Origin of the sequence: Pseudonocardia sp. N23 (genome assembly GCF_002583555.1) — a bacterium.
Classification (GTDB): domain Bacteria; phylum Actinomycetota; class Actinomycetes; order Mycobacteriales; family Pseudonocardiaceae; genus Pseudonocardia.
The window spans coordinates 56,379-138,545 of record NZ_BEGX01000052.1; the positions used below are offsets into that span (position 1 = coordinate 56,379).

At 73.1% G+C, this 82,167-nt stretch carries 73 protein-coding genes, 2 tRNA genes and 3 pseudogenes (1 of these 78 cut by a window edge); 34 read left to right on the plus strand and 44 right to left on the minus strand.

Annotated elements, in window-relative coordinates:
* From TOK_RS13670 to TOK_RS35360, 4 genes and pseudogenes are all read left to right on the plus strand, one after another.
* Positions 1 to 288, plus strand: a pseudogene (locus TOK_RS13670) (SRPBCC family protein) (its annotated part extends 147 nt beyond the left edge of the window); the annotation flags it as partial.
* Between the two features lie 95 nt (positions 289 to 383).
* Entirely contained in the window at positions 384 to 1,367 is a 984-nt protein-coding gene (locus TOK_RS13675) for a carbohydrate kinase (protein ID WP_098958239.1), read from the plus strand.
* A 272-nt stretch (positions 1,368 to 1,639) separates the two neighbouring features.
* Entirely contained in the window at positions 1,640 to 2,077 is a 438-nt protein-coding gene (locus TOK_RS13680) for a cupin domain-containing protein (RefSeq protein WP_098958240.1), read from the plus strand.
* Between the two features lie 10 nt (positions 2,078 to 2,087).
* Positions 2,088 to 2,267 (plus strand): annotated as a pseudogene (locus tag TOK_RS35360) (DUF1707 domain-containing protein); the annotation flags it as partial.
* A 554-nt stretch (positions 2,268 to 2,821) separates the two neighbouring features.
* Here the strand turns inward: TOK_RS35360 and TOK_RS13695 are convergent.
* The 6 genes from TOK_RS13695 to TOK_RS13720 form a co-directional block, all read right to left on the minus strand.
* Positions 2,822 to 3,856 (minus strand): PHP domain-containing protein, encoded by a 1,035-nt coding sequence (locus tag TOK_RS13695; protein WP_253258373.1) that lies wholly within the window; start codon positions 3,854 to 3,856, stop codon positions 2,822 to 2,824.
* 25 nt (positions 3,857 to 3,881) lie between these two features.
* Complete coding sequence (locus tag TOK_RS13700) at positions 3,882 to 5,402, minus strand: CYTH and CHAD domain-containing protein (RefSeq protein ID WP_098958242.1); 1,521 nt, start codon at positions 5,400 to 5,402, stop codon at positions 3,882 to 3,884.
* A gap of 28 nt (positions 5,403 to 5,430) precedes the next feature.
* Positions 5,431 to 6,906 (minus strand): FAD-binding oxidoreductase, encoded by a 1,476-nt coding sequence (locus TOK_RS13705; RefSeq protein ID WP_253258374.1) that lies wholly within the window; start codon positions 6,904 to 6,906, stop codon positions 5,431 to 5,433.
* A 10-nt stretch (positions 6,907 to 6,916) separates the two neighbouring features.
* A complete protein-coding gene (locus TOK_RS13710; protein ID WP_098958243.1) occupies positions 6,917 to 7,864 on the minus strand; it encodes an NAD(P)/FAD-dependent oxidoreductase in 948 nt (315 codons plus the stop codon).
* A 165-nt stretch (positions 7,865 to 8,029) separates the two neighbouring features.
* On the minus strand, positions 8,030 to 8,983 hold the full coding sequence (locus TOK_RS13715; protein ID WP_256387974.1) for an o-succinylbenzoate synthase: 954 nt from the start codon (positions 8,981 to 8,983) through the stop codon (positions 8,030 to 8,032).
* A gap of 58 nt (positions 8,984 to 9,041) precedes the next feature.
* Positions 9,042 to 10,523, minus strand: a complete 1,482-nt coding sequence (locus TOK_RS13720; RefSeq protein ID WP_098958244.1) for an NAD(P)/FAD-dependent oxidoreductase — start codon at positions 10,521 to 10,523, stop codon at positions 9,042 to 9,044.
* 70 nt (positions 10,524 to 10,593) lie between these two features.
* Here TOK_RS13720 and TOK_RS13725 point away from each other — a divergent pair, with 70 nt between their 5' ends.
* From TOK_RS13725 to TOK_RS13740, 4 genes are all read left to right on the plus strand, one after another.
* Positions 10,594 to 11,202, plus strand: a complete 609-nt coding sequence (locus TOK_RS13725; RefSeq protein ID WP_098958245.1) for a TetR/AcrR family transcriptional regulator — start codon at positions 10,594 to 10,596, stop codon at positions 11,200 to 11,202.
* Between the two features lie 47 nt (positions 11,203 to 11,249).
* Positions 11,250 to 11,996, plus strand: coding sequence for a siderophore-interacting protein (locus tag TOK_RS13730; protein WP_098958246.1), 747 nt, complete (start codon positions 11,250 to 11,252; stop codon positions 11,994 to 11,996).
* 215 nt (positions 11,997 to 12,211) lie between these two features.
* Complete coding sequence (locus TOK_RS13735; protein ID WP_098958247.1) at positions 12,212 to 12,955, plus strand: response regulator transcription factor; 744 nt, start codon at positions 12,212 to 12,214, stop codon at positions 12,953 to 12,955.
* A complete protein-coding gene (locus tag TOK_RS13740; RefSeq protein WP_098958248.1) occupies positions 12,952 to 14,454 on the plus strand; it encodes a cell wall metabolism sensor histidine kinase WalK in 1,503 nt (500 codons plus the stop codon). The genes TOK_RS13735 and TOK_RS13740 overlap by 4 nt, the downstream gene beginning before the upstream one ends.
* Here TOK_RS13740 and TOK_RS13745 read toward each other — a convergent pair.
* Positions 14,433 to 15,386: an undecaprenyl-diphosphate phosphatase gene (locus TOK_RS13745; RefSeq protein WP_098958249.1), complete on the minus strand. Its 954-nt coding sequence runs from the start codon at positions 15,384 to 15,386 to the stop codon at positions 14,433 to 14,435. The two genes, TOK_RS13740 and TOK_RS13745, sit on opposite strands and share 22 nt — an antisense overlap.
* A 399-nt stretch (positions 15,387 to 15,785) precedes the next feature.
* Between TOK_RS13745 and TOK_RS13750 the strand changes: the two genes are divergently transcribed.
* Entirely contained in the window at positions 15,786 to 16,697 is a 912-nt protein-coding gene (locus TOK_RS13750; RefSeq protein WP_098958681.1) for a cytochrome c oxidase assembly protein, read from the plus strand.
* A 137-nt stretch (positions 16,698 to 16,834) separates the two neighbouring features.
* Here the strand turns inward: TOK_RS13750 and TOK_RS13755 are convergent, their stop codons facing one another.
* From TOK_RS13755 to TOK_RS13775, 5 genes are read right to left on the minus strand one after another with little or no spacing between them, the layout of a single operon-like run.
* Positions 16,835 to 18,310 (minus strand): MmgE/PrpD family protein, encoded by a 1,476-nt coding sequence (locus tag TOK_RS13755; protein ID WP_098958250.1) that lies wholly within the window; start codon positions 18,308 to 18,310, stop codon positions 16,835 to 16,837.
* A complete protein-coding gene (locus TOK_RS13760) occupies positions 18,307 to 19,650 on the minus strand; it encodes an MmgE/PrpD family protein (protein WP_098958251.1) in 1,344 nt (447 codons plus the stop codon). Before TOK_RS13760 ends, TOK_RS13755 begins: the two co-directional genes overlap by 4 nt.
* Entirely contained in the window at positions 19,643 to 20,962 is a 1,320-nt protein-coding gene (locus TOK_RS13765; RefSeq protein ID WP_098958252.1) for an MFS transporter, read from the minus strand. The genes TOK_RS13760 and TOK_RS13765 overlap by 8 nt, the downstream gene beginning before the upstream one ends.
* Positions 20,959 to 22,350 carry an FAD-dependent oxidoreductase gene (locus TOK_RS13770; protein WP_216361971.1) on the minus strand — a complete coding sequence of 464 codons (1,392 nt, stop codon included), beginning with the start codon at positions 22,348 to 22,350 and terminating at the stop codon, positions 20,959 to 20,961. The genes TOK_RS13765 and TOK_RS13770 overlap by 4 nt, the downstream gene beginning before the upstream one ends.
* 20 nt (positions 22,351 to 22,370) lie before the next feature.
* Positions 22,371 to 23,693 (minus strand): MFS transporter, encoded by a 1,323-nt coding sequence (locus TOK_RS13775; RefSeq protein WP_098958254.1) that lies wholly within the window; start codon positions 23,691 to 23,693, stop codon positions 22,371 to 22,373.
* 284 nt (positions 23,694 to 23,977) lie between these two features.
* Between TOK_RS13775 and TOK_RS13780 the strand changes: the two genes are divergently transcribed.
* Positions 23,978 to 24,658: a GntR family transcriptional regulator gene (locus TOK_RS13780; RefSeq protein ID WP_172457564.1), complete on the plus strand. Its 681-nt coding sequence runs from the start codon at positions 23,978 to 23,980 to the stop codon at positions 24,656 to 24,658.
* Positions 24,659 to 24,878: 220 nt separating this feature from the next.
* On the opposite strand, the gene TOK_RS13785 is transcribed toward TOK_RS13780, so the two are convergent.
* From TOK_RS13785 to TOK_RS13845, 13 genes are all read right to left on the minus strand, one after another.
* Positions 24,879 to 25,589, minus strand: a complete 711-nt coding sequence (locus tag TOK_RS13785) for an isochorismatase family protein (protein ID WP_216361972.1) — start codon at positions 25,587 to 25,589, stop codon at positions 24,879 to 24,881.
* Entirely contained in the window at positions 25,586 to 26,992 is a 1,407-nt protein-coding gene (locus tag TOK_RS13790; protein ID WP_098958256.1) for a dihydroorotase family protein, read from the minus strand. The genes TOK_RS13785 and TOK_RS13790 overlap by 4 nt, the downstream gene beginning before the upstream one ends.
* Complete coding sequence (locus tag TOK_RS13795; RefSeq protein ID WP_098958257.1) at positions 26,989 to 27,882, minus strand: oxaloacetate decarboxylase; 894 nt, start codon at positions 27,880 to 27,882, stop codon at positions 26,989 to 26,991. Before TOK_RS13795 ends, TOK_RS13790 begins: the two co-directional genes overlap by 4 nt.
* Before the next feature lie 147 nt (positions 27,883 to 28,029).
* Entirely contained in the window at positions 28,030 to 28,785 is a 756-nt protein-coding gene (locus tag TOK_RS13800; protein ID WP_172457565.1) for an SDR family NAD(P)-dependent oxidoreductase, read from the minus strand.
* On the minus strand, positions 28,782 to 29,519 hold the full coding sequence (locus TOK_RS13805) for an SDR family NAD(P)-dependent oxidoreductase (RefSeq protein ID WP_098958259.1): 738 nt from the start codon (positions 29,517 to 29,519) through the stop codon (positions 28,782 to 28,784). Before TOK_RS13805 ends, TOK_RS13800 begins: the two co-directional genes overlap by 4 nt.
* Entirely contained in the window at positions 29,516 to 30,628 is a 1,113-nt protein-coding gene (locus tag TOK_RS13810; RefSeq protein WP_098958260.1) for an alkene reductase, read from the minus strand. Before TOK_RS13810 ends, TOK_RS13805 begins: the two co-directional genes overlap by 4 nt.
* Complete coding sequence (locus TOK_RS13815; protein ID WP_098958261.1) at positions 30,615 to 32,102, minus strand: aldehyde dehydrogenase family protein; 1,488 nt, start codon at positions 32,100 to 32,102, stop codon at positions 30,615 to 30,617. The genes TOK_RS13810 and TOK_RS13815 overlap by 14 nt, the downstream gene beginning before the upstream one ends.
* A gap of 24 nt (positions 32,103 to 32,126) precedes the next feature.
* Positions 32,127 to 33,239, minus strand: a complete 1,113-nt coding sequence (locus TOK_RS13820; RefSeq protein ID WP_098958262.1) for an NDMA-dependent alcohol dehydrogenase — start codon at positions 33,237 to 33,239, stop codon at positions 32,127 to 32,129.
* A 20-nt stretch (positions 33,240 to 33,259) separates the two neighbouring features.
* Positions 33,260 to 34,270, minus strand: a complete 1,011-nt coding sequence (locus TOK_RS13825; RefSeq protein WP_141566390.1) for an ABC transporter permease — start codon at positions 34,268 to 34,270, stop codon at positions 33,260 to 33,262.
* Positions 34,271 to 34,308: 38 nt separating this feature from the next.
* Complete coding sequence (locus TOK_RS13830; protein WP_098958264.1) at positions 34,309 to 35,844, minus strand: sugar ABC transporter ATP-binding protein; 1,536 nt, start codon at positions 35,842 to 35,844, stop codon at positions 34,309 to 34,311.
* Complete coding sequence (locus TOK_RS13835; RefSeq protein WP_098958265.1) at positions 35,844 to 36,995, minus strand: sugar ABC transporter substrate-binding protein; 1,152 nt, start codon at positions 36,993 to 36,995, stop codon at positions 35,844 to 35,846. The genes TOK_RS13830 and TOK_RS13835 overlap by 1 nt, the downstream gene beginning before the upstream one ends.
* 53 nt (positions 36,996 to 37,048) lie before the next feature.
* Complete coding sequence (locus TOK_RS13840; protein ID WP_098958266.1) at positions 37,049 to 37,912, minus strand: MBL fold metallo-hydrolase; 864 nt, start codon at positions 37,910 to 37,912, stop codon at positions 37,049 to 37,051.
* Positions 37,909 to 38,289 (minus strand): cupin domain-containing protein, encoded by a 381-nt coding sequence (locus TOK_RS13845; protein ID WP_141566391.1) that lies wholly within the window; start codon positions 38,287 to 38,289, stop codon positions 37,909 to 37,911. The genes TOK_RS13840 and TOK_RS13845 overlap by 4 nt, the downstream gene beginning before the upstream one ends.
* Before the next feature lie 288 nt (positions 38,290 to 38,577).
* Here TOK_RS13845 and TOK_RS13850 point away from each other — a divergent pair, with 288 nt between their 5' ends.
* The 3 genes from TOK_RS13850 to TOK_RS13860 all read left to right on the plus strand — a co-directional run bounded on the left by TOK_RS13850 (position 38,578) and on the right by TOK_RS13860 (position 44,236).
* Positions 38,578 to 40,701 (plus strand): glycosyltransferase family 39 protein, encoded by a 2,124-nt coding sequence (locus tag TOK_RS13850; RefSeq protein WP_098958268.1) that lies wholly within the window; start codon positions 38,578 to 38,580, stop codon positions 40,699 to 40,701.
* A 170-nt stretch (positions 40,702 to 40,871) separates the two neighbouring features.
* Positions 40,872 to 42,134 (plus strand): bifunctional glycosyltransferase family 2/GtrA family protein, encoded by a 1,263-nt coding sequence (locus TOK_RS13855; RefSeq protein WP_098958269.1) that lies wholly within the window; start codon positions 40,872 to 40,874, stop codon positions 42,132 to 42,134.
* Complete coding sequence (locus TOK_RS13860) at positions 42,131 to 44,236, plus strand: glycosyltransferase family 39 protein (RefSeq protein WP_098958270.1); 2,106 nt, start codon at positions 42,131 to 42,133, stop codon at positions 44,234 to 44,236. Before TOK_RS13855 ends, TOK_RS13860 begins: the two co-directional genes overlap by 4 nt.
* 57 nt (positions 44,237 to 44,293) lie before the next feature.
* On the opposite strand, the gene TOK_RS13865 is transcribed toward TOK_RS13860, so the two are convergent.
* Positions 44,294 to 44,857, minus strand: coding sequence for a TetR/AcrR family transcriptional regulator (locus TOK_RS13865; RefSeq protein ID WP_098958271.1), 564 nt, complete (start codon positions 44,855 to 44,857; stop codon positions 44,294 to 44,296).
* Between the two features lie 39 nt (positions 44,858 to 44,896).
* On the opposite strand from TOK_RS13865, the gene TOK_RS13870 reads away from it, so the two are divergent.
* The 4 genes from TOK_RS13870 to TOK_RS13895 all read left to right on the plus strand — a co-directional run bounded on the left by TOK_RS13870 (position 44,897) and on the right by TOK_RS13895 (position 49,244).
* A complete protein-coding gene (locus tag TOK_RS13870) occupies positions 44,897 to 45,334 on the plus strand; it encodes an SRPBCC family protein (protein ID WP_098958272.1) in 438 nt (145 codons plus the stop codon).
* Between the two features lie 534 nt (positions 45,335 to 45,868).
* Complete coding sequence (locus TOK_RS13885) at positions 45,869 to 47,005, plus strand: acyl-CoA dehydrogenase family protein (protein WP_098958274.1); 1,137 nt, start codon at positions 45,869 to 45,871, stop codon at positions 47,003 to 47,005.
* Positions 47,006 to 47,073: 68 nt separating this feature from the next.
* Positions 47,074 to 47,574: a PH domain-containing protein gene (locus TOK_RS13890; protein ID WP_098958275.1), complete on the plus strand. Its 501-nt coding sequence runs from the start codon at positions 47,074 to 47,076 to the stop codon at positions 47,572 to 47,574.
* The gene (locus tag TOK_RS13895; protein ID WP_098958276.1) at positions 47,571 to 49,244 is read left to right on the plus strand and encodes a PH domain-containing protein; all 1,674 of its coding nucleotides are present in this window, start codon (positions 47,571 to 47,573) and stop codon (positions 49,242 to 49,244) included. The genes TOK_RS13890 and TOK_RS13895 overlap by 4 nt, the downstream gene beginning before the upstream one ends.
* Here the strand turns inward: TOK_RS13895 and TOK_RS13900 are convergent.
* Entirely contained in the window at positions 49,155 to 50,714 is a 1,560-nt protein-coding gene (locus TOK_RS13900; RefSeq protein ID WP_098958277.1) for a helicase HerA-like domain-containing protein, read from the minus strand. The genes TOK_RS13895 and TOK_RS13900 overlap by 90 nt on opposite strands.
* A gap of 31 nt (positions 50,715 to 50,745) precedes the next feature.
* Between TOK_RS13900 and orn the strand changes: the two genes are divergently transcribed.
* The 3 genes from orn to TOK_RS13915 all read left to right on the plus strand — a co-directional run bounded on the left by orn (position 50,746) and on the right by TOK_RS13915 (position 51,664).
* On the plus strand, positions 50,746 to 51,360 hold the full coding sequence (gene orn / locus TOK_RS13905) for an oligoribonuclease (protein WP_098958278.1): 615 nt from the start codon (positions 50,746 to 50,748) through the stop codon (positions 51,358 to 51,360).
* Between the two features lie 48 nt (positions 51,361 to 51,408).
* Positions 51,409 to 51,481: transfer RNA gene (locus tag TOK_RS13910), tRNA-His, on the plus strand.
* 107 nt (positions 51,482 to 51,588) lie between these two features.
* Positions 51,589 to 51,664: transfer RNA gene (locus TOK_RS13915), tRNA-Lys, on the plus strand.
* Positions 51,665 to 51,861: 197 nt separating this feature from the next.
* Here the strand turns inward: TOK_RS13915 and TOK_RS35365 are convergent.
* Together TOK_RS35365 and TOK_RS13930 are read right to left on the minus strand one after the other, a co-directional pair.
* Positions 51,862 to 52,953, minus strand: a pseudogene (locus TOK_RS35365) (tyrosine-type recombinase/integrase); the annotation flags it as partial.
* Entirely contained in the window at positions 52,950 to 53,435 is a 486-nt protein-coding gene (locus TOK_RS13930) for a helix-turn-helix domain-containing protein (RefSeq protein WP_098958279.1), read from the minus strand. The gene TOK_RS13930 and the pseudogene TOK_RS35365, both read right to left, overlap by 4 nt.
* A 123-nt stretch (positions 53,436 to 53,558) precedes the next feature.
* Between TOK_RS13930 and TOK_RS13935 the strand changes: the two genes are divergently transcribed.
* The 3 genes from TOK_RS13935 (at position 53,559) to TOK_RS13950 (ending at position 56,880) form a co-directional block, all read left to right on the plus strand.
* The gene (locus tag TOK_RS13935; RefSeq protein ID WP_098958280.1) at positions 53,559 to 53,789 is read left to right on the plus strand and encodes an AlpA family transcriptional regulator; all 231 of its coding nucleotides are present in this window, start codon (positions 53,559 to 53,561) and stop codon (positions 53,787 to 53,789) included.
* Positions 53,790 to 54,084: 295 nt separating this feature from the next.
* The gene (locus TOK_RS13945) at positions 54,085 to 56,337 is read left to right on the plus strand and encodes an AAA family ATPase (protein ID WP_141566393.1); all 2,253 of its coding nucleotides are present in this window, start codon (positions 54,085 to 54,087) and stop codon (positions 56,335 to 56,337) included.
* Between the two features lie 234 nt (positions 56,338 to 56,571).
* Positions 56,572 to 56,880 carry a hypothetical protein gene (locus TOK_RS13950; RefSeq protein WP_098958283.1) on the plus strand — a complete coding sequence of 103 codons (309 nt, stop codon included), beginning with the start codon at positions 56,572 to 56,574 and terminating at the stop codon, positions 56,878 to 56,880.
* A gap of 450 nt (positions 56,881 to 57,330) precedes the next feature.
* On the opposite strand, the gene TOK_RS13960 is transcribed toward TOK_RS13950, so the two are convergent.
* Positions 57,331 to 57,540: a hypothetical protein gene (locus TOK_RS13960; protein ID WP_141566394.1), complete on the minus strand. Its 210-nt coding sequence runs from the start codon at positions 57,538 to 57,540 to the stop codon at positions 57,331 to 57,333.
* A 158-nt stretch (positions 57,541 to 57,698) separates the two neighbouring features.
* Here TOK_RS13960 and TOK_RS13965 point away from each other — a divergent pair, with 158 nt between their 5' ends.
* Positions 57,699 to 58,253: a hypothetical protein gene (locus tag TOK_RS13965; RefSeq protein ID WP_098958285.1), complete on the plus strand. Its 555-nt coding sequence runs from the start codon at positions 57,699 to 57,701 to the stop codon at positions 58,251 to 58,253.
* A 645-nt stretch (positions 58,254 to 58,898) separates the two neighbouring features.
* On the opposite strand, the gene TOK_RS13970 is transcribed toward TOK_RS13965, so the two are convergent.
* The 5 genes from TOK_RS13970 to TOK_RS13990 form a co-directional block, all read right to left on the minus strand.
* Positions 58,899 to 59,201: a hypothetical protein gene (locus TOK_RS13970; protein ID WP_098958286.1), complete on the minus strand. Its 303-nt coding sequence runs from the start codon at positions 59,199 to 59,201 to the stop codon at positions 58,899 to 58,901.
* The gene (locus TOK_RS13975; protein WP_172457567.1) at positions 59,198 to 60,460 is read right to left on the minus strand and encodes a protein rep; all 1,263 of its coding nucleotides are present in this window, start codon (positions 60,458 to 60,460) and stop codon (positions 59,198 to 59,200) included. The genes TOK_RS13970 and TOK_RS13975 overlap by 4 nt, the downstream gene beginning before the upstream one ends.
* Positions 60,457 to 61,599, minus strand: coding sequence for an FtsK/SpoIIIE domain-containing protein (locus TOK_RS13980; protein ID WP_098958288.1), 1,143 nt, complete (start codon positions 61,597 to 61,599; stop codon positions 60,457 to 60,459). Before TOK_RS13980 ends, TOK_RS13975 begins: the two co-directional genes overlap by 4 nt.
* Before the next feature lies 1 nt (position 61,600).
* Positions 61,601 to 61,993 (minus strand): hypothetical protein, encoded by a 393-nt coding sequence (locus tag TOK_RS13985; protein ID WP_098958289.1) that lies wholly within the window; start codon positions 61,991 to 61,993, stop codon positions 61,601 to 61,603.
* Positions 61,994 to 62,061: 68 nt separating this feature from the next.
* A complete protein-coding gene (locus tag TOK_RS13990) occupies positions 62,062 to 62,292 on the minus strand; it encodes a hypothetical protein (RefSeq protein WP_098958290.1) in 231 nt (76 codons plus the stop codon).
* 972 nt (positions 62,293 to 63,264) lie between these two features.
* On the opposite strand from TOK_RS13990, the gene TOK_RS14000 reads away from it, so the two are divergent.
* Positions 63,265 to 63,720 carry a nitroreductase/quinone reductase family protein gene (locus tag TOK_RS14000; RefSeq protein ID WP_098958292.1) on the plus strand — a complete coding sequence of 152 codons (456 nt, stop codon included), beginning with the start codon at positions 63,265 to 63,267 and terminating at the stop codon, positions 63,718 to 63,720.
* The gene (locus TOK_RS14005) at positions 63,717 to 64,994 is read left to right on the plus strand and encodes an FAD-dependent oxidoreductase (protein WP_098958293.1); all 1,278 of its coding nucleotides are present in this window, start codon (positions 63,717 to 63,719) and stop codon (positions 64,992 to 64,994) included. Before TOK_RS14000 ends, TOK_RS14005 begins: the two co-directional genes overlap by 4 nt.
* Here TOK_RS14005 and TOK_RS14010 read toward each other — a convergent pair.
* Entirely contained in the window at positions 64,970 to 65,605 is a 636-nt protein-coding gene (locus TOK_RS14010) for a DedA family protein (RefSeq protein ID WP_098958294.1), read from the minus strand. The two genes, TOK_RS14005 and TOK_RS14010, sit on opposite strands and share 25 nt — an antisense overlap.
* Positions 65,606 to 65,719: 114 nt before the next feature.
* Between TOK_RS14010 and TOK_RS14015 the strand changes: the two genes are divergently transcribed.
* Positions 65,720 to 66,850: a sorbosone dehydrogenase family protein gene (locus TOK_RS14015; protein WP_098958295.1), complete on the plus strand. Its 1,131-nt coding sequence runs from the start codon at positions 65,720 to 65,722 to the stop codon at positions 66,848 to 66,850.
* Positions 66,851 to 67,115: 265 nt separating this feature from the next.
* The gene (locus TOK_RS14020) at positions 67,116 to 67,430 is read left to right on the plus strand and encodes a putative quinol monooxygenase (RefSeq protein WP_098958296.1); all 315 of its coding nucleotides are present in this window, start codon (positions 67,116 to 67,118) and stop codon (positions 67,428 to 67,430) included.
* 4 nt (positions 67,431 to 67,434) lie between these two features.
* Here the strand turns inward: TOK_RS14020 and glpK (TOK_RS14025) are convergent, their stop codons facing one another.
* Positions 67,435 to 68,940, minus strand: a complete 1,506-nt coding sequence (gene glpK, locus TOK_RS14025; protein ID WP_098958297.1) for a glycerol kinase GlpK — start codon at positions 68,938 to 68,940, stop codon at positions 67,435 to 67,437.
* 103 nt (positions 68,941 to 69,043) lie between these two features.
* Positions 69,044 to 69,805 carry an IclR family transcriptional regulator gene (locus TOK_RS14030; RefSeq protein WP_098958298.1) on the minus strand — a complete coding sequence of 254 codons (762 nt, stop codon included), beginning with the start codon at positions 69,803 to 69,805 and terminating at the stop codon, positions 69,044 to 69,046.
* Between the two features lie 196 nt (positions 69,806 to 70,001).
* On the opposite strand from TOK_RS14030, the gene TOK_RS14035 reads away from it, so the two are divergent.
* From TOK_RS14035 to TOK_RS14045, 3 genes are read left to right on the plus strand one after another with little or no spacing between them, the layout of a single operon-like run.
* Entirely contained in the window at positions 70,002 to 70,820 is an 819-nt protein-coding gene (locus tag TOK_RS14035) for an MIP/aquaporin family protein (protein ID WP_098958299.1), read from the plus strand.
* A gap of 13 nt (positions 70,821 to 70,833) precedes the next feature.
* Positions 70,834 to 72,351 (plus strand): glycerol kinase GlpK, encoded by a 1,518-nt coding sequence (gene glpK / locus TOK_RS14040; RefSeq protein ID WP_098958300.1) that lies wholly within the window; start codon positions 70,834 to 70,836, stop codon positions 72,349 to 72,351.
* A 32-nt stretch (positions 72,352 to 72,383) separates the two neighbouring features.
* The gene (locus tag TOK_RS14045) at positions 72,384 to 74,093 is read left to right on the plus strand and encodes a glycerol-3-phosphate dehydrogenase/oxidase (protein WP_098958301.1); all 1,710 of its coding nucleotides are present in this window, start codon (positions 72,384 to 72,386) and stop codon (positions 74,091 to 74,093) included.
* Between the two features lie 62 nt (positions 74,094 to 74,155).
* Here TOK_RS14045 and TOK_RS14050 read toward each other — a convergent pair whose 3' ends face one another.
* The 3 genes from TOK_RS14050 to TOK_RS14060 form a co-directional block, all read right to left on the minus strand.
* Positions 74,156 to 75,367, minus strand: coding sequence for a kynureninase (locus TOK_RS14050; protein WP_098958683.1), 1,212 nt, complete (start codon positions 75,365 to 75,367; stop codon positions 74,156 to 74,158).
* A 2-nt stretch (positions 75,368 to 75,369) separates the two neighbouring features.
* Entirely contained in the window at positions 75,370 to 76,218 is an 849-nt protein-coding gene (locus TOK_RS14055) for a tryptophan 2,3-dioxygenase (RefSeq protein ID WP_098958302.1), read from the minus strand.
* 211 nt (positions 76,219 to 76,429) lie between these two features.
* Complete coding sequence (locus TOK_RS14060) at positions 76,430 to 77,239, minus strand: metalloregulator ArsR/SmtB family transcription factor (protein WP_098958303.1); 810 nt, start codon at positions 77,237 to 77,239, stop codon at positions 76,430 to 76,432.
* Positions 77,240 to 77,336: 97 nt separating this feature from the next.
* Here TOK_RS14060 and TOK_RS14065 point away from each other — a divergent pair, with 97 nt between their 5' ends.
* Positions 77,337 to 77,765: a DoxX family membrane protein gene (locus tag TOK_RS14065; RefSeq protein ID WP_098958304.1), complete on the plus strand. Its 429-nt coding sequence runs from the start codon at positions 77,337 to 77,339 to the stop codon at positions 77,763 to 77,765.
* Positions 77,766 to 78,033: 268 nt separating this feature from the next.
* Here TOK_RS14065 and TOK_RS14070 read toward each other — a convergent pair whose 3' ends face one another.
* The 3 genes from TOK_RS14070 to TOK_RS14080 all read right to left on the minus strand — a co-directional run bounded on the left by TOK_RS14070 (position 78,034) and on the right by TOK_RS14080 (position 80,732).
* Positions 78,034 to 79,206, minus strand: coding sequence for a YncE family protein (locus TOK_RS14070; RefSeq protein ID WP_098958305.1), 1,173 nt, complete (start codon positions 79,204 to 79,206; stop codon positions 78,034 to 78,036).
* A gap of 10 nt (positions 79,207 to 79,216) precedes the next feature.
* A complete protein-coding gene (locus TOK_RS14075) occupies positions 79,217 to 79,999 on the minus strand; it encodes a polysaccharide deacetylase family protein (RefSeq protein ID WP_098958306.1) in 783 nt (260 codons plus the stop codon).
* A 211-nt stretch (positions 80,000 to 80,210) separates the two neighbouring features.
* Positions 80,211 to 80,732: a hypothetical protein gene (locus TOK_RS14080; RefSeq protein ID WP_098958307.1), complete on the minus strand. Its 522-nt coding sequence runs from the start codon at positions 80,730 to 80,732 to the stop codon at positions 80,211 to 80,213.
* A 62-nt stretch (positions 80,733 to 80,794) separates the two neighbouring features.
* Between TOK_RS14080 and TOK_RS32615 the strand changes: the two genes are divergently transcribed.
* Positions 80,795 to 80,965, plus strand: a complete 171-nt coding sequence (locus tag TOK_RS32615; protein ID WP_172457568.1) for a hypothetical protein — start codon at positions 80,795 to 80,797, stop codon at positions 80,963 to 80,965.
* Positions 80,966 to 80,977: 12 nt separating this feature from the next.
* A partial coding sequence (locus TOK_RS14085; protein WP_098958308.1) for an esterase family protein occupies positions 80,978 to 82,167 on the plus strand: 1,190 nt, incomplete at its 3' end.

Below are 82,167 nucleotides of genomic sequence, written 5' to 3' on the forward strand. Positions count from 1 at the left end.
GAGGGCACGGTCGCGGGCTGGACGTTGCAGGCCACCAGCAAGCGGGCGCGTGACGTCCTCGTCGACGTGTCGCTGCCGATGCACGACAAGATCGTCGAGACCGACCGCAACTCCACGATGGTGACGACGTGGAAGGTCGCCCCGGGCCCGCCCATCACCTGCAAGGTGACGGTCACCTCGACGTGGCAGGGTGCGAGCGGCATCGGTGGGTTCTTCGAGCGCCGGTTCGCCCCGAAGGCGCTGGCCGCGATCCTCGACGGCGTGCTCGACAACCTGGAGAAGATCGTCGCGGAGGAGCCGGAGGCCACGTCCGAGGCCGTCGACGCCGAGCCCGACAACACCGAGGACCCCACCTCCGTCGAGCGGTCCGACCAGGACTGACGGTGTCCGCATCGGGGGTCGTCGCATCAGGGGTCGTCGCCGTCGCCGGGGAGGCGCTCGTCGACATCGTGCCCGCCCCCGTCGCCGGGTACCACGAGCTCGCGCCCGGCGGCAGCCCCGCGAACACCGCGGTCGGGCTGGCCCGCCTGGGCGTCCCCGTCCGGATGCTGGCCCGCCTCGCCGACGATCTCCTCGGCCGCAGGCTGCGCGCCCACCTGGAACGCAACGAGGTCGACCTGGGCCACGTCGTCGCGGCCGCCGAGCCGTCGTCGATGGCCGTGGTGGAGGTCGACGGGCGTGGCGTCGCGAGCTACGACTTCCGCGTCGACGGCACCGCCGACTGGCAGTGGACGCCCGCCGAGCTGGCCGATGCCCTCGACGGCTCCGTCGTCGCCCTCCACACCGGGTCACTCGCGCTGACGACGGCCCCCGGCGGCGCGGTGCTGCGCGACCTCGTCCGCCGTGCCGCCCCCACCACGACGATCAGCTACGACCCCAACTGCCGGCCGCTGCTGATGGGCACACCCGCCGACGTCCTCGCCGTGGTGCACGAGGTCCTCGAGGTGGCCGACGTCGTGAAGGTCAGCTCGGAGGACGCCGACTGGCTACTGCCCGGCACGCCCTACGAGGCGGTCGTCGACGACTGGATCGCCCGGGGCGCGGCGGTGGTCGCGGTGACGCTCGGGGCCGACGGGGTGCTCGCCGGCACCGCGGGCGGGGTGCGGACGCGGCTGCCGGGGCGGCCCGTCGACGTCGTCGACACCGTCGGAGCGGGCGACACGTTCTCCGCGGGGCTGCTCGCCGGCCTGCACGGCCGCGGCCTGCTGGGCGCGTCGGCGCGGGAGGCGTTGCGCGCCATCGGCTCCGCCGACTTCGACGCTGTGCTCGACGGTGCGGTCCGGGCCGCGGCGATCACCTGCTCGCGGCGCGGGGCCGACCCGCCCACCGCGGCGGAACTGGCTGCGTCCCTGGTACCGGGTTCCTGACGGGACGTGGGCCGTGAGCGGCGGCGGACGGCCCCAGATCCTTTCGCCCGCCGCCGCTCACGTTCAGGGGTCGCAGGCGCCTCGGAGGGGACGAAACCGACTTTCGCACCGTTTGCCCCTCCCGTCCCGCGACGACTCCCATTTCACCTCAGTTCGTCACCGTGCGGGAACCCTTCCACTCGGACGTGTACCTCGATCGTGGCGATGTCGACGAGAACTTGCGCGCAGCGAGCGCGGTGGGTAGTCGGACGTGTCTCAGCGACACTTGGGCCGTGACCGTCCCAGACCTCGCCGCCCGCCTCGACCTCGCCCCGCACCCCGAGGGCGGCTGGTACCGCCGGACCTGGACCGCCCCCGCCACGATCGGGACCCCGTACGGGCCGCGCCCCACCGCCACCGCGATCCTCTACCTGCTCGACGACGTCTCCGCATGGCACCGCGTGCGCTCGACCGAGCTGTGGTGCTGGCACTCCGGGGCACCTGTCGGCCTCGCGCTGGGTGGCGACGGCGCCGCGCCCGGCGCGCCCGTCGAGTCGGTGCTCGGGCCCGGCACCCTGCCGCAGCGGGAGGTTCCGCCCGGGGTGTGGCAGACCGCTCGGCTGCTCGGCGCCGAGCCCGCGCTGATCACCTGCGTCGTCTCACCCGGTTTCGACTTCGCGGACTTCTCGCTTGCGCCGCGGTCCGGACGAATCGGACACGGACAGGGCTAAGGTGGCGGTCATGACGGTCGCGCAGCCGCCCGATGCCCAGCCGCCCGAGTCGCTCGATCCTGCCCGGCGCACCACGCAGGACCAGCTCGAACGTGCCGTCGGCGAGGGCAGGCTCACCCTCGACGAGTTCACCGACCGTGCCGCGCTCGTCTGGGCGGCCCGGAACCCGGCCGAGCTCGACGCCGTCGTCGCCGACCTGCCCGCAGCACCCGTCGTCGGCAGCACCTCACCCGCACGCTCGACGCTCGTCAGCGTCATCGGCGACATCCGCCGCCGCGGCCGCTGGGGCCTGCGCCGGAAGACGACCGCGATACTGCTCATCGGCGACGTCGAGCTCGACCTGCGCGGCGCCGTCGTCACCGAACAGGGTGCGGAGCCGGTCACCGTCGACGTCTGGTCGGTCATCGGGGACACCGAGGTCGTCGTACCCGACGGGGTGGAGGCGGAGCTCGTCGGCTTCACCCTGCTCGGCGACCGGCGCGTCGACCTCGCCCCGGTCCCCCGCGTCCCGGGCACCCCGGTCATCCGATCCGGGTGTTCTCGCTGCTGGGCGACGCGAAGCTCCGCAGCGGCTGAGCTCCGCCGCCGCGCCCTCACCTCCCCGGACGAACGGCACAGTGGGGCCACGGAGCTGTGCGACTGCTCCGTCCGTACGGTCCGGCGGCGGCCCCTCGTGCCGTGCCTGAAGTCCGGGGGCGTGCCCCGGGCGGCGTCGCACCCCACCGCGGCCCCGCCCCCGGCGAGTCAGGCGTGGGCCGTGAGCAGGTCGTCGGCCGTCCAGGTGTTGCGGACCGTCGCCGGGTCCACCCCGCAGGCGACCGCGCGGGTCACGCCGTTGTCGAGCCAGTCGAGCTGGCCGGGGGCATGGGCGTCGGTGTCGATCGTGAACTCGCACCCCGCCTCGACGGCGAGACGCAGCAGCCGCTTGGGCGGGTCGAGCCGCTCCGGCCGCGAGTTGATCTCGACGGCCACCCCGTTCTCCGCGCAGGCGGCGAACACCTCGGGGGCGTCGAACTCCGACTCCGGGCGCTTGCGCCGGCCCGTCACCATCCGGCCCGTGCAGTGCCCGAGCACGTCGACGAGCGGGTTGGCGACGGCGGCGAGCATCCGCGCGGTCATCTCCGGCTTCACCATCCGCAGCTTGGAGTGCACGCTGGCGACGACGACGTCGAGCCGCTCGAGCAGGTCGGCCTGCTGGTCGAGGGCGCCGTCGTCGAGAATGTCGACCTCGATGCCGGTGAGCACCCGGAACCGGCCGTCGAGGGCCTGGTTGAGCTCGGCGATCTGGTCGAGCTGGGCGCGCAGCCGGTCGGCGGACAGGCCGTTGGCGACCGTGAGCCGCGGCGAGTGGTCGGTGATCACGAGGTAGTCGTGACCGAGGTCGATCGCGGTCTCCACCATCTCCGCCAGCGGGGAGCCGCCGTCGGAGGCGTCGGTGTGGGAGTGGCAGTCGCCGCGCAGGGCCGCCCGCAGTGTCGCGGCGACCTCGTCGAGCGGGGTGTCCTCGGTGGCGCGCAGCCGTCGCAGGTAGACGGGCTCCTCCCCGGCCAGCGACTCCTCGACGCACCGCGCGGTGACGTCACCGACCCCGCGCAGCCGGACGAGCTCGCCCGACCCGGCGAGCTGCGCCAGCTCGTCGACGGACTTGCGGCGCAGCACCGACGCGGCACCGCGGAAAGCACGCACGCGGTACGTCGACTCGTGCGCGCGTTCCAGCAGGAACGCGATGCGGCGCAGGTCGGTGACGGGGTCCCGGGGCTCGCTCACGTCGGCGCTCACGTCGACGATTGTCCCGGCCCGGTGCTCAGCGCAGCCAGCGGCGCGACTTCTTCGCCCACGCGGTGTCCCACAGCCCGGGCAGCCGGGCCTCGACGAGGGCGGCCATGGCCCGGTCGTGGCCGTGCAACACGCCGAATGTGAACCCGTTGTCGCCGGCCGCGTGGGCCTGCGCCCCGAGCTCGCGCAGGGCCTCGCGGGAGACGACGGAGTCCTGGTGCTCGCCGAGAGCGGTCTGCAACCCCTTGAGCCCCTTGCGGAACCGGGCGACCTGCTTCTTCGGCGCGGCGGGCCGGGCGAGCTCGGTGGCGTAGCGCATCCGCTTGGCGTCCTTGCGGACGCGATGGATCGCCTCGTCGTCGTCCGGGGTGGCCTCCATGCGTGCCGCGGCCTTCTCCAGCCGCCGTGCGGTGCGGGCGGCGACCGTCGGCAGCTCCTTGTCCGCCGGCCTCGTTGCGCGTGGCGACAGGGGCGGGTCGGCGAGCAGGTCGTCGAGGGCGGTGCGCAGCCGGGCGTAGCGGTCACCGTCGAGCTCGGCCAGGACGGCGGCGCGGGCCTCGGCCTCGACGCGGGCGTAGTGCCGGGCGACCTGCGCCTTCACCGGGCCGAGCACGAGGGTGGGGTCGAGGCCGTCGATGCCGGCGGTGATCCGCTCGCGCAGCACCTCGGCGTCGCGGGCGGGGGCGAGGGTGCGGCCCAGCTCACGCAGCTCGTCGACGAGCGGGTCGGTGCGGTCGCGGTCGAGCAGCGGCCGGTAGGCCTGCAGGGCGCTGCGCAGCCGGCGCGAGGCGATGCGCATCTGGTGGACGGCGTCGGGCTCGTCGCGGCGGACGCGGATGTCCTGCGCGGCAAGGGTGTCCACCTGCTCGGCGAGGTAGTCGACCAGCACCCGGCCGGCGGTGCCCTTCCTGCCGCGCCGGACCCGGTGCGGGTGGGCGGGGGTGAGCAGCTCGTCGAGACGGCTGTCCGCGGCGGGGCCGGCGGCGACGGCGCCGACGTCCCCGAGGCGGCGTTCCAGCTCCGCGGCGAGCGCCGCGCCACGGGCCGGCGGGTGCAGGGCGAACTCCGTCCAGGTGTCGACGGTCGTCGACGCCCCCATCGTCGCCACGGTGACGTCCTCGCGGTCGATGGACGCGCGCGGGCTGCCGGAAGCGAGCAGCCGGGTCGTGGTCGTCACGAAGCGGACCCGGCCGACGGGACGCAGCGGCCGGTCCCTGCGCACACCGCGGACCAGTTCGTCGAGCTCGGCGGGCGGGCTGTGCGGGTCGACGCCCTCCACCTCGGACGACACCGCGGGCAGCCGGATCACGTCGTCCTCGTCGGGCAGCCGCAGCCGCCACTGGGCGTCGTCGGCTCCCGACACGAGCTCCAGCCGGACACCGGCCGCGGCGAGCCGGAGGTCGTCGGTGTCGTAGCGCTGCGTCTCGGTGACGACGGCCGGCTCGGCCGCCGCGGTCACCCCGCGCAGCCCGGTCAGCCGGGGCGCGCTCGCCCCGGCGGGGGCGCGGTAGGTGCGGGCGGTCGTGGACAGGTCGGTGGCGGAACGCATGCGTGAGCGTGCCCGGTCCGCCCGGTTCTCAACCCACGACCTTGCCGGGGTTGAGGATGCCCAGCGGGTCGAGTGCCGCCTTGATCGCCCGCTGCATCGCCAGCACCTGAGGCGACTGCTCGCGGCGCATCCCCGAGCGTTTGAGCAGGCCGACGCCGTGCTCGCCGGACACCGTGCCGCCCCGGGCGAGGGCCGCGTCGATGATCTCCTCGAACGCCGCCTGGGCGCGGCGCCGGGCGTCGTCGTCGCCCCGCTCCACGATGATCAGCGGGTGCAGGTTGCCGTCGCCGGCGTGCGCGACGTTGGCGATGAACGTGTCGTGACGCTCCCCGATGCGCTCGACCTCGGCGAGCATGTCGGCGAGGCGCCGGCGAGGCAGGCAGACGTCCTCGGTGAGGACCGCGTCGGCCCGTTGCTCCAGCGCCGGGTAGACCATGCGCCGGGCCTCGAACAGGGCATCGGCCTCGACGGCGTCGGTCGAGATCATCGCGTCCTTCGCCCCGCACGCCTCGAACGCGGCGAGGATGCCTTCCGCCTCTGCCGTCGCGGCGGGTTCGGGGAGGTCGGTCTGGGCGAGCAGGAGTGCCGCGGCGTTCTCGGGCAGGCCGGCGTTGCGCCACTGGTTGACCGCCTGCAGGCTGTGCCGGTCGATCAGCTCGAACACCGCAGGCTGCAGACCCGCCGCGGTCACGGCCGCGACGGCGGCACCGGTGTCGGCGAGCGAGTCGAAGAACCCGACGACCGTGCGTGGTGGCGTGGTGCGCAGCGGCAGCAGCCGGACGGTCACCTCGGTGACGACACCCAGCGTCCCCTCCGAGCCCACCATCAGCCCCGCCAGGTCGTAGCCGACGACGCCCTTCGCCGTGCGCCGCCCGACCCGCACGACCTCACCTGCGGCCGTCACGACCTCCAGCGCCAGCACGTAGTCGCGGGTCACGCCGTACTTCACGCAGCACAGCCCACCGGCGTTGGTGGCGACGTTGCCACCGATCGTCGACCACGGCGCACTCGCCGGGTCCGGCGGGTACCAGAGGTCCTGCTCGGCCGCGGCGGCGCGCAGATGGTCGTTGACGACGCCCGGCTGCACGACGGCCAGCCGCTCCCCCGCGTCGATCTCGACGATCTCGTTCATCCGTTCCAGGCTGAGCACGATGCAGCCGTCGACGGCGTTCGCTCCGCCCGACAGGCCCGTGCCCGCACCGCGCGGCACGACCGCGACCCGGTGCCGCGCACAGGCTCCGACGACCGTGACCACCTCCGCGGTGCTGCGCGGGCGCACCACCGCCGCCGGGGTGCCGTACTCCGCCCACTCCGCCTCGTCGTGGACGTAGGGGCCGATCGTGTCGGGGTCGGTGAGCAGCCGGTCGGCGGGCAGCGCGGCACGCAGCTCGGCCAGGACCGCGTCGGCGGCAGGGTCCGCCGGCAGTACCGCGAGCCGGGCGGGCCGATCGTCGCCGAAGGGCCGGTCGAGCGGTGAGACCGGCTGCGCTGCTGTGTCCACCATGCCCGCGACGCTACGGCGCCGTGTGCCGACGGGCCAGCTCCCGCCCGAGCAACGTCCCCGACCGCCACGCCGTCTCGATCCGCGAGCTGCCCCAGCCGTCGCCCGCCAGCGCGACACCGTCGCCACCCAGCAGGAACGGGACGTCACGGCCGGCCTCCGGTGCGGCGAACCGCCAGCGATAGGCGCGGGTCCAGACCGGCTCGGCCGTCAGGCCGAGCAGCTCCGACACCGCCTTCAGCACGTCGGGGATCGCACCCTCGGGGTCGTCCTCGTGGCGCCGTGCCACCTCCGCCGTCGAGTGCGCCACCAGTACCGGGGCGGCGTCGCCCCGGCGGGCGCCGTCGTCGGCGACCATGGACACGACGGGATGGTCGTTGACGAACGCTGCCGACAGCTCCGGCCAGGTCCGCTCCGCGAAGCCCGCCACCACGGCGACGACGGGCCGCCAGCTGCGCCCCGCCGCCGCGGCGTGGGCCTGCAGCACCGGGTCGAGGATGCGGGCCGCCTGCGGGTCGGGCATCGCGAGGACGACGGTGTCGGCGGCCTCGCCGTCGACGGTCGGTCCCGGGCCGACGTGCTGCACGTCGTGGCCCAGCTCGACCGGAAGTCCGCGCGCCAGGTGCTCGACGAGGCTGCGCAGCCCGCAGGGCGCCGACCAGCGCATCGGGCCGGGCGAACGGGCGGCAGGCACGTCACCGCCGAGCACCCTGAGCTCGACGGTCCACGGCCTGGCCAGGCCCGCGGTGCGCCAGCGGGCGACGACCTCGGCGAACTCGGGGTCACGGACGGTGAAGTACGCCGCTCCGGTGTCGACCGCCCGGCCGTCCACGGTGCGGGTGGCCATGCGGCCGCCGACGTGGTCGGCCCGGTCGAGCACGCGCACCGGTACGCCCGCTGCCACCAGTTCGGCGGCGCAGGCGGTTCCGGCCAGTCCGGCCCCGACGACCACTACGGACATGACCAGGCCACCCTAACCCCGTCGCGGATCGGTGGACGACCTGCGCGGGGGTTCCCGCGCGGCGAAAGGTCAACCCTGCTCGAGGACCGGCGACCTGCGCGGTCGTCGCGGGCCCGCGGGCAGCAGGTCGCAGGCAGCAGTGGGGGTTGCGGCCGGGAGGCGCGTTCAGGTCCGGGCCGCCAGGAGGGCGCCGACGCGGGCCAGCCGGGCGTCCCACCACGCGGTCCGCTGCGCGTCGGCGGGAACGTCGTTGCGCCGCACGGGTTCCGGGGCCCGGCGCAGCACGGGGAGCATGCCGTCGACGGGCCGCAGCGGGTCGGCGACGACGTCGTGGCTCAGCAGCGCGACCGTCCCCAGGCCGCAGGCGAAATCCAGCGACGGCAGGGCAGCGGCGAGCGCGATCCCGGCGGCCATCCCGACGCTGGTCTCGAGCGCCGACGACACCACGCACGGCAGCCCGCAGGACTGCGCGACGGCGAGCGCCCGGCGCACCCCGCCCAGCGGCGCGACCTTGAGGATCGCGACGTCGGCGGCCTCGGAGACGTCGACGGTCAGGGGGTCGTCGGCGCGGCGGATGGCCTCGTCGGCGGCGATCCGCACGTCGACCCGCTTGCGCACCGCGACCAGCTCGTCCACGGAGACGCAGGGCTGTTCGACGTACTGGAGCCCGCCCGCGGCCCGGTCCAGCGCCCGGATCGCGGCGACGGCCTCGTCGACGTCCCAGCGGGCGTTGGCGTCGACACGGACGAAGCCTCCCGGCCCGAGGGCATCGCGGACCGCGGCGACCCGCTCCAGGTCGGCGGGCAGCGAGCCGGGCTCGTCGGCGACCTTGACCTTGGCCGTCGTGCAGCCGGAGGCACGCACCATCTCCTGGGCGCGCTCGGGCCCGACCGCCGGGACGATGCAGTTGACGGGGACGGAGTCGCGGACCGGTGAGGGCCAGCCGTCGCGCGCGGCCTCCGACGCGGCGGCGAGCCAGGACGCGGCCTCGCCGTCGTCGTACTCGGGGAACGGGCAGAACTCGCCCCATCCCGCGGGCCCCTCGACGAGCATGCCCTCGCGGACGGTGATCCCACGGAAACGCGTCGTCATGGGGATCGAGTAGGTGAAGGCGCGCACGGTGACGACGGTAACCGGGGTCGTGAGCGGCGATGGTCGCCATGGCGACCATCGCCGCTCACAGGAGGACGTGGTCGGCCGGGTCGATGCGGCGGGTGCGGCGGCGGTAGGTGAAGGTCGCGCCGGGCCACAGGGTGCGGTTGCGGCCGTGCTCGTCGAGGTACCAGCTGCCGCAGCCACCCTGGCTCCACACGGCCTTGTCGAGCTTGGCCTGGATCGCGGTGTTGAAGTCGTCCTGGCGTTCGCGGACGGTGTCGATGGCGGCGGCGCGGTGCCTGTCGACGGTGTTCATCGCGTCGAGCACGTAGGGGATCTGCGACTCGATCATCAGCACCATGGAGCTGTGCCCGAGGCCGGTGTTGGGGCCGGTGAGGACGAAGAGGTTGGGGAAGCCGGCGACGGTGGTGCCGAGGAGGGCCTCCATGCCGCCGCGCCAGGCGTCGCCGAGCTTGGCGCCGTCGCGGCCGGTGATCGTCATGCGGCTCAGGCCGTCGGCGACCTTGAACCCGGTGCCGAAGACGATGGTGTCGCACGGGTGCTCGACGCCGTCGGTGGTGACGACGCCGGTCTCGGTCACGTGTGAGATGCCGGTCGTCTCGACGTGGACGTTGTCGCGGCGCAGCGCCGGGTAGTAGTCGTTGGACAGCAGGATGCGCTTGCAGCCGATCGTGAAGTCCGGGGTGAGCTTGGCCTTGAGCGCCGGGTCCTTCGCGAACGCCCTGTCGAGGTAGGTCGACGCGGCGCGACCGATGACGCGCATCAGCCGCGGGTTGAGGAAGCCCGCGACGAGCGCCTCGTGCCGCCAGTAGATGCCGATCCGGGCGAGGCGCTGCAGGAGCGGGAAGCGCCGGTAGCGACGACGCGCGGCGTCGGGGATCGGCCTGTCGCCCTTGGGGAGCACCCAGGGCGCGGTGCGTTGGAACAACGTCAGCGACTCGACGTCGGGCGCGATCGCGGGGACGAACTGGATGGCGCTCGCGCCGGTGCCGATGACGGCGACGCGCCTGCCGCGCAGGTCGTGGGAGTGGTCCCACTGCGCGGAGTGGAAGGCGGTGCCGGTGAAGCGGTCGAGGCCCTCGATGTCGGGGACCGACGGGTCGTGCAGGGCGCCGGTGCCGAGGACGACGAACCGGGCGTGGATCGTGGTGCCGTCGGCGAGGCGGACGTCCCAGCCCGTGCCGTCCCACTCGGCACCGGTGACGTGCGCGCCGAAGCGGATGCGGTCGCGGAGCCGGTAGTGGTCGGCGACGTCCTCGAGATAGGCACGGATCTCGGGCTGGCGGGCGAAGGTGCGCGTCCAGTCCGGGTTCTGCCGGAAGCTGAAGGAGTACAGGTGCGACTCGACGTCGCAGGCGCACCCGGGGTACTCGTTGTCGCGCCAGGTGCCGCCGAGGGTGTCGCCCTTCTCGAGGACCACCCAGTCGCGGCGGCCCGCCTCGTCGAGCTTCACGGCGATGCCGAGACCGGCGAACCCGCTGCCGACGATGACGGTGTCCACGGTGACGGTCGCGGGCCCGGTCGCCGCACTGCGCTCGTTCATGCCTGCCCTCCTCAGCTGTTACCGGCGGTAACTTACCATCAGTAACTTTGGACCGGTAGGGTTCGGCCGCATGGAGACCCGCACGCCCCGGCGCCGCGTCGCCCGGGCCGAGCGTGAGCGGCAGATTCTCGACGCCGCGGTCGCCGTGTTCTCCGGCCGGGGATACCAGAACGCGTCGATGGACGCCGTCGCCGAGGTCGTCGGCGTCACCAAACCCGTCCTGTACAGCCATTTCGGGTCGAAGGAGGGACTGTTGCTCGCGTGCGTCGCGCGGGTGCGCACCGAGCTCCTCGACGTCACGTCCGCCGCCGCGGCCGCCGCCGACGGCCCGGAGGACATGCTGCGCCGCGGCACCCTCGCCTTCTTCGACTACCTCGACGCCCAGAAGCCGGCCTGGTCGCTGCTGTACTCCGAGGCGTCGGTGTCGCAGGCCGCGGCGGCCGCGCTGGAGGAGATCCGCGCCCAGCAGACCGACTTCATCGCCGGCCTGCTCGCCGTCCAGGCCCCCGAGACCGCGCCGCAGCGGCTCGTGGGCTGGGCGCACGTGATCGTCGGCGCCTGCGAACGGCTCGCCCTCTACCGCGGTTCGGCGGCCGACGGGGGCCCCCGGATGAGCGCCGCCGAGGCGACCGACCACCTGATGGACCTGGTCTGGACGGGCCTCGCGCACCAGCCCTGACACCTCGCCGCCTCGCTCCGTCAGGTCGCTCGGCACAATGTCGGGCGATGACCATGACCCCACCCCGGCTGCTGCAGGTGCGCCGCAGCGCCCGGGTCACCCCGAAAATGATCCGCGTGACCCTCGGCGGAGACGAGCTCGCGGGCTTCCCCGGCGACGGTCCCGACCGCAGGGTCAAGATGTTCTTCCCCGTCGGCGGCCAGGACCGGCCCGCCGTGCCCCGCGCGAGCACGGGCGGCCCGGTGTGGCCGCCGGGTGAGCCGCGGCCGACGATCCGCACCTACACGGTCCGCCGGTTCGACGCCGCCGCCGGCGAGCTCGACGTCGACTTCGTGCTGCACGAGGGCCACGGCCCCGCCGCGGCGTGGGCGCGGGCCGCCGAGCCGGGCGCGTGGGTCGGCGTCTCCGAGCCGGGCGGGCGCTGGGAGCCCGACCCCGCCGCGGAGTTCCACGTCGTCATGGGCGACGAGAGCGCACTGCCCGCGGTCGCGACCGTCCTGGAGGAGCTCGCCGGGTTCAGCGGGCCGGTCCTCGCCTTCCTCGAGGTCGCCGACGCCGGCGAGCACCAGGACCTCCCCGCGAACGCCGACGTCGTGTGGGTGCACCGCGACGACGCGCCTGCCGGCGAGCGGCTGGTCGAGGCGGTGCGCGCGGCCACGCTCCCGGGCAGCGGCGGCCAGGCGTGGCTCGCCGGGGAGTCCGCCGCCGTGCGTGACCTGCGCACACACCTTCTCGACGACCGTCACCTCGACCGGCGCCGCGTGTACGCGACGGGGTACTGGCGCGCCCGCTGAGCGCTCGCCCGGCTCGGTCGCGGTCCCGGGCGCCCACGGCCCGTGGACCCGGCTCCCCCCGGCGGTCGTGAGTGGCGATGGTCGCCATGGCGACCATCGCCACTCACAGGGCTGTCGTCCGACGGCGGTCCCGGGCAACCCCGCCGGGCCCGCGCACAGGGAACGCACAGACTCCACCCAGCGCCGGCACAGTCCCGCGCGCGAGCCTGGCTAGCATGACCGGGGTGAACGAGCAGGTGGCGGGGCGGCTGCAGCGCGCGGACGGCAGCGCGGTGCGGGTCCTCGTCGTCGACGACGAGTCGACGCTGTCGGATCTCCTGGCGATGGCGCTGCGCTACGAGGGCTGGGACGTGCGGACGGCCGCGGACGGGCTGACCGCGGTCCGGGCGGCGCGGGAGTTCCGCCCCGACGCCGTGATCCTCGACGTCATGCTTCCCGATCTCGACGGGCTGGAGGTGTTGCGCCGCATGCGCGCCGACACCCCCGACGTCCCGGTGCTGTTCCTGACGGCGAAGGACGCCGTGGAGGACCGCGTCGCGGGGCTCACCGCAGGCGGGGACGACTACGTCACGAAGCCGTTCTCCCTCGAGGAGCTGGTCGCGCGGCTGCGGGGGCTGCTGCGCCGCTCCGGCATGGCGGCGGCCCGGCAGGGTTCGGAGCTGGCCGTCGGCGACCTGACGCTCGACGAGGACAGCCACGAGGTGCGCCGCGGCGACACCGAGGTGGAGCTGACCGCCACCGAGTTCGAGCTGCTGCGGTTCCTGATGCGCAACCCGCGCCGGGTGCTGAGCAAGGCGCAGATCCTCGACCGGGTGTGGCACTACGACTTCGGGGGGCAGTCCAACGTCGTGGAGCTCTACGTCTCCTACCTCCGCAAGAAGATCGACAACGGCCGGGCACCGATGATCCACACGGTCCGCGGCGCGGGATACGTGCTCAAGCCCGCGTCGGGCGAGTGAGCCCGCGCGCGGCGCCGCGCTCGCTGCGGGCGCGGCTCGTCGCGACGGTGCTCGTCCTGCTCACCGCGGCGTTCCTCGTCATCGGGTTCGCGACGACGATCGCGGCCCGCCAGTTCATGATCCGCCAGCTCGACGACGACCTGCGGTCGGCCGGGCAGCGGTTCTCCCGGTTCCACGACCAGACTCCCCCGCCCGGCGTCACCCCCGACCGCAACGACTCCTTCCTCGGGCCGGCGCAGGAGCCGCGCACGCTCGGCGCGCGGGTCGTCGACGGCAGGGTCATCGAGGCCCTGGTCAGCGACAAGGGCGGGACGTCGTGGCCCGTCGATCCCGAGGACTACGGCTTGCTGGAGGCCGTCCCGACGAACGGGCAGCCGACGAGCCAGTCGTTGTCGATCGGCACGTACCGACTGTCGGCGTTCGCCTCCCCCGACGGGAGCCTGCTGGTCATCGGGCTGCCGCAGGCGCGGGCGGAGTCCGTCGTCGACGGGCTGATCCTGATCGAGGTGATCGTCCTCGGCGTCGCGCTCGCGGGCGCGGGCGTCGCGGGGGCGGTGCTGGTGCGTCACGAGCTGCGGCCGCTGGAACGGGTGGCGCAGACGGCGGCGACCGTGAGCGCGCTGCGGCTCGACCGCGGTGACGTGGAGCTGGTCGAGCGGGTTCCCGACACCGACCCGCGCACCGAGGTCGGCAAGATGGGCGCGGCGCTGAACCTGATGCTGGACAACGTCGGCGGGGCGCTCGAGGCGCGCCAGGACAGCGAGATGCGGCTGCGGCAGTTCATCGCCGACGCCAGCCACGAGCTGCGCACCCCGCTGGCCGCGATCCGCGGCTACGCCGAGCTGACGCGGCGCTCCGACCTCGCCCCCGACGCCGAGTACTCACTGGTGCGCATCTCGTCGCAGGCCGAGCGGATGACGACGCTCGTCGAGGACCTGCTGCTGCTCGCCCGGCTCGACGCGGGCCGGCCGCTGGAGCGGGCACCCGTCGACCTCACCCGGCTCGTTCTCGACTCGGTGAGCGACGCGCACGCCGTCGGCCCCGACCACTCGTGGCGGATGGCACTGCCCGACGAGCCGGTCTCGACCGTCGGCGACGCGTCGCGGCTCACCCAGGTGCTCACGAACCTGCTGGCCAACGCGCGCACCCACACCCCGCCGGGGACGCAGGTGACGGTGGGCCTGGCCCCCGACGTCCGCACCGGCGACATCCTGCTGACCGTCGAGGACACCGGGCCCGGGATCCCGCAGGCGTTGCTGCCGCACGTGTTCGAACGGTTCGCCCGCGGGGAGAAGTCCCGGTCGCGGGCGGCGGGCAGCACGGGGCTGGGGCTCGCGATCGTGCACGCCGTCGTCACCGCGCACAACGGGTCGGTGCACGTCGACAGTGTCCCGGGGCGCACCACGTTCACCGTGCGGCTGCCCGGCGGGCCCGCGGTCGACCCGCCGCTGCGGCTCACGGTCGCCCCCCGCACCGCTCAGCCGGCGAACCCCAGGTAGATCAGGCTGCCCAGTCCCGCGACGACGCAGTAGACGGCGAAGGGCCGCAGCGTCCCGGTGTGGAACCAGCGGCTCAGGAACCGCGCCGAGAGATACGCCGCGACCCCGGCGACGACGCTGCCGACGAGCGCGGGCCCCAGCACCGGGCGCTCGGCCGCGCTGAACAGGCCCGGCATCTTCAGCAGCCCGGCGGCGAGGATGACGGGCGTCGCCAGCAGGAAGGCGTAGCGGGCGGCGTCGTCGTGGCGCAGGCCGCGCCGCAGCCCGGCGACGATCGTGATGCCCGACCGGCTGATGCCCGGCAGCAGCGCGAGGCTCTGCGCGGCGCCGACGAGCAGCGCGTCGCGCACGCTCAGCCGCGCGACGCGCACGTCGGACCGCTCCTCGGCGGTGACCGCGGTCGCCGTGCGCATCGGCATCGTGGGCTGCGCGGAGAAGTCGACGGTCGCGGTCTGCGGGGACACCGAGGGCGCGTCGGCGCGGCGGCCGCGTTCGACGAGCCAGAGCACGACACCGTTGACGGCCAGGAACGCCGCGGCCGGGACGGGCCTGCCGAGCACGTCGCGCAGCGGTGCCTCCAGGATCAGCCCGGCGATGCCGACAGGGATCGTGCCCAGCACCAGCAGCAGCCCCACCCTGGCGGTCGGCGACGTGACCCGCCGGCGTCGCAACGACTCCCACAGCCCGGCGACGAGCCGCACCCAGTCGCGGCGGTAGTGCACGACGAGCGCGAGCGCCGTCGCGACATGCATCGCGACGAGCACGGCCAGGTAGGGCGAGCCTGGCCGGGTGACGGACAGGTCGGTCGCCCAGTGGCCGCCCACCAGCGCCGGGACCAGGACGCTGTGCCCCAGGCTCGACACCGGGAACAGCTCGCTGACGCCCTGCAGGGCGCCGACGACCACGGCTTCCAGGTACGAGATGGACGACATCAATCTCCTCGCCGGCGGGTCGGGCGGTGGCGGAACGGGCCGACAGACGGCGCCCCGGCCCGGGGACCGCCATTCTGGCACGCGACCTGAATTCGGCGACGCGCCCGCCGGGCGCATGTCCGGGAATTTACCGACACCTTCCGAAATCGCGCACCGCCGATCCTCGTTTTCCGGCCATATCACGTTCTTCCAGCAGTTTCGCCTCAGACCGGGACGACGGTCCGCGCTTTCCGGCAATGGTTAGCATCGCGGTGCACAACGGCGACCGAAAGGGGTTCGGATACACATGACGGTCGTGTCTGAATTGTCGCCGAATTCGTGTCGCCGCCTCCCGCGAGTCGTCCGCCGGGACCGTCGGTGAGCGTCGCGGCCGCGCTCCCGCCGTTGACGGCGGCCCGCATGGTGACGTCGTGGCGGGCGGACCCGGGGACTCTCGTCGCCGCCGTGGCGCTGCTCGGCGGCTACCTCCTGGCCCTGGCCCGGCGCCGCGGACCGGCCTGGCCACGGGCGCGCACCGGATGCGTCGCGGCCGCCGCCGCCACCGTTGCGCTCGTCGGGTGCAGCTTCCTCGGCGTCTACGACACGACCCTGTTCTGGACCCGGGCCGCGCAGAACGTCGTGCTGCTGATGCTCACGCCGCTGCTGCTCGCGCTGGGCTCTCCGGTGCGGCTCGTCGCCGACCTGCTGCCCGCCACCCGCCGGGCCCGCTGGTCCCGGCTGCTGCACTCCGGCGCGGCACGGGCCCTGACGTTCCCGATCGTCGTCACGGTGGTGCTCGTCGTCCCGATGCTGGTGCTCTACCTGAGCCCGCTCTACCCGCTGACGTTGCGCAGCCCCGTCGCGAGCGGACTCGCTGGGACCGTGCTCGTGGCGGCGGGCTGGCTGTACTTCTGGACGCGGCTGCGCATCGACCCCACCCCCCGCACCGACCCCTACCTCGTGACGCTGTGGATCACGATCATCGAGGTCATCGGCGACGCGGTGCTCGGCGTCGTCCTCTGGCTCGGGCCGCTGGTCGCGGGTGGGCACTACGCGGCGCTGCACCGCGACTGGGGCCCCGACCTGCGGACCGACCAGGTCGTCGGCGCCGGTGTGCTGTGGGTGGGCGGCGACGTGATCGGGCTGCCGTTCATCGGCGTCGTCATCGCCCGGATGGCGCGCGAGGACGAACAGCGGGCGGTGAAGATCGACGCCGAGCTCGACGCGCTGGAGGACGTCGCCGACGACGGCCCGGAGCCCGATCCCGCGGCGCCGGCCCGGTTGTGGTGGGAGGACGACCCCCAGCTCGCCGAACGCTTCCGCCGGCGCTGATCCCGGCCCCACACGGCCGCATCCCGACGGGCGGCGCCACGAGCGACCGTGCGGCCGCACCGGACGTCACACCGCGCGCACCCCCACCGCTCTCCGTGGCGCTCCGGACGACCGTGGGGTTGCGCGCGGCGGGGGTCTCAGCCCAGGACGTCGGGCAGGGTCGCGGACTCGGGCAGGGCGGCGAGGTCGGGCAGGGCGGCGAGGTCGGGCAGGGCGGCGAGGTCGGGCACGGCGGCGTGCAGCAGGCCGTCGACGAGCTCGCCCGCACGGTCGGGGTCGGCGCCCGCCCGGCGGCAGTTGTCCCCGAACTTCGCGACGACCCGCGCCTCGCCCCAGGGGCGCCCGGCGTTGCCGTCGACGTCGTCGATCCGCACCGTGCGGGAGGTGCCGTCGTCGAGGTCGGCGACGATCTCGGCGGGGAACACCGCGGGGTAGCCGGAGCCCTCCCACGGCTCCCGGTCGACCCGCTCGGCGAACGCCAGCACGTCGGGGTCGGGGTCGCCGGTGAAGTCGTCGAGCGTGACCTCGCCCCGCACGGCCTGCAGCGCCACGACGTAGGGCAGGCTCCAGCGCGCCTCCCCCGCGGTCACCGGCGCCTGCTTGCCCTCCCACGGCTCGGCGACGACCTGCTCCTGTCCGACCGGCAGCCGGCACAGCACGCGCACGATCCGCTCGGGCCGCACGTCGAGCGCGGCGACGGCCTCGGCGAACGGGTGCAGGAAGTGACAGCAGGGCAGGCCCTTGAACGCTGCGTCGAGCAGGTGCCGGCGTTCGCCGAGGTCGGCGACGAGCGCGACCAGCCGGTCGGCGGCCGAGGGGTCGTGGGCGTAGAGGCCGAAGAACCCACGCTCACCCTCGAACACCGCCCGACCGCCGGTCACACCGCCCCGGACCAGCGCGACGGCCGACACCGCGCCCTGCGCGGCGATGCCCGCCTGCGCCGCCTTGCTGGTGGCGCCGCGGGACAGGAACGTGAAGTTTCCGGCCGAGAAGCTGGCGGCGACACCGACCGCGTCGAGCAGCGCCTCGCGGCCGAGTCCGTGGACGAGGCCGACGGCGATCGCCCCCGCGACCGGGCCGGCGACCGAGGTGCCCTGGAACCCGACGCGCTGGAACCCGCTCGGGGTGGCCAGCCCGAGCCGGACCAGCACCTCCCAGCCCACGGCGAAGGCGCGGACGACGACGTCGCCGGGTGCGCCGGTCTCCTGTGCGGCGGCGAGCACGGCCGGGGCCAGCGCGGCGCTGCCGTGCATGACCGAGCCGGTGTGGGTGTCGTCGTACTCCAGGGAGTGCACGAGGGTGCCGTTGACCAGCGCGGCATCGGCGGGACCCGCGCCTGCCGCAGCGCCGAGGACGGTGCACGGCCCTGCGGTGCGCGCAACCGCGACGATCCCGCGTGCCGGCCCGGTCCGGGCGGCGGCGAGCCCCACGCCGACGGCGTCGAGCAGGTGCCTGCGGGCCACGGCGTCGACGTCGGCGGGCAGCCGAGCGGGCAGCGCGAGCACCCCGTCGACGAGCCGTTCCGCCGCGGTCGTCCCGCCGAGTCCGGCACGGGACCGGTTGCGGGTGCCCGCGGAGCGGTCCGACGTCGGGCCCGGGGTGGGGGCGGTCACCGGGAGCCGCCCGTTCCGAGCAGCGCGGCGAGGACGCCGCGCAGGGGTGCGTCGAGGTCGAGCGGGCCACGCGGGTCGGTGAGGGTACGAACCCGTCCGGCGAACCCGGGCTGCAGCTCGCCGGTCAGCCTCTCGTACTTGGTGAGCAGTTCAGGACGCGACAGCGGCCGGTCCGGCCCACCGGCCGCGGACAGCACCGTCTCCTCCAGGACCCGGCCGTCGCCCAGGGTGACCCGCACGGTCGAGGGCCGGTCGTGCGGCGGCGCGGGCGGGTCGGCCCACTCCTCGATCCGGACGCGTCCGCGCAGTGCCGCGACCGCCGGCTCGTGCAAGGTGGCGCCGGAGAACACGGCGGCGGCGGTCGTGCGGTGGTGCAGCACGGTGGCGACGGCGTGCGGCAGCGAGAACCGCCCGGCCAGTGTCGTGGCCGGGGACGCGTTGGTGAGTGCGGCCCCGAGCGGGTGGGTCCGGACGTCGACGGCGGTGATCTCACCGTCCGCCGGCACCGAGCCGGCGAGCAGCGACGCGGCCTCGACGCTCGCGTGCAGGTACTGACAGCAGGCGTAGGGCTTCTGGTAGCCGTCCTCGACGGCCCAGCGCTCCCCCAGCCCGGCGGTCAGCTCATCCGGGGTGACGACGGTGCCGGCGAACACCTCGTCGAGGACGGTCGGGCTCGCGGTGAGCCCGGCCGCGGCGACGTCGGCGGCGACGAACCCGAGCTGCGCACCGGCGCCCGCCCATGCGTTGCGGATCGTCGCGCCGCTGGTGGCGTGGGAGAACGGCCCGGTCAGCGACATCGACGCCGCACCGAACACCGTCGTGGCGAACGCGTCCGGGCCCAGGCGTCGCGCCGCGGCCAGCGCAGCAGCGGCACCGATCGGCGAGAGCGTGGCGTGCGGGTGCAGCACCAGGGGCAGCGGCGGCCGGTAGGCCCGGGCGACGCGGGTGACGACCTCGTAGCCGAGGACGTGCGCGCGCAGCAGGTCACCGAGTGTGCCGCCGGTGGCCTCGACCTCGGCCAGCGCGGCGGGCAGTGAGTAGAGCGAGCCGTGGCAGGTGGCGGGCCGGTAGCCGCCGTCGAGCTCGGTCCAGTTGGCGGCGACGGCGTTGGCAAGCGCGGCGGACCGCCGGTCGGTGCGCCGCCCGGGCGCCCCGACGAGCGTCGACTCGGACGGCCCGCCGCCGGCCTGGGCGGTGACCGCCCGCACCTCGTCCTCGGTGTGGGCGACGACCATGGCTGCGAGGTCGTCGCACATGATCACCAGGGCGGTGCGCAGGACGTGGTCGGGGATGTCGCCGTCGGCGGCGCGGGCCGCGGCCCACGACAGCAGCTCAGACAACGGGGATCTCCTTCTCGGCGACCGCCGACGACGCGGCGGCGTGGCGTCGGTGGGCCAGCGCCGCGCAGCCCGCGGCGAGCAGCGACAGCCCGACGACGTACCAGGCCATCGCGGTGTTGCTGCCCGTCTCGGCGTGCAGCCACGTGGCGACGAACGGCGCCGTTCCGCCGATGACGGTGGTCGGCAGCGCGTAGGCCAGTGAGGCGCCGGTGTAGCGGGTGCGGGCGGGGAACAGCTCGGCGTAGATCGCGGGCTGCGGCGCGTAGGCCGCGGACTGCACGACGGCGAGGCCGATGACCATGCCGAGCAGGATGATCCAGGACTCCCCCGTCTCGATCATGGCGAAGTAGGGGAAGACGAACGCGGCGGCGAGCAGCGCGGCGACGACGACCTGGCGGCGCAGCCCGACCTTGTCCGACAGCCACCCGAAGAACGGGATGGACACCAGGTAGCAGACGGACACGATCGTCAGGTGGTTGATCGTCTCGCCCTTGGCGACGCCGAGGGTGCCGGTCACATACGCCAGTGTGTAGGTCGCGACGGTGTAGTAGATCGCGTTGTTGGCCGCGCCCAGACCGGCACCGATCAGCACCGAGCGCCAGTCGTCGCGCAGCACCTGCCTGATCGGCAGTGCCGCGGGCGCCTTCCCGGCGTTCTCGGTGAAGTCCGACGACTCGGCGAGGCCCCGGCGGATCAGCAGCCCCACGACGACGATGACGAGGCTGGCGAGGAACGGGATGCGCCAGCCCCACTCGGCGAACGCGTCGCCGCTGACCGCCGACGCACCGGCGATGACGAGGCTCGCGAGCAGCAGCCCGGCGGGCGATCCGACCTGGGTGGACGAGCCGAACAGGCCCCGCTTGCGGACCGGCGCGTTCTCCACCGACAGCAGCGCGGCGCCACCCCACTCGCCGCCGAGGGCGACGCCCTGGGCGATGCGGCACAGGGTGAGCAGGACCGGCGCCCACACCCCGATCGAGGCGTACGACGGGATCAGTCCGATGAGGACGGTTGCGCCGCCCATGATCAGCAGCGTCGCGATGAGGACGTTGCGGCGGCCGATGCGGTCGCCGAAGTGCCCGAACAGGATGCTGCCGAAGGGCCGGGCGACGAACCCGACGGCGAACGTCGCGAAGGCGGCGAGCGTGCCGAGCACACCCTCCTGCGCCGGGAAGAAGACCTGCCCGAACACCAGCGCGGCGGTGGTGCCGTAGATGAAGAAGTCGTACCACTCCAGAGTGGTGCCGACGAGGCTGCCGATCGCGGCGCGCCGGGACTGCCGTCCGGTGCCGGCGGGAGCAGCGGCGCTCATCGGGCGGAGGCCGCGTGCCGCCCGGCGATCATGCCGAGGCCGAGCGCGGTGAGCAGGCCGTTGCCCGACGAGTAGCCGGCACCGCCGGTCCGTCCGCTCACGCCGGCGGCGACACCACCGGTGGCGTACACACCGGGGATCGGACCGGCGGGTCCGACGACGCGGGCGTGCTTGTCGACCCGGACGCCGCCCTGGGTGTGGAACAGGGCGGGTACCGCCCGGACCGCGACGTAGGGGCGCTGCAGCGGACCGTGGCCCCAGGCCGTGCGCCCCACCGGGTCGGGGGCGTCCCCGGCCGCGGCCGCGCCGGCGGCGTCGAGGGTGGCGGCCAGGACGGCGGGGTCGGCGCCGATCAGCGCGGCGAGCGCGGCGGCGTCGGGTGCCTCCTTGGTCCCGCCCACGGCGACGAGCTCGGCGAACTCCTCCTCGTGCGCGGCGACGGAGTCGCGGATCGCGGCGTCGAACACGACGTGCACGGGACCGTCGGCGCGGGCGACGTCGGCGGCGAAACCGGAGTAGCCGATCGACTCGTCGCCGATCCGGGCGCCGGTGACGTCGACGACGATCCCGCCGTGCTCGACGGTCGTCCACGACGTGATCGACCCGTGCGGGCTGGCGACGGCGGCGTAGCCCTGGAAGGCCGACGCGTTGCCCATCGTCGCGCCGAGGTCGAGCAGCCAGCGCACGGCCTCGCCGGTGCTGCCGTGGGCGCCCAGGTACTCCAGGCCCGACGCGTCGGGGGCGAACCTGGCGACCATGCCTGCGTCGGCACCGAAACCGTTGGCCGCCAGGACGACCGCGCGGCACCGCAGCGTGTAGGTGCCCGATCGGCCACCGGAGACGACGACCCCGCGCACGACCCCGTCCTCGACGACGAGCCGGTCGACGGGTGAGTGGGTGAGCACCTCGACGTCGGCGGCCTCGGCGGCGCGCAGCAGGTCGGCGACAAGGGCCTGGCCCTTGCGCGACGGTGGCGCGTGCAGCCGGGGCACGCTGTGCCCGACGTGCTTGTAGTCGGTGATCAGGCGCAGGTCGACGTCGTGGGCGTCGACGAGCCACTCGACGAGCCCGGCGCTCGCGGCGGCCAGGACCTCGACAGTCTCCTCCGCGTCGTGCGGACCGGACTGGCGCAGCAGGTCGGCGGCGAGGCGGGCCGGGGAGTCGTCGATACCTGCCTCGGCCTGCCAGCGGGTGCCCGCTCCGGGGACGGAGCCGGTGGACAGCGCGGAGTTTCCGCCGGCGCGCTCCTCCTTCTCCAGGACGACGGCGGTCACGCCGGCGTCGGCGGCGGCGAGCGCGGCGGCGAGGCCCCCACCTCCCGCTCCGACCACGACGACGTCGACATCGACCTGTCCGGGGTCCACCTCTGCGGGCCGGCTGTCTGACACGGGAGTCCTTTCGGGAGCGGTCACACGGTCCGCAGCACGGAGCCGCGGGTCTCGGTGAGGGTCAGTGCCGTCGCGACGGTGACCACCGCCGCGGCGACGAGGAACCAGGCCGGGGAGAGCGGGTTGCCGGTGACGCGCAGCAGCCACAGGCAGATCAGTGGCGCGGTGCCGCCGACGGCCATGCTCGCGAGGTTGAAGCCCAGCGCAATGCCCGTGTAGCGGACGCGGGAGGGGAACATCTCGGCGAACGTCGCGAACACGACGCCCATCAGCGCCGACTCCGGCAGCCCGAGCACGACCTGCGCGAGCATCGCCAGGGGCAGCGAGTGGGCGTTCATCAGTGCGAAGCACGGCACGGCGAGCACGCCGAACGCGACGGCGGCCCACAGCAGCATCGGCTTGCGGCCCCAGCGGTCGGACAGCCGGCCGAAGAACGGCATCGCGAGGCACGACACGACGAGGGTGACGGTCGTCGACCAGAACGCGGCGCGGGTGTCGAAGCCGCCGGTGCGCTGCAGGTGCGTCGAGGCGTAGACGTAGACGACGTAGTAGCCGGCGAACAGCAGCGTCGACAGTCCGAGGGTGCGCAGCAGGCCCGGCAGGTGCGCCCGGAACAGCTCGACGACCGGCGCCGCCACGACGCCCTCGGAGGCCAGCTCCTCCTGGCGGACAGAGTCGTCGAGCCGGAACCGGATCCACAGCCCGACCAGGCCCAGCGGCAGGCTCAGCAGGAACGGCAGCCGCCACCCCCACGAGGCGAGCTGGTCGGGGGTGAGCACGGAGCTGACGATCGAGACGACCACCGAGGCGAGCAGCGCGCCGGACAGGGCGCCGAGCTGCACCGTCGAGCACAGGAAGCCGCGCCGCGCGGGCGGCGACTTCTCCGCGACGTAGGCCGCCGCCCCGCCGACCTCGCCGCCGGACGCGATGCCCTGCACGCATCGGGCCGCGACGAGCAGGAACGCGGCGCCGACGCCGATCGCGGCGTAGCTGGGCAGGACGCCGATGAGCACCGTCGCGGCGCACATCGCGAGGATCGTCGCGGCAAGGATGCGGGAGCGGCCGAAGCGGTCGCCGAGGTGGCCGAAGATCAGGCCGCCGAGCGGGCGGAGCACGAAGGCGGCGGCGAACGTCGCGAAGGTGGCGAGCAGGGCGGCCGTCGGGTCGGCGCTCTCGGCGAAGAAGACGACGGACAGGACCGTGGCGAGGTAGCCGTAGATGCCGAAGTCGTAGTACTCGACGACGGACCCGACGAGCCCGGCCGAGACGACCTTGCGGTCGATCGTCTCGGGTACCGCTCCGGTGGCGGTCCCCGCCTGCGCGGGACGGTCGGCTGCCTGCATCGTCGGACCTCCTCGTCGTGCCACCGTGGGTCGCCCTACGCTGCGCCACGTACTGAAAACTGTCAACAGTTTGGGGTAGATTGACCAGTGAGCAACTTGACACGGCAGCTCAGTAGCATCGTTGCGTGTCGACAGTTGGAGAATGACGACGCCCGGCCGGGTGCCCGACCGCCCTGCCGCACCGGCGACCGGGACAGGTCAGGCGCACGTACGAAGGAGTAGCCGTGGGGCCACGTGGCACCATGTCGGAGCGGGTCGCAGCCACCCGTGGCGAGGAGATACCCGTGAGCGAGCAGTCCCGTCCGGCCAAACTGGGCCGCGTCGCGACCTACGCGGGACGCAGCCTCGAGGTCCTTCGGGGCATGATCCTCGACGGCACCCTCTCCCCCGCCGAACGGCTCAACGAGGTCCACCTCTCCCAGGCGCTCGGCATCAGCCGCGGCCCCCTGCGCGAGGCGATCCAGCGGCTGGCCAGCGAAGGCCTCGTCGAGGCCGTCCCGCACCGCGGCGTCTACGTCCGATCGTTCTCCGCGCGCGAGCTGTCGGACCTCTACGAGCTGCGCATCGCGCTGGAGACCCACGCCGTGCGCCTCGCCGCCCGCTACGCGCCGCAGCAGCGCATCGACGAGCTGGGCAGCATGCTCGACGAGACCGAGTCGAGCATGGGCACCCACGCCACCGGCGCCTACCCGGAGGACCCCGACTTCCACGCCCGGCTCGTCCGGCTCGCGGCCAACCCGCCGCTGGTGGAGGCGTTGACCGACGTCGGGCGCAAGATCCGGCTCGCCCGCGCCCGCTCGGCCCACCAGCCGCGCCGCGCGCGCACCGCGCTCGACGAGCACCGCGAGATCCTGGCCGCGCTCGTCGCCCGCGACGGGGAGGGCGCCGCCGCGAAGCTGGAGGCCCACCTCACCAGCTCGCTCAACAACGCGCTGGCCGTCCTGCGCGCCGCCGAGCCGGACTGACCCCACCGCGCCGGCTCGGCCCCCTGTCCTGCACGCCCGTGTTGCAGGAACGGCACTTTCCCGCAGCCCAGTTGCGGGAAGGTGCCGTTCCTGCAGAACGAGGGGCACCCCAGCAGACAGGACGCCGCGCGCCGGGCACGACCCGAACCGGACGAACGGCACAGTCGCGCAACTGAGTTGCAGGACTGCGCCGTTCGTGCGGATCGGCGCCGGCCGGAGGTCAGTCCGACTTCGCAGGGACGTCCGCCAGCTTCGCGAGCAGGGCGTCGGTGGTCATGACGTCGGCGTACTTCTGCGCGATGTCGAACAGGTTCGCCTCGTGGACGACGGGGCTGCGGTCGTAGACGGCGTCGGCGGGGACGCTGACCCGGTAGTTGTAGGAGAACGCGTCCGCGATGGAGGAGCGCACGCAGCCCGAGGTGGTGCAGCCGGTGACGACGAGCGTGTCGGCACCCGTCTCGACCAGGTAGCTCGCCAGCGGGGTGCCGAAGAACGCGCTGGGGTGCCGCTTCGGCAATAGCACGTCGCCCTCGACGGGCGCGACCTCGGCGACGAACTCGTAGCCCTTGGCCGGGATGCCCATGATCGCGGGGACCTTGGCCCCGAGCCGCCCGGAGTCGTAGGACTGCTTGGGGGCGACGTGCGGGTAGAGGATCGGCCACCCCTTCTCACGGAACAGCGCCACGAGCCGGGCGATGTGCGCGACGGCGTCCCAGCCGACGTCGCCGCAGCTGGTGGGATACTCCTGGACGGCCTCGTCGAACGGCATCGGTGTGGAGCCGACGGTGCGGTACTGCACGTCGATGATCAGCAGCGCGGGCCGCGAGCCCATGCCGACGGGCCGCCCGAAGCCGGCCTTGTCGTAGCGCTCGATGGTCATCTCGTCGATGACGCCGGCGCCACCGAGGGTCCAGATCGGCTGCTCGGTCACACGAGCTCCTTCTGCGAGGCGAGCGCGGCCGCGCCGCCGTTGGTGCGGGACAGGTAGGTGCCGGTGGGGGCGTCGGCGAGCTGCCCGTCGCGGACGGCGAACCGGCCGCGGACGAGCGTGTGCACGACCGAGCAGGGCAGCTCGGTGCCCTCCCACGGCGAGTACTCGGCGACGGAGTGCTGGGTCTGCGCGCGCACCGTCATGGGGGTGTCGAGGTCGACGACGGCGAGGTCGGCGTCGGAGCCGACGCGGATGGTCCCCTTGCGCGGGAACAGCCCGAACAGCTGGGCGGCGCGGGTGCTGGTGGCGTCGACGAGGCGTTCCAGGTCGATGCCCCGCTCGAGCCCGAGGCCGATGGTCGTCGGCAGGATGAGGCCGGTGCCCGGGAACCCGGCCGACGCGGTCCAGATGTCCTTCTCCTTGGCCGTGCGGTGGCGCGAGTTGTGGTCGGAGCCCACGGTGTCGACGGCGCCGGTGCGCAGCCCGTCCCACAGCGCCTCGACGTCCTCGGCGTGCCGCACGGGCGGGTTGACCTTGCCGTAGGTGCCGCAGTCGGAGTCGGTGGTGAGCGTCAGGTACTGCGTGCAGGTCTCGGTGAACAGGTTCTCGTAGGCGGTCTGCTGCATCGCCATGGCCGTGAGCGCGGCCTTGCTGGAGGTGTGCACCGCGTAGACCGACGCGCCGGTCTGGCTGGCGAAGTAGGCGACCCGCTGCACGGCCTCGGCCTCGACGACCGGCGGGCGGCTGCGGTACCAGGACTCCAGCGGCCGGAGCGTCTCGTCGCGGGGCTGCTCGCGCAGCTTCCAGACGAGCTCGATGTTCTCCGGGTGCGGGCAGACGAGCGCCCCGGCGTCGGCGGCGCGGCCGAGCAGGTTGTACATGTAGGCGTCGTCGTTGCCGGGCACGCCGAGGTACTTGCCCTCGTCACCGCGGAAGTTCATGAAGAACTTGAAGCTGGGCACGCCCAGCTCGCGGACGTAGTCGGGGATCGCCTCGACCTGCTCGTCGGTGCCGAGCACGAAGTGGAAGCCGTAGTCGGTGTGGGAGTTGCCGGCCATGGCGGCGTCGGCGTCGGCGAACACCTTCTCGTAGGGGTCGGCGCTCATCAGGTAGATCAGCATCGACGTGATGCCACCCGCGACGGCGGACGCGGTCTCGCGCTCGCCGTCCTCGGGGTCGCGCGGGACCCGGATGTCCTTGCCCAGGTGCACGTGCGGGTCGATGCCGCCGGGCAGGACGGTCTTCCCGGTGATGTCGACCTCGGTGGCCGCGGCGACGGTGGCGCCGCGCGCGACGAGCCCGCTGATCACGCCGTCGGTGACCAGTATGTCGAGGTCCTGGAGCCCGGCGCCGTGCTGGAAGACGCGCCCACCGCGCAGCCTCAGGTCGTGTGCGTCCGTCATCGGGCGCGCCTCCGTTCCGCGGTCGCTGCGTACCGCTCCTCGAGCTGGTCGAACTCGGGCTTGCGCACGAGCTCCTGCCGTTCGTCCCAGCTGATCATCAGGTCGGCGGCCTCGCGGGTGTCGCCGTGCTTGCTCAGGTGCGCGAGGACCTCACGCATGCCGACGACCGCGCCGCGCATGGTCGCGTTGGCGTAGAGGGCGACGGCGAAGCCGAGCTCGCCGAGCTCACGGCGGGGCAGCAGCGGGGTGCGGCCGCCCTCGACCATGTTCGCGACGTGCAGCCCCGGCACCTGGGTGGTGAGGTGGCGCATCTCCTCGACGCTCTCGGGCGCCTCGACGAAGATCACGTCGGCACCGGCCCCGAGGTAGGCGGCGGCGCGCTCGCAGGCGGCGTCGAGGCCCTCGGTGGCGCGGGCGTCGGTGCGGGCGACGACCACGAAGTCGTCGTCGCGGCGCGCGTCGACGGCGGCCTGCACCTTGCCGACCATCTCGCCGAGCGACACGACGTCCTTCCCCTCGAAGTGTCCGCACTTCTTGGGGCTGACCTGGTCCTCGAGCTGGATCCCGGCGGCCCCGGCGCGCTCCAGGCGACGCACCGTCCGCTGGACGTTGATGGCGTTGCCGAACCCGGTGTCCGCGTCGACGACCACCGGGATGTCGACCACGTCGCAGATCGCGTCGACGTGGCCGCAGAGCTCGTCGAGGGAGAGCATGCCGTGGTCGGGCATCCCCAGATAGGTGTTCGTGACACCCGCTCCGGTGACGTAGGCGGCGGTGAAGCCCGCTTCCTCGACGACGCGGGCCGTCAGCGCGTTGGGGACTCCCGGCAGCAGGAGTGGACGGTCCGGCGACGCGAGGAGCGCACGGAGTCGTCGCGCCGGGGTGGTCATGAAGCCTCCTCGTGGTGGGCCGGGGCGTCGTTGGGGACGGGCGTGATCACTCGTCCCTCCTTCCACTCTGAGAGCCAAACTGCCGACTGTCAACAGTTGGCGGGGCTGCGGTTGGTGAAGCGGTGCAGGTCATGACGAATGCCCGGTTCAGCTCGTCGGCACACGGGCGAGCAGCCCACCGTCGACGAGCAACGAGGCCCCGGTGACGAACCCGGCGTCAGGCGAGACGAGGAACGCGATCGCCCCCGCCACGTCGGCCGGGGTGCCCATCCGGGCCAGCGGCGCCGCCGACGCGGCCGACGCGGCAGCGCCGTCCGGGTCGTCCTGGGCGTCGAAGAAGCCCTGCAGGTTGGGGGTGAGGATGAAGCCGGGGCACACCGCGTTGACCCGGATGCCGACGGGGGCGCCGTCCAGGGCCATCGCCTTGCTCAGCGCGAGCACCGCACCCTTCGTCGCGACGTACGCGGCGTCCTGCGGGAACCCCGCGAACGACGCCGTCGACGCCACGAGCACGATCGATCCCCCGGCCACCGCCATGGCCGGCCACAGGTGCCGGTTGAGGGTGTGGATGCTGGTCAGGTTCACGTCGAGCTGGCGGTGCCACTGCTGCGCGGTGAGCTGGTCGAGCGAGCCGACGATGGTCTGCCCCGCGTTGTGCACCACCACGTCCGGCGGACCCGTGCGTTCCAGCAGCGCGGGCAGCGCGGCGTCGACGGCGGCGGCGTCGGTGACGTCGAACGCCGCGCTCGTCGCCCCCGGCCCGCACTCCGCGACCGCCTCGGCCAGCCGGGCCTCGTCGCGGCCCAGCAGCACGACCCGGTCGCCGTCGGCGGCGAACCGCACCGCGGCACCGCGCCCGATGCCGGAGCTGGCCCCGGTGACGTAGACGATGCGGCCGCTCACGGCGCACCCATCGGCAGCGCCGGCTCGCCGGCGGTCCAGCCGCCGTCGACGGGCATGACGACCCCGGTGACGGCCGAGGCCGCCGACGAGGCGAGGAACGCGATCACGGAACCGATCTCCTCCGGTTCGAACATCCGGCCCATCGGGACGCGCCGCGACACGGCGGCGTCGAGCTCCGGGGTCATCTGCTGCTTGGCCATCGGGGTGAGGGTGAAGCCGGGGCACACGGCGTTGACCCGGATACCCGCGGACGCCCAGTCGATCGCCATCGAGCGGGTCAGCGCCGCGACCGCGCCCTTCGACGCCGAGTACGCCGACTGGTGCGGCAGGCACACGAGCGCCGCCTGCGACGCGACGTTGACGACCGCGCCCTTCGACGCCACGAGCGCGGGGTGCAGCGCCTGCGAGGCGTTGACGATCCCGCCGACGTTGACCTCGTAGGTGCGCAGGAAGTCGGCCGGATCGGTCTGCTCCACCGGCAGGTTCTCGGTGATGATCCCGGCGCAGTTGACAAGGGCGTCCACCCGGCCGTGCTCGGCGACGACCGCCTCGCCCGCGACCTTCGTCGCGGCGGGGTCGGTGAGGTCGAGCGGGCCGGCCTGCTCGGTCCCGGACAGGTCCCAGCCGACGACGGTCGCGCCCTGGGCGCGGAACACCTCGACGGTGGAGGCACCGATGCCGGAGGCGGCGCCGGTCACGACGACCACACGGCCGTCGAACGGGAGGGGGCTCATGAGCTGCTCCTCTGGTCGGGGGACTGCCCGGGGTGCGCCGGGTAGTCGGTGTAGCCGCGCTCGCCCGCGGTGAAGAACGTGTCCTCGTCCCACACGGCACGGGGGATGTCGTGGCGCCAGCGCGTGACGAGATCGGGGTTGGAGACGAACAGCCGTCCGACGCTGACGAGGTCGGCGTGGCCGTCGGCGACGAGCGGCGCGACGTCGTCGAGCTCGCTGGCGCCCATGAACCCGGTGTTGAGCACGTAGGTCGTCGGCCAGGCCCGGCGCAGCTGCTCGTGCAACGGTGACGAGCGGCGGCGCAGCGTGTGCAGGTAGGCCGGGCGCAGCGGGGCGATCGCGTCGACGAGCGCGACGTAGGTGTCGTCGTTGCCCTTGTCGGCCATGTCGTTGAACTGCCCGCCCGGCGAGATCCGGATGCCGACACGGTCGGCCCCGATCGCATCGGCGACCGCGGCGGTCACCTCGGCGGCGAACCGCGCCCGGCCCTGCGGCGAACCGCCCCAGGAGTCGGTGCGCCGGTTCGTGCCCGGTGAGAGGAACTGGTGCAGCAGGTAGCCGTTGGCGGCGTGCAGCTCGACACCGTCGAGACCGGCCCGCACGGCGCGGGCGGCGGCGCTCGCGAAGTCGTCGACGATCCGGGCGATGCCCTCGGCGTCGAGCTCGACCGGCACCGGCGCGGGCACCATGACCCGGTCGGCGGTCTCCACCTCGACGGCCGCGGCGATGGCGCTCGGCCCGACGACGCGGGCGTCCGCGGGGATCAGGCTCTGGTGGCCGATCCGGCCGGTGTGCATGAGCTGGCAGAAGATCCGCCCACCCGCGGCGTGCACGGCGTCGGCGACGCCGGCCCACGCCCGTTCCTGCGCGTCGTCGTGGATGCCGGGAGTGCCCGGGTAGCCCTTGCCCGCGGCGCTGGGCTGGGTGCCCTCGGTGACGATCAGGCCGGCCCCGGCGCGCTGGGCGTAGTAGGTGGCGGCGTAGCCGGGCAGGACACCGTCGTCGTCGGCGCGGTTGCGGGTCATGGGGGCCATGACGACACGGTTGGCCAGCTCGGTGCGGCCGAGCTTCCACGGGTCGAAGACGGTGCGGTGCTCAGGCACTGACATCGACGCACACCGTCTTGACGTCGGTGTAGTCGTGCAGCACCTCGTGGCCCATCTCGCGGCCCCAGCCCGACTCCTTCACGCCGCCGAACGGCATGCTCGGGTCGAAGACGCCGTAGGTGTTCACCCACACCGTGCCCGCCTGCAGCCGCGCCGCGACGCGGTGCGCGCGGCCGACGTCGCGGGTCCAGATGCCGGCCGACAGCCCGTAGCGGGTGTCGTTGGCGGCCGCGACGACCTCGGCCTCGTCGGTGAACCGGTGCGCGACGACGACCGGTCCGAAGATCTCCTCCTTCGTCACCCGGGAGTCGGCCGCCGTGTCGGCGATGATCGTCGGCTCGACGAACCAGCCGCGCTCGCCGACCCGCCCGCCGCCGGTGAGGACCGTGCCCTCGGTCCGGCCCACGTCGAGGTAGGTGCTGACGCGGTCGAAGTGCTCACGGCTGGCGAGCGGGCCGATCTGGCTGGCCGGGTCGAACCCGTCGCCGACCACGATCCCGCGAGCCTTCTCCACCAGCCCGCCGACGAACTCCTCGTAGACGCTGTCGTGCACGTAGAGCCGTGACCCGGCGGCGCAGGCCTGGCCGGCGTTGAAGAAGATCGCGTCCGACGAGCCACCGATCGCCTTGTCGAGGTCCGCGTCGCCGAAGACGACGTTGGCGCTCTTGCCACCCAGCTCCAGGGTGACCCGCTTGAGGTTGCCTCCCGCGGCGTCGAGGATCCGTCGCCCCGTGGCGGTCGACCCGGTGAACGACACCTTGTCGACGCCCGGGTGCGCGGACAGCGCCGCCCCGACCGTCGAGCCGTGGCCGTTGACGACGTTGAGCACGCCCGGGGGGATGCCCGCCTCCAGCGCGAGGTGCGCGAGCCGCAGCGCCGAGAGCGGCGTCGCCTCGGCCGGCTTGAGCACGACGGTGTTGCCCGCCGCCAACGCCGGTGCGACCTTCCACGACGTGATGACCAGCGGGAAGTTCCAGGGAACGATCAGCCCGACGACACCGAGCGGCTCGCGCCGGGTGTAGGTGAGGTACTCCCCCGGCGCGGAGATCGGGATGGTCTCGCCCTCGATCTTCGTGGCGTACCCGGACATGTAGTGGAAGAGCCCCGCCGCCGACGGGACGTCCGCGGCCTGCGCGATCGTGTACGGCTTGCCCTGGTCCAGGGTCTCGACGCGGGCCAGCTCGGGGCCGTCGGCGAGGATGAGGTCGCCGAGGCGCCACAGCGCGGCGGCCCGTTCACGCGGGGTCATCCGCGGCCACGGGCCCTGCTCGAAGGCCGTCCGGGCCGCGGCGACCGCACGGTCGACGTCGGCCGCCTCGCCCAGCGCCACCGTCGCGAAGACCTCACCGGTGGCGGGGTTGACGGTGTCGAGCTCGGCGCCGCCGACGGCGTCGGTCCACTCGCCGCCGATGTGCAGACGGGTGTGCTCCACCGGCCGGGCAGCGAGCGCCGCCGGGCTGTCGGTCACTGCAGTCATGCGTGTGTCCTTCTGGAGAGAAGCTCAGTGCTGGTGGACCAGGACGCCGCGGATGTTGCGGCCGGCGTGCATGTCGGCGACTGCCTCGTTGATCCGGTCGAGGGAGTAGCGGCGGGTGACGAGCTCGTCGAGGCGCAGGACACCGCTGCGGTAGAGCTCGATGAGGCCGGGGATGTCGGCGGTCGGGTTGCAGTCGCCGTACATGACGCCCTTGATGGACTTGGCGAAGTTGGTGAGGTCCTGCGGGCTGACGGCGATGTGCCGGTCGGACGCGCCGACGGACACCAGCACGCAGCGCCCGGCCTTGCCTACCGCGGCGAAGACGTCGCCGATGATGTCGCCGTCGACCCGGCCGACGGTCACGATGCCGACGTTGACGCCCTGGCCGTTGGTGAGCTGGTCGATCAGCGGCCGGGCCTCGGCGATGGAGCCGAACGCCGCGGTCGCGCCGAAGTCCTCGGCCCGCTCCTGCTTGTAGGGCACCGGGTCGACGACGATGACGTGCGCGGCCCCGGCGATCCGGGCGCCTTGCACGGCGTTGGCGCCGACCCCTCCGAGACCTGCGACGAGCACGACGTCGCCGGGCCGGACGGGGCCCGCGTTGACGGCCGCGCCGAAGCCGGTGGCCACCCCGCACGACACCAGGCAGGCCAGCTCGAACGGGATGTCGTCGGGCACCTTGACGGCCTGGTTCTCGTGGCAGACGAGCCGGTCGGCGAACGTGCCGAGCCGGGTCACGCCGCCGACGTCGCTGCCGTCCGCGGCGTGGAAGCGGGCGGTGCCGTCCATGGCGCGGCCGTGCTCCATCCCGGCGCCGTTGTCGCAGATGTACTGCTGGCCCCGCGCGCAGTAGCGGCACTTGCCGCAGGCCGGGATGAACAGCGTCGCGACGTGGTCGCCGACCTTCACCTTCGTGACGCCGGCCCCGACGGCCTCGACGATCCCGGCGCCCTCGTGCCCGCCGACCATCGGCAACGTGACGGCCAGGTCGCCGGTGACGAAGTGGTCGTCGGAGTGGCACAGCCCGCTGGCCATGACCTTGATGCGGACCTCGTGGTCGCGCGGCTCGTCGAGCTCCAGGTCCTGGACCTCCCACTGCGCGCCGACCTTGTGGATGACGGCTCCACGTACCTTCATTGCAGGAACTCCTCGCTCGATCAGGCCGGTTCCGCGGCCTGGGCCCGTCGTTTGCGCTCGCCGCGACTGCGGACGAGCTTCGAGAGGATCACGGCGATCACCAGCGCGCCGCCGTAGAAAAGCTGCTGGACGTACTGCTCGGCCCCGAGCAGCTGCAGCCCGGTGATACCCGTGACCAGGAAGTAGACGGCGATCAACGTGCCCCAGGGGTTGAACCGGCCGATCCGCAGCACGGTCGAGCCGAGGAAGCACGCCGCGAACGCGGGCAGCAGGAACGACGCCCCCGACACCGGGTCCGCGCTGGCGGTGGTCCCGGCGTAGACGACGCCGGCGAGACCCGCGAAGCCCGCGGAGATGATCAGCGCCCGCCAGCGCAGGGCCGGGACGTTGACCCCGTTGAGGCGGGCGACGTCGTGGCTCTGCCCGATGAACAGCAGCCGCTGACCGAACGCCGTCTTGTCGAAGACGTACCAGGCCACCGCGACCAGCACGATCGCGTAGTAGAAGCCCACCGGGATGCCGAGGAAGGGCCGGGTGAGCACCGCCGACGACAGCGCGCGGTCGATGCCGCTGATCGTCGAGGTGTTGGACAGCAGGTAGATCAGGCCCTGCACGACCGTGCCCATGCCGAGGGTCACGATGAACGGGTTGATGTCGAAGACGGTGACGACCCACCCGTTGATCACCCCGACCAGCAGGCTGGCGAGGATCGCGACGACGACCGTGGCCCAGATGTTCCAGCCGTGCTGGACGTTGAGGATCGCGACGACCACCGTCGACAGGTTCAGCGTCGACGCGACCGACAGGTCGTAGTCGCCCGCGCGCAGCGGGTAGAGCAGGCCGATCGCGAGGATCAGCAGCACCACCTGCGACGACAGCATGTTCGAGACGTTCGCCGCGGTGGGGAACGTCTGCGGCACGATCAGGCTGAACGCGATGATCAGCACCGCCCACACGCCGAGGAGCGCGAACCGCTCCGGCTCGGCGGGTGCCTTGCGCTTCTTGTTCTCCGCTGCGGGCGTGGGAGTCACGGGCTCGACCTTCGTCACGGGTTCGGACTGGGTGGCTTTCACGACGCTTCCTCCGCGTAGACGGCGGACGCCAGGACGTCCTTGGTGATGTCCGCGCCGGTGACCTCGGCGCTGACCCGGCCGCCGTCGAGGACGAGGACCCGGTCGGCCATCTCGACGAGCTGCTCGTAGTCCGACGTCGCGCACAGCACGGCCATGCCCTGGGCGACGGCGGAGCGGATGAGCGCGAAGATCTCGCGGCGGGCGCCGATGTCGACGCCCTGGGTGGGCTCGGCCAGCAGCATGACCTTCGGGTTCGTGTCCATCCACTTGCCCAGCAACGCCTTCTGCTGGTTTCCGCCCGACAGGTGCCCGAACAGGGCGCGCGGGTCGGCCGGGACCACGTTGAGCCGCTCGCAGGTCTCCTGGGCGCGGCGGTCCAGGCTCTTCCAGTCGACGACGAGCCCGCCCGCCCGTTCGTCCAGGAACGGCAGCGACACGTTCTCCAGGACCGACAGGCCCAGCGCACCGCCCTGGCCCTTGCGATCGGCCGGGATCAGCACGACCCCGTTGTCCATCGACCGGGCCGGCGTCGGCTTCGCGACGACCGTGCCGTCGTGCTCGATCGTTCCGCCGGTGGCCGCGCGGGCCCCGAAGAGCAGGTCGGGCAGCTCCTCGAACCCGGACCCGGCCAGGCCGGTCACGCCGACGACCTCGCCGCCGTGCAGGTCCAGGTCCAGGTCACGGACCCGGGCGCCCGACAGCCCGCGGGCGCTGAGCAGCGCGGGCCGGTCGGACCGGACCCTCGCCGTGCCCTTGGCGACGTGCTCGTCGCGGGCACCGAGGATCAGCTGCACGAGGTCGTCACGGGTGGAGTCCGCGGTGGTGCGGGTGCCGGCCGTGCGGCCGTTGCGGAACACCGTGATCCGGTCGGTGACCTCGAGGATCTCGTCGAGGTCGTGCGAGACGAGCAGCACGGCGTCGCCGCGCTGCCGCAGCCGCCGCAGCAGCGCGAACAGCAGGCCCACCTCGTGCCGCGGCAGGAACACCGTCGGCTCGTCGAGGATGAGGATCTGCCCGCCGGCGTTTCCCGAGGTGAGCTCCTGGGAGCCGACGGCGCGCACCACCGCCACCATCGCCCGCTGCACGGGCGAGAGGGTGTCGATCGTGGCGCCCGGGTCGACGTCGATCTCGAAGCGGTCGAGCAGCCCGGTCACCCGGGCCCGCTCGTCCTTCCAGCGCACCCGGCGTCGGCCGGGGGCGTCGCCGTGCGAGTCCAGCGCCATGTGCTCGAGCACGGTGGACGTCCCGGCGAGGCCGAGGTCCTGGTGGACGAACCCGAGGCCGTGGTCACGCAGACCACGGGCCCCGAACGGGCCGGCGACCGTGGTCCCGCCGACGGTGACCGTGCCACCGTCGGCGTCGTGGAACCCGGCCAGGATCTTGATCAGGGTGGACTTCCCGGAGCCGTTGGCCCCGAGCAGCCCGTGGACCTCGCCGGGCAGGACGTCGAGGTCGACCCCGCGCAGCGCAGGGACGCCGTTGAACGCCTTGGCGAGCCCGGTCACGGCCAGCAGCGGCGCGGGGGCGGTCATCAGCCCAGGCCCCAGAGCTTCATGAAGGCACCGGCGTAAGTGTCACCGAAGCCCTTGCCGCTCTGCGGCGGGTTGCCGGTGTCGGCGACGTTGGACTTGTCGATGACGCGCACCGGGCCGGACTCGGCCGCGACGGGCGGCGCGCCCAGCATGGCGCGGAACGCGACGTCGATGTTGACGTAGGCGACCCAGTCCGGGTTCTCCGCGACGTCCATCGCGACCGAGCCGTCCTGGACCATCTTCAGGATCGACGGTGTGCCGTTGAACGTGTAGATCGGCACTTCACGACCGCCGGCGGCCTGCTGGATGCCGGGCGCGGCGTAGAGCGCCATCGAGTCGTAGATCGGCAGCACCGCGTTGATGTTCGGGTTCTTCAGCAGCGCCGACTGGACCTGGCTCTGGATCTGCTGCGACCACTGCGGGACGGCCACGTTGATGACCGTGGCGTCCGAGCCCGCCGGGCCCTCGTCGGCCAGTGCCTTGTTGATGGTGTCGACCATTCCCTTCGAGGGGCCGGTCTCCGAGGCCTGGATGACCAGGGCGTGGATCGGGGTGCCCTTGCCCGCGCCGATCGCGGCGAGCGTCATCAGGTGCGCGGCCTCGTTGAACGGGGCGAACGCCTCGTACGTCAGCCCGGTGACGGGCGGGGTGTCCTTGTCCGACAGGTGCAGCGGGATGACCGGGATGCCGGCCTTCGTCGCGTCGTCGATCTGCGGACCGAGGGTGGAGGGGAGCGGACCGTTGAGGAGGATCGCGCCGGCCTTCGCGTTGATGGCCTGGGCGATGCCCTGCTGGTAGGAGGTCTGCGTGCCGTCGGACGGGAACGTCACGAAGCCGACGCCCGCCTTCTCGGCGACGATCTTCATCGCGGCCTCGCCGGCCTGGTAGAACTCGGCCTTGCTGTCGATCGGGATGCTGTAGATCGTCTTGCCCTTGAGCGAGCTGACGTCGATCGCGGGTCCGAGGTCCTCGGTGCCCGGCACCGCCTTCGCGGCGTCGACCTTCTGCTGGGCCGCCTGGGCCTTCTGGGCGTCGGCGGCCGACGCGTTCGACGTGCCGCTGTCGGTTCCGCTGCTGCCACCGCCGCAGCCGGCCAGGAGGCCGAGCGAGGCCGCGACGACCACCGCGACGACGATCTTCGAGATGCGCATGGATGACTCTCCGTTGGGGATGCCGGCGGGTGCCGGGGTGGGCGGGATGCGCGTCAGCGCGACGCGAGATCGGGCCGGGCGACGAGGTCGTCGTAGATCCGGGCGACCGACCGTCGCTGGAACATCTCGATGAGGTCGTCGGGGTAGCCGACGTAGTCATCCGTGTCGACGTGGATGTTGTCCTCGAACCGGATCTCCGAGGCTGCCTGCTCGCTGTCCTCGCCACGGCCGATCGCCGCGGCGACCTGGCCGACCACCTCGCGCCCCCACTCGCGATAGCGGTCCAGGACCGCACGGTCGGCCACCTCGCCGTGCCCGGGGACGAGCACGTCGAAGTCGTAGGACGAGACCTTCTCGATCGCGTCGAACCAGTCCCACAACCGCGAGTCCTGGAACGACGGGAGCCCCGCCTCGCAGACGATGTCGCCGGTGAAGACGACCCCGTCCTCGGGGAGGTGGGCGATCAGGCTGTTGGCCGTGTGCCCCGGCTGGAAGGTCAGTTCGAGGTGCGCGTCGCCCAGGTGCAGGTCGAGCCGGTCGGAGAAGACGACCTCGGGGACGCGCACCCGGTACCCGGCCAGCAGCGGGACCGCCTCGGGATCGATGCGGTCGAACAGGCGGGCCAGGTACTCGTGGTCGGGCGCCTCGTCGAGCAGCCGCTGCCGGGTCCCCTTGTGCGAGACGACCTCGCCGCCCATCCAGAAGTTGCCGATCGTGTGGTCGGGGTGGTGGTCGGTGTTGACCACGAACCGGGTCCGTCCGAAGCCGTCGACCACCGTGCGCCACGCGATGGCGTCGGTCGGTCTGTGCGGGGTGTCCACCAGCGCGACACCGTCGGTGCCCGCGATGATCGAGTTGTTGCTGCCGAGATGCGCGGTCTCGACGTGCACGTGCGCGCTGACCTGCTGCAGCGTCACGGGTTCTCCCCTGGATCGGGCATCGACGAGCCGCCCAGGAAGCCCAGGAGGTTCTCGATCCGGGTCGGCGCGAAGATCTCGACGAACGTCGCCTCGCCCTCGATGCTGTGCCCCGAGTGGACGACGTTCCGGGGGATCACGCAGACGTCGCCCTCGGCGAGGACCGTCTCCTCGCCGCCGACCGTGAACGCGATACGGCCGCTGGTGACGACCATCGTCTGCTCCGCGTCGGGGTGGGTGTGCTCCGGCAGCGTGGTCGGGTGGACCCATCGGATGCGGTTGACGCCCATCTCCTTGCCGGTGACGGCGGTACGGAAGTTCCCGGGCAGGACCTCCCGTTCCGGCAGGTCCGACCAGCTGGCCCAGTAACCCGGCATCGGCGTCACCGTCCCCTTCGACTGTCGTGGGTGCGGCCGGTCGGCGGCGATCCGGCTTGGCGCGTCACGCTAGAGCCACCCACTGAAAACTGTCAACAGTCTTCAGTTGTCGGTCGGCAGCATTGCTCCGTCCATGCGTGACGATCGCGTGAACCACGGCGTCGGCCCGCCGTTCGTACACCGTCCGCCACATCCGGCGGGTCCGCCCCGGACCCCTGGCCTGCCGTTCACAGCCCGGGCACAGCGGGGGCAACGGTCCGGCACAGGGCCCGCCGCAAGCGTGTCGTCGTGACCACGACCGTGCCCGCACTCCCCGCGGCCGACCCCGCCCCACCCGCGCTCCCCCGCAGCCCCCGCCGCTGGGACCGGCCCGCGCTCGCGGCCCTGCTCGTCGCCGCGGCCGTGCTGTACCTGTGGGACCTCGGCGCCTCCGGCTGGGCCAACGCCTTCTACTCCGCCGCCGCCCAGGCCGGCTCGGTCAGCTGGAAGGCCTGGTTCTTCGGGTCCTCCGACGCCGCAGGCGCCATCACCGTCGACAAGACGCCCGGCGCGCTGTGGGTCATGGGCCTGTCCGTGCGGATCTTCGGGCTGTCCAGCTGGAGCATCCTGGTGCCGCAGGCCCTCATGGGCGTCGGCTCGGTGTGGGTGCTGCACAACACCGTCCGCCGCGTCGCCGGTCCCGCCGCCGGCCTGCTCGCCGGGGCCGTGCTCGCGCTGACGCCCGTCGCGGTGCTGATCTTTCGCTTCGACAACCCCGACGCGCTGCTCGTCCTGCTGCTCGTCGGCGCCGCGTACGCGACGACCCGCGCCGTCGAGGACGGCCGCACCCGCTGGGTCGTGCTCGCGGGTGCGCTCGTCGGGTTCGGGTTCATGGCGAAGATGCTCCAGACGTTCCTCGTCGTGCCCGCCTTCGCCGGGGTGTGGCTGCTCGCCGCACCCGCCGGGCTCGGGCGGCGCATCCGCGACCTGGCGGTCGCGGGCGTCGCACTCGTCGTCACGGCGGGCTGGTGGGTGCTCGTCGTCGCGCTGTGGCCCGCCGCCGACCGCCCCTACATCGGCGGCTCCCAGACCGACAGCGTGCTGGAGCTCGCGCTGGGCTACAACGGGTTCGGCCGGCTGACCGGCGACGAGACCGGCAGCGTCGGCGGCGGGCCCGGCGGGGGCTGGGGCGAGACCGGGATCGGGCGGCTCTTCGGCTCCGAGATGGGCTCGGAGGCGTCGTGGCTGATCCCGGCCGCGCTGATCCTGCTCGTGGTGCTGCTGCGGCTGACCCGGCGCGGGCCCCGCACCGGCCCGCTGCGGGCCGCGGCCTTGCTGTGGGGTGGCTGGCTCGTCGTCACGGCGGCGGTGTTCAGCTTCGCGGCCGGGATCATCCACCCCTACTACACGGTGGCGCTCGCCCCGGCGATCGGCGCGCTCGTCGGCATCGGCGTGGTGCAGCTGTGGCGGCGACGATTCGACGCCCGCGCCCGCGCCACCCTGGCGGCGACGCTCGCGGTGACCGCGTCCTGGGCCGGGATCCTGTTGGCGCGCACCAGCTGGCAGCCCTGGCTGACGTGGGCGGTGCCGATCGTCGGCATCCTCGCCGCCGCCGCGTTGCTCGGCGTGCACCGGCTGCCGCGGCTCGTCGTCCCGATGGTGGTGGTCGCGGCACTGCTCGGGGGCGTCGGCGGGCCGGCGGCGTACGCGGTCGCAACCGCGGCGACCCCGCACACGGGAGCGATCCCGTCGTCGGGGCCGGCTGGGGCGGGTGGCGGGTTCGGCGGCCCGGGCGGCGGTCGAGGACCCGGAGGGTTCGGCGGGCAGTTCGCGCCGCCGGGCGGGACTGTCGGCGCTCCGGGGACGAACACCGCTCCGGGCGCCGGCGGCCCTGCGGGAACGAACGGCCCTGCGGGAACGAACGGCGCTGCGGGGGCCGACGGCCAGGGCACCCGGCGCGACCGAGCGGGGACCGGGACGGGTGCGGGCGGGTTCGGCGGTGGGCGGGGCGGCGCGGGCGGGCTGCTCGGCGCCCCGACCCCCGGCGCCGCGCTCACCGCCCTGCTCAGCCGCGACGCCGGTTCCTACACCTGGGCGGCGGCGGCCGTCGGCTCCAACAGCGCCGCCGGCTACCAGCTCGCGACGCAGCTGCCGGTGATGGCCGTCGGCGGCTTCAACGGGACCGACCCCGCCCCGACCCCCGAGCAGTTCCAGGAGCTGGTGGCGCAGCGGCGGATCCACTGGTTCGCCGCGGGCAGCGGCTTCGGCGGCGGGTTCGGCGGCGGCACGGGCGGCACGGGCGGCACGGGCGGCACGGACACCGGCGGCAGCGACGCGTCGGAACGCATCACGGCGTGGGTGGAGGCGACGTTCACCCCGACCACCGTCGACGGCGTGACGGTCTACGACCTCACGGCCCCGGTGGCGGCGTGACCAGCTCCGGACCTGCCGAGCCCGTGAGTGGCAACAGTCGCCGTGGCGACTGTTGCCACTCACGAGGGTCCTCGGCATCCCACACCGGTCACCCGACCCGGCATGCGGTCACAGCCGCCGCACAGGACGACCACAAGGCGGCGACAGCAGCGAGCGACATCGTCTCCACCATGAGCCTCGACACCGCCGAGCCGGACGTGCTCGCGCCGCGTCCTCCTGGTCCGACCGGCCACCCCGTGCTCGACGTCGTCGTGCCGGTGTACAACGAGGAACGCGACCTCGAACCGTCGATCCGCCGGCTCCACGCCCACCTGCGTGGAACGTTCCCCTACACGTTCCGGATCACGATCGCCGACAACGCCAGCACCGACGCCACGCCGCTGATCGCCGCCGCGCTCGCCGACGAGATCACCGAGGTCGACGCGGTCCGGCTGGAACAGAAAGGTCGCGGCCGGGCACTGCGGACCGTATGGGGCGCATCGGATGCGCAGGTCCTCGCCTACTGCGACGTCGATCTCTCCACCGATCTCGCCGCACTCGCACCGCTGGTCGCCCCGCTGTTGTCCGGGCACTCCGACCTCGCCATCGGCACCCGGCTCGGTCGCGGGTCGCGGGTGGTCCGCGGGGCGAAGCGCGAGATCATCTCCCGCTGCTACAACCTGCTGCTGCGCGGCACCCTCGCCGCCGGGTTCACCGACGCCCAGTGCGGCTTCAAGGCGATCCGCGCCGACGTCGCCGCCCGGCTGCTGCCGCTGGTCGAGGACGCCGGCTGGTTCTTCGACACCGAGCTGCTGGTGCTGGCCGAGCGGGCCGGGCTGCGCATCCACGAGGTCCCGGTCGACTGGGTCGACGACCCCGACTCGCGCGTCGACATCGTCGCCACGGCGAAGGCCGACCTGCACGGCATCTGGCGGGTCGGGCGGGCCCTGGCCGCCGGCCGGCTCCCGGTCGGCGAGCTGCGCGCGAGCCTGGGCCGCGCGCCGTTGGACGTGCCCGGCGTGCCCACGGGGATGACGGGCCAGCTGGCCCGGTTCGCGGCGATCGGCGTCGCGAGCACCGTCGCGAACCTGGTGCTGTACCTGCTGCTGCGCGGGGCGATGGGCCCGATCGGGGCGAACATCGTCGCGCTGCTGCTCACGACGGTCGCCAACACCGCGGCCAACCGCAGGCTGACCTTCGGGGTCCGCGGCCGCGACGGCGCCACCCGCCACCAGTTCCAGGGCCTCGTCGTGTTCGGCATCGGCCTCGGCCTGACGACCGGGGCGCTGGCCCTGCTCGGCGCCCTCGACCCCACCGCCGGGCAGGCGACGGAGCTCGTCGTCATCGTCGTGGCCAACGCCGTGGCGACCGCGCTGCGGTTCGTCCTGTTCCGCTCCTGGATCTTCCGCGCCCGCCGCCCGGCGGCCCACCCCGCACCGGAGACCTCCGCATGACCACCACGCTCGACCCCGGGGCCCCCACGCACGCCGAGCCCGGGCCCTCCCCCGCGACGCCGACGCGTCCGCGCTGGGAGCTCCCCGCCCTCGCGGCCCTCCTCGTCGCGACGGCCGTGCTCTACCTCTGGGACATCACCGCCAGCGGGTACGCGAACTCGTTCTACGCCGCCGCCGTGCAGGCGGGGACGCAGAGCTGGAAGGCGTTCTTCTTCGGCTCGCTCGACCCCGGCAACGCGATCACCGTCGACAAGCCGCCCGCGTCGCTGTGGGTGATGGCCCTGTCCGGGCGGATCTTCGGCTTCTCGTCGGCGAGCATGCTGGTACCGCAGGCGCTGATGGCCGTCGGCGCCGTCGCCCTGCTGTGGGCGACGGTGCGCCGCATCGCCGGACCGGCCGCAGGCCTCCTCGCCGGCGCCGTGTTCGCGCTGACACCCGTCGCGGTCCTGATGTTCACGTTCAACAACCCCGACGCCCTGCTCGTGCTGCTCATGGTCGGCGCCGCCTACGCGACGACCCGCGCGATCGAGAAGGCCGGCACCCGCTGGCTCCTGCTCGCCGGCGTGCTCATCGGTGTCGCATTCCTCACGAAGATGCTGCAGGGCTTCCTCGTGCTGCCCGGGTTCGTCCTGGCCTACCTGTGGGCGGCACCGACGACGATCTGGCGGCGCATCCGGCAGGTGCTGGCGGCCGGCGTCGCGGTCGTGGTGTCGGCGGGCTGGTGGATCCTCGCCGTGGCCCTGTGGCCGGCGGCCGACCGGCCCTACATCGGCGGATCGACGGACAACAGCCCGCTGGAGCTGGCGTTCGGGTACAACGGCCTCGGCCGCATCTTCGGCGGGTCGGGCAACGGGGGCGGTGGTGGCCGCGGGGCCGAGATGGTCCCGGGTGGCGCCGGGTTCCCCGCCGGGTCCGGGTCTCCCGGCGGCGCGGGTGCCGTTCCCGGCGGGCCCGGGGGTTTCGGCGGCGGCCCGGGTGGTGGCTTCGGTGGACAGACCGGCCTCGGACGCCTCTTCAGCACCGAGATCGGCGGCCAGATCAGCTGGCTGCTGCCGGCGGCGCTGCTGCTGCTCGTCGCGGGGCTGTGGTTCACCCGCAGCGCGGCCCGGACCGACCGCACCCGGGCGGCGCTGCTGCTGTGGGGCGGCTGGACCGTCGTCACGATGGGCGTGTTCTCCCTGATGGAGGGCACCTTCCACCCGTACTACACGGTCGCGCTGGCCCCGGGGATCGCGGCACTCGTCGCGATCGGGGGGCACCAGGCGTGGCGGGCCCGCGACACCTGGACGGGACGGGCGACGCTCGCGGTCGCCGCCGCAGTCACCGCGGTGTGGTCGTTCGTGCTGCTCGGGCGCTCGCCGGAGTTCCTGCCGTGGTTGCGCTGGGTCGTGCTGGTGGCGGGGATCCTCGCCACCGCGGTGCTGCTCGTGCCCGCGGGCCGGCGTCGCTGGCTCGCGGTCGTGGCCGCGACGACCGCGCTCGTCGGGGTGGCCGGACCGGCCGCCTACGCCGTCGACACCGCCGGGACCGCCCATCAGGGGTCGATCCCGTCGGCGGGGCCGGCGGTCGAAGGCGCGCGCGGCGGGTTCGGTATCGCAGGCGGCCCGGGCGGTTTCGGCGACCGGGGTGTTCCGGGTTCCACGAGCGGCGACGCTGTCACCGGCCGCACGGGCCGCGGCGGCGCTCCAGGCGGGGACGCGAGCGGGGCACCCGGCGGGTTCGGCGGCGCCGGCGGGCCCGGCGGCGAGGAGACGACGGACTCCGCCCTCGCGGAGCTGGTCAGGGGTGCCTCCGGGTACCGGTGGGCCGCCGCGACGCTGGGCTCGCAGAGCGCGGGATCGCTGCAGCTGGCGACGGGCGCCTCGGTCATGGCGATCGGTGGGTTCACCGGCAGCGACCCGGCCCCGACCCTGGAGCAGTTCCAGGCGTGGGTCTCGTCGGGCGACGTGCGGTACTTCGTCTCCGGAGGCATGGGCGGGCCCGGCGGCGGCCGTGAGGGCCGCGGCACGGGCGCGCAGATCCAGGAATGGGTGCAACAGCACTTCACCGCGACGACGGTGGGGGGCCGGACGGTCTACGACCTGACGGCGCCCACCGGCTGACGCGGCTGCCACGGCGACGCGGCGGGGACCGGTCCCGCCGCGCCGCCGACCCCCCGGTCAGAACGCGTTGTCCCACAACGTCACGTACCGCTCGAAGGCCGCGTCGACGGCGACGCGGTCGCCGGTGGCGAGCAGGTCGAGCAGCAATCCGCGCACGACCGCGACGCCGAGCCGGACGTCGGTACGGGCCTGGTCGAGCGGCAGGCCGTAGTGGTCGCGCGCGGTGCGTGCCGACGGCTCGACCCAGCGTGCGATGTCGCCATCGAGCAGCCGGGCGGCGGGCTCCTCGCCGGCGAGGCCGCGGGCGTAGAGGGAGAAGAACAGCCGCACGTTGGGCGCCAGCGCCGGCTGCGAGACCTGCCGCCACAGCGCGCGCATCTGGTCGGGCGCCGACATCCCGGTGTCGGCGGCCAGCGCCGCGGCGAGCTCCTGCTGCGCGGCCTCGACCGCCTGGACCACGGCCAGGACGAGTCCCTCGCGCGACCCGAAGTGGTAGCTGAGCATCCGATGGCTGGTGCCGACGCCCTCGGCCAGGGCCCGCAGCGACAGGTCGGTCGCGCCGGTCGTCGCGAGATGGTCGAGGACGGCGGCGAGCAGCTCGTCGCGACGGGTCGTGCTCATGTCTGGACCGTACCAAGTGGTACATGTACCGTCTGGTACATGCGTACCGGGAGGATCGACGTCCACGCCACCAGCGACGCACCGCCCTCGGCGGTCTTCGCCCTGCTCCACGACGTCTCCACATGGCCCGACTGGGCCGACTTCGCCACCGCCCGCCTCGAGCGCGAGGGCTCGCCCGACCCCGACGGCGTCGGCGCCGTCCGCGCCTTCACCGGGCAGGCGAACACCCGCGAGGAGGTCGTCGCCGTCGAGAAGGACCGGCACTTCGCCTACGTCCTGCTCTCGGGCATCCCGATCCGCGGCTACCGCGCCGACGTCCGGCTGACCCCGACCGCGTCCGGCGGCACGGAGATCTCCTGGCAGTCGTCGTTCACCGCGAAGATCCCGGGCACGACCCGGCTCATCGAGAAGCGGCTCGGCGCCTTCATCGACGACACCGCCCGCCGCCTCGCCGCCGCGGCCGTCCACCTCCCCTGAGGGCCCGGGACCTGGACGCCCCTTCTGCAGGGACGGCCCTTTCTGCAGGAACAACCCGGCACCGGTCCGCGACACCGGCGAGATGATCGAGGCGCTCCGTTCCAGGGTCGGGACCGCCCTGAGCGCCACCAACGGCACCGTCCGGGCGGTCGGGGCGCTGACCCGGTCCGGGGTCGTCCGGCCGGTCCGCGGGAGCGCGTCGCGGGCACCGGCGACGTCGGCACGCTCGACGAGGACGGGCTGCTGCACCTCACCGGCCGCGCCGACGACATGATCGTCTCCGGCGGGGAGAACGTGCACCCCGGCCCGGTCGAAAACCTCATCGCCGGGCGCGACGACGTGCGGGAGGTCGCCGTCGTCGGGGTGCCCTGCCCCCGCCACCCCGAGGCACCCGTCCGGGCGCAACCTCACGGTCGTTCCCGGCAGCCGCACGAGCCGTACGGTTGCGCGCCTCGGACCCCTACCTGGTCGTCGCCGCTGCGGGCCGGGGGAACCGTGAGGTTGCGACCAGGGTCGCTCACGTAGCGTCGGTGCGTGCCGACCGTCGAGGAGCTGTTCGCCCCGCCACCCGAGGTCGCGGCCCATCCGGCCGTCGCGGCGATGACCCGGTTGTGCGACGACATGATCGGCCCGCACGCCCCGGCCGCCGACGACCCCGCCCGCGGCGTCGACCCCGCCCACCCGCGCGCGCTCGCCGCTGCGGGCCTGCTGTCGGTGCGCGTCCCCGCGACCGAGGGCGGGCTGGGGGCGTCGCAGCGCGTCGACGTGGAGACCGTCGAGCTGCTGGCGGGCACCTGCGGGGCGACGTGGTTCGTCGTCACCCAGCACCGCAACCCGCAGGGCGACTCGACGTCGCCGATCAAGGGCCTGCACGCCGACGCCTACCGGCACGGCCCGGCCGCCGCCCGGCACCGGCCCGGCCTCGCGGCCGCCACGACACTCACCGGGATCGCCGTCGCCCACATCCGCCGCCCCGGCCCGCCTGCGGTGCGTGCCGAACCGGCGCCGGGCGGGGGCTGGCGGTTCACCGGCACCGCCGACTGGTGCACCGGCTGGGGCATCACCGACCTCACCATGATCGCCGCGACGACCACGACCGGCCGGTTCGTGTTCGCACTGGTTCCGACGGCGCCGCGACCCGGGCTGCGGGTCGGGACGCCGGCGCCGCTCGCGGTCATGGGCGGCACCCGGACCGTCGGGCTGCAGCTCGACGGCATGACCGTCGACGCCGAGGAGGTGTTGCTCGACGTCGACGCCGCGGCCTGGATCGCCGCCGACGCCGTGCGCACCGCTGACACCCGGCCCGCGACGCTGGGCCTGCTGCGCCGGGTGCTCGTCGAGCTGGAACGGCTGGGCCTGCGCCGCGACCGGCCCGACACCGTCGACACCGCTTCGGTGCTCGGCGAACGGGCCGCCGCGCTGCGCGACGAGGCGCACGCGCTGCTGATCGACGTCCCCGCCGGGCAGCGGGTGCCCGAGCGTATCCGGCTGCGCGGGGAGATCGCCGAGCTGACCGTCCGGTCGGCGAACGCGTTGGTGGCGGCCAGGTCGGGCAGCGCGACGCTGCTGACCTCGCCGGAGCAGCGGTGGGTCCGGGAGGCGATGTTCCACCTCGTCCAGGGTCAGACCGACGTGATCCGGCGCGCGCAGCTGGCGGCGTTCGCCGGCTGACGGATGTCACGCCGCGGGCGCGACGGACCGACCACCCCTGACGCTGCCGCTCCGGGCACAGTGGAGCCATGACCACCGCCGTCGCGCTCCCCCTGCGCCCGCCCGCGCACCGCGTCGACCCCCGTGCGGTGCAGTGGTGGCGACTGCAGGGCCTCGCCGCACTGGTCCTGCTCGCCGGACCGCAGCTCGTCGTCTACCTCTCGCTCGGGATGTCGCCGTCGTGGCTGCTGGTGACGACGATCGTGACGGCCGTGCTCGCCGCCGCGTACGCGCTGGTCGTGCCGCCGGTCCGGTACCGCATCCACCGCTGGGAGATCACCGACGAGGCCGTCTACACGCTGTCGGGGCTGGTGGTGCGGGAGTGGCGGATCGCGCCGATCTCGCGGGTGCAGACCGTCGACACCGAGCACGGGCCGCTGCAGCAGTGGCTGAAGCTGGCGAGCGTCACGGTGACGACCGCGTCGGCGCGCGGGCCGGTCACGATCCACGGCCTCGCCGCCCCCGACGCCGCCGAGCTCGCCCGTGTCCTCACCGAGACGACGCAGGCCACCCCCGGGGACGCGACGTGAGCGACGACCCAGCCCACTCCGCGGGTCGCGACGTGACCGGCGTCGCCGAGCCCGCGCCGGTCGCGACGGAGGTCCCGTGGCGGCGCCTCGACGGGAAGATGCTGGTCGTCGCGCCGCTGCAGCACGTCGTCCGGCTGCTCCCGGTGCTGGTGATCCTGCTGTTCACCGGCCGCGGCGACCCGGTGCGGCTGTGGATCACCCTCGGCATCACGGTGCTGCTGGTCGTGCTCGGCGTCGTCCGCTGGAAGACGACGCGCTACCGGATCACCGCCGACCGGGTCGAGCTGCACAGCGGCTGGGTGCGGCGGCAGCGGCGCTCGGTGCCGCGCGACCGGCTGCGGACCGTGGACGTCACCTCCACACTGTTGCACCGGGTCTTCACGCTGGGCGTGCTGCACGTGCGCGGCGCGTCGAGCGCGTCGGCCGACCATCACGGACTCAAGCTCGACGCCGTCAGCGCCGCTGAGGCGACCCGGCTGCGCACCGAGCTGCTGCAACACGGCCCGGCACCCGCGCGTGTGGGCGGGCGGACCGTCGGGGGCGACCCGGCCGAGGTCGTGGGTGGCGATGGCCGCCATGGCGACCATCGCCAGTCACAGGTGTTGTCGGTGCTGCGCTGGCCCTGGATCCGGTTCGCGCCGTTGACGTTCTCGGCGCTCGCGGGCACCGGCGTGCTCGTCGCGGCGGTGTGGAACGTGATCAGCGAGCTGGGCATCCGCCCGCGTGACCTGCCGTTCGCCACCGACGTCGCCGACCGGGTCCGCGGCGCCGCGATCTGGCTGACCGTGGGGTTCTTCGCGGTCACGCTGCTCGTCGTCGCCGTCGTCGGGTCGCTGCTGATGTTCACCGAGCGCTGGTGGGGCTACCGGCTCACCCGCGACGACGAGGGCACCTTGCGCGTGCACCGAGGCCTGCTGACCCGGCGGTCGCTGTCGGTCGCCGGCACCCGCCGGCGCGGCGCCGCGGTGAGCGAGCCGCTGCTGCTGCGGGCCGGACGGGGCGGCCAGACCCGCGTGCTCGCGACGGGGCTGGGTCGCGGCAGTCAGGGCGGTGCGGTGCAGCCGGCCGCGTCGCGACGCGAGACCCACGCGCTGGCGGCACTCCTCGTCGAGGAGCCGGTCGAGCGGGCGACCCTGGCACCCGTGCTGCGCCACCCGCGGAAGGCGTTGTGGCGCAGGCTGACCCGGGCCGTCGTCCCCGCGCTGGTGGTGTGCGCGGCGGGCTGGGTCGTGGCGGGCACCGTGCCCGGCTGGGCCTGGCTCGGCCCCCTGACGACGGCGTTGCCGGTGCTGGCGGTGCCGGTGGCGTTCGACCGCTACCGCAACCTCGGCCACCTGCTCACCGGACGCCATCTGGTGACCCGCTGGGGCTCGCTGCACCGGCGCACCGTCGTCCTGGAACGCGACGGTGTCATCGGCTGGCGGCTGCGCCAGAGCGCATTCCAGCGCCGCGCCGGTCTGGTGACGGTCGAGGCCGTCACCGCGGCGGGCGAGGGCGGCTACACGGTGACCGACGTGGCCGGCGCCGACGGCGTCGCGCTCGCCGCGGCGGTCACCCCGGGTGTGGTGGCCGGGCTCCGCTCAGCGGCGCCGGGTACCGAACAGGCCGCGGGTGATCTCGCGACCCAGGGCGCTCGCCGCGGACCGCAGGAACGACTTGACCACCGGTGAGCCCAGCACCTCGGCGACCATGCCCGGCTCCTCCTTCTCCCGGCGCCGCTCGGGCTCCGGGGGCGGCGGGGCGTCGACGGGCGCGGCCTCGGGGGGCGACGGCTCGGCGATCTTCGCGGTGAGCTTCTCGTAGGCCGACTCGCGGTCGACGGTCACGCCGTACTTCGGGTACAGCGGCGACGCCTTCGCGGCCTCGGTGACAGCAGGCTCGCCGATGGCGTCCATCAGCGACCGCGGCGCCCGCATCCGGGCCCACGCGACCGGCGTCGGCGCGCCGCGCTCGGACAGCACCGTCACGATCGCCTCGCCGGTACCCAGCGACGTGAGCGCCTCCTCGAGGTCGTACACCTTCGAGGTCGGGTAGGTCTTGACCGTGCGGGCCAGCGCCTTCTGGTCGTCGGGGGTGAAGGCGCGCAACGCGTGCTGGATGCGCGCACCCAGCTGCGAGAGGACCGCGTTGGGGACGTCGGTGGGCAGCTGCGTGCAGAAGAACACGCCGACGCCCTTGGACCGGATGAGCTTCACCGTCTGCTCGATGCGCTGCAGGAACGCCTTCGACGCGTCGGCGAACAACAGGTGCGCCTCGTCGAAGAAGAACACGAGCTTGGGCTTGTCGAGGTCGCCGGCCTCGGGCAGGTCCTCGTAGAGCTCGGCGAGCAGCCACATCAGGAACGTCGAGAACAGCATCGGGTTGGCGGCCTGGTCGGCCAGCTCCAGCAGGGTGACGACGCCCTTGCCGTCGATCTGGCGGATCAGGTCGGCGGGCTCGAACTCCGGCTCCCCGAAGAAGTCCTCACCGCCCTGCGCCTCGAGGTTGACCAGCGCCCGCAGGATGACCCCCGCAGTGGCCGGGGAGACGCCGCCGATGCCCTTGAGGTCGGCCTTGCCCTGGTCCGACGTCAGATGCTGGATGACCGCGCGCAGGTCCTTGGTGTCGAGCAGCGGCAGCTGCTTCTGGTCGGCCCAGTGGAAGATCAGGCCGAGCGTCGACTCCTGGGTGTCGTTGAGCCCCAGGACCTTCGACAGCAGGATCGGCCCGAACTGGGTCAGCGTCGCGCGGATCGGCACCGCCGACGACGTCCCGCCCAGCGACAGGAACTCGCACGGGTAGGCCGTCGGCGTCCAGTCGTCGCCCGTGTCGGCGGCGCGCGAGGCGATCTTGGGCCCGTCGGCACCCGGCCGGGACATGCCCGACAGGTCGCCCTTGACGTCGGCGAGCAGGACCGGGACCCCGGCGTCGGACAGCTGCCCGGCCAGGCCCTGCAACGTCTTCGTCTTGCCGGTACCGGTCGCGCCGGCGACGAGGCCGTGCCGGTTCAGCGTCGCGAACGGGATGCGGACCTTGGCCGCCGGATCGACGGCACCGTCGACGAGCACGGTGCCGAGCTCCAGCGCGAGACCCTCGGTGGCGTACCCGGCGGCGATCTGCTGAGCAGCGGTCACCGGATCGGCGTTCGTGTTCTCCCCCACGTCGGCGGACTCTAGCGCCTAGGCTGGCGGGATGAACGACCGTCTGGTGTGGATCGACTGCGAGATGACGGGTCTCGACCTGCAGCGCGACGCACTCATCGAGATCGCCGTGCTCGTCACCGACGGGGACCTCAACGTCCTCGGTGAGGGTGTCGACGTCGTCATCCACGCCGACGAGTCCGCCCTCGCCGCGATGCCCGACGTCGTGCGCGACATGCACGCGCGGTCGGGGCTCACCGAGGAGGTCCGGCGGTCGGACGTGACGCTGGACGAGGCGGAGCAGGCCGTGCTCGCCTACATCCGCGAGCACGTGCCCGACGCGGTGTCGGCGCCGTTGGCGGGCAACTCGATCGCCACCGACCGCGGCTTCCTCGCCCGCGACATGCCGGAGCTCGACGCGCACCTGCACTACCGCATGGTCGACGTCAGCTCGATCAAGGAGCTGTGCCGGCGCTGGTTCCCGCGGGTGTTCTACGCGAAGCCGGAGAAGGGCCTCGCGCACCGCGCGCTGTCCGACATCCGCGAGTCCATCCGCGAGCTCGCCTACTACCGGGCGACGCTGTTCGTCGCGCCCCCCGGGCCCACATCGGAGCAGGCCCAGGCGGCTGCCGCCGCGGTGTCGGGGTCCGGTGTCGGAGGCGGTTGAGCGAGGCGCTACTCTTGTTCACGTCACCGGCTGAGGCCGGTGCCGATGGTGGGTGTAGCTCAGCTGGTAGAGCACCTGGTTGTGGTCCAGGGGGCCGCGGGTTCAAGTCCCGTCACTCACCCGGAGCGCGGTGCCCCACCGCGGAGGGGCCGGAAAGCGCTGTGATAGCGTTCCGAAGGCGCCGAGCGGTGGGGCGCAGCAGTTCCAGGTCACACAATTCAATACTCTGCGCCGTTAGCTCAATTGGCAGAGCAGCTGGCTCTTAACCAGCGGGTTCGGGGTTCGAGTCCCTGACGGCGCACCATCCCTGACCTGGGAGGATTCACCTCCTCTCAGGTCTTTTTTCTGTCCAGAATCGGGCCGAATGGTCACCGACTGGTCACCGCGGTTTCTGGGCACCATCGCCGCAGCACGCTCGGCGAGTTGACGCCCGACCCCTTCCAGCAGGTGTGAATAGGTGTCGGCGGTGATGGCCACGGAACTGTGACCCAGTCGCTTCGACACCAGCGCGATGTCGACGCCGGCCGCGAGGAGCATGCTCGCCTGCCCGTGTCGCAGGTCGTGGAGACGCACCGGGCGCAGACCCGCCGCCACGGCCAGCTCGCGGAACCGCTTCGTCACGGCGTCGAGCGCGAGCGGGTTGCCGTCCTCGCGGGCGAACACCAGGCCGTGGTCGACGTACGCGGCGCCCCACGCGAGGCGCTCGGCGTCCTGGGTGAGCCGGTGCGCGAGCAGCACGCCGACGACGCCACCGTCCAGGTCGACGCGGCGGGCCTCCCCGCTGCGGGTCTTCGGCTTGCCGAACGAGTGGCCCTTGTGACGCTCGCCGCACGACGGGCACGGGGTCGGGGAGTCGACCTGGACGAGCTGCTGGCGGACGACGATGACGCCCCGCTCCAGGTCGACGTCGGACCAGCGGAGTCCACATGCCTCACCGCGGCGCATCCCGGTGGCGGCGATGAGTTCGAAGAGGGCCGACAGCCGGTCCCCGGTGATGGAGTCGAGGAACTGGCCGAGCTCGGCCGGCTCCCACGGCTGGACCTTGTCGCGCTCGACCTCGGGGAGCTCGACGCCCTCGGCGGCGTTGAACGCGACGAGCTGCTGACGCCTCGCCGACGCCAGCGCACTGCGCAAGGTGCCGTGCACTCGGCGAACGCTCACCGGCCCCGCAGTCACGGTCCGCAGCATCGCGCTGACGTGCAGGGGGCGGACGTCGCGCAGCCGCAGGTGGCCGAGCTGCGGGGTCAGGTGGTCGCGGATGTGGGCGCGGTAGGAGCGCTCCGTCGTGGGACGCAGCTTGCCCATGGCCACCTTCATGTCGACCCATTCAGCCAGGTACGCGCCGAGCGTCATCCCGTTGTCGTGGGCGTGGGTGCCGTCGCCGATCGCCTTGATGACGTCGCCCATCGCCAGCTCGGCCTCGGCTGCCGTCCGGAAGCCGCCGCGCTTCTCCTGCCGGCGCTTCCCGTCCGACCCGCGTCCGAGGTCGACGACGTAGTACCAGGACCCGTGGTCCTTCTTGCAGGCCAGGCGCTTGCCGGCGGCGTTGCGGACGACCGGGCAGCCGCAGCGCTTGTGCAGACTCCCCCTCACTCCGTCACCTCATCAGCTGGCAGCCCTCGCATCGACGACATCATGCGGGCGTAGAAGTCCTCCAGGTCACGAGCGGCTGCTGTGTCGTGCCCAACCCGCGCCCGCAGCTCTCGCGCGATGCTCTGCACCTTCATCAGCACCATCGGAGTGATCGCCTCTGACCGCACCGGCTCACGGCCGAAGGCGTGCAGGGCGAACGTGATCTCTTCACGGTCCAGAGACTGGCCATCGAGGAGCTCCACCGATGCCGCCTCTGCGGGAGGCGTCAGGAGGTGGCTCACAGGAACGCCGAGCACGAGCGCGAAGGCAACCAGCTCCGCCGCGGTGAACGCCCGTCGCCCCTTCTCCGCTGCCCAGACAGCCTGCCTCGTCCAAGGGCGCCCGAGGCGCTTTCCGATCTCGTCAGCCAAGTCCTGCTGAGAGGCACCGCTCTTCTCGCGAGCGTGCGCAATGTGCTGACCCACGACCTCTTCGATCTTCATCTCGCCTCCCTCCTGATGTTGTCTACAGCTTACCTGTCTACGGACATCTTGCAACCCTCCGGACTGCATGGGATCGTTAGTAAGTCAGAGAGTTACGGTCTGACTGGATACGACGGAGGACCAATGCCCCGAACGATCAGCTCGCTCAGCCACGGCGACTTGCTCGCCCTGCCCCCCGCTGTCGACGTGCAGACCGCCGGCAGAGCTCTCGGCATCGGCCGCTCAACGGCCTACGACCTGGCGCAGCGCGGTGAGTTCCCCGTGCCAGTGCTTCGCGTCGGCCGCAGCTACCGGGTTCCGACCGCGGCGCTGCTCGACCTCCTGGGCGTGCGGCGTACCCCGATCGTCGCCTGACCTGCACGTCCCGCGCGATGCCAACGCGCGGTTCCCGCTCCCCAACGCAAGCGGCCCGACCACCCGTGCTGGCGGGTCGAGGCCGGGCCGCCGCTGAACGAAGGGTTCTCCCACCCGTGTCAACGCACAATCAGTCTACATCGGACGGACGTCGGGACCAGCGCCTCACGACGCCGAGCCAGCTCGTCATCGACCGGCGCAGCGGCATCGTCTATCCGGTCGTCGATCCTCCGGGCATCAGCGATGCCGTCGCCCGCGTCCTGCACGCCCGCAACGTCGCCATGATGACCGGCACGTGCCCCGAGTGCAGTGCCGCGCTCGTCATGCCGAACCGGGCGGAGCGACGCAAGAGCAAGCGCGCCGGCATCACGTACCTGCGGGCTCGGATGGTGCACGACGACGACTGCCCAGCCATCGATCCGAGCGTCCCGCAGCTCACCCCCGAGACGGTCGAGCTGTGAGCGCGCCGGCAATGCCCTCCCCTCTCGACCTCGCGAAGGCCGCACGTGACCGTGGCTGGCGTCCGATCCCGCTGCACGAGCGAAGCAAGCTGCCCGCGGGCCCGTGGGAGGTGAAGGCGGCCAGCGAGCCCACCGACCAGATGCTGGCGCTGTGGTTCGGCGGCGACCCCAGGAACGTCGGCGTGGCGTGCAAACGCTCGGGCCTGCTCGTCGTCGATGCCGACCGTGAACGCGCCCTGGAGGATGCGGCCGCCGACTCCGGCCAGACACTCCCCCTCACCTACCGGGTGCGGACGCGCAAGGGCTGGCACTGGTACTTCGACGCCACCGAGCATCCCGACCTCGGCAACAGCCCGGGTCGGCTCGCCGACTACGGCTGCGACGTGCGCGGCGGAGGCTCAACGCACGGCGGATACGTGGTCGCCGCGGGCTCCACCCATGAGAGCGGCCACGTCTACGCCGCGGAGGACGAGCATGTCGCCCCCGCACCGCTGCCCGACTGGGTCGCCGAACTGATCGGTCAGCAGCAACCCCGCGAAGCTCTCTCACCCGAGGTGCCCACAAGCCCGCTCAACCCCGCCAAGCGCACCGCCTTCACGCGCTCGGAGGCCGACGCGTGCGTACAGGGGCCGGGGCGGCGGTTCACCGAGTCGGTCGAAGGCGGCCAGAACAACGCACTGAACGAGCTTTGCATGGCACTCGGCCACTTCGTCGAGACCGACGACCGGCCAGGTCACTGGAGCCGACGGGACGCCGAGCGATGGGCCGAGGACGCGGCCCGGGAGAACGGGTACGCGCAGCGGGACCCGACGGGGATGCGCGCCACGATCCGCAGCGGTCTCGAGGCTGGCATGCGCGATCGCTGGCCCTGCATCGTCGCGGGTTCCGAGCCCAGCGCGGCGGCAGCGGACGACCCGATCGCGCAACGCGTCGCCGACGAAGTACTGAAGCTCCAGATCATGCACCAGGCGCGGCGGCAGTTCGCCGAGCTGGAACGCGCCAGCCGACCCCGGCTCACTGATGGCCTGATCGACGTCCGCGACCTGGCGCAGGTCGCCCCGCCCGAGATGCTGATGGCCGGCCTCATCCAGCGTGCGGGCATCGGGTTCCTCGCCGGGAAGTGGGGGAGCTACAAGACGTTCCTGGCTGTGTCGTTCGCCTGTCACCTGGCCACAGGGACGCCTTGGCAGGGCCGAGAAGAGTTCGCGGTGCCCCAGCCGGTCCGCGTGCTCTATGTGGCGTCCGAAGGCGCGTCAGGCGTCGCCGAACGGGTGCGTGCCTGGGAGCGGGTGCACGACGACATCCCCGCGGGCATGCTCGCGGTCTACCCGCGGCCGGTGCGGCTGAACTCGGACGCCCAAGTCGCCGAGCTGGACGAAATCATCGCCGCGCACGGCTTCAGCTTCGTGGTCATCGACACCTACCACCGATCAGCGCCCGGTACGGAAGAGAACTCGGCCACCGAGTTCGGCGTCGTGTACGAAGCAGTCGCTGCGCTGCGCGACAAGCACGGCACGTCGTTCATGTTCAACGACCACACCGGCCACACCGGTACCCGACCCCGCGGCTCGTCAGCCAAGGCGGACGACGCCGACTTCATCCTGCTCGCCGACGTCGACGGCGAGGACCGCAGCGCCACCGCCCAACGGACCCTGCGCGTGATGAAGCTGAAGGACGCCGAGGTTCGTGGGGAGTGGCCGATCCGGCTTCGCCTTGTCGCGGAGAGCGGGGCGAAGGGTTCGGCCATCGTCGAGCTGGGCACGGCCGGGGCGTCCGCGGTGATGTTCGACCGCGACCTGAAGTGGTGGCTGGACGAAGTTCCGACCCCTCTAGCCGAGCGGTTCAACCGCCAGGCCGGCCGCTCCGCCGCACTCGACATCTGCCGCATCCTCAACGCGATCAACGACGAGGACGGGGAGACACCCGACGGCCTCCGCAAGGTCGCCGAGGCCGGTCCGCGCAGGCACAGCATCAGCACCTGGAAGGCCGGCCTCGCACTCGTAAAACGGACTGGCGTCGTCGGGCAGGGCAGCACCTCGACGCGGCTCGTTCTGCACGATCCGTGGCCGGTGGAGAGGGCCGAATGAGCGGTACGAGTAGCGGTACGAGCGACCCCCTACTCGTACCGCTACTCGTACCCGGTCCTCGGACCGCTCGGCCTGCACTCGTACCGACTCTGACCTGGGGACTCGTACCGCTCGTACCGCACTCGTACTCGGCCGCAACCACTACTCGTACCGGCCCTCCCCTCCCTTAGGGAGGGCCGAGTAGTCCGAGCAGGACGAGGAAAGACGCCCAAGACCATCAGAGAGGACCCGTTCATGATCCGCGAACTCATGCCCCAGCCCAGCGAGCTGTGGGCCGTCATCACCGACGCAGCACACACCACTGGCCGCATCGGCCGAGTCGTCGCCTGGGCACTCGACGCCGTAACCGAGAACCCCAGCCTGATCCCGATCGTCGCCCGCAATGGGGCTTCCACCGCCACGATCGTCGACGGCGAGGACGTCGTGGAGCTCTACGACCGACGAGCCGAAGCCGACAACCGGCTGTCCCAGCTCATCGGCGAGACGCGGGTCATGCCACCGCCCGACGTGGCCGTCCTCGGAGCCCGGTGTGGGCAACGATGACCGAGACGACAAACCCCGACAATCCCGGCCATGTAGTTGACAGTTCCCGTTGTGATCGGCCCTCGCGCGCGCGAGAGCTCGTTTCCAGCAAGATCGCAGCCGCCTCGGTTGGGGTCAGCGTGCGGACGCTCGGGAGGTGGCACGCGGCCGGCCTCGTTCGCCCCGTACTGGTCACTGTCGGCGGGCATTACCGGTGGGATCTGGCGGACCTGCGCGCTGTGGTGGCGGAGTACAAGTACCTCCCGGACTTCGACTACCCCGAGCCCGACGGGCACGCACCTTCCCCGCCCGAGCCAGCAAGCCGCACGCAGCCGCGGCCTGTGCAGCGGCCCGAGCGAGTCCCCCGGTTCAGACGCATCTGAGCGACGGTGACCAGCGTGTGACCACCCCGCCTCTGAGCTGCGGCGATACAGGCTCCCGTTGATACCGAATCAGCGGGTGAGGCGGGTGTCAGGACTCGTCGTCGAAGGGGCCGAGCGCATCCAGACGAGCCTGGACCTGGGCGATCAGGCGATCCGCTTCGACCTTGCTCGTGCCCTGGTCCGCCTTGATGAGCTTGATGAGCTCCAGGCACTGAGCACGTTGCCACCGACGGCGATCCTCGTGCGTCTCCGAGGCGTACGCCGCGAGCATCTCGGGGTCTTCCCACGGCAGTTTCACGGTCACGAGCGTCGGTTCGTCCCAGCGCCCTGCCGTGTTACGCGCCGCGCACCCGGCCGCTCGCCGTGGTCGCGCAGTTCGACGAGGATTCCGCAGGTCACTGCCTGTCCACTGTGGACCTATCGATGCGACAATGGGACCGACGACCTGGAGGACCAGTGAGCATCCCTGCGCACGCCCGCGTAGACCGCAACGGCCGCGAGCTGCCGGCTGCCGCGCTCGCCGTCCGAGCTCAGCACTACGAGCACTGGATGTCCCAGGCCCGGCGCCTCATCAATGCACGCAGCAACCACCACCTGGTGGATGGGCTGATCCTGTCCAGTAGCGCGGCCACGGGTCGACCACTGCCGACCGGGGCGATGCAGGCGCACGCGGCCAGGTTCCGCGACGGTGAGCAACGCTTCGGCAGGCTGTGGGCCGAGGTGGACCGTCGGTCCCATGGCCGACTGAAGCGCGCAACCGACGAGGCCGAACGGCGCGAGCTGGCGCGCCACCATGACCGGCCGTCGATACAGGCCACACGCCTGGCCGCCATCCGCTCGCTGACCGCTGACGGCCGACGAGGCGACCAGCGAGCTGCGCGCAAGGCCGGCCAGCTCGCCGTCCTGAGCTTTGTCGATGACTGCATCGTCGATGCCGTGGCCCGCACGGTCGCGACCAGCCTGCGCCGGCACCTCTCCCACCCCACCAACCACCGAGCGAGGACACGATGACCACCCTGGACGAACGCATCGCCCTGGCCGACGCGGAGGCCGCCGAGCTGGCCGCGAACCCGGACCTGGCTGACCTGCCCATGGATGAGATCCTCGCCGCCGCGGAGGCCGAGCGGATCGCTCGCATCATCGCGCGGACGCGGGCGGTGCGCGAGGCGCAGGCGCGGGCAGCCGAGCTGCGGGCGCGGGCGGAGCGCCGACACGCGGCGATCGACTCGCACGAGGCCGCCGAGCGGGCCGAGGTGCGGCGGATCGAGGCGGCGGACAAGGCACTGCGTTCCTCGCGGGACCGACTCGCCAAGGCCTCCAGCGCCGCTGTGGAAGCGCTTCAGGCGCTGTGGGATGCCGGGCAGGCCCACGACGGCCTCGTGGCGCAGACAGCGCGTGAGCTGCGCGCCGCAGGCCTTCCGGCGCGCTACCAGGACGGCGACCTGGCGGAGGACTTCGCCACGGGCGGCGCCACGGACGGCGCGGTCGTGCTCGGGGGGCAGTGGTGGGTGCGGCTCGCGCCGTGGGCGACGCACGCTGGGGAGGCTAACGATGCGACCTGCCGCGCCGGCCCCGAGGCGATGACAGCGCCCCGGGACCGGCGAGCTCCAGCCCGAACCCGAGGCGCCGGCAGCACCCCGGGGTCGGCTGCCCCGACTACGACGCCAGCGCGTGGTGGCGCTGGGCGAGCTGGAACGACGGCAGGAACGAGCCGTGCACGTAGAAGCGGCCCCGCGGCGACACCTGGAGCAGGTAGACCTCAGCGCTGCCACCGCGGCGGATGGCCCGCAGGATCGCCCGATCGCCGTCGGGGGCGAGCATCGGCGCACCGGTGTTGTCCCGGTAGACAGGCCAGTACGGCGTGCCCTTGCCCGCGGGCTGCGGGTCGGCTACGTGGCCGTCGAGCGGTCCGCCGAGGTATCCGACCTCGGGCCAGTCGACGATCAGCGGTTCGGTCATGGAGTCCTCCGTTGGGTCCATTGTGGATGATCCGGGCGATGGGTGCGGCGTGGTCGTGGTGTGGCCGGGCTCCAGCGGTAGCCGCGGACCTGGAGCCACGCCTTCACTGCGTCGACGCCTGTGGTCTCGGCGACGTCGAGCAGCACGGCGACGTGGCTGCGCACGGCCGGCCAGTCCTCGGGGTCGATCGCGAGGGTGTCGCGGCCTCCGAGTTCATCGGAGACGATCTCCTCGTCGCTACGTTCGGACCGGAGCCCGGCCCAGGACCGCAGGTCACGGGACCAGGTGATCTGGCGGCGGTTGAACGACGCGCGTTCCCACTCCAGCCAGAGCTCGCAGTCGTCGGCTAGGCCGGTGGCCAGGGCGTCGCGCAGGACGGCGAACGGGGAGCGGTTGCCGTCGCGGCCGTCCTTCGCCGACTGGGCGGTCACCTCGGCGGTGATCTTGGCGAGGTAGTCGGCGACCTGTTCCATGGACGGAGCGGTCATCTGCACCGGGCGGACGTCGAGCCCGCCGCGGTTCTCCACTGCGTCCATCCCCTTGCGCGCCAGGGCGTTGGCCCAGCGGTGGAACCATCGGCGCCCGAGCTCGCCGGCCAGGTCGGGGCTCACCGGGCCGTCGAACACCGCGAGGGCGTGGACGTGCAGGTGCCAGCCGTGCTCGCCGTGGGTGGCCTCCACGACCCGCACCCAGCCCAGCAGGCCCCAGGCCGCGCGTTCCCGCTCACACTGCCGCCCCGAGGTGACCGCGCCCCACGCAGCGGACAGGGCGCCCCACAGCTCGCCGAGGCGTTGCCCGGCGCGGTGTCGCATGGTCAGGGTGACCAGGTGGGCTGTGCCGCGGGCGGCGTGCACCGCCTCCAGGACGGCCAGTAGCTCGCCCGAGCGTTCCCCGGCGATGCGGCGGGCGCACACCGGGCAGGCCCACGGGGACCCGCAGGACTGGAGCCCGGCGAGCCCGGCGCGGCGACCCGCGGGCGTCTCGGAGACGCGCAGCACCGGGCCGCCCGCGCTGGAGTGGGTGACGCGGCCGCAGTTGCGCAGCCGCGGCAGCGACGACCAGTTCCACAGTCGCTCCCGCCATGCGATGGCGTCGGCCCGGCGGGCTCGTCGGCGATCCTCGCGGGCGGCCTGCTGACCTGCGGTGGAAGGGTTGTCCGCAGTAGTACCAAGGGGTCGGCCGCTGCGCGGCCTCCCGCCCCGCGCCCCCGACTTCGTCGGGCGCGGGGCGCTGGCGCTCACGGTGCCCGCGGTCGTCATGCGGCCGGCCTTCCCGCGGTGATGGCCGCGGCGTAGTCGCCGTAGCTGCCGATCCACGGGCCGCGGATGCGGGCGAGCGGGATGCCCGGCCAGGTGCACAGCGCGATGCCGGGCGGTGCGGCGATGTGGCCGGCGGCGTAGGTGTCGGCGTCGGTGTGCAGGAGCTTGATGGAGTCCAGGCCGTCGACGCGGAAGGTGAGGCGTCCGGCGCACTGGGCCCGCTCAGCGCCGCCCACGATGGTCGCCTCCGCGCGCTGGGCGGCGAGGACGACCCGATAGCCGACCTTGTGGGACTCGGCCAGCAGGCGGGCGACCAGGGCGCGGACGCGCTTGCCGGTGGCGGTGCTGTCGGTGTCGAGCGCGCGCAGCACGGCGGGCCACTCCTCCAGCACGACGACACGCAGCGGCCACGCCGGGCCGACGGGCAGGACGTCGCGGTCCGCGGGCATTGCCGCGAGGCGGGCGTCCATGTCGGCGACCAGGCCGGCCAGCACCGCCTCGGTGGCGGCGAGGTCGCCGAGGCCGAGCGCGATGCGCCCACGGTGGTGGGTCGCGGCGAAGGGGCGCAGCGTGATCCCCGAGGGGTCGACGCCGGCCACTTCCACCTCGGCGCGGTGGGCGAGCTGGGCCAGCAGCGCGTAGAGCCAGGACGACTTGCCCGACCGGGTCTGGCCCTGTACCAGCAGGTGGGGGAGGTCGACCGGCTCACACCGCAGGTCGTTGCCGTCCTCGCCGCGCCCGATCAGCAGGCCCAGCCCCGGCGTGAGCGGGAGCGTGTGGGCCAGTGGGTCGGCCAGCAGCAGCGCCACGCGGGCGTAGCCGGGCTGTTGGGCGGTCACCCGGGCCGCGGCGACGCCCATGCCCTCGGCGAGGCGGTCCGCGACGGCGGCCAGGTCGGCGGCGAGCTGGCTGGGCATCAGCTCGATGGTCAGCACCGGTGCGCCCCGCAGGTCAGCGGCGACCATCCGCGGGGTGGCGATGAACCCGACGCCGGCCCCGTTGCTGCCCGCACGTCCCAGACCGGCGCCCTCGGCTGCGGCGCGCCACTGCGCGGCGAGGTTGTCGGCGACCGCCTGCCCCTCGCGCAGCCATCGACGGCGCGAGCTCGGGCGCCGGTCCGCGCCGTCGATGGCTGCCATCTCAGGCCGCCTGTCCGTGCTGAGCAGGCTTGCCAGCCTGGCCCTCGATGCCTTCGGCCTTCAGCGAGACCTTCGCCCGGTTGGTGCCCTGCTCGACGTAGATGGTGGCGGTGAGGTTGCGGAACTTGACGGGCTTCCACTTCTCGGTCCGCGGCTCGTCGTGGCTGGCGATGGTGACGCCGATGGCCTCGGCTCGCATGGCGTCGTCGTCGTCGACGATCACGTCGACCGTCCAGAGCGGCGCGCCCAGTGTGCCGTCGGCGAGCTTCTCGCGGGCCTGGTTGCCGCTGGCGCGGCGGTTGCCGTCGGCGAGTTCGACGTACTCGGCCTTCGACACGACCTTGCCGGTGCCCATGAACTGGATGCGGGACATGTCGACGGGGATGGAGCGCATGGTGGTTCTCCTGGTGGGTGCGTGAACAGACCGCGCGCCGGACGGCGGGCGGGGGGTGTGGCGGAAAGTCAGCCGTGCAGGTGCAGGCGCGAGCGGTGCCCGGGTGGGCGAGCTCGGCTCAGCCGCAGGTTCGCCAGGCACGCGAGGGCGAGCGCCCAGGCCGCGGCGGTGGCGGTCATAGCGAGGTAGACCGCGGCGGGTGTCGCGCCGGTGGCGATCCACACGACGGACAGGACGATGCCCGCGGCGCCGGCCAGGGCGGCGACGATGCAGAGGGCGAGAAGGACGGCGCGGGTCATCGCTCACCCCGCGGTCGGTGATTCTCTCGCTCCGACGGCCCGGCCTCCAGGGCGCTGCGCGTGGCTGCGCCATCGGCTTCGCCGACCCTGGACCCCGAACCGTCTCCGTCGAGCCTGGCCGGGACCGGGATGAAGCCGGGGGTCTGCGTGCGGAGCAGGTAGCGCATGGCGCCCACGAGCTCGAAGGCGGCGCAGGCCCGCTCTTCAGCGGGTACGTACGCCCCTCCCGCGCGCTCGACGAGCTCCCGCAGTAACGCGAGGTGGTGGGCGGGGATCACGACGTCGCCGGGTTGAGGGTCTACGTCTGAAGGGGGTTGCGTCGATACCGTTGGCACGGGTCCACTCCTGATGGATCAAGTCCCCGGGGCCGGCGGTGCGAACGCCGCCCGGGGGCGAGTACAGAGACCACGGGAGTTGGTCACCCAGTGGTCACAGACGATCCAGAACAGGGACGTACGTCGCAGTGCTGACCAGCACGCTCTTGGCGGGCTGACCTGCACAGGGACTCTCTCCCAGCACGGACCAGCATGGTTCAGGACGGACTAGAGCCGTCTCTTAACCAGCGGGTTCGGGGTTCGAGTCCCTGACGGCGCACAATGACGTGACCTGGAAGAAGCAGTTCTTCCAGGTCATTTTTCATGTATTGACTCATCGATTCCTCGCCGCCGCCGATCTCACCGGCAGCCTGCGACGACGTCCCCGCCACGGCTCCGGCGAACACCACCTTCGGTGGATGTCGATGATCAGGATTCCGCGGAGTGCGGAGCCCCGCAACTCATCCAGGGCTTCGATGCGTGGTCCCGCGGTCGATACGGTCCTGGTGTCCCCGACAGGACGTCCCTGTCCGGTCCCTCCCGCAGTCCCCCGACCGGCCACGTTCCGGACGATATCCACGAACGGGCCGTTCAGCGGATGGACCACCGTTCACGGATTCGTCGCGCGAGGGGCCGCATGCGCCGTTACCGTCGACGAGTGCCCGGCCCCGACCTGGTAGCGCTCAACGCGTCCATGATCGACAGAATTCTTCGCGAACCGCCCGACCCGATCGTCGACGGCGGCTACGCGCGCCGAGTGCTGCGCACCCGCGGCCGCCGCAGCGGGGTGACCCGCTCGACGCCGATAGGGGTCGTCGGCCTGGACGGTGGCCACTACCTCGTCTGCCCGGACGCGAACCGCGACTGGGCGCGCAACCTCGCCGCGGACCCCGGCTGCGCCGTCGTCTCACGCGACGACGAGCAGCCCTGCACGACCGTGCCGGTGCCCGACGACGAGGCGGCCCCCGTCGTCGCCACCTACCTGTCTGCGATGCGGGACATGCCGTTCGCGACCAAGGCGTTCCCGGTCGGCCCCGACGCGGCGCCCGAGGAGATCCGCCCCCATCTGGGGACGATCCGGGTGCTGCGCCTCGTAGCGCGGGAGACGCCATGAACGACGGGTTCGACCCGGAGGTCGTCGTCGCGGGCGGTGGTCCGGGCGGGATGGTCACCGCCTACCTGCTGGCCCGCAGCGGTGTGCGGGTCACGCTGCTGGAGTCGCACCGCGACTTCGACCGCGACTTCCGCGGCGACTCGCTGCACCCCTGGACCCTCGAGCTGCTCGACAGCCTCGGCCTCGCCGGCGACCTCCTCGCGCTCCCCCACTTCGCTGCGCGCTGGTTCCGCTTCCACACCCCCCACGGCACGATCCGCACCACCGACTACGGCGGCCTGCCGACGCCGTACAACTACGTCGCGCTCATGCCGCAGTCCCGGTTCCTCGACTTCATGGCCGCCCGCGCCGCCGAGCTGCCCGGGTTCGAGCTGCGGCTCGGCGCGAAGGTGACCGGGCTCCTCGTCGACGGAGAGACCCCCGACGGCGCGCCCGAGGTCACCGGGGTCCGCTACCGCGACGCCGCGTCCGGCGCCGAGCGCGAGCTGCGGGCGCGCCTCGTCGTCGGTGCCGACGGACGGTTCTCCCGGATGCGCCGCCTCGCCGGGCTCACGGCCGAACCGCTGGGCGCGCGCAGCGACCTGCTGTGGTTCCGGCTCCCCCGCCACGACGACGACCCGCCCGAGGCCGACGTCGACCTCTACTTCGGACGCCACCACTACGTCGGGCTCCTCGGGGGGCCGACGGACTGGCAGATCGGGTACTCCCTGCCCAAGGGCGGCTACCCCGCGGTCCGCGACGCCGGGGTCGAGCCGATCCACCGCTTCGTCGCCGAGCACGTGCCGTGGCTCGCCGACCGCGTCGAGAAGCTGACGTCGATGGACGACACGACGCTGCTGTCGGTCGACATCTCCCGCGTCGCGACGTGGTGGCGGCCGGGGCTGCTGCTGATCGGCGACGCCGCGCACGTCATCTCCCCCGTCGGCGGCAACGGGATCCTGATGGCCGTCCAGGACGCGGTCGCGGCCACCAACCGGCTCGTCCCCGCGTTGCGCGCGGGCCGGGTCGGCCCCGACGTGCTGGCCGCGATCCAGGCCGACCGCGAACCCGCCATCCAGGTCGTGCAGGCCCAGCAGGTGCGGACGGAGAAGCGCGTCGCCAAGGCCCGTGAACGCGGCAGGCCGATGTCGCCGCCCGCGATCCTGCGGCTGGTCACAGCTCTGCCCGGGTTCCGGGTGCGGGCCGCGCGGCGCAACGCCTACGGCCCCAACCCGCCCGCGCTCGACGTGTCGCTGCTGGTGACGCGGGCTCAGTCCTCGGACTCCGCGGCATAGTCGTCGGCCATCCGCCGGGTACGCCGGCGGATGACCACGCTGACGCCCAGCCCGATCACCACCGCGACGAGCAGCGCCACCCACGAGAACCGCGACAGCCAGTGCTCCGCGACCACACCCAGCGAGTAGACGAGCATCGTGGTGCCCGTGGCCCACACGATGCCGCCGAGCGCGTTGGCGGCGAGGAACCGTGGGTAGTGCATCCCGAGCGCACCCGCGAGCGGGCCGGAGAAGATCCGCAGCAGCGCGACGAAGCGGCCGAAGAACACCGCCCACATCCCCCACCGGGTGAAGAACCGCTCGGCGACCTTCACATGGTCGGGGCCGAAATGCCTCGGGAAACGGCGGCCGAGACGATCGAACAACGACATGCCGTAGCGACGGCCGATGGCGTAGCCGATCGAGTCACCGACGATCGCGCCCGCACCCCCCGCCACCGCGATCCACATCGGCGACACCGCCAGCTCGTGATGCGACGCCAACAGCGCCGCGCTGACCAGCACGATCTCGCCGGGCAGCGGGATCCCCAGGCTCTCGATCCCCACGACGAGCCCGACCAGCAGGTACACCGTCAGTGGCGGGATCGTCTGCAGCACGCTGTCGAGCCACATCGTCGTCCCTCCCCGGTCCCGCGCCCAGTCTGCCCCTGCGCGCCGTGGCATGTGGGCCACCCGATCGGCGGACCGCGACGGCCCTGTCCGTCACGGGTGGTTAGCGTGGATTCCGTGCGCATCGCAGCCCGGGGAGTCACAGCCCTCATCGCCCTCGTCCTCGTGGCCGTCCTGGCGATGGCCGCCTGCGGCAGCACCACCCCGGGCCCCGTCGACGCCACCGCCCAGGTGCCGACGCCCGCCGCCACCTCCGACCTCGCGCCGCAACGCACCCCCGGCGCGCCACGCGTCCTGCTCACCGGGCTCGAGGTGCCGTGGGGCATCGCGTTCCTGACCGACGGCAACGCGCTCGTCACCGAACGGGATTCCGGCCGGATCGTGCGCGTCACCCCGCAGGGCGCGGCGACGCCCGTCGCCACCGTCGCCGGGGTCGTGGCCCGCGGCGAGGGCGGCCTGCTCGGCATCGCCGTCTCCCCGCAGTTCGCCACCGACAAGGCGATCTATGTCTACTACACCTCCGCGCAGGACAACCGCGTCGTGCGGCTGCAGGTCGCGCCTGACGGCACCGTCGACGGCAACACCCAGCAGGTGATCGTCTCCGGAATCGGTGCCGCCTCGATCCACAACGGCGGCGGGCTCACGTTCGGCCCCGACGGGATGCTCTACGTCGCGACGGGCGACTCCAGCCGCAGCGACGCCTCCCAGAACCGCGACGACCTCGGCGGCAAGGTCCTGCGCGTCACCCCCGACGGCGCGCCCGCCCCCGGCAACCCGTTCGGCACCGCCGTCTGGACCTACGGGCACCGCAATGTCCAAGGCCTCGCCTTCGGCCCCGGCGACCGGCTCTACGCCACCGAGTTCGGCCAGAACACCTTCGATGAGGTCAATCTGCTGACCCCCGGCGCGAACTACGGATGGCCGACCGTCGAGGGCATCGCCGGGCAGGCCGGCTTCACCGACCCGCTCGTCACCTGGGCGACCTCCGCCGCCTCCCCGAGCGGCCTCGCCTATGCCGGGGGTTCGCTGTGGGCCGGCGCGCTGCGCGGGGAGCGGCTGTGGCGGATCCCGCTGACCGCCGACGGCCGCACCGGCACCCCGGAGGCCCTCGTCACCGGGGAGTTCGGGCGGCTGCGCGGTGTCGTCGCCACTCCCGACGGGTCGGCACTGTGGGTGACGACGAGCAACCGCGACGGCCGCGGCTCCCCCGCCGCCGACGACGACCGCATCCTGGTCGTCCCCCTCTGATGGGCCTGACCCGCCCGGTCCGCCGATCCGGGCCGGTTCGGGCCGCCGCCTCGTGCACTCCTGAACGTCAGGAAGGGCACTTTCCCGCAGCCCGGTCGCGGGTAAGTGCCCTTCCTGCAGTCGGGGCGGGGTGCACGGACGGGGTGCAGGGGCCGGGGTGCACGGACGCCGTCCGGTCGTGAGTGGCGATGGTCGCCGCAGCGACCATCGCCGCTCACAGGGTGCCTCCGTGGGCGGTGGGGACGGCCCCGTACCGTCGGGACCCATGAGTGGCGACAGGGTCGGGCGGTACGTACGGATGGTCGCCGTCGAGGGGCAGGGGCCGGCGTTGGCCGAGGGGCTGTTGCGCGTCGCCGAGGGTATGCGCGACGCCCCCGGGTGCGAGCTCTACGTCGTCAACCGCACGCCCGACGAGGACGACGCGGTCTGGATCACCGAGGTGTGGACCGACGAGGAGTCGTCGGAGGCCGCCCTCAACCGCAACCTCGGCGAGGCCGGGATCGGCTCGGTGCTGGGGCTGCTCGCCGGCCCACCCGAGTTCATCGAGCTCTCGCCGGTCGGTGGTCCGGGCCTGTCCTGAGGGGTCAGGACGGCAGTACCCAGTCGTAGCTGCGGTCGACGGCCCGTCCCCAGTTGGCGTGCTCGCGGCGACGCAGCGCCGGGTCCATCGCCGGTTCCCAGGCCGCGGCCCGGTGCCAGTTGGCGCGCAACGTCTCCAGGTTCGACCAGTGGCCGACGGCCAGCCCCGCCGCGTAGGCGGCGCCCAGCGACACCGCCTCCGACCCGAGTGGGCGCTCCACCGGCACGTCGAGGACGTCGGCGAGGAACTGCATGAGCAGATGGTTGGCCGTCATCCCACCGTCGACCTTCAGCCGGGTGACGGGCAGTCCGGAGTCGGCGTTCATGGCGTCGACGACCTCGCGGGTCTGCCAGCCCGTCGCCTCCAGCACCGCCCGGGCCAGGTGGCCGCGGTCGATGTAGGACGTCAGCCCGACCATGACGCCGCGGGCGTCGGGGTGCCAGCGCGGCGCGTAGAGCCCCGAGAACGCGGGGACGATGTAGCAGCCCCCGTTGTCCGGGACGGTGAGGGCGAGCGTCTCGATCTGCGGCGCGGTCTCGATCAGGCCGAGCGAGTCGCGGAACCACTGCACCAGTGAGCCCGTCATCGCGATCGAGCCCTCCAGCGCGTAGACGGGTTCGCCGTCGCCGAGGACGTAGCCCATCGTCGGGATCAGCCCGTGCGTCGACTCCGCGATCCGCGTCCCCGTGTTCATCAGCAGGAACGCGCCGGTGCCGTAGGTGCACTTTGCCTCACCCGGTGCGAAACAGGTCTGGCCGACGAGCGCGGCCTGCTGGTCGCCCAGCGCCCCCGCGACCGGGACGCCCGGCAGCACGGCGGTGCACGTGCCGTACACCTCGGAGTTCGACCGGATCCGCGGCAGCATCCGCTCGGGGACGTCGAGCGCCTCCAGCAGTGTCGGCGACCACTCCCGGGTGCGGATGTCCATCATCATCGTGCGGCTGGCGTTGGTGACGTCGGTGACGTGCACGCCGCCGTCGGGCCCGCCGGTGAGCCGCCAGATCAGCCAGGTCTCCATCGTCCCGAACAGGACGTCGCCGCGTTCGGCGCCGGCCCGCGCGCCCGCGACGTTGTCGAGCAGCCAGCGCAAGCGTGGACCAGCGAAGTACGTCGCCGGGGCGAGCCCGCACACCGACGAGAACAGCTCGCCGTGGCCCTCGCTCGTCAGCCGGGAGACGATGCCGTCGGTCCGGGTGTCCTGCCAGGTGATCGCCCGGGCCAACGGGAGCCCGGTGTGCCGGTTCCAGATGACGGTGGTCTCGCGCTGGTTCGCGATGCCCAGCGCCGCGATGTTCTCCGGGCCGAGCCCCGCCCGGCGCAGCGCCGCGGGCACGATCGAGGCGACGTTGCGCCAGATCTCCTCGACGTCGTGCTCCACCCGCCCGGGCCGTGGGTAGTGCTGGCGGTGCTCGCGCTGGGCGACGGCCAGCATCCGCCCGGCGCGGTTGAACAGCAGGCAGCGGGTCGAGGTCGTGCCCTGGTCGATCGCCGCGACCACGCGCTCACTCACGGCGCTCCCTCGCCGGCGGCCGCCGCCCCCACCCGAGGTCGGGAGGTGGGGCAGGAGTGCGCCACCCCGAGCTCCAGGAACGCCGGGCGGCCGGGTGGAGCGCTCACGAGTGCCCCAGCGTCACGGAGATCTCACCCGCGGCGGCGGTCAGCTGGTCGACGAGCCGCGCCCGCACGACGCCCCCGGCCCCGAAGAGGTGCTCCACCGGCGCGCTGATCCCCAGTGCCCCGACGGCGAGCCCGCCGGCCCCGCGCAGCGGCACCGCGGCCCCGCCGACGCCCTGGGTGTACTCGGCGAAGCCCGTCGCACAGCCCCGGCGCCGGGCCGCGACGAGCTGGCTCTCCAGTGCCGCGGGTGTGGTGGCGGTACGGCCGGTGTAGCGCTGCAGGTCGAGGTCGCGGGCGGCGGGGGTGACGAGCGGCGCGAAGGCGAGCAGGCACTTGCCCAGCGCGGTGGCGTGCATGGGCACGGTCTCGTTGGTGCGCAGCCGTTGCGGCGAGCCGTCGGGCCGGAATACGTGGTGCACGAGGCTGACGACGCGGCCGTCGGGAACCCCGACGAACACGGCGCAGCCGGTGCCGCCGGCGAGGGCGTCGGCCCAGTTCATGGACCGGGAGCGCAGGTCGTGGCGGTCCCAGCCGGGGGTGGAGAGGCTGCCGAGGCCGGCGCCGACGGTGTAGAGCGCGTTGGTCGGGTCCTGGTCGACGAAACCGACCTCACGCAGGGTGCGCAGGATGCCGTGGGCGGTGGGCCGGGGCAGGTCGAGTGCTGCGGAGAGCTCGGCGAGAGCGAGCGGGCGCCCGGTGCTGGCGAGCAGCCGCAGCGCCGCGGCCGCCCGCTCGATCGACTGGATCGTGCCGGGCACGTTCCTGAGCCTAGCCCCGTGTGTGACCGTTTCGACCATGTCGATTCGACATTGACGAACACCTCAGGTTGCCCCCGTCACACGAGCTTCCTAGCGTCCCATCGCGCGCGGGAATGGCACGGCCGGAGGGGCCCGGAGGAGGGGTATGGGCGGCCGTCCCGGCGACGACACAGCACCCCACAAGGAGGGCACTGCTATGCGAAAGACATTGCTCGGCGAGCTCAGCGCCGAGTTCGCCGGGACGATGATCCTCATCCTGTTCGGCGTCGGCGTCGTGGCGCAGGTCGTCACGTCGCCCGAAGGCACCCTCGGCGACCACGACTCGATCGCCTGGGCCTGGGGCCTCGGCGTCACGCTCGGCGTCTACGTCGCGGCGCGGCTGTCGGGCGCCCACCTCAACCCCGCGGTCACGATCGCGCTCGCCGCGTTCAAGGGCTTCGAGTGGCGGAAGGTGCTGCCCTACTGCCTGGCGCAGTTCCTCGGCGCGTTCGTCGCGGCGCTGATCGTGCGGGTCGTCTACGCCGACGCCATCGCGAAGGTCGACCCGGGTCACACCATCAAGACCCAGGGCGTGTTCTCGACGCTGCCCGGCAACGGTCTCGACGGCATCGGCATCCCGACGGCGTTCCTCGACCAGATCGTCGGCACCGCCATCCTGATCTTCGTGATCTTCGCGTTGACGACGGCGGTCAACAACCCGCCGCTGGCCAACCTCGGCCCGGTCGTCGTCGGTCTGCTGGTCGTCGCGATCGGCATGGCGTGGGGCACGAACGCCGGGTACGCCATCAACCCCGCACGTGACTTCGGCCCGCGGCTCGCGTCGCTGATCACCGGCTACTCGACGGCCATGTACGACCAGCACGGCGACCTCTACTTCTGGCTACCCATCGTGGCACCGATCATCGGCGGCCTGATCGGTGGCGGCCTGTTCATCCTGCTGATCGACCGCTACCTGCCCAAGGACGAGGAGTTCACGCCGACCCCGCCCGTGTCCGAGCCGCGCGCCAACACCTGAGGAAGGACGACCCATGGCTGACTACGTCGGCGCCATCGACCAGGGCACGACCAGCACGAGGTTCATGATCTTCGACCACTCCGGCAACGAGGTGGGCCGCCACCAGCTGGAGCACGAGCAGATCCTGCCGCAGGCCGGCTGGGTGGAGCACAACCCCGTCGAGATCTGGGAGCGCACGTCCGCGGTCCTGCAGAGTGCGCTGAACAAGACGGGCCTGTCCTCGTCCGACCTCGTCGCGCTGGGCATCACCAACCAGCGCGAGACGGCGGTCGTGTGGGACCGGAACAGCGGGCGGCCGTACTACAACGCGATCGTCTGGCAGGACACCCGCACCGACCGCATCGCGTCGGCGCTGGAACGTGAGGGCAAGGGCGACGTCATCCGGCGCAAGGCCGGTCTCCCGCCCGCGACGTACTTCTCCGGCGGCAAGATCCAGTGGATCCTGGAGAACGTCGACGGGGTCCGGGCGGCCGCCGAGCGCGGCGACGCGATCTTCGGCAACACCGACACGTGGCTGATCTGGAACCTCACCGGCGGGCGCGACGGCGGGGTGCACGTCACCGACGTGACCAACGCCAGCCGCACGATGCTGATGGACCTCGAGACGCTCGACTGGGACGACGAGCTGCTCGGGTTCTTCGACATCCCGCGGCAGATGCTGCCCGAGATCAAGCCCAGCTCGTACACGGCCGGATACGGCAGCACCCGCACGAACGGCCCGCTGGGCGGCGAGGTACTGATCACCGGCGACCTGGGCGACCAGCAGGCCGCGACCGTCGGCCAGGTCTGCTTCGCCCCCGGCGAGGCGAAGAACACCTACGGCACCGGCAACTTCATGCTGCTCAACACCGGTACCGAGCTGATCCGCAGCAAGGCGGGTCTGCTGTCGACGGTCTGCTACAAGTTCAACGACGAGGCCGTCGTCTACGCGCTGGAGGGTTCCATCGCGGTGACCGGTTCCGCCGTGCAGTGGCTGCGCGACCAGCTGGGCATCATCTCCGGTGCGGCGCAGTCGGAGTCGCTGGCCCGGCAGGTCGACGACAACGGGGGGGTGTACTTCGTCCCCGCATTCAGTGGTCTCTTCGCCCCGTACTGGCGTTCCGACGCCCGGGGCGCGATCGTCGGCCTCTCGCGGTTCAACACCAACGCGCACCTGGCCCGGGCGACGCTGGAGGCGATCTGCTACCAGAGCCGCGACGTGATCGAGGCGATGGAGAAGGACTCCGGCGTGCACCTCGAGGTGCTGAAGGTCGACGGCGGCGTCACCATGAACGAGCTCTGCATGCAGATCCAGTCCGACGTGCTGGGTGTCGACGTCAGCAGGCCGGTCGTCGCGGAGACGACGGCGCTGGGAGCGGCCTACGCGGCCGGGCTGGCGGTCGGGTTCTGGAAGAACACCGACGAGCTGCGACAGAACTGGAACGAGGCCCGGCACTGGTCGCCGGAATGGAACGACGAGCAGCGCACCGAGGGCTACGCGAAGTGGAAGAAGGCCGTCGAGAGGACGTTGAACTGGGTGGACGTCGGCTGACGACGGACATCCACTCCTAGGGAAGGACACTCATGAGATCGGTCGCGCTCTCCCCCCAGGCCCGGGCGGACGCCCTGGCTGCCATGGCGGGGACCGAGCTCGACGTGCTCGTGATCGGTGGTGGCGTCGTGGGTGCGGGCAGTGCCCTCGACGCCGCCACCCGCGGGCTGACCGTCGGGCTCGTCGAGGCCCGGGACTTCGCGTCCGGGACGTCGAGCCGTTCGAGCAAGCTCATCCACGGCGGTCTGCGGTACCTGGAGATGCTGGACTTCCGTCTGGTCGCCGAGGCGCTGCAGGAACGCGGTCTGCTGATCCAGACGATCGCGCCGCACCTGGTCCGTCCGGTGCCGTTCATCTACCCGCTCAAGCACCACGTGTGGGAGCGGTTCTACGCGGGCGCGGGCGTCGCGCTCTACGACACGCTGAGCATGTTGTCGGGCCGGGGCCGCGGCGTGCCGCACCACCGGCACCTGACGCGGGCGGGGGCGCGCCGGATCGTGCCGTCGCTGCGCAAGGACTCCCTGGTGGGAGCCCTGCAGTACTACGACGCGCAGGTCGACGACGCGCGGCACACGATGTTCGTCGCCCGCACGGCCGCGGCCTACGGGGCACACGTCGCGTCCCGCGCGCGGGTCGTCGCGCTGCTGCGTGAGGGCGAGCGGGTCACCGGCGCCGAGATCCACGACCTGGAGACGGGCGAGACGGTCAGGATCCGGGCGAAGCAGGTCGTCAACGCGACCGGGGTGTGGACCGACGACACCCAGGGCCTGGTCGGCGAGCGCGGCCAGTTCAAGGTCCGGGCCAGCAAGGGCATCCACCTGGTGGTGCCGCGCGACCGCATCCAGGGCGACTCCGGGCTGATCCTGCGCACCGAGAAGTCGGTGCTGTTCGTGATCCCGTGGTTCCGGCACTGGATCATCGGGACCACCGACACCGACTGGTCGCTCGACAAGGCCCACCCCGCCGCGAGCGCCGCAGACATCGACTACCTGCTCGACCACGTCAACGCCGTGCTGGAGCAGCCGCTCACGCACTCCGACGTCGAGGGCGTCTACGCCGGGCTGCGGCCGCTGCTGTCGGGCGAGTCGGAGTCGACGTCGAAGCTCTCGCGCGAGCACGCCGTGGCGCACACGGTGCCGGGGCTGGTCGTCGTCGCGGGCGGCAAGTACACGACCTACCGCGTCATGGCCAAGGACGCCGTCGACGCCGCGGTCCACGGCCTCGACGCCAAGGTGCCGGACTCGGTCACCGAGAAGGTGCCGCTGCTCGGGGCGGAGGGGTTCAAGGCCCTGCTCAACGCCCGGCACCGGCTCGCGGCGAAGCACGGCGTGCACGTCGCCCGCATCGAGCACCTGCTCAGCCGCTACGGCTCGATGATCGACGAGGTGCTCGCGCTCGTCGACGACGACCCGTCGCTCGGCGAGCCGCTGGCCGGGGCACCGGACTACCTGCGCGCGGAGGTCGTCTACGCGGCCTCGCACGAGGGCGCCCGGCACCTGGAGGACGCGCTGGCCCGTCGTACCCGCATCTCGATCGAGACGTTCGACCGCGGTGTGGGATCGGCCGACGAGGCGGCGCGGCTGATGGCGTCGGTGCTCGGCTGGAGCGACGAGCAGGTCGGGCGCGAGGCCGAGCACTACCGCAAGCGGGTCGAGGCCGAGCGGGAGAGCCAGAAGATGCCCGACGACGAGACCGCCGACGCCGCTCGCATGGGTGCGCCGGAGATCGTGCCGCTGGCCTGACCTGCAGACCACCCCGGGGGGTACCGGTGAGTGGCGATGGTCGCTCCGGCGACCATCGCCACTCACGACGTCTGCAGGACCTCGGCGAACACGGTCATGGCCCGGTGCAGCTCGGCGAACGACGTCGTCAGCGGTGACAGGCCGATCCGGATGCCGTCCGGCGGGCGGTGGTCGATGATCACGCCCGCGGCGATCAGCCGCTCCGAGAGCGCCGCTGCGTCCGGGTGCGTCACCGTCACGTGCCCACCGCGGCGGGCCGGGTCACGCGGGGAGCCGAGGCCGGCACCCATGCCGTCGGCCAGCGTCACCGCGAGCTCGGTGAGCGCGACCGCCTTGGCGCGGATGCGCCCGATCCCGGCCTCGGCGACGAGCCGTACGCCTTCGTCGACACCGATGAGGCCCGTGATCGGCGGCGTCCCGGACAGCGCGCGGCGCATCCCCGTCGACGGCGCGTAGTCCGACGTCATCGCGAACGGGTCGACGTTGCCCATCCAGCCTGCGATCGGCTGGACGAACTCCTGCTGCAACGCGGCCGCGACGTAGAGGAACGCCGGCGCCCCGGGTCCCGCGTTGAGGAACTTGTAGGTGCAGCCCGCGGCGAGGTCGACCCCGGCGGCGTCGAGGTCCAGCGGCACCGAGCCGGCGCTGTGGCAGAGGTCCCAGACGACGAGCGCGCCCGCGTCGTGGGCCGCCGCGGTGATCGCGTGCAGGTCGGCGATCCAGGCGGACTTGTACGCGACGTGGGAGAGGGTGACGAAGGCTGTTCTCTCCGACACTGCGTCGTCGATCTCCTCCAGGGTCACCCCTGCTGCGGGGCCGGGCGAGATCCAGCGCACCGTCAGCCCGCACTCCGCCGCGACCGCCTCGACGACGTAGCGGTCGGTCGGGAAGTTCCCACGGTCGGCGACGACCTCGTCGCGGCCCGGGCGCATCGCCGCGGCGGCGCGCATCAGCTTGTAGAGGCACACCGTCGTCGAGTCGGCGACGACCGTCTGCCCCGGCGCGGCACCCAGCACCGCGGCACCGAGCCGGTCGCCGATCTCGAAGGGCAGCTCCATCCAGCCCTCCGACCAGGACCGGATCAGCCTGCTCCCCCAGTCGTGGGCGACGAGCTCGGCCAGCCGCTGCGCCGTCGCCTTCGGCGGGCGGCCCAGGGAGTTGCCGTCGAGGTAGGCGACGAGACCCGGGTCCTCGGGGGCGACGAACCGGTCGCGGAACGAGGCGAGCGGATCGGCGGCGTCGAGAGCTTCGGCATCCGTGAGGGTGGGCGGCATGGTCACTCCCCCAGTTCCGTGCGCACGGCCAGGATCTCGGGGAAGAACGTCAGGTCCAGCGCCGCGCGCAGGAACGCCGTCCCGCTCGACCCGCCCGTCCCCCGCTTCGACCCGATGATCCGCTCCACCGTCTTCAGGTGCCGGAAGCGCCACAGCTGGAAGCTCTCCTCGACGTCGACGAGCGCCTCGCACGTCTCGTAGGCGCCCCAGTCGCGGCCCGGGTCGGTGTAGACGAGCCGGAACACCTCGACCAGCTCCGGCGCGAACGAGTGCGCCTTGGTGAGGTCGCGGTCGAGCACCTCGGGCGGCACCGGGTAGCCGGCGCGGGCGAGGTGGCGCAGGAAGTGGTCGTAGAGGCTCGGCGCGGCCAGCACCTCCTGCAGCCGCCGGGACGCCTCGGACCCGTCGGCGAACACCTCGATCGCGGCGGCGTTCTTGTTGCCCAGCAGGAACTCCACGGTCCGGTACTGCTCGGACTGGAACCCCGACGCGGTGCCCAGCGCGTAGCGGAACTGCAGGTACTCGGTCGGGGTGAGCGTCTCCAGCACACCCCACTGCTCGAACAGCTGGCGCTGCACCGCCTTGACCCGCGACAGCGCCTTGAGCGCCGGGCCGAGGTCGTCGGCGTCGATGCGGGCGGCGGCGTGGCGCAGCTCGTGGATCACCAGCTTCAACCACAGTTCCGACGTCTGGTGCTGGACGATGAACAGCATCTCGTCGTGGTGCTCGGGATCGGAGAGCGGCCGCTGGGCGCCGAGCAGCTCGTCGAGGTGCAGGTAGCCGGCGTAGGTCTTGTCGACGGTCAGCCCGCGGTGCAGGCCCTCCTCGACGGTGCGCTCGTTCGCGACCACGCGTCCCCCTGTGCTCGTCCGTCACCGCCGGCGGAGTGCAGTCTGCCGCGCGGGTGCCCAGATGGTGGCACCCGCCGGATTCCGCTGCGCGGATCGGCGTGTCGTGACGACGACACCGCGGTGAGTCGAGGCTGCTCGTCGTCGTGGCGATCGTGACCCCGCACGGGCATGACCACCGGCACCGAGCTGCGCCGGCCGAGCTTCGTGCCGGTCATCCGGTCCGCGGCGCCGCCGCGACCAGCCGTACACAACAGCCCGACTCCCCTGGCCACAGCTCGGCCTCCAGTCCCGCGTCGGGGTGTGCATCCAGCACCCCCGAGAGCAGGCGGAGGTTGGTCCCGCAGACGAGCTCGGTGTACTCCCGGGCCAGGAGGTTGAACGGACAGTTGCCCAACGTGATCGCCGCGTCCGACGAGCGCGGCTCGTACCCGTGGGCTTCGAGCACTCGGACCACGGCAGTGGTGGGCTCGTCGTCCGCGAGGCCGACGGGGCGACAGTCCGCGGCCTCGACGGCCTCGACGGCCTCGGCGGTCTCGGCGGTCTCGGCGGTCTCGGCGGTCTCGGTGACGTCGGTGACGTCGGTGACGTCGGTGACGTCGGTGACGTCGGTGAGCGTGCGGCCGAGCGCATAGGCCCGTTGTTCGAGCACCCCGCCGACCGATCGACCCGAGGCGGTGGCCTCGTCGACGGCACCAGCGAGCAGCCTGCCGACGAGCTCGTAACGTCGTTCGGGCAGCGAGACGTTGATCTCGCGGGCCGCGCGCCGGTAGAGCTTCGCCGGCCGGCCGGCGCCGGGGCCGCGCCGCCCCGAGCGCCGTTGATGGACGACGTCGAGCAGTCCTGCGTCGGCCAGACGGTCGAGGTGGAACGCCGCGGTGGTCCGGGGCAGCCCCAGGGCAGCAGCCGCGTCGTCCCGGCCGACCGGCTCGGGTTGCCGGATGACGAAGGCGTAGAGCCGTCGCCGGGTCGGCTCGTCGAGCGACGCCGCAGAGGTGATGCCTGCAAGCAGCCGGTTCCGCATGAGCCCAATCTATCGCCGATCATCGTTGACGATAGAGACCGGTGGGCGCTAGATTCTTCTTCTATCAGCAATCAATCTAGTTTTTAGAGGAGAACTCATGTCCACCGAGACGACGACAGGAAGCCGGGGCGCCCTCGCCGACCCCACCCACCTGGCATTCCTGCTGCTGCGGACGGTCTTCGCCGTGGCGCCGGTCCTCTTCGGACTCGACAAGTTCACGAACCTGCTCACCGACTGGCCGCACTACCTCGCACCCTGGATCGACGGCATCCTGCCCGGTGACGCCCAGCAGGCGATGTACGCGGTCGGAGTGGTCGAGATCGTGGCCGGCATCCTCGTCGCGACCGCGCCTCGGATCGGCGCCTGGGTCGTCGCCGCGTGGCTACTGGGGATCATTGTCAATCTGCTCACCTTGCCGGGCTACTTCGATGTCGCGCTCCGCGACTTCGGCCTCCTGGTCGGTGCCCTCGCGCTCGGCCTGCTCGCACGCGCCGAGGTCGCCCGAGGCGCGACCAGAACCGCCTGACCATCGCTCGCGGCGCCCCGGCGATGTCGTCGGCCGGTGCCGGGCCGATCCTCGGGCACCGGCCGACGACCCGCATCGGCGGGCTCGCGTCGCCGAACGGGTTTCGGCACCCGGCGCCGGGTCGTCGAGCCGGAGCAGGTGGAGTCCCCGAACCGAGTGTGCGCCCGTCGGAGGGACCCGGAGGGTCGGCCGACCGGTCATGACGGGATGAGGCCGCGCTCACGGCCGCCGTGACGTGCAGGAACCCGACTGACGACGTCGCGGGGTGTCAGCGGGTGATGCCCGTGTGCCCGATCGACCAGCGGCCGGGCTGCGGCCACACGCACAGCCCGTGCGGGCCGTCGCCGACCGGGATGCGGGCCAGCAGCCTTCCGTCCGCCGTCGACAGCACGTAGACCTCGTGGGTGTAGCGGCCCGACAGCCAGAGCTGGCTGCCGTCGGCGGTCACGTTGCCCATGTCGGGGCTGCCGCCGGGGATCGGCCACGTCGCCTCGACCGCGCCGGTGTAGGCGTCGAGCACGCTGACGCTGCCGGCGAGCCGGTTGGTGACGAACAGCCGCGTCGCGTCACGTGACAGGTAGAGGCCGTGCGCGCCGGCGCCCGTCGGGATCTCGCGGATCACCTTCGTCGCGGCACCGTCGATCACCCAGAGGCCACCCTCCTGGCTGTCCGCGATGTAGAAGACCGAGCCGTCGGGGGCCATCTTGATGTCCTGCGGGCCCATCCGCATGTGCCGGACCGGCATGTCGATCGTGCGCAGCAGCGTGCGGCTCGCCAGGTCGACGACGGCGACGCGGCCGTCGAACTCGCAGGTGAACACGGCCGTGCGTCCGTCGGGGGTGTAGTCGGCGTGGTCGATGCCCGCGCACTGCGGCGTCGGCAGCTCACCCTGGACCGCCCAGGTGTGGGGGTCGTAGAACACCAGCTTGCGACGGGCCTCCGCGACCGAGATCACCGACTTCCCGTCGGGGGTGAAGTACATGTTGTAGGGGTCGGTGACCGGGATGTTCTTCCCCGGAAGGCCCGTCACCGGGTCGAACGGGGTGATCTTGTCGGTGGTGTCGTCGGAGGCGTAGAGGGTCGTCATGTCCCACGACGGCACGACGTGCTGCAGCTCCCCGCCGAGCCGGTAGCGCCCGACGACCTGGAACGTCGCCGGGTCGATCGTCCATACGTCCCCCGACTTGGTGTGCGGCACGTAGACCAGCGGCTTCGCCGTCTTCACGACGTCGGAGAGCATGTTCGCGCCCGCGTCGGCGTAGACGTTGTGCGGGTCGGCGACCGGCGGCATCCCGGGGTAGGCGGCCGGCTGCGCCGCGCCGGCCGTGGTGCCGGACCCGCCACCGGGCGAGCTGGGGGCACCGCCCGTGCAGCCCGCCAGGCAGACCAGGGCGGCGAGGAGCAGCACGGCGGTTCGTGCGCGCGGAACGGGGAGCGGCACAGGGGTCCTCTCAGGCGAACAGCTGCGATGCGGTGACGGGCCGCAGCCCGCGCGCGGCGAGATCGTCCAGGAGGCCGGGGATCGCCTCCAGGGTCCCGGGGTGGCCCAGGTGCATGCTCACGACGGCCCCCGCCGTCGCCGTCCGCACGTTGCGCCGGATCGCCGCCGCCCCGGGGTCGGTGAAGTCGCGGGAGTCGACGTCGTAGGAGAGGACCGTCGAATAGCCGGCGGCGGCCGCGAGGACCTTGACCCGGCTCGTGGCGTGCTGGGCCTGCGACGGCCGGAAGAACGCGCCCGGCCCACCGGTGAGGGCGGCGACCCGGTCGCGGCACTTCTCGATCTCCGCGCGCGCCGACGACTCGGACATCGAGTCGATGTCGCCGTGCGACCACGTGTGGTTGCCCAGCTCGTGCCCGAGATCGGTGACGACGCGCGCCGAGTCCGGCGACTGTTGGAGCCACGTCCCGACGGCCAGCACGGTGACGGCGGCGCCGCGGTCGTGCAGGGCGGCGAGCACCTGCTTCGCGAGGACGGGATCGCCGGCACCGTGGAAGGTGAGCGCGACCTCGGGACGGCCGCCGTCGGCGTGCTCGACCTCCGGCGCGGGTGCACCGGGCGCGACGGTCGGCCGGGTCGATGGCCGGGTCGTCGGCTGGGCCGGTGGGGTCGTCGGGGGGACGGACGCGGGTGGGGCGGTGCCGCAGGCGGCCGCCGCGCCGACGAGGCCGGCTCCGGCGAGACCGAGCCGCAGCAGCCTGCGCCGCGGCATCCGCGCCGCGTCCTGGGACGTCACGCGCCGGAGCGTAGCGTGGCCCCTGACCTGGGAATTCCTTTACCCGACCGCAGTCGGGCGACGGCGTCGCGGGATCGTCGTCGCCGCTGGTGAGGGCCTCGGCGAGCTGTGCGGCCGCTGTGCGGGGCCTGTGCCGCGAACCCCGCCCAGTTCGGCCCGGGACTGCGCCGGACCATGATCGAAGCAGTCCCAGGTCGAACTCGGTGGGGCGTCACGCGAGCGCGCAGGACGCCGTGCCGCGGTAGTGGGCCTCGTCCCACGTCGTCGCGTCGAAGGTGATCTCCAACCGGCCGTCACGGACCGTCGCGGTCGCGGTGGCCCTGCCGGACCGGCCGTCGGAGGCGGTGTAGCCGGTGCCGTAGTCGGAGCCGGCCTCCGTCGAGTTCCAGGTCATCCGGACCTCACCGGGCCCCTCACCGACCGGGACCTCGAGGTAGAGGCCCTCGATCGTCTCGGACGGCGCGCCGGCCGGGCCGAAGGAGAGCGTCGCACGGCCGGCGTCGGTCTGACATCGGTGGACGTCGGCGGCGGTCGTCGCGGTGATCGTGTGGGTGCCGACGCGCGTCGCCGTGCGACCGTCGGTGACGACGTCGATGGTCGCGGTCGCGACGGCCGACGGGGCGACGGTGGGGGTAGGGGCGGCGGCGCCGGCGGCCGGGGTCGAGCAGGCGGCGCCGGAGACGGCGAGGATCAGGGCGGGGACGGCGAGGAGCGTCTTCGACGAGGTGCGCATGGGAGGAACGCTACGAATCCCGCGGCCCGCCCAGGATGGTGCGAACAGGCAGGTCGAATGTGGTGGCCACACCCGGCCCCGGTGCGGCTGGCACCACGGACCGGCGGGGCGAGGTCGGGTTCGCCGCCGTGGCCTGCCTGGTCGCCGCTGTCGCGTCGGTGCCGCACGGCGGGAAGCGCCACCGGACCCCGCCCGACCCGGCCCCGCCGCCCGCCGCCCGCACGGGGGTCTGACACGCTCCGGGAGTGTTCGGCCTCCACGCCTCGACGATTCGTCTCGACAACGGATGGTTCGTCGGGATAGTGGCCGTCGTCGCGGTGTTGCTCGTCGCGCTCGTGCCGTGGCGCTGGGACGCCTGGCGGCGCCGTCGCACCTGGCGCGCCGTCACGACGCTCGCCGCCGTCGTCGGGGTGGTCGCCGCCACGGCCGCGGGGGCCAACCTGCTCGGTTCCTTCTACCCGACGCTCGGGTCGCTGCTCGGCTCGTCGGGCAACCCCGGCGAGGGCACGGTCGCCGACATCGGGCCCGACGGCGGCGACCTGGCCGCCGCCATGCCGGTCATCGCGGCCCGCAGCGCCGACGGCCACGGCTCCGTCCTGCACATGGTGTTCCACGGGCAGCGTTCCGGCATCACCCGCGACGCCGACGTCTACCTCCCCGCCGGCTACAGCGATCCCGCCAACGCCGCGGTGCGCTACCCCGTCGTCGAGTGGCTGCCCGGCTTCCCCGGCGAGCCGCGCGAGGTCGTCGCACTCTTCGGCGTCACCGACCTGGTCGACGCCGCGATCGCCGACCACCGCATGCCGCCCGCGATCGTGCTCGTCCCCGACATCAACGGCGAGCCCCGCTTCGGCCACGACGAGGAGTGTGTCGACGCCCAGCGCGGCGCCGCCGACGACACATACCTGACGACGGACCTGCACGACTGGGCCCGGAGCACGCTGCGGGTGCGGACCGAGCGGGAGGCGTGGGCGCTGTCGGGCTGGTCGTCGGGCGGGTACTGCGCCATGAACCTGGCGCTGCGCCACCCCGACATCTACTCGATCGCGATCAGCCAGTCCGGCTACGACCGCACGCCCGACGACATCGTCACCGGCGACCTCTTCGCCGGCCGCCCCGACCTGCTCACGGCCAACGACGTCGTCGCCCACCTGCGTGACCGTCCCGCACCCACGACGATCCTCGCCACCGCAGGTGCCGACGAGGCCGACGAGCAGGCCGCCCTCGCCCGCCTGCGCGCCGCCGCGGTCCCGCCCGTCACGCTGACGACGCACACCTTCCCGGGCGGCGGGCACAACCAGGTCGCCGTCCGCGCACAGCTGCCCCCGCTGGTCGACTGGCTGGGCCGCCACCTCCCCGGCCCGGTCGCCCCGAGCACTCTCCCGGCCGACGCCAAGGTCGTCCCGGCGCCCGGGGTCGCCCCCCCCGCCCTCCC

What these genes read in the sequence shown, in the direction of transcription:
- TOK_RS13710 (WP_098958243.1), bottom strand. Translation starts at nt 7,864, where the DNA reads ATGTCCGTAGTGGTCGTCGGGGCCGGACTGGCCGGAACCGCCTGCGCC.
- TOK_RS13845 (WP_141566391.1), bottom strand. Translation starts at nt 38,289, where the DNA reads ATGCCGGGTTACTGGGCCAGCTGGTCGGACCTGCCGGAACGGGAGGTC.
- TOK_RS13705 (WP_253258374.1), bottom strand. Translation starts at nt 6,906, where the DNA reads ATGGTGGACACAGCAGCGCAGCCGGTCTCACCGCTCGACCGGCCCTTC.
- TOK_RS14065 (WP_098958304.1), top strand. Translation starts at nt 77,337, where the DNA reads ATGTCCACCGAGACGACGACAGGAAGCCGGGGCGCCCTCGCCGACCCC.
- TOK_RS13700 (WP_098958242.1), bottom strand. Translation starts at nt 5,402, where the DNA reads ATGCGTTCCGCCACCGACCTGTCCACGACCGCCCGCACCTACCGCGCC.
- orn (WP_098958278.1), top strand. Translation starts at nt 50,746, where the DNA reads ATGAACGACCGTCTGGTGTGGATCGACTGCGAGATGACGGGTCTCGAC.
- TOK_RS13750 (WP_098958681.1), top strand. Translation starts at nt 15,786, where the DNA reads ATGGTGACGTCGTGGCGGGCGGACCCGGGGACTCTCGTCGCCGCCGTG.
- TOK_RS13930 (WP_098958279.1), bottom strand. Translation starts at nt 53,435, where the DNA reads ATGAAGATCGAAGAGGTCGTGGGTCAGCACATTGCGCACGCTCGCGAG.
- TOK_RS14050 (WP_098958683.1), bottom strand. Translation starts at nt 75,367, where the DNA reads ATGCCGCCCACCCTCACGGATGCCGAAGCTCTCGACGCCGCCGATCCG.
- TOK_RS13855 (WP_098958269.1), top strand. Translation starts at nt 40,872, where the DNA reads ATGAGCCTCGACACCGCCGAGCCGGACGTGCTCGCGCCGCGTCCTCCT.
- TOK_RS13935 (WP_098958280.1), top strand. Translation starts at nt 53,559, where the DNA reads ATGCCCCGAACGATCAGCTCGCTCAGCCACGGCGACTTGCTCGCCCTG.
- TOK_RS13985 (WP_098958289.1), bottom strand. Translation starts at nt 61,993, where the DNA reads ATGCGCTCCATCCCCGTCGACATGTCCCGCATCCAGTTCATGGGCACC.
- TOK_RS13730 (WP_098958246.1), top strand. Translation starts at nt 11,250, where the DNA reads ATGACCATGACCCCACCCCGGCTGCTGCAGGTGCGCCGCAGCGCCCGG.
- TOK_RS13865 (WP_098958271.1), bottom strand. Translation starts at nt 44,857, where the DNA reads ATGAGCACGACCCGTCGCGACGAGCTGCTCGCCGCCGTCCTCGACCAT.
- TOK_RS13815 (WP_098958261.1), bottom strand. Translation starts at nt 32,102, where the DNA reads ATGACTGCAGTGACCGACAGCCCGGCGGCGCTCGCTGCCCGGCCGGTG.
- TOK_RS13810 (WP_098958260.1), bottom strand. Translation starts at nt 30,628, where the DNA reads ATGTCAGTGCCTGAGCACCGCACCGTCTTCGACCCGTGGAAGCTCGGC.
- TOK_RS13830 (WP_098958264.1), bottom strand. Translation starts at nt 35,844, where the DNA reads ATGACCGCCCCCGCGCCGCTGCTGGCCGTGACCGGGCTCGCCAAGGCG.
- TOK_RS14035 (WP_098958299.1), top strand. Translation starts at nt 70,002, where the DNA reads ATGCGAAAGACATTGCTCGGCGAGCTCAGCGCCGAGTTCGCCGGGACG.
- TOK_RS13870 (WP_098958272.1), top strand. Translation starts at nt 44,897, where the DNA reads ATGCGTACCGGGAGGATCGACGTCCACGCCACCAGCGACGCACCGCCC.
- glpK (WP_098958300.1), top strand. Translation starts at nt 70,834, where the DNA reads ATGGCTGACTACGTCGGCGCCATCGACCAGGGCACGACCAGCACGAGG.
- TOK_RS13795 (WP_098958257.1), bottom strand. Translation starts at nt 27,882, where the DNA reads ATGACCACCCCGGCGCGACGACTCCGTGCGCTCCTCGCGTCGCCGGAC.
- TOK_RS13950 (WP_098958283.1), top strand. Translation starts at nt 56,572, where the DNA reads ATGATCCGCGAACTCATGCCCCAGCCCAGCGAGCTGTGGGCCGTCATC.
- TOK_RS14020 (WP_098958296.1), top strand. Translation starts at nt 67,116, where the DNA reads ATGAGTGGCGACAGGGTCGGGCGGTACGTACGGATGGTCGCCGTCGAG.
- TOK_RS13775 (WP_098958254.1), bottom strand. Translation starts at nt 23,693, where the DNA reads ATGCAGGCAGCCGACCGTCCCGCGCAGGCGGGGACCGCCACCGGAGCG.
- TOK_RS13975 (WP_172457567.1), bottom strand. Translation starts at nt 60,460, where the DNA reads ATGACGACCGCGGGCACCGTGAGCGCCAGCGCCCCGCGCCCGACGAAG.
- TOK_RS13860 (WP_098958270.1), top strand. Translation starts at nt 42,131, where the DNA reads ATGACCACCACGCTCGACCCCGGGGCCCCCACGCACGCCGAGCCCGGG.
- TOK_RS14005 (WP_098958293.1), top strand. Translation starts at nt 63,717, where the DNA reads ATGAACGACGGGTTCGACCCGGAGGTCGTCGTCGCGGGCGGTGGTCCG.
- TOK_RS13805 (WP_098958259.1), bottom strand. Translation starts at nt 29,519, where the DNA reads ATGAGCCCCCTCCCGTTCGACGGCCGTGTGGTCGTCGTGACCGGCGCC.
- TOK_RS13765 (WP_098958252.1), bottom strand. Translation starts at nt 20,962, where the DNA reads ATGAGCGCCGCTGCTCCCGCCGGCACCGGACGGCAGTCCCGGCGCGCC.
- TOK_RS14060 (WP_098958303.1), bottom strand. Translation starts at nt 77,239, where the DNA reads ATGCGGAACCGGCTGCTTGCAGGCATCACCTCTGCGGCGTCGCTCGAC.
- TOK_RS13990 (WP_098958290.1), bottom strand. Translation starts at nt 62,292, where the DNA reads ATGACCCGCGCCGTCCTTCTCGCCCTCTGCATCGTCGCCGCCCTGGCC.
- TOK_RS13725 (WP_098958245.1), top strand. Translation starts at nt 10,594, where the DNA reads ATGGAGACCCGCACGCCCCGGCGCCGCGTCGCCCGGGCCGAGCGTGAG.
- TOK_RS13970 (WP_098958286.1), bottom strand. Translation starts at nt 59,201, where the DNA reads ATGACCGAACCGCTGATCGTCGACTGGCCCGAGGTCGGATACCTCGGC.
- TOK_RS14010 (WP_098958294.1), bottom strand. Translation starts at nt 65,605, where the DNA reads ATGTGGCTCGACAGCGTGCTGCAGACGATCCCGCCACTGACGGTGTAC.
- TOK_RS13890 (WP_098958275.1), top strand. Translation starts at nt 47,074, where the DNA reads ATGACCACCGCCGTCGCGCTCCCCCTGCGCCCGCCCGCGCACCGCGTC.
- TOK_RS13835 (WP_098958265.1), bottom strand. Translation starts at nt 36,995, where the DNA reads ATGCGCATCTCGAAGATCGTCGTCGCGGTGGTCGTCGCGGCCTCGCTC.
- TOK_RS13720 (WP_098958244.1), bottom strand. Translation starts at nt 10,523, where the DNA reads ATGAACGAGCGCAGTGCGGCGACCGGGCCCGCGACCGTCACCGTGGAC.
- TOK_RS13745 (WP_098958249.1), bottom strand. Translation starts at nt 15,386, where the DNA reads ATGTCGTCCATCTCGTACCTGGAAGCCGTGGTCGTCGGCGCCCTGCAG.
- TOK_RS14080 (WP_098958307.1), bottom strand. Translation starts at nt 80,732, where the DNA reads ATGCGCACCTCGTCGAAGACGCTCCTCGCCGTCCCCGCCCTGATCCTC.
- TOK_RS13820 (WP_098958262.1), bottom strand. Translation starts at nt 33,239, where the DNA reads ATGAAGGTACGTGGAGCCGTCATCCACAAGGTCGGCGCGCAGTGGGAG.
- TOK_RS13790 (WP_098958256.1), bottom strand. Translation starts at nt 26,992, where the DNA reads ATGACGGACGCACACGACCTGAGGCTGCGCGGTGGGCGCGTCTTCCAG.
- TOK_RS14045 (WP_098958301.1), top strand. Translation starts at nt 72,384, where the DNA reads ATGAGATCGGTCGCGCTCTCCCCCCAGGCCCGGGCGGACGCCCTGGCT.
- TOK_RS13980 (WP_098958288.1), bottom strand. Translation starts at nt 61,599, where the DNA reads ATGGCAGCCATCGACGGCGCGGACCGGCGCCCGAGCTCGCGCCGTCGA.
- TOK_RS13735 (WP_098958247.1), top strand. Translation starts at nt 12,212, where the DNA reads ATGACCGGGGTGAACGAGCAGGTGGCGGGGCGGCTGCAGCGCGCGGAC.